The organism is Curtobacterium sp. L3-7 (assembly GCF_048756585.1).
GTDB lineage: Bacteria > Actinomycetota > Actinomycetes > Actinomycetales > Microbacteriaceae > Curtobacterium.
In genome coordinates this window covers 2142040-2257382 of record NZ_CP151474.1, presented here as the reverse complement: position 1 = coordinate 2257382, position 115343 = coordinate 2142040, and the positions used below count along the sequence as shown (strand labels likewise).

Sequence of the window (115343 nt, the reverse complement as noted above, 5' to 3'; positions counted from 1 at the left end):
GGCGAAGGTGCCTCGGTGTCCGAACTGTCCGCGATCGCGACCGAGCTCGGCGGTGCGTGCGCGGCGACGGGGATGGTGTTCGCGATGCACCAGGGCCAGGTGATGGCGCTCTGGCGGCACGGCGGCGACGCTGCCGGCGTGCGCGCGATGATCGACCGGGTCCTGGACGGCGCGCTCGTCGCGTCGTCGACCACCGAGAAGGGCGTCGGCGGCGATGCTCGACGGTCCACCTGCGCGATCGAGGCGTCCACCGAGGTCCCCGGTCGCATCCGTCTCCGCAAGGACGCCCCCGTCATCTCCTACGCCACGGAGTCCACCGCGGTGTTCGTCACCGCTCGCCGGGATCCCGACGCACCGGCGTCCGACCAGCGCCTCGTGATCTGCGACACCGCACGCACCGTGCTCTCGCAGACCTCGACGTGGGACACACTGGGACTCAGGGGCACGTGCAGCAACGGGTGGGTCCTCGACGCCGAGACCACCCTCGACCACGTGTTCCGCGACGACTACGCCACGATCTCGGCGCAGACGGTCCTGCCCGTCTCGCACGTGCTGTGGGCGTCGGTGTGGCTCGGCATCGCGGCCTCGGCAGCGGAACGCGCACGCTCGGCCGTCCGCAAGCAGGCACGGGCCAGCATCGGGACGACACCACCCGGTGCGCTGCGGCTCGCGGAACTCCTCGTCGACCTGCAGGGCCTCGCCGACGGCGTCCGCCACGCCGCCGAGCGGTTCGACGCCGTCGCCGACGACCCGGACACCCTCGAGTCGAGCGCCTCCGCCCTCGCCGCGAACGCGCTGAAGATCGGCGCCTCCCAGAAGGTGACGGACATCGTCACCGCAGCGCTCCGCATCGTCGGGATCGCCGGGTACGCCGCGTCGGGACCGATGAGCATCGCCCGACACCTCCGAGACGCACACGGCGCCGCCGTCATGGTGAGCAACGACCGTCTCCTCCAGAACGACGCCGGCCTGGCACTCATGAGCGGAGCGATCCTGTGACCATCACCGAAGCACCCGTGACCGCGACGCCGCTCGACCGGGCCCGCGCAGCACTCCGGGCACGACTGCTCACCGATCGCGTCCTCATCGACCTCGGCTCCCCCGGGCTCTACGGCCGCACCGGAGTCTTCGAGCGCGTGTACACCGCCGTCGACACCGCTGCGGTCCGCTCGATGGCGGACCTCGACTCCGAGGTCCTCCGCTTCCCGCCCGTCGAACCGCTCGCCGCGTTCGAGCGCACCGACTACATCGCCTCGTTCCCGGACCTCGCGGCGTCGATCTCCGGCTTCACCGGCGACGACCGCAAGCACCGCGAGCTCCTCGCGGCGCGGGAACGCGGCGAGCGCTGGGAGTCCTTCCTGGAGCCGGCGGACCTGATGCTCGCCCCAGCGGTCTGCCACCCGGTCTACGGCCTGATCGGTGACACGGTCCCGCAGGCCGGCCGGTCCTTCGACATCGTCGGCGACTCGTTCCGGCGGGAGCCATCGCTCGACCCGATGCGACTGCAGGCGTTCCACATGCACGAGTTCGTCCACATCGGCACACCCACATCGGCGAAGGCGCACCGCGACGGACACATCCCCGTGATGCGGTCGCTCCTGGAGGGCTTCGGCCTGGACATCGACGTGGTCCCCGCGAACGACCCGTTCTTCGGCCGCGTGGGCAAGATCCTCGCGCGCAACCAGGTCGAACAGGCGCTGAAGTACGAGTTCGTCACACCGGTCTACGGTGACGCGGGCGAGGCGACCGCCATCAGTTCCGCCAACCTCCACGAGGACCACTTCGGCCTGTCCTTCGGGATCCGCACCGAGGACGGCGAGGTCGCCCACAGCGCATGCCTGGCCTTCGGCCTGGAGCGCATCACGATCGCCCTGTTCGCCGCGCACGGAACCGACCCCGCCGCGTGGCCATCGGCTGTCCGTCGCGCGCTGACGCTGTGACCACCACGCACGGGTGGTCGGGTTCCCCGGCTTCCCGGGTCGCGGTGCAGACGCCGCCGTCGGTGCGCGCCGGGGTCGTGATCTGCACACCGCTCGGACAGGAGGGCGTGCTCGCGTACCGCACGTTCCGCCTGCTGGCGGACCGCCTGGAGGCTCGTGGCGTGGCTTCGGTGCGCTACGACCCGTCCGGCCGTGGCGATTCCCAGGACGACGCCGACCCCGACGCGCCGGTCCGGTCCGCTCGCAACGCGGCGGCCGTGCTCCGCACGGCCGGGGTCGAGCGGATCGTCTTCGTCGGACTCGCCTCAGGCGCACTCATCGCCTCCGCAGCCGCGACCGAGGACGACGGCCTGGTGCTCTGGGACGCACCCGAGTCCGGCCGCGCCTGGCTGCGTCGACAGCGTGCGCTCGCGACGCTGACGATCGAGGCCACCCGTGTCGTCGACGGCGTCGAGACCCTCGTCGGGATCGACCTGGATCCGGCGCAGGCCGCAGCCGTCGCCGCGCTCGTGCACGTCGAACGAGACCCCCGCTCCACGCTCGTGCTGGTGCGGCCAGGGGCGCGAGGCCCCCGAGCGGTCGGTGGTCTCCCGGTCGTCGAGGTACCTGGGAGCGCAGAGCTGCTCGACGAGATGAGCATCCACGCGCGCATGCCGGTGCAGGCGGTCGACACGTTGGTCGCATGGGTCGACGAACACGTGCCCACGGCGACGGTCGCGTCACGACCGCCACGTGTCGACGCGGTCCTCGACCTCGACTCCGGGATCTCGGAGCACGTCGTGCACCTCGGACCGGAGTCGCTCTTCGCCGTGGAGACGGTCCCCGCCGGCGCGCCGGACGACGCTCCCGTCGTCGTCCTGCACACCGGCGGCGCCGAGCACCGGGTCGGCGGGAACGACTACCAGGTCGCGCTCGCCCGGGCGCTCGCCGAGGACGGCGCCAGGGTCGTCCGGGTCGACCGCCGGGGCACCGGGGAGAGCACGACGGTGTCCGCCGGTGAGCACAACCACCTGTTCGCGCAGACGTGGGTCGACGACCAGGACGCGATCGTGTCCGCCCTCGGGGTCGACGGCGACCGGCTCGCGCTGGTCGGCATGTGTGCCGGTGCGTGGCTCGCCGGCCGCTCGGCGGCGCTGTCCCCGCGGTTGGTCGTGGAGATCAGCCCGAACGACTTCCGCCGGCGACCCGCCGCACCGGGGGGCCACAGCGCGGCGGCCGCGTGGTCGCCGTCGGCCGCCCGGCTGTGGATCCGGTCCTGGTACGACCGTGTCGTGCCGCAGGTCGTCCGTGCGCACGTCGAGCGGAGCCGCACCGGGGGTGTCCTGCAGCACGTGCGACCACTCGTGGCGGCCGGCACCGAGGTGGTGGTGATCGCGGCTCCCGTCGACATCGCCACGTTCGAGCGTCTCGGTGGCCGCGCAGCGCTCGAGCGGTACGCACCAGGGCCCCACCCCGGGTCGGTCAGCCTGGTGCCGGTGCCCGACGGAGACCACGCGCTGTTCTCGCAGGGCATGCGGCGGACGGTGGTGTCCGAGGTCCGATCCAGGGTCGCGGCACTCGTGCCGGAGCGCGTCTGACCGAGTACACACGGAACAGTGCGACGAGCAACGGCGACTGCGACCCTGACGGCAGCCACGCTCGTGGTGCTCCTCGCGGGGTGCTCGGCGGTGCAGGACGGTCCGCCGTGGCCGCGCCCGACCGACCTCGCGGCACGGGCCGAGGCCGCAGGGCTCCACGACGTGTGGGGACAGCGACTGGCCGAGCACGTCCACACCCACGTGACGATCACCGACGGTGACGAACCGGTCGTGATCCCCGCGGACATCGGCCACTCGGACCGTCGGCACTTCGCCGCGGAGATCCACACGCACGACACGTCTGGCATCGTCCACGTCGAGTCGCCGGTCCGTCAGGACTTCACCCTCGGGCAGTTCTTCGACGAGTGGGGCGTCCCCTTGAGCGCCTGGGGTGTGGGCGGTCTGCACGGGGACCTGACCGTGTGGGTCGACGGCCGCCGGTACCTGGGGAACCCTCGGTCGATCGAGCTGGAGGACCTCGGCGAGGTCGACCTCGTCGTCACGACCGTCGGCGAGGTCCCACGTCGTCCGCCCGCGTTCGACTGGCCGCCGCAGTACCACTGAGCGCGGCGACCACCGCTGCCGGGTGCTCGACGTGGGCGAAGTGCCCGCAGTCGTCCAGGAGCACCGTCCGCGTCTGCGGCACCACGCGTGCCAGGTCCTCGAGGTCCCGGACGCGGGCGAAGACGTCGTCGCGCCCGGAGACCGCGGTCACGGGGCACCGGATCCCCCGCCAGCGGTCCGTGTCGTAGGCGGCGCCCGATCGTGCGGCGGCGAGGAAGCCTGCAGGCCGGAGCTCCTCGACGAAGGCGTCGAGGACGCTCCGGTCCAGGCGCCGCACGTGGGTGAAGACGGGTGCGGCGAGCAACCGCAGGAGCCCGATGCCGGCGAGCACCCGGAGCATCGGGACGGCCGCGCCGCGCGTGACGGCGAGGCCGGCACGCAGCAGTGTGAACGCGGGGACGGTCAGCACGCCGCGCACGGGGTGCCGAGCGGCGTCGATCGCGGCGAACGTCGTCCCGGAGACGAGCGTCACCGAGCGGGTCCGGTCCGGGGCGGCGACCGCGAGGTGCATGCCGACGAAGGCGCCCATCGAGTGCCCGACGACGTCGACGACCGGGACGTCGAGCGCATCGAGCACGGCGGTCAGCACCGCGACGGCGTCGTCGACCGACAGTGGCGTCGAAGGTGCGGGCGACGACCCCCAGCCGGGCAGGTCGACGAGGACCAGCCCGCGGGTCGGGAAGCCGTCGGCGGCCTCGAGCAACGGGGTCCACGTGGTCCAGGAACCGGCGACCCCGTGGAGGAACAGCAGGGGCCGGTCTCCGCTGCGGGCGTGCACCACGACGGGACCGTGCACGGTCGGGACGACCGTCCTGCGGAGCGACCACCTGGCGGCGTCAGCCGTCACCGGGAACGGCGCGTACGCGTCGGTCGTGCCCGTCCGCGGTGCTGCGGCGGTGTCGATGGCGTGCACCGAGCCTCCAGTCCGGTGCCTGCGCACCCGGGAGGTGTTCGGAACCGGACCGGTCGACGGTTGGTGCGACGGACCGCCCGTCGGGCGTCCGGCTGTCAGGCGACCGACTGTCAGGCGACCGGGACGGGCGCCGTGCAGGCGGCCAGCCGGTCGAGCGCCGCGCGGTACTCGGTGACGTCGCGGGCGACGCCGGGCTCGGAGATGATCGACGCGCGGATGCGGCCCTGGACGTCGATGACGAAGGTGGCGCGGTTCGCGAAGCCCTTGTGCTCGAGGAAGACCCCGTACTCCTTCGAGACGGCGCCGTGCGGCCAGAAGTCCGCGAGGAGCTCGAAGTCGTAGCCGTTGAGGTCGGCGAACGAGCGGAGCGTCGCCTTCGAGTCGACCGAGATGCCGATGAGCTCGACGCGGTTGTCCTGGAACATCGCGATGTTGTCCCGGAGGGCGCAGAGCTCGCTCGTGCAGGTCGACGAGAACGCGAGCGGGAAGAAGACGAGTGCGACCGGGCGGGAACCGCGGAAGTCGCTGAGGCGGACGTGCTCTCCGAACTGGTTCGGGAGTTCGAAGTCCGGCGCGAGTGAGCCGATCTCCAGTGCCATCGTTGCGTGTACTTCTTCCTCGGGCTGCGGGTGTGCCCGTCGATCCATGCACGCGCAGGGTCGCACGGGCACGATCGGCAATCGTACGCCGACGACACGCGAATGCAAGCACCTGTTCACGAGCGTGCGGACACACGTCACCATCAGGGTGCTCGTCGGTGCTGGGGCCCAGGAGTGTTCCGTGCGGGCGCGGCTCCCACAGGCGACCTGTCGGCAGTGGGGCCTAGAGTGGTCGAGGCTCCCACCGCTGGTCGCGACCCGACCGACCGGTGCGCCACCATGTCCACCACCACGAGAACGAACCGAGGTCAAGGGTGACGGTGAACGACCAGGACCCGTACAGCAACGGCAGCACGGACCAGGACCCGGAGGAGACCGCCGAATGGCGTGAGTCCCTCGACGGACTGGTCGCCGCACACGGTCACGAGCGTGCGCGCGAGATCATGCTGAGCCTGCTCAAGCGGTCCAAGGAACTGCACCTCGGCGTGCCGATGGTCCCGACGACGGACTACGTCAACACGATCGCGCCGGAGAACGAGCCGGAGTTCCCCGGCGACGAAGAGCTCGAGCGTCGCTACCGCCGCTGGATCCGCTGGAACGCGGCCATCACGGTGCACCGCGCGCAGCGCCCCGGCATCTCGGTCGGCGGCCACATCTCGACCTACGCGTCGAGCGCCGCCCTGTACGAGGTCGGCTACAACCACTTCTTCCGCGCGCAGGACCACGCGTCCGGCGGCGACCAGGTCTTCTTCCAGGGCCACGCCTCCCCCGGCATGTACGCCCGTGCCTACATGGAAGGCCGCCTCGACGAGAACCAGCTCGACGGGTTCCGTCAGGAGAAGTCGCACGAGGGCGGCGGACTGTCGTCGTACCCGCACCCGCGCCTCATGCCGCACTTCTGGCAGTTCCCCACCGTGTCGATGGGCATCGGCCCGATCAACGCGATCTACCAGGCGCAGCAGGCCAAGTACCTGTCGAACCGCGGCATCAAGGACGCGTCCGACCAGCAGGTCTGGGCGTTCCTCGGCGACGGGGAGATGGACGAGGTCGAGTCCCGTGGGCAGCTGCAGGTCGCGGCGAACGACGGGCTCGACAACCTCAACTTCGTGATCAACTGCAACCTGCAGCGTCTCGACGGCCCGGTCCGCGGCAACGGCAAGATCATCCAGGAGCTCGAGAGCTACTTCCGCGGTGCCGGCTGGAACGTCATCAAGGTGATCTGGGGCCGCGAGTGGGACGACCTGCTCGCCCGCGACACCGACGGCGCGCTGCTCAACCTGATGAACGTCACCCCCGACGGTGACTACCAGACGTACAAGGCCGAGAACGGCGCGTACGTCCGCGAGAACTTCTTCGGGCGCGACCCCAAGGCGCTGCAGCTCATCGACGGCTACAGCGACGACCAGGTCTGGAACCTCAAGCGCGGTGGCCACGACTACCGCAAGGTCTACGCGGCGTTCAAGGCCGCGACCGAGCACAAGGGCCAGCCGACCGTCATCCTCGCGAAGACGGTCAAGGGCTACGGCCTCGGCCCGAGCTTCGAGGGCCGCAACGCGACCCACCAGATGAAGAAGCTCACGCTCGACAACCTCAAGCAGTTCCGCGACGAGATGCGCATCCCGATCTCCGACGCGCAGCTCGAGGAGAACCCCTACACGCCGCCGTACTACCACCCGGGGAACGACGACGAGGCCATCCAGTACATGCACGAGCGCCGTCAGGCACTCGGCGGGTACGTCCCGGAGCGTCGCACCAAGTACACGTCGATCACGCTGCCGGACGACTCGAAGTACCAGGTCGTCAAGAAGGGTTCCGGCAAGCAGGAGATCGCCACCACCATGGCGTTCGCCCGTCTGCTGAAGGACCTCCTGCGCTCCCCGGACTTCGGCGACCGCGTGGTCCCGATCATCCCGGACGAGGCACGCACGTTCGGCATGGACGCGTACTTCCCGACGGCGAAGATCTACAACCCGAACGGGCAGCACTACACGTCGGTCGACCGCGAACTCCTCCTGGCGTACAAGGAGAGCCCGCAGGGCCAGATCATCCACGTCGGCATCAACGAAGCCGGTGCCCTCGCGGCCTTCACCGCCGTCGGCACCTCGTACTCGACGCAGGGCGAACCGCTCATCCCGGTCTACGTCTTCTACTCGATGTTCGGCTTCCAGCGCACCGGCGACGCCATCTGGGCCGCCGGCGACCAGATGACCCGCGGGTTCATGATCGGCGCGACCGCCGGCCGCACGACGCTCACGGGCGAGGGCCTGCAGCACGCCGACGGACACTCGCTGCTGCTCGCGGCGACGAACCCGGCCGTCGTGTCCTACGACCCGGCGTACGGCTACGAGATCGGGCACATCGTGCAGTCCGGCCTGGACCGCATGTACGGCACGAACGAGGACGGCTCGCCCAAGCACGCCGACCCGAACGTCATGTACTACCTGACGGTCTACAACGAGCCCATCGTCCAGCCCGCCGAACCCGAGGGCGTCGACGTCGACGGGATCGTCAAGGGCATGTACCTGCTCAAGCCGAGCGAGCACGACGGCCCGAAGGCGCAGCTCCTGGCTTCCGGTGTCGCGGTGCCGTGGATCCTCGAGGCACAGCAGCTCCTGGCCGAGGACTGGGGCGTCTCCGCAGACGTCTGGAGCGTCACGAGCTGGGGTGAGCTCTACCGCGACGGCCTCGACGCGGAGCAGCACGCGTTCCTCAACCCGAACGAGCAGCCGCGCACGCCGTACGTCACCGAGCGCCTGCTCGCGACCGAGGGGCCCGTCGTCGCCGTCAGCGACTTCATGCACCAGGTCCAAGAGCAGATCCGCCCGTTCGTGCCGACCGACTACGCCACCCTCGGCGCCGACGGCTTCGGCTTCTCGGACACCCGTCCGGCCGCCCGTCGCTTCTTCCACATCGACGGCCCCTCGGTCGTCGTGCGGACGCTGCAGCAGCTCGCCCGCCAGGGCAAGATCGACGCGGCGCTCGTCCAGCAGGCGATCGACAAGTACCGGCTGCACGACGTGACCGCCGGCACGACCGGTTCCGCCGGCGGCGAGAGCTGACACCGGCGGTGACGACACCCCGCACCGACCCTGCCGTGGGCCGGGAGAACGACCGCGAACGCGCGCTCTCCTGGCTCCGGCAGGTGTCGGGCGAACTCTCGACCGCCACGATCAAGCGGCTCGAGGACACGCTCCCGTGGTACAGCGAGATGCCCCCTGGTCGACGCTCTGCGGTCGGCATGGTGGCGCAGGCCGGCATCACGTCGTTCATCTCGTGGCTCGAGGGCAGCGCGTCGACGCCGTGGATCGCCGCAGCCGACGTGTTCGGTTCCGCGCCGCGGGAACTCCTCCGCTCGGTGAGCCTGCAGCAGACGCTGCAGCTCATCCGCGTCGTGGTGACCGTGGTCGAGGAGCGCGCCAAGGACGACGAGATGCTGCAGGAGGCGATCCTGAAGTACTCGCGGGACATCGCGTTCGCAGCCGCCGACGTCTACGCGCGTGCTGCGGAGGCCCGCGGGCTCTGGGACGCGCGGCTCGAGGCGCTCGTGGTCGACTCGATCCTGTCGGGCGAGTACGACGACGAGCTGCCGTCACGGATCGCGGCGCTCGGCTGGCACGGTCACGGCGAGGTCGCGGTGCTCGTCGGCACGGCGCCGAAGCAGCTCGAGGTCGACCAGGTCCGCCGTGCTGCCCGCCACATGGACGCCGACGTGCTCATCGGCGTGCAGGGGTCGCGGCTCGTGGTCGTCATCGGTCGCTCGACCCCACGGGACGACGTTCCCGAAGGCGAAGAGCCCGTCTCGTTCATGGCAATCGCGCAGGCACTGGAGCCGATGTTCGGCGACGGGCACCTGGTCCTCGGCAACGAGGTCCCCGGGGTGGTCGACGCGTCGACCTCGGCGAAGGCGGCCCTCGCCGGGTTCGCCGTCGCGCGTGCCTGGCGCGGCGCTCCCCGTCCAGCGCTCGCGGACGACCTGCTCCCCGAGCGAGCACTGGCCGGCGATCCCCTCGCCCGCTCCGCCCTCGTCCAGCGCATCTACGTCCCGCTGAAGGACCAGTCCACCGAACTGCTCCAGACCCTCTGGTGCTACCTGGACACCGGTCGGTCCCTCGAAGCCACGGCCCGCGAGCTCTTCGTGCACCCGAACACCGTCCGATACCGGCTCCGTCGTGTCGCAGACATCATCGGGTGGGACGCCACACACGCCCGCGACGCCCTCATCGTGCAGTCGGCGCTCATCCTCGGCGCGATGTCCGAGTCGGCCTCCGGTCGACGTCGGATCGGACGCCGGTGACCTCCGACCGTAGGGGTCCCACAATGTCTCGAGCGGATTCGTGTCGGGAGTCCACACGGGGCACACGCGTCGCGGCAGACAGGATTGTCCGGTGATCGTCGTCGTCGCGCCCGGACAGGGCTCCCAGACTCCCGGCTTCCTCGCCCCGTGGCTCGAGGACGCCGCCGTTCGTGAACGTGTCGGGCAGTGGTCCGAAGCGATCGGCGTGGACCTCGCCGTGCACGGCACCGAGTCCGACGCGGACACCATCAAGGACACCGCGCTGGCCCAGCCGCTCATCGTGGCCGCCGGCATCATCACCGCCGACGCACTCCTCGCCGACGGCCGCCGTGCCCTGGTCGGAGGCGTCGCCGGACACTCGGTCGGCGAGTTCACCGCCGCTGCCGTCGCCGGCATCCTGCAGCCGACCGACGCCGTCTCCCTCGTCGCTGCCCGCGGCCGGGCGATGGCCGACGCCGCAGCGCTCGAGCCGACCTCCATGGCGGCCGTCCTCGGTGGTGACGCCGACGAGGTCGCCCAGGCCCTCGAGGCACACGGCCTCGTGCCCGCGAACCACAACGGCGGCGGGCAGACCGTCGTCGCCGGCGCTGCCGCAGCGATCGCGGCACTCGCCGAGAACCCGCCGGCGAAGGCCCGCGTGATCCCCCTCGCCGTGGCCGGCGCGTTCCACACCCGGTACATGGCCCCCGCGGTCGAGCGCGTGGCCCCCGTCGCCGCCGGCACCACCGCCGTGGACCCGACGCTCCCGATCTGGACGAACGCCGACGGTTCGCGCGTGGACGACGGCCGGCAGTTCGTCGACCTGATGGTCCAGCAGATCGCGAACCCCGTGCACTGGGACTCTGTGATGGAGTCCTTCCAGCAGGCCGGTGTCACCGGCATCATCGAGCTCGCACCGGCCGGTGCGCTCGTCGGACTCGCCAAGCGCGGCCTGCGCGGCACCCCGACGGTTGCGATCAAGTCCCCCGAGGACCTGCCGGCCGCGATCGAGCTCCTCAGCACCGCGGAGGTGTCCGCATGACCGACGTGTCAGAAGCCGTCGAGCCGACCGGAAGGCCCGTCCTCGCGCAGCGCAGGGGCCACGAGTTCAGCCGCATCATGGCGTTCGGCGCCGCGCGCGGTGAGCTCACCGTCCCGAACGACGACCTCGTCGGACCGATCGACTCCTCCGACGAGTGGATCCGGCAGCGCACCGGCATCATCACCCGGATGCGTGCCGGTGAGGGCGTCGAGGCGGTCGACCTCGCCGAGACCGCGGCGCGCGAAGCGATCGCGAAGGCCGGGCTCACCCCCGACCAGATCGGCGTCGTACTGGTCAGCACCGTGACGCACACGGTCGCGACGCCGTCGATGGCGTCGCTCCTCGCCGAGCGCATCGGCGCCACCCCGGCTGCGGCCTACGACATCAGCGCCGCGTGCGCCGGGTACGCCTATGGCATCGCCCAGGCCGACTCGTTCGTGAAGTCCGGCATCGCCGACCACGTGCTGGTCATCGGCGCCGAGAAGCTCAGCGACATCGTCGACCCCACCGACCGGTCCATCTCGTTCCTGCTCGGTGACGGCGCCGGCGCGGCGGTCGTCGGCCCGAGCGACTTCCCCGGCATCGCCCCGACCATCTGGGGATCGGATGGGTCCAAGTGGGACGCGATCGGCATGACCTCGACCTTCAACGAGTGGGAAGCGGGGGCCGCGCGGCCGACGATACGGCAGGCCGGTCAGACCGTGTTCCGCTGGGCCGTCTGGGAGATGGTCAAGGTCGCCCGCGAAGCGCTGGAGACCGCAGGCGTCCGACCCGACCAGCTCGCCGCGTTCGTCCCGCACCAGGCGAACATCCGCATCATCGACGAGTTCGCCAAGCAGCTCGGCCTCCCCGAGTCCGTGGTGATCGCCCGCGACATCACGACCACCGGCAACACCTCGGCCGCGAGCATCCCGCTCGCCACCCACCGCCTGCTCGACGAGCACCCGGAGCTGTCGGGCGGACTCGCCCTGCAGATCGGGTTCGGCGCCGGACTCGTGTTCGGCGCGCAGGTGGTCGTGCTCCCCTAGTCCACCGACTCACCCACAGGCCCGCCAGGCTGCGGGCACGGGATCACCCCGTGCCCTAGGCTGGTCCACGGTCAAACGACACCCCCCTCAAGGAGACACCATCATGGCCCTGTCCAACGAAGACGTCCTCGCCGGCCTGGCCGAGCTGATCAACGACGAGACCGGCATCGCGACCGACACCGTGCAGGCGGACAAGTCGTTCACGGACGACCTCGACATCGACTCGATCTCGATGATGACCATCGTCGTGAACGCCGAAGAGAAGTTCGACGTCAAGATCCCCGACGAAGAGGTCAAGAACCTCAAGACCGTCGGTGACGCCGTCGACTTCATCGTCAAGGCCCAGGCCTGACACCCACAGCCCTGGCGCGAACTTCCTGAACGCCGCGGTCCGGCTCGACCCTTCCGGTCACGGGCCGCGGCGCTCTTCATGTCCACCTCAGAAGAAACAAGTCGTTCCATGACCAACAAGACCGTCGTCGTCACCGGGATCGGTGCGATCACCCCTCTCGCCGCGACTGCCTCGGAGACCTGGGACGCCCTGCTCGAGGGCAAGTCCGGCATCACCAGGCTCGAAGACCCTCGCTACGCCGAGCTCGACATCCCCGTCGAGTTCGCGGGCCAGGCCCGGAAGTTCATCACCGACCAGCTCACCCGCCCGGAGACGAAGCGGTTCGACCCGTCGTCGCAGCTCTCGCTCATCGCCGCGCGCGAAGCCTGGGCCGACGCCGGCATCGACAACGAGACCGTCGTCCCCGAGCGTCTCATCGTCGACTGGGCGACCGGCATCGGCGGCGTGAACACCCTGCTCGACGCATGGGACACCCTGCGCGAGAAGGGCCCGCGCCGCGTCCTCCCGATGACCGTGCCGATGCTCATGGCGAACGGTCCGGCAGCGGCCATCGAGATGGAGTTCGGTGCCCGTGGCGGTGCTCGGACCTACCTCTCCGCATGTGCCTCGTCCACCGAGTCCCTCGCCGAGGCGTACCGGCACGTGGCCACGGGTGAAGCCGACATCGTCATCGCCGGTGGTGCCGAAGCAGCGCTCCACCCGATGCCGCTCGCGTCCTTCGCCGCGATGCAGGCGCTCTCGCGTCGGAACGACTCCCCCGAGACCGCCTCGCGTCCGTACGACGTCACGCGCGACGGCTTCGTGCTCGCGGACGGCGCGGCTGCCCTCATCCTCGAGACGAAGGAGCACGCCGAGGCCCGCGGCGCGAAGATCTACGCCGAGGTCGCCGGCGCCGGCATCACGTCAGACGCCTTCCACATCACCGCTCCGGACCCCGAGGGCAGCGCGGCCGCCCGTGCGGTCCTGACGGCACTCGAGCACGCCGGCGCCTCGCGCGACGACGTCGCGCACGTCAACGCGCACGCCACGTCGACCCCGGTCGGCGACATCGCCGAGTACCACGCCATGCGTCGCGTGTTCGGTGACCACCTCGACTCCGTCGTCGTCTCGGCGACCAAGGCGTCCACCGGGCACCTGCTCGGTGGTGCCGGTGCGATCGAGGCGATGTTCACCGTCCTCGCGCTGCACAACCGGGTCGCGCCGCCGACGATCAACCTCACCGAGCAGGACCCGGAGATCGTGATGGACGTCGCGACGGCTCCGCGCGAGCTGCCGGCGGGCGACCTGCTCGCGGTCAGCAACTCGTTCGGCTTCGGCGGCCACAACGCCGTCGTCGCGTTCCGCACGGCCTGACACCGATCAGCCAGGAGGCCCGTCTCGCGTCTGCGGGGCGGGCCTCCGTCGTCCTGTGGTCGCGTCCACATCGCGAAAGCGACAGTTCCCCGCCGGTGATCGGCGGGGAACTGTCGCTTTCGCAGAGGTGTCGGAGTCTTCAAGCGCCGGACTGACGCTGTGGCGGGGTCAGCCCACGCGGTGGAGCCAGACGACCGGGTTGCCCTCGGCAGCGTGGCGGAACGGCTCGAGTTCGTCGTCCCAGGCCTGGCCGAGCGCCAGTCGGAGTTCACGGTGCAGTTCGAGGGCGTTGCTGCCGGCGACCTCCATCGCGTAGCGCACGCGGTCCTCGGGGATCACCATGTTGCCCGTGACGTCGGTCTGCGCGTAGAAGACGCCGAGGTCGGGCGTGTGCATCCACCGGCCGCCGTCGGACGCCTCGGTGGGCTCCTCGGTGACCTCGTAGCGGAGGTGCTCCCAGCCCCGCAGCGCAGAGGCGATCGCGGCACCGGTGCCGACCTGCCCGGTCCACGTGTACTCGGTGCGCCGGGAGCCGTCCTGCGCGGGCTGGTCCAGCCAGGAGAAGTTCACGGCGCGACTCATCGCGCGACCTGCTGCCCATTCGACATGGGGGCAGAGCGCGCGCGGGGAGGAGTGCACGTAGAGCACTCCTGACGCAGTCCCGGTCATGATTCCTCCGATCATCAGGTGCGACTTCCCCATCGACCTGCGGAGGATCCGGTGACCAGAGCCATCGATATCCGATTGTGATGTCCTTGCGGACACGCCCATTATGCAGCGTCTCCGCTGGGAACGGCAAGGACACGGGCCGGATCCGCCCGTGTCCGGCCCAGGATCAGTGGAAGACGGCCCCGTCCCGATCGATCGGGTGCCGCTCCCCCGCCGTCACCAGGACCGACAGCCGGTTCTCCGGCGGCGGGATCGGGCAGGCGTACTGGTACGAGAACGCGCACGGTGGCAGCACCAGTTCGTTCCAGTCGAGCTCGACGTCTGCGGCGGCGCCCGGGTCGGAGACGAACAGGAACCGCCCCATCGAGTAGCTGCTGTGACCGTCGTCCTCGGGGAGCGCACTCGTCGCGTCCTGGACGATGAGCTGCAGCCGCGCCGCTCCCCCGAACGGTGCCGACCGGACCGCGACGAGCGTGACGGCCACGCCACCGACGGTCGTCGACACGGTGCCGGCGACCGCCAGCGGATCGCCGGCGGCGTCGAGGACGTCACCACGAGCCTCCAGGCCGGCCACGTCCCGCGCCGGCGTGAAGCGGCCGGAACCGATCCAGTCGTCGGACCGTGGGAACCGGTCGATCGCGGCGAAGCGTGCGATCGCCTCCGATGCCGGGTCCCACACGCGGAGGGTACGTCCGGCGACGGTCCCGGCGAACCCCTCCGGGAAGGCGACCGTCGACGGGACGACCGCCTCGTCACCTGCGACGAGGACCGTTCCGTCGACCGGGACACCGTCGACGACCACACCGTCACCCGCGGCAGCGGTCACGGTGAGTCCGCCGACCGACGGTGCCCACGTGCCGGGCACGGGCCAGACGGCCTGCGGGTGGTCGACCCGCTGCGCGTTCACCAGGGCGAGCGGGCCTCGCGGACCGACCGCCCAGCGCTCGCGCGCGGAGGAGGTCATGCCTGCTCCTGCCTCGGGTAGATGACCTTCTGCACGATGATGATCACCGATGCGGCGATCGGCACCGCGACGAGGGCTCCGAGGACGCCACCGATCGTGGCTCCGGCGACCGCGGCGATGACGACGAGGGCGCCGGGGACCTGCACGGCACGGGACATGATGCGCGGGGAGATCACGTACGACTCCACCTGCATGTACACGAGGTAGTAGATCGCGGCGGCCAGCGCGGTCGCCGGCGAGGCGAAGAAGCAGAGCAGCGAGATCACGATCGCCGCGCCGAGCGTCCCGACGAGCGGGATCAGGGACCCCATGAACGCGAACGTGGCCAGCAGCACCGGCAGCGGCGCGCCGATGATGAGCAGGAACACCAGGCTGAGGATCCCGTTGATCGCTGCCTGCGAGATCTGGCCGACGACGTAGCGACCGACCGAGGACGTCACCTCTTCGCTGACGTCGACGAAGTTCTGGCGACGCGAGGCCGGCACGAAGCGGTACAGCATGCTCTTCATGCTCCGCATCGACGCCAGGAAGTAGAGCATCAGGATGAGCACGATGAGCACGCCGGTCAGCCCGGACAGGATGCCGGTGCCGACCGCGAGGATCCCGCCTCCGAGACTCAGCAGGTTGCCCGGGTCCTCGGCGAAGGACTGGACCGACTGCAGCGCGTGCGTCAGGTCGAACGAGCCGGCGAGCTGCTTCGACAGGTTCTGCACCCAGTCCTGCTTGGAGATGTCCTCGACGATCTCCGGGAAGTTGTGCACCAGGTTCGTCGCCTGGTTGACGACGATCGGCACGACGGCGAACACGATGCCCACGAACGCCCCGAGCACCACGACGACGACCGCCAGGATCGCGGCCCACCGTGGGATGTAGCGCTCGAGGAACGTGACGAGCGGGTCGAGGCCGAGGGCGATGAACAGCGCGACGCCGATGTAGACGAGGACGGTCGACAGCTGGCCGATGAGGGCGCCGGCGAGCAGTGCGACGAGGACGCCGATGCCGCCCATGAACCCGATGCGGAACGCGTTGACGCGCACGCCGGTGCCCGACCGGGACGCCTCGAACGTCACGTTCGGGGTCGGGCGGGGCGTCTGGTCGTCGTCGTTGTTCCGCTTGCGTGTGGGGAGGTGCACGTGGGGCGGGCGGGACTCGAACCCGCGATCGTTCCGTTATGAGCAGACTGCCTTGACCAGCTTGGCTACCGCCCCTCGTCGGGAGCCTAGGCCACCGGCTCCCCACGATACAGCGACTCGAACGTCGCGAGCGTGCGGTTGATGTCGTGCGCCTCGATCATGGCCAGACTGCGCTCTCGGAGACGGATGTAGTCCTCGTCCGAGGCCGTCAGGACCTTCGCGAGCTTGTCGGCGAGGTCGCGCTCGTCACCGGGTTCGAACAGGTACCCGTTGCCGTCGACCAGGTGGGGCAGCGCCATCGAGTTCGCGACGACGACCGGCAGACCGGACGCCATCGCCTCGAGCGAGGCGATGCTCTGCAGCTCGGCCGTGGACGGCATTGCGAAGACCGTGGCGTTCGTCAGCGTGCGGAACTTCACCTCGTCGGAGACGAACCCGAGGAACGTCACCCGGTCCTCGATCCCGAGCTCCTTCGACAGCGCGGTCAGTTTCGGGATCATCTCGCCGTCACCGACGATCGTGATGCGTGCGCCGAGCTCGGCTGGGAGCAGCGGCAGCGCCCGGAACAGGACGTCGAGGTTCTTCTCCGGGGCGACGCGGCCGACGAAGACGATCTCGTTGTTCGCCGGACGACCTTCCCGCGCGACGTACCGCGAGGCGTCGATGCCGCACGAGATCGCGAGCACGCGCTGTCCGGCGATGGCTTCGCGGAGGTAGTCGGCGGCGAGGTTCGTCGGCGTCGTGATGGCGTCGGCGAGACGGTAGGTGCGGGCGGCGTCGTTCCACGCGATCTTCAGCGCGATCGGCAGCGTGAAGCGACCGAAGGGCGTGTACTCGAGGAGGTTCTCGGGCATGAAGTGGTTCGTCGCGATGATCCGGATGCCCCGGTCGTGTGCTTCCCGGGCGACGCCGCGGCCGACGATGATGTGCGACTGGATGTGCAGCACGTCGGGCTTGATCGCATCGATGATGGGCGCGGTGTGCTTCCGGACGCTCCAGGGCCACGCGAAGCGCAGCCAGGCGTGCAGCGGCCACTTGTACGACTTGAGCCGGTGCACGACGAGGGTGACCCCGCGGTGTTCCTCGTCGAAGGTGCCGTGGTGCCGGCCCGCGGCCGGGGCGATGATGTGGACCTCGTGGCCGCGCTCGGCGAGGCCGACGGCGAGCTGCTCCGTGAAGGTGGCAGCTCCGTTGACGTCCGGTGAGAAGGTGTCTGCGGCGATGAGGATGCGCAGCGGGCGTCCGGTGGGGGTGGCGTCTCCTGACACGGTGGGCGTCGTCCTCTCCTGGGCCTGCATCCGGCGGGTCGCTGGTCCGACGTGCCGGGGTTGGTCTGGGCCTGAAACGCTACCGTACGCCGATGCGCGGCCGCGTCAGCCGCGCGGTGGACGGGGCGCCCGCCTCCAGGTGGACGGCGTCGGTCAGCGTCTGGCTTCCGGGTGGTACTTCGCGAGCATGAAGACACCGGTCACCGCGATCGCTGCGGCGACGACGAACCCGACGACGGCGAACGCCGGTGCGCCGGCGGCCTCGTCGAGGACGATCACGCCGATGCCGACCGCGACGATCGGGTCCACCACGGTCAGGCCGGCGATGACCAGGTCCGCCGACCCCGCCGAGTAGGCGTTCTGCACGAAGTACCCGCCGAGGGATGCCGCGACGATGACGCCGATGATCGCCAGGACGGTGAGCCAGTCGAACGTGTGGTTGACGAACCGGTTCAGGGTGACCTTCGCCAGGGTCGCCACGAACCCGTAGAGCACCCCGGCGCCGATGATGTAGTAGAGCGCGCTCTTGTGCTTCGCGACGACGCGGAACGACACGAGGACGAGCACGAGGACCACCGCGAGGATGATCAGCACGGTCACGAGCTGGGCGCGGGTGATCGGGCTCTCGTGCCCGACGAACGCCGCGATCGCGACGAACAGGCCGACGCCGATGATGCACGTCCACACCGCGCGCCGCGCCGGTCGTCCGAGGGGGACCCCGGAGGACCGCGACGAGAACCAGGTCGTGATGACGAGCGCCACGGCGCCGAGCGGCTGGACGACGATGAGCGGCGCATAGGTGATGCTGATCAGCTGCAGGACCACCGCGACACCGAGCATGATCGTGCCGAGCACCCAGTAGCCGCTCGAGATCAGCCCGAGGATGTGCCGGACACTCAGGCCCTTCGACTGCTTGCCGAGGCGCGCTTCGACCCGCTTGACCCCGCGAGCCTGGAACTGGGCACCGAGCGACAGGAAGACCGCGCCGATGAGCGCGACCGGGATCATGAGCGCCTGGAACGGGGTGAGGTTGTTCACCGCGTCCGGGAGCTGGAGGTCCGTCGTCACGCGTCGAGGCTATCCGACCGCTCCCGATAACCTGGGTGAATGGCCGTTCTCCCCATCCGGATCACCGGTGAACCCGTCCTGCACGCCCGCGCCGAGGAGGTCACCGTCTTCGACGACGACCTGCGCTCCCTGGTGGCGGACATGTTCGAGACGATGGACCTGGCGCCCGGTGTGGGGCTCGCCGGCCCGCAGGTCGGTGTCGGCAAGCGGCTCTTCGTGTACGCATGGACCGATGATGACGGCGTGCTCTGGCGCGGCGCAGCGGTGAACCCCGTTCTGTGGATCACACCGGCGGTGCCCGAGTCGGTGGAGGAACTGGACGAGGACGAGGAGTCCGAGGGCTGCCTCTCCATCCCCGGCGATCGGTTCCCGCTGCGCCGGAGCGAAGGCGCCCTGCTGCGCGCGGTCGACGAGCACGGCGAACCGTTCGAGATCGAGGCGCACGGCTGGCTCGCGCGCATCTTCCAGCACGAGTACGACCACCTCGACGGCGTGCTCTACGCGGACCGCCTCGTCCACCCGTACGCCAAGCAGTCCCAGAAGTCCGTCAAGAAGCAGAGCTGGGGCGGACCGGGCAAGTCCTGGCTGCCCGGCCGCGACCACCCGGAGGGCTGACGGAGCGTCGGGTCCGGCCTGGAGGCTCGGCTCAGCCCCGGTACGCCGCGATCGCGTCGCGCAGGTGGTCCATCTCCGGATGCCCCGGGCAGTAGATCGCGAGCCCTGCGGCCGTCCGTGCCTCGGCAGCCGACTCGATCGGGGTCGTCCACGGGGCCGTCCCGGACACTGCGCAGGTCGCGGCGAGTTGCTCGATCGTCGACTCCCCCGCCGCGGCGTCCACCGCGTCCTGCTGCTGCGCCGACGCCTCGGTCCCCGTGATGCGCTGCGCCCGGCAGTCGGTCCGCCCGGCTTCCCAGACCGCCGAGTAGGTCGTGAACGTCTCCGTGCGGCCAGGCACCCCGTCGTCCCGGCAGACGAACGCGAACACCATCGGTGCCGTGCCCGATGCCGGGACCGAAGACGACGGCGTGCTGTCGACGGAGTCGTCCGGCTCGGACTCGGCTCCCGCAGTACACGCAGCGACTCCGCCCATGACCACGCCCGCGACCACGAGGCAGCATGCCGCGCGGACGGTTCGACGGAGGAGATGCACCTGTGAACGCTAACAGCATCCACCCCGACGCCCGCCGTGAAGGATCGGCACGACGTACGGGAAAACGAGAAGGCCCCCACCGCGAACGGTGAGGGCCTGACGCTCCCCGAGTTGGACTCGAACCAACAACCTGCCGGTTAACAGCCGGCTGCTCTGCCAATTGAGCTATCGAGGATCACTGTGCTGTTGTGGAACACTGCTCATCCCGGGTGACCCGGTCTGAACAACGGGTAACAGCATAGCAGGACAACGGACGCTCCCCGCGCATCCGGCACGCACCCCGGGCGCGCCGCGCGTCAGTACCCGGCGACCGGGTCCACGACGCCGACGAAGCCGGATCCCGACTCCGCGAGGAACGCCTCCACGTTCGCCCGCACCCGCTCCGCGAGCAACGGCGCCACCATCTCGGGCGTGTCCGCCTGGTGCGGCGTGATGATCGCGCCCGGCGTCTCCCACAGCGGGTGACCGTCTGGAAGGGGCTCCGGGTCGGTCACGTCGACACCGGCGCCGGCGATCTCCCCGGCACGGAGGGCGTCGACGAGCGCGTCCGTGTCGACGAGTCCGCCGCGGGCGATGTTCACGAGCCGCGCGGTCGGCTTCATGCGCGCGAACTGCGCCGCGCCGAAGAGCTTCGCGGTCCCGGAGGTCATCGCCGCGGCGATCATCACGACGTCGGCGGACGGCAGGACGTCGTCGAGGTCGTCGGTCGTCACCGTGCGGGACGCACCCGGCACCGGAGAGGTCGACCGGCGGACGACCGTCACGTCCACGTCGAAGGTTGCGAGCAGCCGCATGTACTCCAACGCGATGCCGCCCGCGCCGATGACGAGCACGTTCCGGCCGTACAGGGACACCCCCTCTGGTTCGGTCGCCCACGACGTCGCCCGGGCCCGCGCGGGCAGGACGCGCAGCGTCGCGAGCGTCAGCGCGAGGGCGTGCTCGGCGACGGGCTCCGCGTAGGCCCCCTTGGCCGAGGTGAAGAGCACGCGGTCCCCGTGCGCGGAGATCAGGTGCGCGAACGCGTCGACCCCGGCGAACGGCAGCTGCACCCAGGTGACGCCGGGCGCGGAGTTGAGCGCGGACTCGAGGCCGGAGGGGTCACGCGGGTCGAGCCACACGATCCCACGCGTGTCGCCGTCGAGCGCGGCGACGGTGCCACCGGCGTCGGACACGGCCGACACGTGGAGCTCGGCCGGCGAGGGCAGGATCGCGATCGGACCGGACGTCGGCGGTGGCACCGGCAGCGGCGCTCCCGAGTCGGTCAGCACTGCGCGGTGGCCACGTGACGTCACGCGTTCTCCTGTCGGTCGGTACGGGGGCCGGTGCCGGCGGTCGCCGGACGGCGTGGAGCGGACGAGCGGCGCGGCGCACCAGCGGCACCGCCGGCGGGTCGACGCTTCACCGGCCGGGCAGCGGTCGCGGCGAGGGTCTTCACGTAGGGATCCACGGGGCTGTCGAGGACCTCGTCGAACGTCCCGAGCCCGACCAGGCGTCCCTCGTTCATGACGGCGACGCGATCGGCCAGGGCGCGGGCCTCACGGAGGTCGCTCGACACGACCACGGCGGAGAACTGGCGGCCCTGCTGGAGGTTCGCCAGGGCCTCGAGCACGGACTGGCGGACGAGGACGTCGACGCCGCGGGCGGGCTCGTCGGCGACGAGGAGCTGCGGTTCGAGGACGAGCGCCTGCGCGAGTGCGACCCGTTGGCGCTGCCCACTGGAGAGCTCCCACGTGTTGAGCCGCATCACGCCGAGCGGCAAGTGCACGGCGTCGACGAGCCGCGCGACGATGAGTCCGGCTTCCTTGCGGTCGAAGCGACGGTCACGGGCGTAGATCGGTTCGGCGATGGCCTCGCCGACGGTGAGGTCGGGGCTCAGGCGATCGGCGGCGTCCTGCGAGAGGTACCCGATCCGCCCGGTCAGCCGGGCGAGGCGACGCGACGAGGCCCGGAGCCCGCGGGTCTTCTGCCCGAGGACGGTGAGCTCGCCGCCGACGATGTGCCGACGCTGCGCACCCTCGCCCTCGCCACGGGCGCCGAACTGGCCGGCGACCGCCGCCGCGAACGTCGACTTGCCCGAGCCCGACTCCCCCAGGAGCGCCAGGATCTCGCCGCTGCGGACCGTCAGGCTGACGCCGTCGACCGCCCGGATCGGTCGGGCGCCTGGCACCCGGTACTCGATGGACACGTCGTCCGCGACGACCGCCGGGCCGTTGACCCCGATCATGGAACCCCTTCCGCGCCGCCCCCTGGCGGCGCAGCGCGGACGGAACGCGTCCGCGCGTCGTACGTGGTGCAGTGGAGCCGACCGCCTTGGAGGCTCGACCAGCGTCGACGACGCAGGCCGGGCCTCCAGGGATGGCCGGTCCGTCGGATCAGGACCCGACGTGCTCCAGTTGCTCCAGCGTACGCCGTCGCTCGGCCTGCTCGGCCGGGTCCGGCACGGGGAGCGACGCCAGCAGGCGCTGTGTGTAGGGGTGCTGCGGTGCGCCGAGGACCTCTGCCGTCGTGCCGGTCTCGACCAGGTCGCCGCGGTACAGCACCGCGATCCGGTCGGACAGCGCGCCGACGACCGCGAGGTCGTGGCTGATGAACAGCGAGGCGAAGCCGAAGTCCTGCTGCAGCTCGAGGAAGAGCTCCAGCACACGGGCCTGCACCGACACGTCGAGCGCACTCGTGGGCTCGTCGGCGATGAGCAGCTTCGGCCGGAGCGCGAGCGACCGGGCGAGCGATGCACGCTGGCGCTGCCCACCGGAGAGCTCGTGCGGGTAGCGGTCGCCGTACGCCGCGGGGAGCTGCACGGCCTCCATCAGCTCGTCGACCTGCTTGCGCGCCGCCCGCGGTGACGACGCGACGCCGTGCACGATGAGCGGTTCGGCGACGCACTCGGCGATCGTCAGCAGCGGGTTGAACGACGTCGCCGGGTCCTGGAACACGAACCCGATGTCCTTCCGGACCGGCTTGAAGTCGCGCTCCTTGAACCCGAGCATCTCGTGTCCGAGCACCTCGAGCGACCCGCCCGTCACCCGCGTGAGACCGGCGATCGCCCGTCCGATGGTGGTCTTGCCGGAGCCGGACTCCCCCACCAGGCCGAGGACCTCGCCCGGACGGATCGCCAGGTCGACGCCCTTGACCGCCTTGAACGCGTGCGAGCCGAGTCGTCCGGGGTACTCGATCTCGAGCCCCTTCGCCTCGACGACCGGTGCGACGTCCTCGGTGATGATCGCCCGGCGCGCAGCGCCGGTCGAAGCCTCGAGCCGGGGCACCGCGGCGAGCAGCCGCTTCGTGTAGTCGGCCTGCGGGTTGCCGAACAGCTCCGCGACGGGGGCCTCCTCGACGATCTCGCCCTGGTACATCACGGCGACGCGGTCGGCCAGGTCGGCGACCACGCCCATGTTGTGGGTGATGATGACGATCGCGGCGCCGAACTCGTCGCGGCAGCGGCGGAGCAGGTCGAGGATCTCGGCCTGCACCGTGACGTCGAGTGCCGTCGTCGGCTCGTCGGCGATGATCACGCTCGGCTCGAGCGCCAGCGCACTCGCGATGACGACCCGCTGCTTCTGACCGCCGGAGAACTGGTGCGGGTAGTGGTCCACGCGGACCTCGGGGTCCGGGATGCCGACCCGACGGAGGTAGTCGATCGCCTTCGCGCGGGCCTCTTTCTTCGAGACACCACCGTGGGCGCGGAGGCCCTCGGCGATCTGCCACCCGACGGTGAAGACCGGGTTCAGTGCGGTCGACGGTTCCTGGAACACCATCGCACCGGCGGTCCCGCGGAGCTCACGGAGCTTCTGCGCGCCGACGGACACGACGTCGGTGCCGTCGAGCATCACCGCCCCGCCGAGCGTCGCCGTCTCCGGCATCAGCCGCAGCATGCTGCGGGCGGTCACCGACTTGCCGGAGCCGGACTCGCCGACCAGGGCGAGGACCTCGCCGGGTCGGACGTCGATGCTGACGCCCTTGACGGCGTCGACGGCGCCGCCGTCCGTTGCGAAGGTGACGGTGAGGTCGTCGACGACGACGACCGGTTCCTTCCGTTCGGATTGGAGGCCGTTGGTCGCGTCGGTCATGCTGCTGCCCCTTCCGCTGCTGTCGCCTTGTCACGGGTGGAGACCAGCTGCTTCAGCCGCCGGCGCGCACGCAGGCGGGGATCGGAGATGTCGTTGAGGCTCTCGCCGACGAACGTGACGCCGAGCACCAGCACCACGATCGCGACACCCGGGTAGACGCCGGTCCACCAGACGCCGGACGCCACGTCGGAGAGCGCGCGGCTGAGGTCGTAGCCCCACTCGGCGCCGGCGGTCGGACCGATGCCGAACCCGAGGAACCCGAGGCCGGCGAGCGTCAGGATCGCGTCGGACGCGTTGAGGGTCAGGATCAGCGGCAGCGACCTGGTCGAGTTGCGGAGCACGTGGCGCGTCATGATGCGCCACGGGTTCGTGCCCATGACCCGGGCGGACTCGACGAACGCGTCGTTCTTCAGCCGGACGGCCTCTGCTCGGACGACGCGGAAGTACTGCGGGACGTAGACGACGGTGATCGAGATCGCCGCGGCCGTGATGCCGCCGTAGTAGCTCGAGTTGCCGCCGGAGACCACGATCGAGACGACGATCGCGAGCAGCAGGGACGGGAACGCGTAGATCGCGTCGGCGACGACGACCAGGATGCGGTCGAGCCATCCGCCGATGTAACCGGAGACCATGCCGAGCAGGACGCCGACGATGATCGAGACGACCACCGCGACGATGACGACCAGCACCGCGGTGCGGGCGCCGAACACGACGCGGCTGAACACGTCGAAGCCGCCGACCGTGGTACCCCAGATGTGCTCGGCGCTCGGGGCACCGGTGCGGGGGAAGTTCGCCCCGTCGGCACCCTGCAGCTGGCCGAAGCCGTACGGGGCGATGAGCGGTGCGAACACCGCGACGAGGAGGTACAGGGCGCAGATGACGACGCCCGTGATGAGCATGGCGCGCTGCCAGCCGGTGCTCCTGCGGAGTTGGACGACGACGGGGAGACGCTTCCAGAGCGGCTCGTGGCGGTCGACGAGGGACGCATCGGTCATCGTCAGAACCTCACTCTCGGGTCGATCAGGGCCGCGACGACGTCCACGATGAAGTTCGTCACCGCGACGATCACCGCGAGCATCGCGACGATGCCCTGGACCGCGACGAAGTCACGGGCCGACAGGTACTGGTTGAGCTCGAAGCCGAGGCCGCGCCAGCCGAACGTCGTCTCGGTGAGCACCGAGCCGCCGAGGAGCATCGCGATCTGCAGGCCCATCACCGTGATGATCGGCACCAGGGCCGGGCGGAACGCGTGCGTCCGGACGAGTCGGGACTCGCGGACACCGCGGGAGCGGGCCGCATCGACGTACTCGGAGCCGAGCGAGCCGATCATGTTCGCGCGCACCAGGCGCAGGAAGATGCCTGCGGTGAGGAGGCCGAGCGTCAGCGCGGGCAGCACGGCGTGCAGGAGCACGTCACCGATGATCTGGCCGTTGCCGGTGCGGAGCGCGTCGATGATGTAGATGCCGGTCGCACCGGGGACCTGGTCGAGCGCGAGCTCCACCCGCGTCGACGCCCGGTCGCCGAGGGGCAGCCAGCCGAGCCACACCGAGAAGACGAGCTTCATGAGGAGACCGCCGAAGAACACCGGGGTCGCGTAGGTGAGGATCGCGAGCGCGCGGAGCAGCACGTCCGGCCACTTGTCACGGAGGTACGCCGCGAGCATGCCGAGCGGGATGCCGAGGACGAGCGCGACGATGAGCGCGTAGAACACGAGCTCCGCGGTCGCGCCGCCGTACGTGACGATGATCTCGGTGATCGGACGGTGGTCGGTCGCGGTCGTGCCGAAGTCGCCACGGGCGATGTTGCCGAGGTACTCGAGGTACTGGACGATCACCGGGCGGTCGTACCCGGCGGCGTGCAGGCGTTCCTGCAGCTGCGCCTGGGTCAGCCGGCCGCCGACGGACGCGACGATCGGGTTCCCGATGATGCGCATCAGGAAGAACACGAGCGTCACCAGGATGAAGACGGTCGGGAAGATCAGGAGGAATCTGACGAGGACGTACCGCCCGATGCCACCGCCGGACTTGGCACTGCGTTGTGCCGCCGGCTTCGTGGGCTCGGTGTCGATCGCCTCTGGGGTCGTGAGGGTCACTGGGTGGGTGCCTTTCGGGTCCTGTGTGTGGACCGGTGGTCCTGCGCGGCCGAAGGGGGCGTTCCGGCCTGCGGAACGCCCCCTCCGGGGTGGTGCTTACTTGCTCAACGTTGCGTAGCGGAACTTGAACGACGCGTCGAGCTTCAGGCCCTTGACGTCCTTCGACGCGACCGCGACGGACTTGCCCTGCAGGAGCGGCAGCGTCGAGATCTGCGTCGCCTCGCGCTCCTGCGCCTGCTCGATCAGGTCAGCGCGCTTGGCCGGGTCGGACTCGGCCTGCTCCTTCGCGATGAGGTCCTGGATCGTCGGGTCGTCGTAGTGGTTCTGCACGAAGTTGTCCTTCGTGAAGAACGGCGACAGGTAGTTGTCGGCGTCCGAGAAGTCCGGGAACCAGCCGAGCTGGTACTCCGGGTACGAGTCCTTCGTGCGCTCCTGGGCGTACGTCGTGTAGACCGTCGACTGGATGTTCACGGTGAACAGGCCCGACTTCTCGAGCTGCGTCTTCAGCAGGGCGTACTCGTCGTCCGACGCCGAACCGTAGTGGTCGGGCGCGTACTGGATGTCGAGCTGGATCTTGCCGTCGACACCGGCGTCGGCGAGGGTCTTCTTCGCCTTGTCCACGTCCGGCGCGCCGTTGCCGTCGCCGTACATCGACTTGAACGGCGTCGCAGCACCGGTGAGGCCGTCGGGCACCATCGAGTACAGCGGCGTGTACGTGTTGTTGTAGACCTCCTTGGCGAGCGCGTCGCGGTCGACGACGTCCGCCACGGCCTGCCGCACGGCGAGGGCCTTCGCCTCGTCGGAGTCGGACTGGCCGGTCCCGAAGGGCTGCGACTTGAAGTTGAAGACCAGGTAGCGGATCTCACCGCCGGGGCCGTCGGTGACCGTGAGCTTGTCGTCCTTGCGGAGCGACGCGATGTCGGTCGGCGTCAGCGAGCGGTACGCCACGTCGACGTCGCCCTTCTGCACGGCGAGCTTGAGGTCGGTCTCCTTCGTGTAGTAGTTGGCCGTCACCTCGTCCGTCTTCGCCTTGCCGAGCAGCCCGTCGTACTTGGGGTTGGCCTTGTACTGGATGAGCTGGTTCTCCTTGTACGAGGTGATCTCGTACTGCCCGGCGAACGCCTTGCCCTTGACGATGTCCGCGGCGGGCGTGAGCTTGTCCGCCGAGAAGACGTCCTCGTCGACGATCGGACCGGCGGGGCTCGAGAGCACCTGCGGCCAGGTCTGGTCGGCGTGGTCCAGGTGGAACACCACGGTCGTGGCGTTCGGCGTGTCGATGCTCTTGAGGTTCGCGAGCAGCGACTGCGGGCCGTTCTCGTTGTTGATCTTCAGTTCACGGTTGAACGAGAACTTCACGTCGCTCGACGTGAGCTTGTTGCCGTTCGCGAACTCGAGCCCCTTCTTGAGCGTGACCGTGTAGGTCGTCGGGTCCGTGAACTCGCCCTTGGTCGCGATGTCCGGCTTGACGTCCGGGCTGCCGACCGGGGTGTTCATCAGGAACGGGAACACCTGGTTCTGCACGGCGAACGAGCCGTTGTCGTAGGAGCCCGCCGGGTCGAGCGACGTGATCGAGTCGGTCGTGCCGATGATCAGGCCGTTCAGGTCGGTGGACGAGCCGCTGCCGCCGCCCGCGCAGCCGGTCAGCACCAGCGCCGTCGCTGCTGCTCCCGCGCCGAGCGCGATCGTGCGCTTGCCCCACGTGGCTGTGCGCTTCTTGAACACGGATGCCATGTCCGATGCCTCTCTGCTGTTGGTTGCAGGAGCCCCTGGGTCGGTGGTGGAACCGCTGTGTACCGGCCCGGGACACTCATTGAGAGACACCCTGCCATGGAACTTCTTCCGGCGGGGCCGCTTTTTTTACACCGCTGTAACGCAGGAGTGCTGCGCATGCCGCATCATCCGGCCGTCGCGCGCGGCGCGCCACGCACGAAAGTTGCGCACCACAACACGACCGTGCGCGGCCGAGTGACGCGCACGGAACGACCGACGTGCACGGGACGAGCGACGTGCACGGGACGACCGACGTGCACGGGACGACCGGTCACGACACCCCGCACGCACCTCGCCGACCGGTCACAGATCGTCGCTGCACGTGCGCACGACCGACGGATCGAGACCAGTCGGCGAACATGAGCGGGGTGTCGTGACCACTCGTCGGGCGTGGGACCAGGAGCACGAGGCACCGGACGACGAGGACCAGGAGCACGAGGCACAGGACACGGCAGCAGGGCGTGGAGCCCAGGACGGCGGGTCAGGCGGGGTCGGCGTCGGCGCGGAGTCGCATGCGCTGCGCGTCGATGTCGACGAGCTGGCGCTGGATCTCGCCGCGACGATCGGCGTTCTCGTTCGGGTCGGCGCGCTGGAGCTGCCCGAGCAGTGACGCCTTGCGCGCGAGCAGGTCCCGCTCGACCAGGGCCACGACGATCCCCCGGCAGTAGATCGCCAGGTCCTCGTCGTTGCGGGCGGGGATCGGCGCGAGCGCGAGCTCCGACACGAGTCCCCTGACCGGGGCGGGCACGTCGGCGGTCAGGCGGTCCAGCCAGTCCGACCGTCCGAGCGAGTCGACGTTGGCGACGACGGCGTCACGGACGACGGCGAGCATCGGCGCGGAGAACGTCGCGGCGGCCGCCAGGCCGAGCAGGGGTGCGCCGACCGACGTCGGCTGCTGCACCATCGCCATCACGGCGTCGCGCTCCATGCGGGTGATCGGGTCGTTCGGGAGCGACCGGATCCCGGCGACGGGCTCGTCGAGCGGGGCGACCATCTGACCACCGGGGCCTGCCTGGCCGACGGGCACGGACGACGATCGGGAACGAGCACCGTCGACCGCGCGACGGACGTCGCCCATCTCCATCCCGAGCCACCCGGCGAGCTCGCGGACGTAGCCCTGCGTCAACGAACGGTCCCGGATGCCGGCGAGGACCGGTGCCGCGGAACGGAGCGCAGCGACCCGCCCCTCCACCGTCTCGAGGTCGTGCCCGTCGAGCGTGCGCCGGATCATGAACTCGAACATCGGCCGCTTGTTCGTGACGAGCCGCCGGATCGCGTCGTCGCCCCTGGCCAGCCGGAGGTCGCATGGGTCGAGCCCACCTGGTGCCACCGCGACGTAGGTCTGCGCAGCGAACCGCTGTTCCTCGGCGAAGGCGCGGGATGCCGCCCGCTGCCCGGCTTCGTCCGGGTCGAACGTGAAGACGACCTCCCCGTTGGCGTTCGGGTCGGCGCCGCTGACGTCGCCGAGCATCGGACGCAGCACCTTGATGTGGTCGACGCCGAACGAGGTGCCGCACGTGGCGACGGCGGTCGTCACCCCGGCGAGGTGGCAGGCCATGACGTCGGTGTAGCCCTCGACGATGACGACCTGCTTCTGTTTCGAGATGTCGCGCCGGGCGAGGTCGAGCCCGTAGAGCACCTGGCTCTTGTGGTAGATCGGCGTCTCGGGGGTGTTGAGGTACTTCGGGCCCTTGTCGTCGTCGAGGAGCCGACGGGCGCCGAACCCGATCGTGGCACCCGTGACGTCGCGGATCGGCCACATCAGGCGCCCGCGGAACCGGTCGTAGGGTGAACGGTCCCCCTGACCGACGAGCCCGGCGGAGATGAGCTCTTCCATCGTGAAGCCGCGGCCCTTGAGGTGGTCCTTGAGCGCGTCGTAGGACTTCGGCGCGAACCCGACGCCGAAGTGCTGTGCAGCGGACGGGTCGAAGCCGCGCTCCCCCAGGAACCGGCGTGCTGGATCCGCCTGCGGGGACGTGAGCTGGGCGACGTAGAACTGCTGCGCCGCTTCGTTCGCCGCGATCAACCGTGCGCGCGTGTTGTAGTCGGTCCGCGGCCCGTCGCCCTCTTCGTAGTGGAGGGTGAAGCCGATCTTGGCCGCCATCCGCTCGACCGCTTCGGAGAACGTGGTGTGGTCCTGCTTCATGATGAAGCTGAAGACGTCGCCGTCCTCCCCGCACCCGAAGCAGTGGTACCGACCGACCTGCGGGCGGACGTGGAAGGACGGAGAGCGCTCGTCGTGGAACGGGCAGAGCCCCTTCAACGACCCGACTCCAGCGGACTTGAGCGTGACGTAGTCACCGACGACGTCGGCGATGTTCACGCGTGCGCGGACCTCGTCGATGTCGTTCCGCGCGATGAGTCCAGCCACCCCTCGATCCTAGTTCGCCGGACCGACCGCGCCGACCGCTCGGCACGAGCTGTGCACAGCCGCGCAGCAGGAGCCGTGCACCGCCGCGCGGACGGCTCAGACGGGGCTGTGGAGGGCTCAGACGGGGATGTGGACGGCTTCCCGGTCGCCGACGACGAGCCGCCGGTGCCATGCCAGGGCGCCCTGGTCGGTCAGGCTCGCGACCTGGTCGACGACCGCGCGCAGCCGTGCAGCGTCGTCACGTGCATCGCGCCAGTCGGCGGCGAACCCCGGCTCGAGCGCTGATACACCGCGGTCGGCGATCGCGTCGAGGAGCTCGGTGAGGATCCGGCGCTGGTCCTCGTACACGGGCTGCCGGTCGCCGTGGGTCATCACGAACGCGGCGACGATCCCCTTGAGCACGGCGATCTCACCGATGATCTCCGGCGGCGTGACCACCGACGCGGCGAACCGGACGAGCGACCCGGACGCGTACGCCTGCCGGGTCGCCGTGGTGGCCGTCCTGGCGAACCGCCCGATGAGCTGCGACGTCAGGTTCTTCAGGCGGGCGGCGTCCTGCCGGGAGCCGTCGTACGACGTCATCCACAGCGGAAGCGATCGCAGCCGGTCGAACGCCTCGAGGAGTTCGTCGCGACTGAGGTCGTCCCCGACCCAGGCGTGCATGGCGGACACGATGTCGTTCTCGCCGACACGGTCCCCCAGCGCGGCGACGTCGATGAACCCGGCGACGACGGCGTCCTCGAAGTCGTGCACGGAGTACGCGATGTCGTCGGAGAGGTCCATCACCTGGGCCTCGATGCAGCGCTGCCGGCGGGGAGCACCTGCTCGGAGCCATTCGAAGGCGTCGTGGTCGTCGTCGTAGAAGCCGAACTTGGTGCGTCCGGACGAGGACTCGGCGACACCCTGCGACGCCGGCCACGGGTACTTGCACGAGGCGTCGAGCGAGGCCCGCGTCAGGTTCAGCCCGTAGGCGCGGTCCGTATCTGGACCGGAGCCGTAGACCTTCGGCTCGAGCCGGGTCAGGAGCCGCAGGGTCTGCGCGTTGCCCTCGAAGCCACCGATGCCGGCGGCCCAGGCGTTCACCGCGGTCTCGCCGTTGTGGCCGAACGGCGGGTGGCCGATGTCGTGCGCCAGGCAGGCGGTGTCCACGACGTCGGGGTCGAGGCCGAGCGAGTCAGCGAGTTCCCGCCCGACCTGCGCGACCTCGAGCGAGTGCGTCAGGCGGTTCCGGGCGAAGTCCAGACCGGTGGTCGGGCTCAGCACCTGGGTCTTGGCGGCGAGACGGCGGAGCGCACTGGAATGCAACAGCCGGGCGCGGTCGCGGGCGAAGTCGCTGCGGCGGTTGCCGTGTTCCTCGGGCAGCCAGCGTTCCGCGTCGGCCGGCCCGTACGAGCTCGTGGCGCTCATCCGCCGCTGTGGTGCAGCTCGGCGGCCGCGAGGACCTTGCGGAACTCGGCGTCGACATCGCGGCTCTCGAGCCAGCGGTCGGGCAGTGCCGTGCGCTTGGGGTGTCCTGCACGACCACGGGGGCCTTCGGCGTCGGCACCCGGGTACGGCGCGTCGTGGTCGAGCTGTGCGAGCAGGTCGTCGATCTCCTGCAGGCTGGACGCCATGGCGAGCCCGGACCGGACGTCACCGCCGATCGGGTACCCCTTGAAGTACCAGGCGACGTGCTTCCGGATGTCCCGGCAACCGTGCTCTTCGGACCCGAAGAACTCGACGAGGAGCTCGGCGTGCCGACGGAACCCGACCGCGACCTCTCCGAGGGACGGCATGTACCGCAGGCCCTCGCCCCGGAACGCCGCCGCGAGGTCGCCGAAGAGCCACGGCCGGCCGAGGCACCCACGCCCCACCACGACACCGTCGCAACCGGTCTCGTCGACCATGCGGAGCGCGTCGGCAGCCGACCAGATGTCGCCGTTGCCGAGGACCGGGATGTCGGTGACGGCTTCCTTCAGGGTCGCGATCGCCGACCAGTCGGCTTCGCCGGAGTAGTGCTCGTTCGCGGTGCGCGCGTGCAGCGAGACCGCGGCGACACCGGCGTCGCGCGCGATGCGTGCGGCGTCGATGTACGTGAGGTGGTCGGCGTCGATGCCCTTGCGCATCTTCACGGTGACCGGGACGTCACCGGCGGCACGGACGGTCTTCGTGACGAGCTCCTTGAAGAGCTCGGTCTTCCACGGCAACGCCGCGCCCCCGCCCTTGCGCGTGACCTTCGGCACCGGGCACCCGAAGTTCAGGTCGATGTGGTCGGCACGGTCTTCGCCGACCAGGATCGTCGCGGCTTCTGCCACCGTGTTCGGCTCGACGCCGTACAGCTGGATGGAGCGAGGGGTCTCGGACTCGTGGTGCTGGATGAGCTGCATCGACACCGGCGTGCGCTCGACCAGGGCGCGGGAGGTGATCATCTCGCAGACGTACAGCCCGGCACCGTACTCACGACAGAGCCGGCGGTACGCCATGTTCGTGATGCCCGCCATCGGCGCGAGCACGACGGGCACGTCGACCTCGATCGGGCCGATGCGCAGGGGCTTCCGGGGGGCTTGTGTGATCGTCATACGGGTTCCATTCTCCCACGTCGGCACGCGCCGGTAGCGTTCTCCCCATGACGACCGATGCCATCGCCCGATTCGACGCCGACGCCGCAGCCCGCGGACTCCGGGTCGAGGTGGTCGAACGCCCGGCCGCGGACTCCCTCGCCGAGGCTGCCGACCTGCTCGGCATCACCCCGGGCGACATCGTCAAGACCCTGGTCGTCAAGCGCCACGACGGCGACTTCGTCTTGGCGCTCGTCCCGGGCGGCCGGAGCATCGCGTGGAAGAAGCTCCGAGCGCTCGTCGGCGTGAACAAGCTGTCGATGCCCGATGCCGCGACGGCACTACAGGCCTCCGGCTACGAACGCGGCACCATCACGCCCATCGGTGCGACCGGGGACCTGCCGGTCTTCGCCGACGAACGCATCGTCGGCCGCCGGGTCGCCCTCGGCGCCGGCCGCCACGGTGCGAGCGCGTTCGTGGACGCCGACGACCTGATCGCGGCCTACGGCGCGACGGTCGCGGACATCACCGACGAGGAACCCCAGCGCTGAGGCCGCGCCCCTAGTCGGGGACCTCTGACCAGTCGCCCTCCGCCCCGGGGACGAAGCACGAGTCGCCGTCGCAGACGACGGCGTCCGCCAGCAGGGGCTGCAGTCCCGGCACGGCCTGGAGGCTCGGCGCGGCCTGTGCGCGCACGTCGAGGTCCGTCATCGGGTCGCCTCCACGTCCGCGCTCGCGTCGTCCGCAGCGCGCTCGGTCGCCGCGGCCACTTCCTCCGGCGTCGACTCGCGCAGCGCGACGACCTGGCGGAGCACCTGCGCGAACGCCGCGGGGTCCTGCGCACCGGACACGCCGTACTTGCCGTCGATCACGAAGAACGGCACGCCGTTGATGCCGTACGCCTGGGCCTGCGCCTGGTCGGCACGGACGTCGGCGAGCTTGGCGTCGTCGCGCAGGGCCGCGAGCACCTCGTCGCGGTCGATCCCGACCTCGGCGGCCAGGTCGGCCAACGAGGCCTCCTGTCCGACGTGTTCACCACGTTCGAAGTACGCCGCGAAGAGCCGCTCCACCATGTCGAGCTGCTTGCCGTGCTGCTTCGCCAGGTGGATGACCTGGTGCGCCTTCACGGTGTTGGTGTGGTGCATCGAGTCGAAGTCGTAGTCAAGCCCGACGGACGCCGCGATCCCGCTGACCTGGTCGAGCATCTGCTGCGCCTGGTCGACGGGCATGCCCTTGTGTCCGGAGAGGAACTCGGCCTCGGTGCCCTCGAAGTCCACTGGGGTGTCCGGGCTCAGTTCGAACGAGTGGTACTCGACCTCGACGTCGCCTCCGAACGCGCTGACGCCCGCCTCGAACTTCCGCTTGCCGATGTAGCACCAGGGGCACGCGATGTCGGACCAGACATCGACCTTCACGCTGTCGTTGCTCATGCTCAACGACAACGCGGCCGACCCCGGGGCATTCCCGGAGTCGACCGCGTCGGTGGCGCTCGGTCGTTACGCGCCGACGAGGCGCTGCGCGAGGTAGCCCTGCAGCTGGTCGAGGGCGACGCGTTCCTGCGCCATGGTGTCGCGTTCGCGGACGGTGACGGCCTTGTCCTCGAGCGTGTCGAAGTCGACCGTGATGCAGAACGGCGTGCCGATCTCGTCGTGGCGACGGTAGCGGCGGCCGATCGCCCCGGCGTCGTCGAAGTCGACGTTCCAGTTCTTCCGCAGGTCGTCGGCGAGCCCACGGGCGACCGGCGAGAGCTGCTCGTTGCGGGACAGCGGCAGCACCGCGGCCTTGACCGGGGCGAGGCGCGGGTCGAGACGCAGGACCGTGCGCTTGTCGACGCCGCCCTTCGCGTTCGGGGCCTCGTCCTCGTGGTACGCGTCGAGCAGGAACGCCATGAGCGCCCGCGTCAGGCCGAAGGACGGCTCGATGACGTACGGGACGTACTTCTCGTTGGCGGCCTGGTCGAAGTACCGGAGGTCCTTGCCGGAGGACTCGATGTGGTTGTTGAGGTCGAAGTCGGTGCGGTTCGCGACGCCCATCAGCTCGCCCCACTCCGATCCCTGGAACCCGAAGCGGTACTCGATGTCCGCGGTGGCGTCGGAGTAGTGCGCACGCTCGCCGTCCGGCACGTCGAAGCGACGGAGGTTCTCGGGGTCGATGCCGAGGTCCGTGTACCAGGCGATCGAGTCCGCGATCCACTGCTCGTAGTGGGTCTCGGCGTCGGCCGGCGGGACGAAGTACTCGATCTCCATCTGCTCGAACTCCCGCGTCCGGAAGATGAAGTTGCCGGGCGTGATCTCGTTGCGGAACGCCTTGCCGACCTGGCCGATGCCGAACGGGGGCTTCATGCGGCTGGTCGTGACGACCTGCGCGAAGTCGGTGAAGATGCCCTGCGCCGTCTCGGGACGGAGGAAGTTCAGGCCCTCCTCGGACTCGACCGGGCCGAGGTAGGTCTTCAGCATCCCGGAGAACTCGCGGGGCTCCGTCCACTGACCGCGGGTCCCGCAGTTCGGGCAGGCGATCTCCGCCATGCCACCCTCCGGTGCACGGTTCTTCTTCGCCTCGAAGGCCTCGATCAGGTGGTCCTCGCGGAAGCGGTGGTGGCAGTGCAGGCACTCGACGAGCGGGTCGGTGAAGGTCGCGACGTGGCCGGAGGCCTCCCACACCTTGCGGGGCAGGATCACGGCGGAGTCGAGCCCGACCATGTCGCCACGGCCGCGGACGAACCGCTGCCACCACTGGCGCTTGATGTTCTCCTTCAGCTCGACACCCAGGGGCCCGTAGTCCCATGCGGAGCGGGATCCGCCGTAGATCTCACCCGACTGGAAGACGAACCCACGGCCTTTGGCGAGGGCGATGACCGAGTCGAGACGGGAGGGCTGAGCCAAGGAGAACTCCGTAAGGTCGCCGAGCTGGATGCCCGGTTCGGGAAACGTACCCGGCAAGACTAACGGCCCAGCACCGCCGCCACTGCGTCGACGTCCGACTCGTCGTTCCAGTGGTGGAACGCGAGTCGGAGTCGCCCCGCCCTGCCGGACGCCGTGATCCCCGCCGCGGTGAGCGCGGCCAACCCGGCGCCGGACGCATCCGGCACCGTCATCACGGCCTGCGACTGCCCGGCGACCCCGAGGCGGGCCGCCAGTCGGTCCGCCAGACCGGTGCCGTGCCTCCAGACCGTGTCCATGTCGAGCGACGCGACGTGCCGCAGGGCGGCGACCGCCCCGGGCCAGGCCTGCCATGCCGGCGACACGTCGAACCGGCGGGCATCGTCGGCGAGCCGCATCGCAGGGCCGTAGCAGGAGGACCAGACGTCCTCGCCGGCGTACCAGCCGGCCTGGACCGGGCGGAGCCACTCCTGGGCGTCGGCGGACACCGTCATGAACGCGACGCCCCGCGGCGCGCAGAGCCACTTGTAGGCGTGGGTGACGGTGACGTCGAACGGTGCGGCCGAGATCGGCAGGATCCCCGCTGCCTGGGTGAGGTCGCAGAGGGTCCGCGCGCCGACGGTACGGGCGGCGGCGACGACGGCGTCGTTCTCGGCGACCGCGCCGGTCGCCGACTGGACCGCCGACCACGCCACGAGTGCGGTGTCCGGGGTGACGGCCGTCGCGAGCGACGGGAGCGGGACGCTCCGGACACGGATCCCGCGGTGCGCCTGCGCGAGGAACGGGAAGACGATCGAGCTGAAGTCCCCGTCCGGGACGAGGACCTCGGCGCCGTCCGGCAGCGACGACGCGACGACCGCGGTCATCGCGGAGGTCTGCGAACCGGTCGCGACCCGGCCGGCATCGACGCCGACGATCTGCGCGAACAGGGCCCGCCCCGCTTCCACGAGGTCCCCGTACCGGATCGGACTCGATCCGCCGGTGCCCCACTCGTCGAGGTCGGCACGCATCGCCGCGAGGGTCCCCCGCGTCGGCAGCCCGGCGGTGCAGGCGGCGAGGTAGCCGTGGCCGTCGACGAAGGAGTCCATGCCGATCATGCTCGTGTGCGCCGATCCATCACACCAGAGCAGTTCCCTTTGCAGCACCATAGCATTGCGTTATGGACGATCTCGACCCGCAGCTGCTCCGTGCGCTCCGAGCCGTCGCCGACGCCGGGTCGATCACCGGCGCCGCAGCCACCCTCGGGTACAGCCAGCCAGCCGTCAGCCAGCTCCTGCAGCGAGCCGAACAGCGACTCGGGCACGCGCTGCTGCTCCGAGGTGCACGCGGCGTCACCCTGACCGAGGCCGGACAGGTGCTCGCCGACCACGCGTTGCACGTGCAGGCAGCGCTGACAGCTGCACGGGAGGACCTCGACGCCGTCGGAGGGCTCGCCCGCGGACGCGTCCGGATCGCCGGCTTCCCGAGCGCCTCGTCGACACTGGTGCCCGCGGTGCTCGCGTCGATGGCGGCCGCGGTCCCCGGGGTCACGACGTCCTACGTCGAGGTCGAGCCGCCGGAGGCGCTCGAGCTGGTCCGGCGGGGTGAGGTCGACGTTGCGCTGACGTTCACGTACGTGGGGGACGACGTCGCGACCGACGCCGGGCTCGTCACCCGGGCGCTGGGTCGCGATCCGCTCGCGCTCGTCCGACTCGCGCTCGTCCGGTCGGGAGGCCCGGGGCACGTCCGCCCCGCCGGCTCGGTCGGTGCCGTCGCCGGTTCCCTGGCGGTCGATCTCGCCTCCCTGCGTGGTGCGCGCTGGATCGGCGGCTGCCCGCGCTGCCGCGGGCACCTGCTCGCCTCCTGCGCGAGCGCGGGGTTCGTGCCGGACATCGTGCTCGAGACCGACAACGCGGCAGCGGTCGTCGGGCTCGTCGCGGCCGGACTCGGGGTGGCGCTCCTCCCCCGGCTGGCGCTCGCGACGACGGTGATCCCGCCAGGGGTGTCGATCGATCCGGTCGACGACGAGCTCGCGCGGCGGGTCGAGGTGGTCGTCGCACGCGGTGCCGAACGGGTGCCGAGTGTCCGGGCGGCGCTCGAGGCGGTGCGCGCGGCGGAACCCTTGCTGGCCTGACCCGGTGCGCGCCTGACCCGTTGTGTGTGTGCTGCGACTACGTGGTGGGGGCGTCCACGGCGCCGCCGTAGCGGCGATCGCGGCTCGCGTACTCCTCGATCGCGCCCCACAGGTCGGAGCGTCGGAAGTCCGGCCAGAGCCGGTCGAGGAACACCATCTCGGCGTAGGCGGACTGCCACAGCAGGAAGTTGCTGGTGCGCTGTTCGCCCGAGCTCCGGAGGAACAGGTCGACGTCGGGCATCTCCGGCACGTACAGGCGCTTCGCGAGGGCCTTCTCGGTCACCTGGCTCGGCTTGAGACGGCCGGCTGCGACGTCCTCGGCGAGCGATCGGACCGCGTCGGCGATCTCGTTGCGACCGCCGTAGTTGACGCACATCGTCAGGGTGAGCACGTCGTTGCCCGCCGTCATCCGCTCGGCGGTCTCGAGTTCCTCGATGACGCTGCGCCAGAGCCGGGGGCGCCGTCCGGCCCAGCGGACGCGGACGCCCCACTCGTTCAGCTGGTCCCGACGACGGCGGATGACGTCACGGTTGAAGCCCATCAGGAACCGGACCTCTTCCGGGGAGCGCTTCCAGTTCTCCGTCGAGAACGCGTACGCCGAGATGTGCTTGACGCCGATCTGGATCCCGCCGGCGACGACGTCGAGCAGGGAGGCCTCTCCCGCCTTGTGTCCCTCGATGCGCGTGAGCCCGCGACCGTTCGCCCACCGGCCGTTGCCGTCCATCACGATCGCCACGTGGTCCGGGACGAACCGCGCGGGGATCGCCGGGGGCGTCTCGCCGGTCCAGTCGATCGGCTTGAAGGACTCCGGTTCGACGGAACGACGGGGGCTCATGCGGTGCGGGTCCCTTCGGGGGTGCTGCGGTCGGGGGTCGGTGGCGGGGGTGCCGGGGTGGTCGCGACCGCCCTGGCCGTCGCTTCCGGTCCGCCGTGCGTGGTCGGAACCGGCACGGGGTGCTCGGTGCGGTCGACGTGCGGCAGGGACTTCAGCGATCGTTCCAGGTGCCACTGGGCGTACGCCGCGACCACGCCGGAGGCCCGGGACCTGCTCCGTTCGTCGGCGGCGTCGACCGTGCGCCAGTCCCCCGCGAGCAGCGAGCCGAGGAGCGACAGCGTCGTCAGGTCGAGCCGGGGCGATCCGGGAGGCGCGGCCCCGTCGGCGACGACCCCGCCGAGCTGGACGACGAACGCCGAGTGCGGGCCGGGCTCCCCCGTGACCGCGCAGTCCGAGAACGAGGGCGCCCATCCAGCGATGCTCATCGCGCGGAGCAGGTACGAGTCGAGCGTCGCGCTCGGCACGTGCTCGCTGCGGGCGAGGGAACGGAGGGCACCGACGAGCAGCAGGTACTGCTGGAGTCCGGCGTCCGCCTCGCTCAAGCGATCGGCGGTCTCGACCATGGCGCTGGCGGCCGTGTACGCGCTGTAGTCGGCGACGATCTGCGCGCCGTAGGACCCGAGGGACTCAGCCTGGGTCACGATGTCGAGCGAGCGGCCCTCGTAGAACTGGGCGTCGACGACCATGAACGGCTCGAGCCTCGACCCGAACTTCGATGCCGTTCGCCGGACGCCCTTCGCGACGGCGCGGATCTTGCCGTGCTGGCGGCTGAGCATCGTGACGATGCGGTCCGCCTCACCGAGCTTGTGGGTGCGGAGCACGACACACTCGTCCCGGTACAGCGGCATGCCCCCAGTATCCCCCGCGCCCCCGACACGGCGTGCCGCGGGTCCTTCCGCGCGTGCCGCGGGTCCTTCCGCGTGGGAACGCGCCGGGTTGCACCCCCGCACGCACATCGCGCCCCGTCGTGACGGGGCGCGATGTGTGCAGCTGGGCGCGATCCGGCCCTCGGTGCGCCGGTGGCGTAGCGGCTAGGCGGAGACGAGCTCCGGGGACGCGCCGGCGGCAGCGCCCGCGCGGACCGCACGGTTCACGGCAGACACGATCGCCTTGAGCGACGCGGTCGCGATGTCGGCGTCGATCCCGACGCCCCAGAGCCGCACGCCGTCGACGTCGAGCTCCACGTACGAGGCCGCCTTCGCGTCACCGGAGGCGCTCATCGTGTGCTCCGAGTAGTCGTACAGCGTGACGTCGACGCCCTGCTCGCGCATCACGGAGAGGAACGCGTCGATCGGGCCGGTCCCGACGGCATCGGCGTCCACCGATCCGTCGTCGACGCGCATCGTGACGGCGAGCTTCGTGGTGCCGTCGAAGTCGCTCGAGGTCGCGGTCTTCGTGATCTCGTACCGACCCCACTTGTCCGACTCGTCATCGGCCGGCAGGTACTCGTCGCGGAAGAGGTCCCAGATCTTCTCCGAGGTGAACTCGCCGCCCTCGGTGTCGGTGCGCTGCTGCACCACACCGGAGAACTCGATCTGCAGCTTGCGGGGCAGGTCGATCGCGTGGTCCGTCTTGAGCAGGTACGCGACCCCGCCCTTGCCGGACTGCGAGTTGACGCGGATGACGGCCTCGTACGAACGGCCGATGTCCTTCGGGTCGACGGGCAGGTACGGCACCGCCCACTCGACGTCGTCGATGCTCGTCCCTGCTGCGGCCGCCTTGGCCTTCATGGCGTCGAAGCCCTTGTTGATCGCGTCCTGGTGCGACCCGCTGAACGCCGTGTAGACGAGATCGCCGGCCCACGGCTGGCGCTCCGGCACCGGCAGCTGGTTGCAGTACTCGACCGTGCGCTTGATCTGGTCGATGTCAGCGAAGCTGATCTCCGGGTCGATGCCCTGCGTGAACAGGTTCATGCCGAGGGCGACCAGGTCGACGTTGCCGGTACGCTCCCCGTTGCCGAACAGGCACCCCTCGATGCGGTCGGCACCGGCCATGTACCCGAGCTCGGCGGCGGCGACGGCGGTCCCACGGTCGTTGTGCGGGTGCAGCGACAGGATCACGTCCTGCCGGTGGGCGAGGTGGCGTGACATCCACTCGATGGAGTCGGCGTAGACGTTCGGCGTCGCCATCTCGACCGTGGCCGGCAGGTTGATGATCACCTTGCGGTCGGGCGTCGGCTCGAAGACCTCCAGGACGGCGTTGCAGATCTCCAGCGCGACCTCGAGCTCGGTGCCCGTGTAGGACTCCGGCGAGTACTCGTAGTAGACCGTCGTGTCGTGCTGCAGCGTGGCCTCTGCAGCCTTGCAGAGCTTCGCGCCGGCCACCGCGATGTCGACGACGCCCTGCACGTCGGTGCGGAAGACCACCTCGCGCTGGACGATCGACGTCGAGTTGTAGAGGTGGACGATGGCCTGCTTGGCGCCGTCGATCGCCTCGTACGTGCGCTGGATCAGGTGCTCGCGCGCCTGCGTCAGGACCTGGATCGTGACGTCGTCGGGGATCGCGCCCTCGTCGATCAGGCTGCGGACGAAGTCGAAGTCCGTCTGCGAGGCGCTGGGGAACCCGACCTCGATCTCCTTGTAGCCCATGCGCACGAGCAGGTCGAACATCGCACGCTTGCGCTCGGCGTCCATCGGGTCGATGAGGGCCTGGTTGCCGTCACGCAGGTCGACGGCGCACCAGCGGGGAGCGCGGTCGATGCGCTTCGTCGGCCAGGTGCGGTCGGGCAGTTCGACGGTGATCTGCTCGTGGAACGGGACGTACTTGTGGATCGGCATCCCGGAGGGGCGCTGCGTGTTCTGCATCGGTCGTTCGCTTTCGGTTCGTCAGGTGGTGTCGGCCGACGACGAGACTCCGCGACGAGGTGGGCCGGTGTGTCAGGCCTCGTCGCGGCAGCGAAGGAGGAGGAGCGCCGAGTACATAGCTCCTTCACCGTAGCACCGGTCCGCCTCGTGTGACGCCCGCGGCGTCGGCGCCCACCGGTCGCAACACCCCGCCCGCGGACGCCGATCGGTCACGAACTGTCGCTCGGCGAGCCCCCGAACGACGATCAACGACCACTCGGCAGAAGGCAGCGGGGTGTTGCGACCACTCGGCAGAAGGCAGCGGGGTGTTGCGACCACTCGGGATCGGGGAAGCGGGGCGACAGACGAGAGGCGGGGCGACAGACGGGAAGCGGGGCGACAGACGGGAGGCGCGGTGCCGGCTGGCACCGCGCCTCCCGTTCCGTGGCGGGGATCAGTCGACGGCGAGCGCCTCGGTCGGCGGGACGCGCATCGCGCGCCGGACCGGAGCGACGGTGGCGACCACCGCGAGGACGAGCGCACCAGCCACCACGATGACGATCGTGGTCGGGGGGAGCACCGGGCCGACAGGGTCACCGAGCGACCCGAGGAGCGTCTGCCCGCCGACCCATCCGTAGAACGTCCCGAGCACGAGCCCGGTGAGGACGGCCGCGACGACCATCTGCACGGCTTCCGTCACGATCATCCGACGCACCTGCGCACCGGTCAGCCCGAGCACGCGCAGCAGCCCGAGCTCTCGCCGTCGCTGCAGCACGCCGAGCGCGAGCGCGTTGACGACACCCACCGCGGCGATCACCGCGGAGAACCCGACGATGACGCTGACGACGCCGTTCACCTGGACGAAGAAGTCGCGCATGCCCTGCAGCTGCTGAGGGCTCCCGCCCTGGAGCTGCCCGCGGAGCTGTGCTTCGAGCACCTGCTGCATCATCCCGAGCGCGACGGCGAAGGTGACGAGCAGGGTGACGCCGATCACGAGTCCGATCGTCGCCCGGGACGACCGGCCCGGCGCACGCATCGCGTTCCGGCCGGCGAGCAGCACCACCGGGTCCTTGGCACCGATGCGCCCGATCAGCGCCAGGACGGGCGGCATCACGATCGTCGCGCCGACCGCGATCCCGGCGAACGACACGAACCCGCCGAGTGCAGCAGGGAGGACCGCGAGCGGTGACGCGCTGCTCACGGCGAGTCCGACGAGCATCAGCGCTCCACCGCCGGCCATCAGCAGGATCGACCAGACCTTGCGTGCCGTGCCGGACCGGACGTCGTCGTGGCTCGGCTCGACGCTCGAGGACAGCGCCTGGAGCGGCGTGACCGTCAGGACTCGACGGGACCCCACCGCGAACGCGCCCCATGTCCCCAGCACGACCGCGACGACCGGCAGCACGAGCTGCCACGGGATGAGCGTGTACGACGTGTCGGGCAGGAACCCGTTGCCCCGGAGGACGGCGACGAAGAGCGCGGAGAGCCCGGTGCCGACGACCGCACCGGCGAGTCCACCCACGACACCGACGACGAGTCCCGCCCGGGTGATGCGGGACCGGAGCGTCGCGCCGGTGGCACCGACCAGGCGCTGGAGCGCGAGGACCCGCGTCTGCCCGGCGATGAGCGTTGCGCAGGTGTTCGCCGTGACGATGGCCCCGACGTACAGTGCGATGCCGAGGAACAGCCAGCCGATCACGTCGAGGATCGCCTTGATCGGGCCGAGGTCGGAGAGGCCGGCGGCCGTCAGCGCCTGGGTGACGATGCCGGGTGCGATGACCAGGGCGGAACCGAACGTGGTGCCGAGCGCGGCGACCAGGACGGTGGGCGAGAAGTCGCGGACGGCGTTCACGCTGCTGCCTCCATCCCCAGCATGGTGGTCGAGATGTCCGCGGCGCTCATCGCCGGGCGGTCCCCGACGATGCGGCCGTCCGCGAGGAAGAGGATGCGATCGGCGTTGGCGGCCGCGACCGGGTCGTGGGTCACCATGACGACGCTCTGCCCCCACTCGGCGACGGCACCGCGGAGGATGCCGAGCACGTCGCGCCCGGTCCGGGAGTCGAGTGCGCCGGTCGGCTCGTCGGCGACGACCACCGCCGGACGCGATGCCAGCGCGCGTGCGATCGCGACCCGCTGCTGCTGACCGCCGGACAGCTGGTGCGGCCGGTGCGTCAGGCGGTTGCCGAGTCCGAGCATCTCGACGAGCCGGTCGATCCACGCGGATTCCTCCGCTGAGGGCTTGTGCCCGCCGAGCAGGAACGGCAGCCGGATGTTCTCGGCGACGTCGAGCGTCGGGACGAGGTTGAACGACTGGAACACGAACCCGAGTCGACGTCGACGGAGTTCGGTGAGCTCCTTGTCGCCGAGCTGCGTGATGTCGGTGCCGTCGATATGGATGTGCCCGCCGGACACCGTGTCGAGGCCGGCTGCGACGTGCATGAGCGTGGACTTGCCGGAACCGGACGGGCCCATCACCGCGGTGAACTCGCCGGCGCCGATGTCGACGCTGACGTCGTCGAGCGCGGTGACGCGTCGCGCGGCGTCCCCGTAGTGCTTGGACACGTGGTCGAGGCGGATGATCGGTGCGTGGCTGGTGGTCATGCATCCACCTTGACGATCAGGAGGCCCGGTCCGCGTCGGTCCGTCGGCTCCCGTGGATCGTCCGCTCGACTCGGTTCGCTGTGGACGGGTCATCCCACCGGATGACACCGTGCGGCGCCGGGCGCTGCGCGCAGTACCCGATCGTCAGTCCTTCGTGACGAGCCCGTGCTGGTGCGCGAAGACCACGAGCCGCACACGGTCCCGCAGCTCGAGCTTCGTGAGCACCCGTGAGATGTGGGTCTTCACCGTCGCCTCGCTGACGAACTCGTGCTGGGCGATCTCGCTGTTGCTGAAGCCCCTGGCCGCGAGGTCGAAGATCTCCCGTTCCCGGGGCGTCAGTTCGGCGAACGCGGCCGGGACGTTCGCCGCCTGCTCCTGCGCGTCGTCGTACCGGCGGAGGAGTTCACGGGTCGCCGAGGCCGCGAACACGGCCGTCCCCGCGTGCACCGTCCGGATCGCCGCGAGCAGGAACTCCGGGTCGGCGTCCTTCAGCACGAACCCGCTCGCGCCGGCACGGATCGCCTTCGCCGCGGCCTCGTCGAAGTCGAAGGTCGTGAGCACCAGGACCTTCGCGCCGTCCGTCCCGCCGTCCTCGACGATCTTCGCGGTCGCCGTGATCCCGTCCATGACCGGCATCCTGACGTCCATGAGCACCACGTCCGGGCGCCCGGTGCGGACGAGTTCGACACCGGCGGCACCGTCGCCGGCCTCTCCCACGAACCGGAGGTCCGGCTGCGAGTCGATGAGCATCCGGATCCCGGTGCGGAACAGGGCCTGGTCGTCGACGAGCGCGACGCGGATCGGGGTGTCGGTCATCGTCCTGTGTGCTCCTGGTCGGTGGTGTGGTCCGTCGGCTGCCTCGTCGTGACGAGCCCCCGCGGCATCTGCCCGCTCGCGGGGTGCGCCGGCATCCGGACCGCGACGGCGAAGTCGTCGCCGCGGGGTCCAGCGGTCATGCTGCCCCCGGACATGGTGGCACGCTCCCGCATCCCGACGAGCCCGTGCCCGGTCCCCGGTCCCGCGTGCCCGTGGTCAGCGCGGCGGTTGACCACGTCGATCTCGACGGTGTCCGGGCGGTACGTCAAGGTGGCGTGCACCGGGGTGCCGTGCTCGCCGTGCTTGTACGCGTTCGTCAGGCTCTCCTGGACGATGCGGTAGACGGCGAGCTGGGTGGTGGTCGGCAGCGTGGTGGAGTCACCGTTGCGTTCGACCCGGACGTCGAGGCCGACGGCACGCATCTCCGTCACGAGACGCTCGATGTCGTCGACGTCCGGGGTCGGCGCGGTGCCCTGCTCGTGGCGGAGGGCGCCGAGCAGCTCACGGACGTCGCCGAGTGCCCGCCTGGCGGTCCCGGAGATCGTGCTGAGTGCCTGGTCGGCGACGGCCGGATCGGCCTTCAGTGCGTACCGGGCACCGTCCGCCTGCGCGATGACGACTGCGAGGGAGTGCGCCACGATGTCGTGCATGTCGCGTGCGATCCGCACCCGCTCCTGCTCGACGGCGACCGCACGGTCCGCGCGGGCCGCGTCGCGTTCGGCGAGGAGCAGGGCCTCACGACTCATCCGCGCGGCTCGACGGGTCCGCACGACGACACCGGCGAGCCACGGCAGCAGGAGCAGCGCGAGGATGACCACGAAGTACGCGATCGTGACCTGCATCGACTCGCGCGCCGGCGTCGTCGCGGTGTCGATGGTCAGTCGTTGGGCGTAGTCCTTCGCGCCGACGTACACGGCGGCCGTGACCGCGCCGCCGATCGCCGAGACGAGTCCCGCCAGCCGGACGCGTCGGCTGCCGTACGCGCTCGTCGTGTAGACGATCGCGGCGATGAACGCGTCGGCACCGTCCGGGTCCTGCCCCGTCACCATCTGGAAGACCGCTGTGACCCACGCGACGGTCAGCGCGAGGCCCGGCGAGAGCCGACGGAGCGCGAGCGCCACCGTCATGCCGAGAACGGTCAGGTAGGCGAGCGGTCCGTCGATCCCCCGAGTCGACGTGACCGCGACGAGCACGCCGAGGACGCCGGCGACCACGAGGTCCACGACGATCTGGGCGCGCAGCATGGGACGGAACACCCGTCCACGGTACGGCTGCGCGCCCTCGTCCGCGTCAATCCACGGAATGACCCGCGTCAGAACCCGAGTCGACCGAGCTGCTTCGGGTCGCGCTGCCACTCCTTCGCGACCTTCACGCGGATGTTCAGGTAGACGTGCCGTCCGCCGAGCAGCGACTCGATCTCGGCACGTGCCCGGGAACCGACGTCCTTCAGCCGTTCGCCCTTGTGCCCGATCACGATCGACTTCTGGCTGTCACGCTCGACGAACAGGTTCGCGAAGATGCGCAGCGGTCCGTTCGGGTCGTCATCGGGGTCCGGCTCGACCATGTCCTCGATCAACACCGCGAGCGAGTGCGGGAGCTCGTCGCGGACGCCCTCGAGCGCGGCCTCGCGGATGAGTTCGGCGATGCGGTCCTCGCTCGTCTCCTCGGTGACGGCCTCGGCGTCGTAGAGTGCCGGCGACTCGGGCAGCAGCTTGGTGATCTCGCCGAGCAGAGCCTCCAGCTGGGTCCCCTCGGTCCCCGACGTCGGGACGATCGCGTCCCACTCGCGGAGCTGCGAGACCGCGATGAGCTGCTCGGCGATCTTCTCCTTGCCGGCGCGGTCGACCTTCGTCACGATCGCGATCTTCTTCGCGCGGGGGAAGTGGTCGAGCGTCTCGTTGATGAACTTGTCGCCGGGCCCGATCGGCTCGTTCGCCGGCACGCAGAACCCGATGACGTCGACGTCCGCGAGCGTGGACTGCACCAGGTCGTTCAGTCGTTCGCCGAGCAGGGTCCTCGGCCGGTGCACACCCGGTGTGTCGACGATGATGACCTGGCCGTCGGGTCGGTGGACGATGCCGCGGATGGCCCGGCGGGTCGTCTGGGGCTTGGACGACGTGATCGCGACCTTCTGCCCGACGAGCGCGTTGGTCAGCGTCGACTTGCCGACGTTCGGTCGTCCGACGAACGAGACGAAGCCGGCTCGGAAGGTGGGGGTGCTGTCGGTGTCGCTCATGCTGAGGTGGATCCCGTCGTGGTGGGTGCGGTGCCGTCGAACGCCTGCTCCGCGCCGGCGAGGGCGTCGGTGCGTTCGGCGAGCACGGAGATGAGGTGGCGGCGCTTGCCCTCGACGCGGTCCGCCGTCAGCACGACGCCGGACACGGTCACGGACTCGCCGGCGGTCGCCAGGTGACCGAGTTCCTTGGTGAGCAGGCCACCGGCGGTGTCGACGTCGTCGTCGTCGAGGTCGACGCCGAACAGGTCGCCGAGGTCGTCGATCGGCATCCGCGCGGAGATCCGCCAGACGCCGTCGGAGACCTCGACGCGGTCGATCACGGTGCGGTCGTACTCGTCGGAGATGTCACCGACGAGCTCCTCGATGAGGTCCTCCATCGTGACGAGCCCCGCGACGCCGCCGTACTCGTCGACCACGAGGACCAGGTGGTTCTTCGCGGCCTGCATGTGCCGCAGTGTCTCGTCGGCGTGCTTCGACTCCGGGACGAACTCGGCCACCCGGAGCAACGAGGTCACGACCCGGCCGCCTGCGCTCTCGTTCTCGTACAGGGCGCGCGCCAGGTCGCGGAGGTAGACGACGCCGAGGACGTCGTCGCTGTCCCGGCCGGTCACGGGCATGCGGGACACCCCGGCGGCGAGGAACTCCTCCATCACCGTCGACACGGTGTCCGCTGCGTCCGCCGTGACCATGTCGGTCCTCGGCACCATGACCTCGCGCACGAGCGTGTCGCTGAACTCGAAGACCGAGTGGATCAGCTCGCGGTCGTCCGCCTCGAGCACGTTGCTCTCGGTGGCCTCGTCCACGAGCGACAGGAGCTGCTCCTCACTCGACACGCTCGACGTGCTGCCGTTCCGCCCGGGTGTGACACGGTCGCCGATGAGCACGAGCAGCCCGGCGAGCGGCCCGAGGACGATGCGCACCGCGTGCACGAGCCCACCGGTGACCCCGATGAGCCGGTCCGCGTGGGCTCGGCCGACGCTGCGGGGGCTCGACCCGACGAGCACGAAGGACACCGCGGTCATGATCGCCGCTGAGACGATCAGCGCGAGCCACCACGTGTCGAGGACCGAGAACAGCGCGATGGTCACGAGCACGGCCGCTGCCGTCTCGGCGAGCACCCGGAAGAAGTTCAGCGCGTTGACGTGGGCGCCGACGTCGTCCCCGATCGCCTCGATGGCGCGGCGACGCTTGCTGCCCCTGGCGATGTCGTCGAGATCAGCGCGGGAGAGCACCCCGAGCGCGGCGTCGGACGCGGCGAGCAGCCCGCCGAGGACGACGAGCACGAACGCCACCGCGAGCAGGACGGCGACGAGCAGCACTGCGGTCACCGCCCCCGGCGCTGGGCGGCGAAGGCGGTCAGGATCTCCCCCTGGAGCCCGAACATCTCAGCCTTCTCCTCCGGCTCCGCGTGGTCGAAGCCGAGCAGGTGCAGGATCCCGTGGCACGTCAGGAGCAGGAGCTCGTCGGTCGTGGAGTGCCCGGCGGTCTTCGCCTGCGCCTCGGCGACCTGCGGGCAGAGCACGATGTCGCCGAGCAGTCCGGCGGGTGTCGGGTCGTCCTCGGTGCCGGGGCGGAGCTCGTCCATCGGGAAGCTCAGCACGTCGGTCGGGCCAGGTTCGTCCATCCAGCGGACGTGCAGCTGCTCCATCGCCCCCTCGTCGACGAGCACGATGGCGAGCTCCGCGTCGGCGTGGACGTGCAGCGCGTCGAGAGCGAAGGCCGCGAGACGCTGGACCGCGTCGTCGTCGATCTGCACACCGGACTCGTTGTTGAGCTCGATGCTCACCGGGTTCCTCCTCGAGGATCGTTCTGGGGGTAGGGGCTGGTCTGGCGGTCCTGCGGGACCCGGCCACGGCGCTCGGCCCGGTTCGCACCGGCTGGGTTCCCCGCCGGGGCCGTGCCACGGCCTCCAGGTCGGTGCCCGGCCTGTTCGGCGAGCCGCTGCTCGTCGTAGACCGTGTAGGCGTCCACGATGCGGCCGACGAGCGTGTGCCGGACCACGTCCTCACTGCCGAGCCGGGCGAAGTGGATGTCCTGCACCTCGGAGAGGATCTGCGTGACGAGCCGCAGCCCCGACACGTTCCCCGGCAGGTCCACCTGCGTGATGTCGCCGGTGACGACCATCTTCGAGCCGAAGCCCAGACGCGTCAGGAACATCTTCATCTGCTCCGGCGTGGTGTTCTGCGCCTCGTCGAGCACGACGAACGAGTCGTTGAGCGTCCGTCCGCGCATGTACGCCAGCGGAGCGACCTCGACCGTGCCGGCCGCGAGCAGCTTGGGGACGAGCTCGGGGTCCATCATCTCGTTGAGCGCGTCGTAGAGCGGCCGCAGGTACGGGTCGATCTTGTCCGTCAACGTGCCGGGGAGGAACCCGAGCCGCTCGCCGGCTTCGACCGCGGGTCGGGTGAGGATGATCCGCGTGACCTCGCGCCGCTGCAGGGCCTGCACGGCCTTCGCCATCGCCAGGTACGTCTTGCCGGTGCCGGCCGGGCCGATGCCGAACGTGATCGTGTTCTCGTCGATGGCGTCGACGTAGGCACGCTGGCCGTCCGTCTTCGGCCGCACCGACTTGCCGCGACTCGACACGATCGGCGAGCCGAACACGTCGGACGGGCTGCGCTGCTCGTCGATGATGCGGGCCGAGGTCGGGATGTCGGCCTGCCCGACGTCCTGACCGCGCTTGACCATGCCCACGAGCTCGTCGACGAGCGCGCGGGCGCGGGCGACGTCGCGCTCCGGCCCGGTCAGGGTCACCTCGTTGCCGCGGACCAGGACCCGGACATCCGGGTACTGGCGTTCCACGGTCTTGAGGAGCCGGTCCTGCGGGCCGAGCAGCTGCACCATGGCGATGCCGTCGACACTGAGTTCCGAGACGGCTTCGGTCTCGGCGGATGCGGTTTCGTCAGCTGGCAATGTTGCCTTCCTGCAGGTCGCCTGCGAGTACGTGCGCGTGCACGTGGAACACGGTCTGTCCGGCGGCTTCGCCGGTGTTGAAGACGAGTCGGAACTGGCCGCCGGCGCGCTCGTCGGCGATGCGCTGGGCGGTGGCGACCACGTGCGCGAGGAGGTCCGGGTCCCCCGCGGCGAGTTCGGCCACGTTCGCGTACTCCTCGGTCTTGGGGATCACGACCACGTGGACGGGCGCCTTCGGGGCGATGTCCTCGATCGCGATGACGCGGTCGTCCTCGGCGACGACGGTCGCGGGGATCTCACGGTCGATGATCTTGGTGAACACGCTGCTCATTGGTCCATCGTAGAACGCGTGACTGACCCGCAGTCTTCCCGGACGATCCCGATGCCCCGTCGAATCCGCCTGATCCTGCAGGTCGCCGCGGCCATCGCGGTCGCGTTCGCGGTCACGCTGGTGCTCGCGCAACGGGACGCCTGGCTCGTCAGCGCCGTGCTCGTCGTCGTCGCCGGGCTCGTCGCCTTCCGCTGGGCACGGACCGGCGTCGACCTGTCGGAGGACGAACTCCTGGTGCGTGGCTTCGCGTTCTCGACACGGATCCGGCGTGATCGGATCGTCGCCGTCGACCGCTTCCCGTCGATCGACTGGCGCGGCGCGGACGGCGTCATGCGGGAGACCCTCGCCAACGCGTTCGTCGGGTCGCGGTTCTCCCCGAACCCGTCCGAGGCCGAGATCGCCGTCGCCCGCGCCGAGCTGCAGGCCTGGCTCGACCGCCGCGGCTGAGGATCATCACCGCGCGGACGGTCGGTCGCTACCAGCGGCCGAGCCGCGACTGCAGCACCGCCAACGCGGCGGGTCCCGCGGTGGACGTCCGGAGCACGGTGTCACCGAGCCGGACCCGGACGGCACCGGCAGCCGACAAGCGGTCGAGTTCCGACCCGTCGATACCGCCTTCGGGGCCGACGACCAGCGAGATCGACGTGGCGTCAGCAGGCGGCTCCCACGTGGCGAGCCGTTCGGTGGCGGTCGGGTCGAGCACGAGGAGCACCACACCGGTCGACGACGCGGACGCCGCGAGCGCTGCGGTCGTCACCGGGTCGGACACCGACGGCACCCACGACCGGATCGCCTGCTTCGCCGCTTCCTGCGCGATCGCCTGCCAGCGCGTGCGGCCCTTCGCGACCTTCGCACCCTCCCAGCGGGAGACGCTGCGTGCCGCGGACCACGGCACGACGTGGTCGACGCCGATCTCGGTCGCCGCCTGCACCGCCATCTCGTCCCGGCCGCCCTTCGCGAGGGCCTGCACGAGGGTGAGTGACGGCACCGGGCGCGACGACACCAGGACGTCCGACACCGTCAGCGACAGCGAGTCGCGGCCGAGCGACGAGACCGCGCCGACGACGACCGTGCCCTGGCCGTCCGAGAGCCGCAGCGTCTCCCCGACCCGCACCCGCGACACCGTCACGGCGTGCCGGCCCTCGGCACCGTCGAGCGTCACGGAGCCGCCGACGGCCACACCGTCGAGCGACTCCACCAGGTAGAGCGACGCCATCAGAAGTTGAAGAAGCGGTCGCGGAGCTTGCCGAACATCCCCTGCTGGAACCGGGCGAGCTGCGGCGGTGACGCCTTGTGCGACTTCGCGAGCTGCTCGACGAGCTGACGCTCCTTGTGCGACAGCTTCGTAGGGGTGACGACCTGCACACCGACGCGGAGGTCGCCACGGCCGTTCCCTCGCAGCTTCGTGACGCCGCGGTCCTTCAGCACGAGCACGTCGGCGCTCTGCACGCCGGGACGGATCTCGAGCTCGACCGGACCGTCGAGCCCGTCGATCGTCGCCGTGGTGCCGAGCACCGCGTCGGTCATCGAGACCTCGAGCGTGGCGAGGAGGTCGTCCCCGTCGCGGCTGAAGACGTCGTGGTGGCGGACGCGGATCTCGAGGTACAGGTCGCCGGACGGGCCGCCGGCCGGGCCGACCTCGCCCTGACCGGGCATCTGCAGGCGCAGACCGGAGTCGACACCGGCGGGGACGTCCACCGGGATGGTGCGACGGGCGCGGACGCGGCCCTGGCCCTGGCAGGTCGGGCACGGGTTCGGGATGACGGTGCCGTGGCCGCGGCAGGTGCCGCACGGCGCGCTCGTCACGACGTTGCCGAGGAGCGACCGGACCTGGCGCTGGATGTGGCCGGAGCCACCGCAGATGTCGCAGGTGCGCGGGCTCGTACCGGGAGCGCAGCAGGAACCGCCGCACGTCTCGCAGAGGACCGCCGTGTCGACCTCGACGTCCTTGTGCGTGCCGAAGACGACCTCGTCCAGGTCGACGTCGATGCGGAGCAGGGCGTCCTGTCCCCGTTCGGCACGGCTGCGCGGACCGGTGCCCCGGCCGCCGCCCCCGCCGCCGCCGAAGAAGGCGTCGAAGATGTCGCTGAAGCCGCCGGCCCCACCGCCGAACGGGCTGTCGGCCTGCGGGCCGGCGTCGTACCGTCTCCGCTGCTCGGGGTCGCTCAGCACGTCGTACGCGTGCGTCACGTCCTTGAAGCGCTCGGCTGCGTCCGGGCTCGGGTTCACGTCCGGGTGGAGCTCGCGCGCGAGGCGTCGGTACGCCTTCTTGATGTCGGCGTCGGCCGCGTCACGCGGGACACCGAGGACGTCGTAGTGGTCTGCCACGTATCCCTCAGTTGGTTTCGTCGGTCGTCTGGTCGGTTCGGCCTGGAGGCCGTGGTCACGTCACGCGGTCGGCCCGCGTCGCCGCCGTGGTCGGGCTGGCACGGTCGGCGTGCACTGCAGCGGTCGTCAATTCTCTCCGAGCAGTCTGGACAGGTACCGCGCGACCGCGCGGACCGCGGCCATGTTGGAGCCGTAGTCCATGCGGGTCGGTCCGAGGACGCCCAGCCTGGCGACCTCACCACCTGCGGCGACGTACCCGCCGGCGACGATGCTCGTCGCGTCGAGGCCGTACTCCGCGTTCTCGACGCCGATCCGTGCGGTGACGGACACGTCGTCGAGCTGCATCTCCCCGAACAACCGGAGGAGGGTCACCTGTTCCTCGATCGCTTCGAGCACCGGGAAGAGCCCGCCGGAGAAGTCCTGTTCGCTCTTCGCGAGGTTCGCCGCGCCCGCCATCACCAGGCGGTCCTGCCGGTTCGCCGCGACCTGCTCGATCACGGTCGCGACGACGACGCCGGCGAGGGTCTGCGACTCCGGCCGGATCTGCGCGGGGATCTCCCGCAGCGCCGTCGGGACGTCGTGGAGCAGGAGCCCGACGGTCGCCGCGTTGAGCACCGTGCGGAGCTCGACGAGCGCGGACTCGTCGAGCGCGACGTCGGTCTCGACGACGCGCTGCTCGACCCTGGCGGTGTCGGTGATCAGCACGACCATCAGCCGGGAGTCCCCCAGCCGGACGAGCTCGACGTGCTGCACCCGTGCCCGCACCATCGAGGGGTACTGGACGAGGGCGACCTGGTTCGTCAGCTGGCTGAGCAGCCGGACGGTCCGGCCGAGGACGTCGTCGAGGTCGTTGGACGCGCCGAGGAAGGTCTCGATGGCGTGCCGCTGCGCGCTGGAGAGCGGGCGGGCGGCGGCGAGGTGGTCCACGAACACGCGGTACCCCTTGTCGGTGGGCACCCGCCCGGACGAGGTGTGCGGCGCGATGATCAGCTGCTCGTCCTCGAGCAGGGCCATGTCGTTGCGGATCGTCGCGGCGCTGACCCCGAAGGCGTGGCGCTCGACGATCGTCTTCGACCCGACGGGCTCGCGCGAGGCGACGTAGTCGCGCACGATGGCCTTGAGGACCTCGAGGGAGCGTTCGCTGACCAACCCGGACCCCTTCCACTCGTGCTGGCACTCGGACGTGTCGAGTGCTGATCCTACGCCCGTGCACCGACGTCCCGACACTTCTCCACATCGGGTCGCTACGCTTCCGGCATGACCTACGGACAGCAGCCGGGCAACGGACAGCCGGGCGGACCCTGGGGCCAGCAGCCCGGCGGGCCGCAGGGCCCCGGGCCGTACTACCAGCCGCCGCAGCCGATGACGCCGGAGGACCAGCGCCTCTGGGCCACGCTCACGCACGTCGGCGGGATCCTCTTCAACTTCATCGCCCCGCTCGTGGCGTACTTCGTCCTGCGCGACCGTGGCCAGTTCGTCCGCGAGCACACCCGGGTCGCCCTGAACTTCCACATCACGATGGCCATCGCGTACGCGGTCGGCGTCGTCACGTCGTGGCTCGGCATCGGCGTGCTGATCATCTTCGGCGTGTGGGTCGTGTCGATCGTCTTCGGCATCATGGCCGCCGTCGCCGCGAACCAGGGCCGCTTCTACCGCTACCCGCTGACGATCGAGTTCGTCAAGAACTGACGGACCAGGGCTCGTCGAGCAGCTCGCGGACCACGGCGTCCGCGAGCAGGCGGCCCCGCAGCGTCAGGTCCAGGCGACCCGGCGTGCCGGGCGCCCCCAGGGCACTGCGCCCGTCCACGAGACCACGGGCGATGAGCCCCGCGACCCGGCCACGGCCCTCCTGGCGGAGTTCGGACGTCCGGAGCTCGCCGCGGACGCGCGTGGCGAGGAGCACGCGCTCGACGTACCTGGTCTCGTCGTCGAGGGTCTCGCGCCCTGCGGCCGGCGACTCGTCGGCGAGCACCCGGTTCGCGTACGCGGCCGGGTGCTTGACGTTCCACCAGCGCGTGCCGGCGACGCTCGAGTGCGCGCCGGGGCCGACACCCCACCAGTCGTGGCCCTTCCAGTACGACAGGTTGTGGCGGCTGGCGTGCTCGTCGCCCTTCGCCCAGTTCGAGACCTCGTACCAGCCGTACCCGGCATCGCCGAGGACCCGGTCCGCGAGCTCGTACATGTCCGCGGCGACGTCGTCGTCCGGCGCCGGCAGCTCACCGCGCTTGACCGCGCGGCCCATGGCGGTGCCGTCCTCGACGATGAGCGAGTACGCCGACACGTGGTCGGGCTCGCACGCGATCGCCGCGTCGAGCGAGGTGCGCCAGTCGTCGAGGGACTCCCCCGGCGTCGAGTAGATGAGGTCGAGCGAGACGTCGAGTCCCAGCTGCTTCGCGAGGTCGACGACGAGCGGCACGCGTTCCGGGTCGTGGGTGCGGTCGAGGGTGGCGAGCACGTGCGGCACCGCCGACTGCATGCCGAAGCTCATCCGGTTGAACCCGCCGGCGCGGAGCGTCTCGAGCGAGGACGCATCGACCGAGTCCGGGTTCGCCTCGGTGGTGACCTCGGCCCCCGGCAGGATCCCCCACGTGTCGTCGATGGCGCGGAGGACCATCGCGAGGTCGCTCGCCGGCAGCATCGTCGGCGTCCCTCCGCCGAAGAAGACCGTCGAGACCGGACGACGCGGCACGCCGGAACGGTCGAGCACCTGCGCGGCCCACTGGATCTCGCGGACGGCGTGTCCGGCGTAGTCGTCACGACGGACGCCGCGGAGCTCGGAGGCCGTGTAGGTGTTGAAGTCGCAGTACCCGCAGCGGACGCGGCAGAACGGCACGTGCACGTAGACGCCGAACGGCACGTCGCCCGCGCCCGGCCCGGGGGTGATCAGGCCGTCCACGGGAGCCGGGTCGGCGATCGGCAGAGCACTCGGCATGGAGTCCATTGTCCGTCATGATGGAGTCATGGAGCACCACCCCGTCCCCACCACGGTGCTGTGGGACATCGACGGCACCCTCGTCCGCAACGCGACGTCCCCGGGCAACCTCTACCACCTGGCCCTCGAGCGGGCGATCGGGCGCGATCTCCCCCAGCTCGTCGGGCACCAGCACGGCCGCACCGACGCGGGCATCATCGCGGAGCACGTCCGCGCGCACGACCTCGACGACGGGGTCATCCCGACCGTGAGCAGCCACCTCCGCGATCTGTCCGAGGAACGACACCGTGCCGGCGACCACCGGACGCCGGCACCAGGTGCCACGGCGTTGGTCGCGCGCTTCGCCGAGATCGGCTGGCGCAACGGCCTGCTGACCGGCAACTCCGCGTACCGGGCCCGCGTGAAGCTGCTCGGCGCCGGGTTCGACGTCGCCGCGTTCGACTGGGAGCACTCCTACTTCGGCGACGAGGAGATCGAGCGGGCGGGCGTCACCGCCCTCGCGGCCACCGCACTCGCCGGCACCCGCGCCGTCATCGTCGGCGACACCCCCAGGGACGGCGAAGCGGCCGACGCGGTCGGGATCCCGTTCCTGGCCGTCGCGACCGGGGTCTACGACGTGGACGCGCTGCGGCACACGAACGCCGTCGCGATCGCGCGCGACTGCGTCACGGACGCCGCGCTGATCGAGGACGCGATCGCGGCGTTGCCGCCGCTCCGGCCGGTCGACGAGGACTAGTCGCCGCGGAGCGCCTCGAGGTACTTCTCGGCCATCACGCGCTGCTGCCGACGCAGGAGCGGTGCGACGAACTGCCACTTGCGGCTCGCCGGCTGCGAGAACTGTCGGACCTGCAGCCACACCGAGCCGTCGGCGGTGCGCTCCACCACGAACGACTCCTCGCCGGAGAGCGGGTGCCCCTCGAGCGTGCCGTACGCGAACCCCTTGCGGTCGGGCTCGTCGATCACGGACACGACCCGCACCGGCGCCTGCACCGTCCGCCCGAACGCGTGCATCGTCAGCACGGCGGAGGTCCCAGCGGTGACGAGCGGCGTGCCGTCCGGCGCGAACTTCTCGACCCGGGGAGTGCCGATCGATGCCGGGGCGATCGGGACGCCCTGCTCGTCGAACGTCACCGGGTTGTAGCGGACCTCGTCGTCGTCCGGCGCTTCCTCCACGTGGACGCGGATGCCGCTGCGCTCCTGGATCTGCCACGTCAGCGCCTGCGTCACCGCGGTCTCGAACCGCTGGTCGCCGTGGCCGATCCGCGAGCGCGACTCCGCCGGGACGAAGCCCTCCGGCGGGTAGGTCATGAGGTCCGGCGCCTGCGTCGCACCGACCGCTCCGTAGGTCAGGGCGGTCAGGTACCCTCCGCGGCTGCTCATGCGGCCATCGTACTGGGGCGCGGAGCACGGATCGAACCGACCGGCCCGGACCCCGCTCGGGTCGCCGTCCGCTTTCCGCGCACCCCGAACTGGAGGCCGTGGTCGCCCCCGCCCCGCCCCTATCGTTGGCGGGTGCCCACGCCCGAGACCACCCGCCGCCGGTCCGTCGACCGCCGGGTCGTCGTCCTCGCCATCGCCACGCTCGTGGCGTTCGCGGTCGCCGCCGCGGCACGGATCACGGTCGACCAGGCCGTCGCCGGGTACGGCGCGGCGTCGCGCTACTCGACCGGGGCGGCGAGCGGCTGGACCTCGTTCGACACCGTCAACGTCGTCGCCGGCATCGGGGCGTCGGCGGCCGGCGCCGGCGTGCTGCTGTTCGGCGCGACGCTCGTCACCGCGGTGCGTCGCCACCACCACCCTCGGCTCCCGGTCCTGCTCGGCGGGACGACCGTCCTGTTGGCGCTCGGTGCAGTCGTGGCCGCGGTGGTCGCGACGTCCGCGACCGACTTCGCCACGGTGTCGGAGGCGACCATCGTGCGGACCGCGCTGGCGGGACTGGCTGCTGCGAGCCTCCCGGCGGTTGTTCTGGCCGCCTTGCGGGCCCGCGCCCGCCGCTGAGCCGGTTCCGCGCAGCCCCGTCCCCGGTCCCCGTCCCGGTCCTGGTCCTGGTCCTGGTCACGCGAAAGCGACAGCCTCCCGCCCGAATGCGGGCGAACACTGTCGCTTTCGAGGAACCAGCTTCACGGTGCCGGCGCGGACTGTCGCTCTCGCGCTACTTCTTCTTCTCTTCGACGTCGCCGGAGAGCGCGGCGATGAAGGCTTCCTGCGGGACCTCGACCCGGCCGATGGTCTTCATGCGCTTCTTGCCCTCCTTCTGCTTCTCGAGGAGCTTGCGCTTCCGGCTGATGTCACCGCCGTAGCACTTCGCGAGGACGTCCTTGCGCATCGCGCGGATGCTCTCGCGCGCGATGATGCGGGCGCCGATCGCCGCCTGGATCGGGACCTCGAACTGCTGGCGCGGGATGAGCTTGCGGAGCCGCTCCGTCATGAGCGTGCCGTACGCGTACGCCTTGTCGCGGTGCACGATCGCACTGAACGCGTCCACCTGGTCGCCCTGCAGCAGGATGTCGACCTTCACGAGGTCGGCCGCCTGGTCGCCGATGGGCTCGTAGTCGAGGCTGGCGTAGCCCTGCGTCTTGCTCTTCAGCTGGTCGAAGAAGTCGAACACGATCTCGCCGAGCGGGATCTGGTAGCGGATCTCGACGCGGTCCTCGCCGAGGTACTCCATGCCGAGCAGGGAGCCACGGCGCTGTTGGCAGAGCTCCATGATCGCGCCGACGTAGTCCTTCGGCGCGAGGATCGCGGCGCGGACCATCGGCTCGCGGACCTCGACGATGCGGCCGGTCGGGAACTCGGACGGGTTCGTCACCTGGACCGTGGTGTTGTCCTCGGTCGTGACGTCGTAGATCACGCTGGGCGCGGTCGTGATGAGGTCGAGGCCGAACTCGCGGCTGAGTCGCTCGGTGATGATCTCGAGGTGCAGCAGGCCGAGGAAGCCGCAGCGGAAGCCGAAGCCGAGCGCCACGGACGTCTCGGGTTCGTAGACCAGCGCCGCGTCGGAGAGCTTGAGCTTGTCGAGTGCGTCGCGGAGGTCCGGGTAGTCCGAGCCGTCGATCGGGTAGAGGCCGGAGAACACCATCGGCTTCGGGTCCGTGTAGCCGGGCAGGGCGTCGGTGGCGGGCCGCTGCGCGCTCGTGACGGTGTCGCCGACCTTGGACTGCCGGACGTCCTTGACGCCCGTGATCAGGTAGCCGACCTCGCCGACGCCCAGGCCCTTGGTCGGCTTGGGCTCGGGGCTCGACACCCCGATCTCGAGGATCTCGTGCGTCGACTTGGTCGACATCATCTGGACCTTCTCGCGCGGGGCGATCGAGCCGTCGATCATGCGGACGTAGGTCACGACGCCGCGGTAGCTGTCGTAGACGGAGTCGAAGATCATCGCGCGAGCGGGGGCCTCGGCGTCGCCGACGGGGTTCGGCACGGTGCGCACGACACGGTCGAGGAGCTCGGGGACCCCGACGCCCGTCTTGCCGGATACGCGGAGGACGTCCTCCGGCTTGCCGCCGATGAGCTGCGCGAGCTCGGCGGCGTACTTGTCGGGATCGGCCGCGGGGAGGTCGATCTTGTTGAGGACCGGGATGATCTCGAGGTCGTTCTCGAGCGCCAGGTACAGGTTCGCGAGCGTCTGGGCCTCGATGCCCTGCGCCGCGTCGACCAGCAGGATCGCTCCCTCGCACGCGGCGAGGGAACGGGAGACCTCGTACGAGAAGTCCACGTGGCCGGGCGTGTCGATCATGTTCAGCGCGAACGTCGTGCCGTCGAGTTCCCACGGCATGCGGACCGCCTGCGACTTGATCGTGATGCCGCGCTCGCGCTCGATGTCCATGCGGTCGAGGTACTGCGCACGCATCGCACGGTCCTCGACGATGCCGGTGATCTGCAGCATGCGGTCGGCCAGCGTCGACTTGCCGTGGTCGATGTGCGCGATGATGCAGAAGTTGCGGATCGCCTCGGCCGGAGTCGCGGCGGGCTCGAGCGGAGCGGATGCTTGTGGGCTCACGGTTCCTCAGGTGGGTCGGACGGTCGAACGATTGTCCCACGGTTGTGCGTGCTCGGCGTGCGGGGCGGGCAGTGCTCCCAGGCCGTGGCGCAGGTCGTCCGGCGTCGCGGCGAGGCACACGCGGATCCAGCCCTCGCCCGTGCGCCCGAACGCGCTCCCGGGTGCGACGGCGACCTTCTCGCGCTGCAGGAACCCGAGCGCCCACTCCGCGACGTCCCCGTCCGCGGCGTGCGACATGTCGATCCACAGGTAGAACGCACCCTTCGGGTCGTTGTACCGGATGCCGGCGGCGTCGAGCACCTCGGTCGCGACCTGGAGGTTGGCGCGGTAGTGCTCGCGGGCGTCCCGGACCGCGGAGTGATCGCCGACGATCGCCGCGAGGGCCGCGTACTGGTCGGGCTCCGCGACGCAGCTGATCATCGCTTCCTGGGTCGTCCGCATGGTCGCGCCGAGCCCCTTCGGCGTCACGAGGTACCCGACGCGGACGCCGGTCATCGCGTACGTCTTGCTCAGCGAGAACGCGGTGAACACCCGGTCGTCCTCGTCGAGGGCCGCGAGGCTGACGTGCCGCGTGTCGTAGGTGAAGTACTCGTAGACCTCGTCGCTGACCACCCACAGGTCGTGCCGCTTCGCCAGGGCCAGGATGCTGCGGAGCGTCTCCTCGCCGAACACCGACCCGAGCGGGTTCGACGGCGAGTTCACCACGATCGCCCTGGTGCGCTCGGTGATGCTCGCCTCGAGCGCGTCGAGGTCGGGCTCGAACCCGTGCTGCGGCTCGAGCCGGTACGGCACCGGGGTCGCACCGAGGATGTGCGCGTTCATCGTGAACGTCGTGTAGCCGGGGTCCGGCACCAGGAGTTCGTCGCCGGGGCTCAGCACCAGGGTCATCGCCTGGAACAGTGCCTGCGTCGCGCCGATCGTCATCCAGATCTGCTCGAGGTCCACCTCGATGCGGTTCTCGCGCAGCAGCTTCTGCTGGATCGCCTGGCGCAGCGGCAGGATCCCGCCGTTCGGGGTGTAGTCCGTCCGGTCCTCGGTCCACGCCCGCTTCGCCGCGTCCCCGATGTGTGCGGCGACCGGGACGTCGGGCTCCCCCACGACGAGCATGGTCACGTCTGCACCGCTCTGCTGCAGCAGGGCGGCCTGTTCGAAGACCCGGCGGATGCCGGAGGGCGGGACGGTGTCGATCCGGGGTGCGAGGGACGGCATGTCCGTCACGGTAACGGAGCCGTGTTTCCGCGCGGTGACACGGGTCCTGCGCGTTGAACCGGATGCCCCGTCCTGGTAGTGTTGCTTGCTGGCTTGCGCGTTCCCCGCCCACGGGTGGAACGCGAGACGACCAAGGGCCCCTCTACCCAGCGGTCGCATTCACCCGTACGAGACGAAGCAGGAGCACCACGCATGGCGAACATCAAGTCGCAGATGAAGCGCATCAAGACCAACCTCAAGGCCACCGAGCGCAACAAGGCCTACAAGTCCGAGCTGAAGACGTTCATCCGTCACACCAACGAGGCGATCGTCGCCGGCGACAAGGAGAAGGCCACCGCCGCTCTCGCCGTCGCGTCGAAGAAGCTCGACAAGGCCGTGAGCAAGGGCGTCATCCACAAGAACCAGGCCGCGAACCGCAAGTCGGCCATCGCGAAGAAGGTCGCTGCGCTCTGACGCACCGACCCCCTCGAAGGCCCCGCACCGTTCCGGTGCGGGGCCTTCGTCGTTGCGGGGGTCCGGTTGCGTCTCGATGGGCAGGCAGCGCCTGGCGGACGGGAGGCTCGGGTCGGGTCAGCGGGGTTCGCCGCGACGGGCGATGGTGCGGACCATGACCTCGAGCGCGTAGTGCGCGTCGCGCGAGCCACCCTTCACCGCGGTGTCCGCCTCGGCGATGCTGATGATCGCGTTCGCGAGCCCGGCTTCGCTCCACCCGGCGACGTCACGTTGCGCACGCTGGACCTGCCACGGAGCCATGCCGAGCGCGGACGCGGCCTGGCCGCTCGAGCCCCGGTAGGCGCTCACCTTCGCCATCGTGCGGATCTTGCTCGCGAACGCGGCGACGATCGGCACGGGTGCTTCGCCGGTCGACAGGGCGTGCCGCAGCTCGACGATGGCCGGCGCCGATCGACCCGCGAGTGCGATGTCGGCGACCTTGAACGCGTTGGTCTCGACGCGGCCGCCGTAGTACTTGTCGACGACCTTGTCCGTGATCTCCTGCGCTTCGTCGGCGAGGAGCTGCCGGCACGCAGCCGCGAGCTCGGCGAGGTCGTCCGCGAACGCCGCCACGAGGGTCCGGACCGCGGACGGTGCGATCTTCCGACGTGCGGCGCGGAACTCGGCGTTCACGAAGTCGATGCGGTCGGTCTCACGCTTGAGTTCGTCGCACTGGACCTCGATCCCGCCGCCCGACCCGCCGCGGATCGCGTCGAGGAGCTTCTTGCCGCGGACTCCCCCGCCGTGCCGCAGCACGAGGGTGACGTCGTCCGCCGGCGCGCCGAGGTACGAGATGGTCTCGGTGATGAAGGCGTCCGTGCACTTCTCGACGTTGGTGACCCGGACCAGGCGCGGCTCACCGAAGAGGGACGGGCTGGCGAGCGTCGCCAAGAGCCCGGGTGCGTACTGGTCGGCTTCGAGGTCGTGGACCTCGAGCGCGGGGTCTTCGCCGACCAGCAGATCGCGGAGCATGCCCGTCGCCCGCTCGGCGAGGAACGTCTCCGGCCCGGTCACGAGGACGACGGGCGCTGGACGGATGCCGGACCACGGGACCTGGTCGATCTTCGCGGCAGCGCGCGCGGGCTTCTTGGCGGGCATGCGTTCCTTCCGATGGTGCGGGTCCGAGTCTACGGGCCACCGCCGACCCTCCCGGTGCCCGTCCCGAGGGCGCTTGCCCTCCCGGTGCCCGCCCCGACGGCGCTGGGCCCGAGGACGCCTGCCCCGGGGACGCCCGCTCGGTCCACACCTCCGGTCCCGCCGGTCCCCGGCGCACGACGACGGTCCCCTGCAGGTCGGTGCGGAACGGTGTCGTCCCCACTGCCGCCAGCATCGCGAGTGCTCGGTCAGTCGGGTGCCCGTAGGTGTTGTCGGCGCCGACACCGATCAGCCCGACGCGTGCGGCGAGCTGTCGGTAGAGCTCCGGGTCCTGGTCGGCGGACCCGTGGTGGGACACCTTGACGACGTCGACGTGTCCGGGAGCCACTCCGCGGAGGCGTCGTTGCGCGGACCGGTCGAGGTCGCCGAGCAGGACCGCCGAGAGACACGACCCGCACGTGTCCGGCGCCTCGACCGCCACGACGATGCTCGCGTCGTTGCCGCTCGCCCGCTCGCCGGCCCGCGGCCAGAGCACACGCCACGGGACGTCCCCGAGGGTCCCAGCGGTCCCGTCGTCCGCACGGCGGACGTCGGCACCGGCCCCCGTCAGGCCGCGGACGACGGATTCGTCCGCTGGACGCCCGACCGGTCCGGTGAGCGCGACGTCGACGTCACCGGCGACCTCGTCGACCGCACCGACGTGGTCCCGGTCGAAATGGGTGAGCACCAGGAGGTCGAGCCGGCCGACCCCGAGCAGGTCGAGACACGCGCGGAGGCGTTCCCGGTCGTCGCCGGTGTCGACGAGCGCCGTGCTCGCAGCGCTGCGGAGGAGCACCGCGTCCCCCTGCCCCACGTCGCACATCGCGATCGCCCAGTCGGCGGGTATCCCGACGCGGACGACCACGAGCGGGACGACCACGGTACCCGCGCCGATCACCGCGACCGTCGCCGCCGCCACGACGAAGCGCATCCGTGCCGCCGCTGGACCGAGCACCGCGCCGATGAGTGCTCCCGACACCAGCACGGCTGCACCCACGCCGACGAGTCCGGCCGGCCACGGCACCGACGCCGCGGGGAGCGCTGCGGCGCCGTGCGCGATCGCGCCGATCGCCGATGCGGGCAGCCAGGCGACCGCGGCGGCGACCGATGCGCCTGCGGGCCAGACGGGAGCGAGCAGGCAGGCGAGGAGCCCGACGACGGTGACGACCGGCGCGAACGGCTCGGCGAGGAGGTTCGCCGGTACCGCGTACGTCGGGAGCGCCGCAGCGAGCGGGATCGTCAACGGCCAGCACGCCACCTGCGCCGAGACGGGGACCGCGATCGCCGCAGCAACCGGCGTCCAACACCACCGCGTGAGGAGCGCGGTCAACGGTGGACCGAGCACCACGATCCCGCTCGTCGCGAGCACGGACAGCCCGAACGCGAAGGAGCGGGCGAACCACGGATCGACGACCAGCATGCCGATGACCGCGAGGGCGATGAGCGGCACGCCCCGGACCGGACGCCCGGACAGGTGCACGACGAGCACGACGACGGCCATCACGGTGGCGCGGAGGATGGACGGATCCGGACGGACCAGCACCACGAACCCGACCAAGAGCGTGATCGCCACGGCGGCGCGGACGGCACGCCCGAGTCCGACCGCACGACCGACCAGGACGACCACCGCGACGATGACGGCGCAGTTCGACCCCGACACGGCCGTCAGGTGGGTCAGCGCACTCGTCTCCATCGCCGTCTCGGTGTCGGGATCGAGGCCGCTGCGGTCCCCGATCGCGAGTCCGCGGAGCAGCGCGCCGCCGGGTTCGGGCAACTCGTCGGTGATCCGCACGAACGCCTGTCGCACGCTGTCAGTGACGGCGAGCACGCCGGTCGGGGGTTTGGACGCGGGCACACCGCGGAGGAACACCACCGCGGCCTCCGGTCCGCCCGGGTCGTCGGCTTCGACCGCCGCACGCCCGGTGAGCACCGTGCCCGCAGCCGCACGGAGGGGTGTGTCCGGCACGACACGGACCGGCACCCGCAGCTCTGTGGTGTCGCCGAGGGTCCGGAGTGTCCCGGTCGTCGACCGGGCGGTGGTCGCGATGTCCCGCGTGAGCGTCACTTCGACCTCGACGGTCCGTCCTGCCGCCGCTCCGAGTTCCGCGGGCGACCGAGCCGGCTCGCCGACGGCCACCGCGATCCCGACGAGTGTGCAGCAGGCAGTCGTCAGCGCCAGGGCGAGCACCGCGGACACGGCAGGCGTCGCGCGCTCCCGACCGAGCAGTGCGACCGCGGTGACGCCGGTCAGAGCAGCGCCACCGACGCACCACCACGCCGCTCCCGGCACACCCACGAGCAGCGCTGCACCCACCCACGCGAACGCGACCGGACCGGCGAGCCGGAGGTCGCCGAGCTGCGGAACGAGATCCGCGCGCAGCCCGGTCGGGCGAGCCTCGTCTCCCGGATCGTCGGATCGCGTCCGGCCGGTGCCGCTCACGTCGTCGGAACCGACGGCGTGGTCGGCATCTGGTTGCAGGTCATGTACGGGACGCTAGGTCGCGCTTCGTCGCGGCGACGACTCGACGCTGCCGGTTGTGCAGGAGAGTGGTGAGCCGGCCATCTGGTGAGGAGCCCACCAAGGCCGTCGTCGGTGTCGGCGGCGCGATCCTCGGCGCGGAAGCCGACGCAATGTGGCCGCACGTGCAAGACGCTGCAGCGACGGCCGGCAACATCTTCGCATCCCTCGGCAACGCGATGACGAACCACCCTGACGAGGTGCTCGAGCTCCTCGGCGGGCTCGCGATGATGGCCGGCGGCAGCGCGATGGAGGTCGGCGGCGGCGCTCTCGACCTCACCGGCGTCGGTGTCGTCGGTGGCATCCCGCTGAACATCGCCGGTGCGGGCGTCATCGCCGCCGGCGCGGGCATGGCGGCCACCGGAGGTGCCCAGCTCGGCATCCACGCGATGACCGACGACCGGAACACCCCGTTCCGGTCGGACCACGCCAGCGAAGCAGACAAGGCCCGCCGCGCCAAGGAGCCCAACGAGAAGCACTCTGGTCGGAGCAAGGACGGAACGTACCGGTCCGAGAACAACGACAAGGCGCGCGTCGACGCAGCGCAGAAGGAAGCCGACGGGCTCAAGCAGGTCGGCAAGAAGCTCGGCGCAGAGGTCGACGCCACGAAGCTGAGGGCGTCCGTCGACGGTGTGCCCAACGGCCGCGTCTACGACGGCTTGGTGAAGAAGCCCGACGGCACCTACGTCGGCGTCGAGATCAAGAGCGGCACCGCCATCCGGTCCGCCGCGCAGCGCGCGTTCGACGCCGCCGTCAGCCCCAGCAACCCAGCCACCGCGACCCTCAACGGCAAGATCATCAAGATCATCAAGATCATGAAGATCACCGAGGTCATCGAGCAGAAAGTACCCTGAGACCGATGTTCGTCATGACCACCAACTCCGAGTCCAGCCTGCGACTGACGGACAGCTTCCGGCCGTACCGGGACCAGATCCGCTTCAATCTCGGCCAGCTCGACAACGACGAGGACTGGGCGTACCAGCTCTGGGACGTCCCGGACTCCGCCGGCTGGCCCGACGCCCCCGGCTACTCGGACTTCGACTGGAACAGCCGGTACATCCAGGCCGGCGGCAGCGCCGATCGCATGAGCGTCGAGATCCAGCGTGTCGAGAACGGCGAGCTTCGCCACTACGTCATCGGACGCGCGCACGACGTCGACGAGCCGCTCACTGAGACGGTGAACGTCGCGGGGACGAACCACGCCGTGCACCCCGCCGAGGTGTTCGACGCAGATGAAGCCACCGAGATCTTCTTCCACTACTTCGGCGACAGCGGCACCGTGCCTGACGGGTACGTGCTGCGCCACCTCGACCTGTCGTAGCGTCTTATCAGGGCCCAAACTCGGCGGGCAACGCGCCGACCGGAAACAGTGCCGCCGGCGGCCGAACATCAGGCATCCAGCGACAGGTCAAGCGCTCCGGCTGAAGCTCGTGTCGACGAACCAGAGCCAGCTGGTGAGATGCGCCGCTCCGATCACCGAGTTGATTCACCGTTCGACTCGGTTGTCCAACTACCGGTCTCAATGCTCAACCGTCGCTGGCGACCAGGAGCATCAATGTGCCGTTCTTCCTCGAAACGGCGACGAACTCGATGAATCCCTCTGTCCCAATCACCCATCCCCACTCATGGTGAGCACCGGGTCCAAGGCCCTCGAGAGATGCTCTAGCCTGCCTGGGTGGGGAGCATCGCAGATTTCGGTTCCACGGTGCTTGTTCTGGTCTTCATCGGGGGCGTTCTCTTCGCGGTCCGGGTCATGCGAGAGCTCGGCGCATCCTGGTGGCGGACAGGACGAGGGGATGCTCGAGAGCGCCGGCGCAGGCGCGATCCTCGCTGAAGAATCCGCAGCGGAGGCGTGAACGTCTCGGTGATGCTCGAAGTCGGCTACCACGTCCGCTCGATGCTCCACAGCAGGAGTTCGCTACTGGGTCACCGCCGCGACCACCCAGCCGATCGCCACCGGGACCGCGACCCGGAGGTCCGTCCGGTCGGCCGCGAGGTTCACACCCGCACCCGATCCCGCAAGTCAGCCAAGCGCGCGTCACCGATCCCGCTGACGTCGAGCAGGTCGTCGACGCTCGCGAACCGACCGTGCTCGTCGCGCCAGGCCAGGATGCGCCCCGCGAGCGCCGGTCCGATGCCCGGAAGAGTCTCGAGCGCCGCCTGGTCCGCGGTGTTCAGGTCGACCAGGTCGCCGACGTCAGCCGCACCGCCGCTGCCACCGCCGCCGCCATCGCCACCCGCACCGGCGCCGCTCGCGGTCCCCGCGCCGCCACCCGCACCGCCGTCGAGCTCCTGCGGCACCTCGACCTCGCCGACCCGCGGCACGTACAGCCGCTCGCCGTCCTGGACCGGCCGCGCGAGGTTCAACCGCGCGAGGTCGGCATCGTCGGCCGCACCACCCGCCGCCGCCAGCGCGTCCGTCACCCGGCTCATCCCCGGCACCGTCACGACCCCCGCCCGGTGGACCGCACCGAGCACGTGCACCACGACCGAGGGAGCCGGCGACGTCGCATCCGGGATCAGTGGGCCGTCCGACGGCCGATCGGACACCACCGGCGCACCCGTCACCGTGGCGACACCGCCGGCGCCGCTCCCCCGCGCCCCGAGCAGGACGACGACCAGCGCGACCACCACGACGACGCCAGCCAGCACGAGTGCGGCGCGCGGCGAGAGCGAGAAACGGGACATGCCGAAACGCTAGAGAGCCCGGCCGACCGGCCGGGCTCTCGCGGTGTGAACGGTGCACCGGGAAGGCCGGCGCACCGCTGTGGAGGAACTACGCCTTGATCGCGATGTTCACGAGCTTCGGCGCCCGCACGATGACCTTCACGATCTCGCGGTCCCCGATGTACCGCTGCACGTTCGCGGACGCGCGCGCGAGGGCCTCGAGCTCCGCCGGGTCGATCGACTTCGACACCTCGAACGAGTCGCGCACCTTGCCGTTGACCTGCACGACGGCCGTCAACGACTCCTGCACGAGCAGCGTCGGGTCCGCCTTCCGCCACCCGTAGGTCGCGACGGAGCCCTCGTAGCCGAGCTTCTCCCACATCTCCTCACCGGCGTACGGCGCGAAGACGCTCAGGCCGAGCGCGATCGTCTCGACGGCCTCGCGCACGGCGGGGTCACCGGCGCCCGGTCCGTTGTCGATCGCCTTGCGGGTGACGTTCACCAGGTCCATGAGCCGCGCGATCACGACGTTGAACTTGAACGACTCCATCAGCCCCGGGGAGTCCGCGAGGAACCGGTGGGTGACCTGCCGAAGGGCACGGTCGCCCTCCGCCCACACCGCATCCGGCGTCGAGGTGACGTCGGTGGCGAGGCGGTAGGCGCGGGCCAGGAAGCGGGCGGAGGCCGCCGGCGAGACGTCCTCCCAGTTGATGTCGTCCTCCGGCGGACCGGCGAAGCCCATCACCATGCGGATGGCGTCGACACCGTGCGCGTCGAGTTCGTCACCCAGCGAGACGCCGCCCTTGGACTTCGACATCTTCGAGCCGCCGGACAGGACCATGCCCTGGTTCAGCAGCGCCGAGAAGGGCTCGGTGAAGTCGAGGTAGCCCAGGTCGAACAGGACCTTCGTGACGAAGCGCGCGTAGAGCAGGTGGAGGATCGCGTGTTCGACACCGCCGATGTACTGGTCGACCGGCGCCCACTTGTTGACGAGCATGGGGTCGAACGCCTGTGTGTCGTCGTTCGCCGACAGGAACCGCAGGAAGTACCACGACGAGTCCACGAACGTGTCCATCGTGTCGGCGTCGCGCTTCGCCGGGGATCCGTCCACGGGGTTCGGGACGTTCACCCAGTCGGTCGCGCCACCCAGCGGCGACGTGCCCTTCGGCTTGAGGTCGAGCCCCTCGGTCGAGGGCAGCACGACTGGCAACTGGTCCTCGGGCACCGGGTACTCGGTGCCGTCTTCCCCGTGGATGATCGGGATGGGGGTGCCCCAGAAGCGCTGGCGCGAGATGAGCCAGTCGCGCAGGCGGTACGTCTTGGCGGCACGGCCGGTGCCGCGCTCGTCGAGGAGCTTGATCGCCGCGGTGATCGCGTGCTGCTTGGACATGCCGTCGAGCGGCCCGGAGTTGATCATCCGACCCTGCCCGGTCAGGGCCTCACCCGTGGCGGCCGGGTCGAGGACGGGCAGGTCGAAGTCGTCGAGGGTCGCCCCCTCCGGGATCACCGGGATCGCCCCGGTCACCGGCTGGTTCGTGTCGACGACGACCTTCACGGGCAGGTCGAACGCCCGTGCGAAGTCGAGGTCGCGCTGGTCGTGCGCGGGCACGGCCATGACGGCGCCGTGGCCGTAGTCGGCGAGCACGTAGTCCGCCGCCCAGATCGGCAGGCGCTCACCGGTGAGCGGGTGGATCGCGAACCGGTCGAGCGGGACGCCGGTCTTCGGCCGGTCGGCGTTCTGCCGGTCGATCTCGGAGGTCTTCTGCGTCGCCACCAGGTACGACTCGAACGCGGCGCGGACCCCGTCGGAGACCGACGGAGCCGCCACCAACGATGCCGCGAGGTCGGAGTCCGGCGCCACCACGAGGAACGTCACGCCGTTGATCGTGTCCGGACGCGTGGTGAACACGGTCACCGGCTCGTCGCGCCCCTCGATCACGAAGTCGACGTCCGCGCCGACCGAGCGACCGATCCAGTTGCGCTGCATCGCCAGGACCTTCGCGGGCCAGCGACCCTCGAGCTGGTTGAGGTCGTCGAGCAGCCGGTCCGCGTAGTCGGTGATCTTGAAGTACCACTGCGTGAGCTTCTTCTTGACCACGACGGCGCCGGAGCGGTCCGAGGTGCCGTCCGGCAGGACCTGCTCGTTCGCGAGCACGGTCTGGTCCACCGGGTCCCAGTTCACCCAGCTGTCCTTGCGGTACGCCAGGCCCTTCTCGTACATCTTCAGGAACAGCCACTGGTTCCACTTGTAGTACTCGGGGTCCGAGGTGTGGATCTCCGTCGTCCAGTCGAAGGACGGCGCGTACCGCTTGAACGACGCCTTCTGCTGCTCGATGTTGGCGTAGGTCCAGTCCTTCGGGTCCACCCCGCGCTTGATCGCCGCGTTCTCGGCCGGCAGCCCGAAGGAGTCCCAGCCGATCGGGTGGAGCACGTTGAAGCCCTGCTGCCGCCAGTAGCGCGCGACGAAGTCACCGAGCGCCCAGTTCTCGGCGTGCCCCATGTGCAGGTCGCCGGACGGGTACGGGAACATCTCGAGGATGTACTTCCGGGGACGACGGTCGTCGGGGTCGACGGTGAAGAGGCCGAGCTCTTCCCACCGCCCCTGCCACTTGTCCTGGATGCGCCGGAAGTCGTAGGTGTGCGGGTCCTCGACGTGCTGCTCGATGGTCACGGAACTCTCAATCGGTCTGGGCCCCCACTCGCCGGTTCCGGGTCATCGTGGAGCTTGCGGAGCGATGATCCGGCCGAGCGAGCGGGGAGAGGCACGACACACGTCCGTCAGACACGTGTCGGTCCTCAAGATTACAAGGCACGGGCCCCACTCGCGGACGGCCAGGAGCGAACGTCCCGGGGATGGTCAGGCCGCGATGCGGCCGTCGCGCATCCGGATGGTCCGGTCGACGAGGTCCGGCGCCACCGGCACGTGCGACACGACCACGACGGTCCGCCCTGCTGCCCGGGCGGTGGTCACGAGGTCGCGCAGCACGGCGTCGCCGAGATCCGGGTCGATGTCGGCCGTCGGCTCGTCGAGCACGAGCACGGGGAACGCGTGCAGGAGCGCCCGGGCGAGCGCGAGCCGGTGCGCCTGCCCGCCGGAGACCAGGGCGCCGCGCTCCCCCACGGCCGCGTCGAGACCACCACGGCGCTCCACCCACGCCCCGAGGCCGACCCGGTCGAGCACGCCGAGCAGGTCGTCGTCCGTCGCGGTCTCCCGCGCGAAGAGCAGGTTCTGCCGGATCGACTGGTCGAACACGAACGGGTCCTGCTCGATGAGTCCGACCCGCGCACGCACGGCGTCCGGGTGCATCGTCCGTGCCTCGACCCCGTCGATCGTGTAGCTGCCCCGGTACTCGACGAACCGCACGAGCGCGTCCACCAGCGTCGACTTGCCCGCGCCGCTCGGCCCCTGGACCACGACGACCTCGCCGGGGAGCAGGTCGAACGAGACGTCGTCCACGGCGGCGTCGATCGCCCCCGGCCACTTGACGGTCAGCCCGGACAGGGACACCGCGACCGGACCGTCGACCACGAGGGACGCCGGCTCCGCATCGGCAGCGGTCTCCTGGACGATCCCGTCCGGCGTGACGGCGGGGACCACCCGCTCGACCCGGTCGGCCGCTGCCCGCACCCGCCGGTAGGTCAGCACCGCGAGCGGGACCGACCCGACGACCTCGAACAGCGCGAGCGGGACGAAGACCGCGAGCGCCCAGAGCGGTCCGTCGAGCGCACCGGTGACGACCGCTGGTGCACCGGCCGCGAGGATCCCGATCACCGCGGCACCGCCGATGAGTCCGACCGACGCCCCGACGAGCGACTCGACCGTGGCCCGACGGCGGACCGCACGGGTGACCCGGGCGTCGAGCGCGGCGATGTGCGCGAGCCGTTCGTCGAGGGTGCCGTAGGCGGCGAACACGTCGAGCGTCCGCACCGTGTCCAGGACCAGGTCGGCGACACGCCCGCGGTCCGCCGCGGTCTCCTCGTCGCTGCGGCGCGCGATCGACGCGGTGACGACGGAACCGAGGACGGCGGCGAGCACGAGGGCCACGAGCAGCACGAGGGCGGCGGGGACGGACACCAGTGCGACGGCGACGACGGAGAGCAGCGCGGTCACACCGGCGGACACGAGCGGGCCGACGACGCGGATCGGCAGGTCCTGCAGCCGATCGGTGTCGGTGACCAGGCGGGTCATCAGGTCGCCGCGTCCTGTGGTCCCGAGGCCCGCCGGCGCGACCGACGCGAGCCGGCGGTACATCTCGGTCCGGACCACGGCGAGTTGCCGGAAGGACGCGTCGTGCCCGGCGAGCCGGTCCACGTACCGCAGCGCCGCCCGACCGAGCGCGAACGCCCGGACCCCGACCATGACGAGCGTCAGGTAGAGGATCGGCGGGTGTTCCGCCGCCCGGGTGATCAGGTACCCGCTCGCCGCGAGCAGGGCCACAGCGCACAGCGCGCTGAGCGAGCCGGCGGCGACCGCCTTGCCCCACCCGGCACCGCGCGGCATCGCGAGCCGCAGGACGGAGCCGCCACGGGCCTCCTGGCCGGTCACGCGTGCGCTCCGAGGACCGCGACGGCACCGCTCGCCGCGACGTCGACGCGGACGTCGGCCGCGGCCACGACCGCCGGCCGGTGGCTCGCGACGACGACCACCGCGCCGTCGGCGGCGAGCCGCCGCATCGTCGTGATGAGGTGCGCCTCCGCGTCGGCGTCCAGTGCGGACGTCGGTTCGTCGAGGAGCACCAGGCGGGTACCGGACCGACGGTGCCGGTAGAGCGCTCGGGCGACGGCGACGCGCTGCGCCTGTCCGCCGGACAGCCCGGCGCCGCCTGCACCGACCTGGAGGCTCGGGTCGAGTCCCAGCCCCGCGTCACCGAGCGCGGTCAGCACGTCGTCGTCGTCGGGCTGCTGGCTGAGGGCCACGTTCTCGGCGATGGTGCCGCGGACGAGTCGCGCGCGTTGGTCGGCCCACGCGATCCGGTCGTCCACGGTGGAACCGGCCGGACCGGGCACGACGACCGTGCCGTCGTGCGGCACGGCACCGCGGATCGCCGCGATGAGGCTCGACTTGCCGGCACCGCTCGGACCGACGAGCGCGAGGACCGTGCCGGGGTGGGCGTCGAGGTCGACGGGCCCGATCACCACGTCCTGGCGCCTGACGGCCACGCCGCGGAGCACGAGATCGGTGGCGGCGGGCACCGTCGGCGGAGCAGCAGCCGGCGTGCGGTCGTCGTCGAGCACGTCGAGCACGGCTGCCGACGCCTCGACGCCGTCCTGCGCGGCGTGGAAGTCGGCGCCGACCTGCCGGATCGGCGCGAAGGCCTCCGGTGCCAGCACCAGGACGAACATCGCGGCGCCGAGACCGAGCGAGCCGTCCACGAGCCGGATGCCGATCGACACCGCGACGAGGGCGACCGAGAGGCTGGCGGCGAGCTCGAGCGCGAAGCCGCTCACGAACGACAACCGCAGCACGCCGAGGGTCCCGCGTCGGTACTCGTCCGTGACGGTGCCGATGCGGGCGACCTGCCGACGCGCACGACCGAAGACCTTCAGCGTGGACAGGCCCTCGACGGCCTCGAGGAATGCACCGCCGAGTCGCGCCAGCGCGTCGGACTGCTTCCGCTGCAACGACTGCGTGGCGAGACCGATGAGGATCATGAACACGGGGATGACCGGCAGCGCGCAGAGGACGACGAGCCCGCTCGTCAGGTCGCCGAGACCGATCGCGACGAGCAGCACCGGGGTCGCGATCGCCGTGAGTGCGAGCTGTGGCAGGTAGCGCCCGAAGTAGGCGTCGAGGGCGTCGAGCCCAGGACCGAGCGTCGTCGCGAAGCCGGCGCTCGACCGTTCCGCGAGCCATCCGGGTCCGCGTTCGGCCGCCCGCGCCAGCACGGTGCGGCGCAGCTCGCTCTTCACGGTCGCTGCGGCCCGTGCGGCGAGGTCGTCCGTCGCCCACGCCGCCACGGCGCGCACGACGAACGCACCGCCGAGCAGCGCCAGCGTCGGCACGAACACCGCGGGGACGACGCCGCCGTGGTGCACGGCGTCGACCACCTCGGTGACGGCAGCGGCGACGGCCCACGCGATCGCGATGGTCGCGAGGGTGCGGACGACACCCGTCCCGGCCGCGGCGACGACGAAGCCGCGCGCCGAGCGTGAGAGGCGCAGCAGACGCGGGTCGAGCGGCTTCATCGGCGACGCACCTAGTGGGCGGCCGCGGTGACCTGCGCCCGCGAAACCCGCTTGCGGAACACCCAGTACGTCCACGCCTGGTAGGCGAACACGAGCGGGACGAAGATCAGTGCGACCCAGCTCATGACCGTCAGCGTGTACGTGCCACTCGATGCGTTGTAGACCGTGAGGCTCCGTGCCACGTCGTTCGAGGCGGGCATCACGTTCGGGAAGATCGCCGTGAACATCGCGAGCACCACCGCGGCGATCGTGACCGCCATCAGCGTGAACGCCCGGCCCTCCTTCCCCCACGCGTTGCACAGCACCGCGAGGACGAGCGCGAGCGCGGCGACCACGGAGAGCACCAGCGACGCCGGGGTGGCCCGGACGAACGCCATCGACACGAGGAACGCCGCCGCGACGACGATCGTCACGGTGCCGGCCCTGGTGGCGAGCCGCTTCGCACGGTCGCGGATGTCACCCTCGGTCTTCAGCGCGATGAAGACGACGCCGTGCGTGAAGAACACCAGCAGCGTCGCGAGCCCGGTCAGCAGCGCGAACGGGTTGAGCAGGTCGAACAGCGTGCCCGTGTAGTTGTGCCCGGAGTCCATCGGGATCCCGCGGACCACGTTGCCGAACGCGACGCCCCAGAGGAACGACGGCACGGCGCTGCCGACGATGATCATCAGGTCGAACGAACGCTTCCACTGCAGCTGCTTGTTCTGGTGGCGGTACTCGAACGAGACACCACGGGCGATGAGCGCCGCGAGGATCAGCAGCAGTGCCAGGTAGAACCCGGAGAACATCGTGGCGTACCACTCCGGGAACGCCGCGAACAGGCAGGCGCCGGCCACGATGACCCAGGTCTCGTTGAGGTCCCAGACGGGGCCGATCGTGTTGATCATGACGCGACGGTCGGTGTCGTCCTTGCCGAGGAACGGCAGGGCCATGCCGACGCCGAAATCGAACCCGTCGAGCACGAAGTAGCCGACGAAGAAGACGCCGACGATGGCGAACCAGAGAACGGGGAGGTCCATGATCAGTACACCGTCACTTCGTGCTTGACCTCGCCGGTCTCCTCGTCCACCGGTGCCGGAGCAGCGGGGCCTTCTTGCGCCACCTTCTTGATGAGCCGGAACTCCACCACCGCCAGCGCGCCGTAGATCAGCGTGAAGACGACGAGCGAGATGAGGACCTCGACCCCGGTCACGTTCGGGGACACCCCGTCAGCCGTCTTCAACAGCCCGAACACGAGCCACGGTTGCCGGCCCATCTCGGTGAAGATCCAGCCGACGATCATCGCGGCCATCGGCAGCGGCACCGCCCAGGTGGCGATCCGCCACACCCAGCGCTGCGTCGGGAAACGGCCCTTGCGGGTCAGCCACAGTCCGGCGAGGGCGACGAGGACCGCGCCGACACCGAGGGCGATCATCCAGCGGAACGACCAGTACGTCACCCAGATGATCGGCTTGTAGTCACCGGGGCCGTACACCTGCGTGTACTGCGCCTGCAGGTCGTTGATGCCCTCGACCGTGCCGTTGAAGGTGTGCGTCGAGAGGAACGACAGCAGGTACGGCACACGGATCGAGAACAGCTCGTGCACGCCGTCCGGTGTGCCGAGCGTGAAGATCGAGAACGAGGCGTCCTTGCCGGTCGCCGTGTTGTACAGCGCCTCGGCCGCGGCCATCTTCATCGGCTGCGTGTCGACCATCGTCAGCCCGAGCTGGTCGCCGGTGAGGACGGTCAGCGCACCGGCGGCGACCATCGTCCAGAGGCCGAACTTCAGCGCCGGCATCATCGTCTCGAGGTTCTGGTTGCGCGCCAGGTGGTACGACGCGACCGAGATGATCACGCCGGCGGCCACCATGAAGCACGCGAAGAGCGTGTGCGGGAACGCGGCCAGTGCGACCTTGTTCGTCAGCACCGCCCAGATGTCGGTGAGTTCCGCGCGGCCCTTGGCTTCGTTGATGACGTAGCCGACGGGGTGCTGCATGAACGCGTTCGCGGCGATGATGAAGTACGCCGACATGATCGTCCCGGCGCTGACGCACCACATGCTCGCGAGGTGCAGGCCCTTGGGCAACCGGTCCCACCCGAAGATCCAGACGCCGATGAACGCCGCCTCGAAGAAGAACGCGAGGATCCCCTCGAGTGCGAGCGGGGCGCCGAACACGTCCCCGACGAACCGGGAGTAGTTCGACCAGTTCATGCCGAACTGGAACTCCTGCACGATGCCCGTCACGACACCCATCGCGAAGTTGATGAGGAAGATCCGGCCGAAGAACCGGGTGAGCTGCAGGTAGTGCGCCCGACCGGTGCGGTACCACGCCGTCTGGAAGGTCGCGACGACCACGGCCATGCCGATCGTCAACGGGACGAAGAGGAAGTGGTAGATGGTGGTCAGCCCGAACTGCCACCTGGACAGGATGAGCGGATCGAGGATGTCGTTCATGCGGCTGTACCGATCGGGAACGCCGCGCGCTGTTCGTGCACGTCAGTTGCTTCCTGTGGAAGGGGTACTTCTGGGTGTCACAACCGTTGGGACACCTCCACGGTACCGGCAGGCGACCCGATTCGACAACTTGTAGAAACCCGAACTGCACGAACGTGCAGGGCCCTTGAACGGCACAACCGTGCCGAACGGATGTGCCCGGGAACGACGACAGGTGCCGGGCGCATTGCCCGACACCTGTCGTTTATCTCACACTTGCTGGAGGACTAGAGCAGACCCTTGTCCTGCAGGAAGGCCTTGGCCACCGAGGCCGCGGACTTCTGCTCCACGGAGTTCTGACGGTCGAGCTCGATGAGCGCGTCCGTGGTGAGCACCTTGTTGACCTTCTCGATCGCCGCGGTCGCCTTCGAGTCCAGCTTCGAGGAGACGATCGGCGTGACGTTGTTCACCGGCACGAGGTTCTTCGGGTCCTCGAGCGTGACGAGCTTCTCGGTGGCGATCGACGCACTGGCCGAGTAGATGTCGGCGACCTGCGAGTCGCCGTCCTTGATCGCCTTGACCGTGAGCGGGCCACCGGAGTCGTTCTGCTGGTTGACCTCACCGGTGATGCCGTACTTCGCCTTCAGGCCGGTCGGACCGTACGCAGCCGTGGCGAACTCGGGGTTCGCCGCGATCGAGATGGTGCCACCGATCTTCGACAGGTCGCCGATCGACTTGAGGTCGTACTTGTCGGCAAGCTCCTGCGTGACCGTGTACGTGTCCGAGTCGGATGCGTCCGCGGACGGCAGGGCCTTGACGCCGGAGGGCAGTTCGTCCTTCAGGGCGGCGTTGATGCCGTCCGTCGTGGTCTCCGTCGTCGTGTCCTTGTTGTCGGACTGCAGGAGGTAGTTCAGGAGGTTGCCGTTGTACTCCGGGAACACGTCGATGTTGCCCTTGGCAACCTCGGGCCAGTACGCCTTGCGCTGTCCGATGTTGAGCTTCTTGGTGACGGTGAAGCCGGCCTTCTCGAGTTCCTGCGCGTAGAGCTCCGCGATGATCTCGTTCGACGGGTAGGCCTGCGAGCCGACGGTGATGGTGTCCGACGAGCCGGAGCCGCCGCCGGAGGAGAGCGGGTCGCCTGACGAGCAGCCCGCGAGGGCGATCGCGGCGGCGGTCGCGACCGCGATGGTCGCGCCGAGGCGCTTGGTGCGTGCAGTGGTCACTGGAGGGTTCCTTCCAAGGGGGTTGATGCCCGACTTTCCGGGCGGTCAGCGTCGCGCCGTCCATCACCCGCGGAGGCGGCGGTGGTACCCGCCGGCACCGCGAGCCGCTGCAGGACGGCGAACACGATCTCGAAGACGATGGCGAGTGCGATCACCAGGAGCGAACCGCCGAGGACCTCTTCGTAGTCCTGGTTGGCGAGCCCGGAGAACGCGTACCCGCCGAGACCGCCCGCGTTGATGTAGGCGGCGAGCGTGGCGGTCGCGATGACCTGGAGCACCGCGGCACGGATGCCGCCGACGATCAGCGGGAGCCCGAGCGGGATCTCCACCTTCGTCAGCAACTGCCACGTGGTCATGCCCTGCGCCTTGGCCGCGTCGATGGTCACTCGGTCGATCGCCTCGAGGCCGGAGTACGTGCCGGCCAGGATCGACGGGATCGCCAGGATAACGAGTGAGATGAGCGGCGCTTCGATGCCGAGCCCGATCCACAGGGCGAGGATCGTCAGCAGGCCGAGCGTGGGGAGCGCCCGGACCCCGCCGGAGAACCCCACGGCGAGGCTCTTGCCGCGCCCGGTGTGCCCGATCACGAGGCCGAGTGGCACCGCGATGGCGCAGGCGATGACGATGGTGAGCAGCGTGATCCACACGTGCTCCCAGAGGCGGACCGGGATGCCGTTCGCCCCGACGGAGTTGGCGGGGTCGAAGATCCAGGCGATGGCGCCGGCGAAGAGGTTCACGCGGACACCTCCCCGGTCCGGACGTCCGCCGCTGCACGACGCCGGATGCGCTTGGCGTCACGGCTGCCACCGCGGGTCCACGGCATCACGATGCGCCCGATGAGCACCAGGAGGCCGTCGATGACGAGCGCCAGGACGATCGTCAGCACGATGCCGGTCAGGATCTCGACACTGATGCCGCGCTTGAGGCCGTCGGTGAGCAGGAACCCGAGGTTCGGGATCCCGAGGAGCGCACCGACCGTGACGAGGCTCACCGTGCTGACCGCGACGACCCGGATGCCGGCGAGGAGCACGGGGCCGGCGAGGGGCAGTTCGACGCGGAAGAACCGCTGCACGGGCGAGTACCCCATGGCCGCCGCGGCGTTCAGCACCGCGGGGTCGACGGCGTCGAGTGCGTCGGCCGCCGAGCGCGCCATCAGGGCGACGCCGTAGATCGTCAGCGCGATGACGACGTTCGCCGGGTCCAGGATGTTCGTCCCGAGCAGCGGCGGCAAGGCGAGGAAGAGCGGGAAGGACGGGATGGCGTAGAGCAGGCTCGCCACGACGATGATCGTCGAACCGGTCGCCCGTGCACCGCGGCGACCCTTGCGCAGACGGTTCACGAGCAGGCCGATCGGCACCGAGAGCACGAAGCTGATGACGATCGGCGGGATCGACAGCCAGATGTGCGCGATCAGGTTCGACGTGATCGTGTCGAGGTTGCCGGTGACCCAGTTCACACGCTGTCCCGGTGCGCGGCGTCCCGGTGTGCGGCGTCCGGCCCGGCCGGCTGCGGCACCGCGGACGCCGCGTCGACGACCGGGACCGGACCGGTGAGCACACCGGCGGCACGTCCGTCCCCGTCGACCACGATGGGTCCGGTGGGCGTCTGCTCCACACGGAGCGCTCGACGACCACGTCCGGCGCCGATGAAGTTCGCCACGAAGTCGTCCGCCGGTTCCGAGAGGATCTCGGCCGGTGTCCCGAGCTGCGCGATCTCGCCGCCCTTCTTCAGGATGACGACCTGGTCGCCGAGCTTGAACGCCTCGTCGATGTCGTGGGTCACGAACACGACCGTCTTGCCGAGCTCGCGCTGGAGCCGGATGAGCTCGTCCTGCAGGTCGTTGCGGACCAGCGGGTCGACCGCGCCGAACGGCTCGTCCATCAGCAGGATGTTCGGGTCGACGGCGAGCCCGCGGGCGACACCGACGCGCTGCTGCTGGCCACCCGACAGCTGCGACGGGTAGCGGTCAGCGAAGGCGCGGTCGAGTCCGACGGTGTCCATCAGCTCGAGCGCCCGCGCGCGGGCTTCCTGCTTCGACACACCGGTGAGCAGCGGCACGGTCGCGATGTTGTCCGCGACCTTGCGGTGCGGCAGCAGGCCCGCGTTCTGCATCACGTAGCCGATGCTGCGGCGGAGCTTCACCGGGTCGACGCCTGCGACGTCCTCACCGTCGATGGAGACGGACCCGGCAGTGGGGTCGACCATCCGGTTGATCATGCGGAGCAGCGTCGTCTTCCCGCAACCACTCGACCCGACGAAGACCGTCGTGGTGCGTGATGGGATGACGAGGTCGAACCGCTCGACTGCGGCCGTGCCGTCCGGGTACGTCTTGCGCACCTGGCGGAACTCGATCATGGGTGCCCTTCTGGTAGGAGGTAGCCCGACTCCGAGTGAGAGTACCCGTCAGCACCGACAGCGGTACGTCCAGGTGACGATCCGTGACGTGACCGGGCGTGTCCCGGACAGCGCCACCCGGCGGCGGCCGGTCTGCGGAAGCCGCCACGGCTCTGGAGCCGACCCCGCGCACGGCGGAGGCCGCGGACACGACAGCGCCCGCGCCTCCAGTTCGGAGGGCGGGCGCCGTTCGGATTGGTGACCGGTGGTCAGGAGGCGGCGATCACCGACTCCAGGTACGTCTTGTTCATGACGCGGTATGCCTCGATGAGCCCCGTGTCCGGGTGCTCGCGGTCCTGGTGGGCCCTGGCCAGCACGGCGTGTCCGGATTCGGCGAGGACGACCCACGCTCGCGCGACGGCGTCGTTGTCCGGCAGGCCGAAGCGCTCGCGCATGATCGCGCCGACCGCCCCGCCGAGGGCACCCATGCGGTCTTCCTCGTCACCGACGCCGGAGTCCGCGGCGTCGCCGAAGCGGATCGCGCGGAACCCGGGCTCGGTCCGGTACATCTCGCTCGTCATGTCGATGAGCGCGTCGCAGGCGTCCTGCCAGGTCGTCGCGCCGCTGGCGTCGAGCGCGTCGACGAACCGGGACGCGAGCCGCTGCGTGCAGCGGATGGCGAGCGCCTCCACCACGGCGATGCGGTCCGGGAAGTACCGGTAGACCGTGCCGATGGACGCCCCCGCCCGTTCGGCGACCATGGCCGTGGTGAGCCGCTCGAAGCCGATCTCGTCGATCACCGCGGCTGCGGCGTCGAGGAGCCCGGCGAGGCGCGCCGAACTGCGGGCTTGGACCGGCTCGTTCCTGAGCAGTGATGATCCCCCCGGCAGTGCGTTCGAAACCTCGGTGACGAGCACGTGTTCTCCTTCTCGCGGCGACCGCGGGCTGATTGTGTGACGGGGCAACTCTCGCAGAGCCCGGCTGGAATCCCGCTGCGATTCTCCGGGTGTCGAGTGCGTCGTGCCCATCCTCCACCCCTCCGTGGGATGATGGGCCGATGCCCGACCCGACGTCCCACGAACCGTCGCTGGCCGAGCCGATCCTGCATCGTGCCGCCCGGATCGAGGACGCCGTGCAGGAGTTCCGTGAACAGCGCGCCCGCCGACGCGGCCTCGTGCCGACCGTCATCCCGTACACCGGGTACGGCGCGCCCGGGTGGATCCGGGTGCTCTGCCGGGTGCTGCTGACCCGGCGTGGACTCGCCTCGGACGCGGCGTACACCGGTGTCCGCGGCTGGCGCACCTTCACGAGCGTGGCGGTCGACCACGCCGAGGTGACCATCACCGCCGGCGGGGTCACCCACACCGTGCAGTCCGACCGTGGCGGCGTGGTCGACACCATCGTCCCGATCGACCTCGAACCGGGCTGGCAGACCATCAGGCTGTCCGCCGGCGGGCAGCGCGACGCCGAGGCCGACGTCTTCGTCGTGCACCCGGACACGCGGTTCGGGCTGCTGTCCGACATCGACGACACCGTGATGGTGACCTCGCTCCCCCGTCCGATGCTGGCCGCGTGGAACTCCTTCGTCCTCACCGAGCACGCGCGCCGCCCGGTCCCCGGCATGTCCGTCCTCTACGAGCGTGTACTCGCGCAGCACCCCGGGTCGCCGACGGTGTACCTCTCCACCGGTGCGTGGAACGTCGGGCCGACGCTCCAGCGCTTCCTCACCAGGAACATGTACCCGTCCGGCACCCTGCTGCTCACCGACTGGGGTCCGACGCACGACCGCTTCTTCCGGAGCGGGCAGCTGCACAAGCACGAGAACCTCCGGCGGCTCGCCCGCGACTTCCCGGACATCAAGTGGCTGCTCGTCGGTGACGACGGGCAGCACGACGAGACCCTGTACGGCGACTTCGCGCGCGAGCACCCGGACAACGTCGCGGGTGTCGCGATCCGGCAGCTGTCCACGAGTGAGGCCGTCCTCGCGGGTGGACGGTCCAGGGCCCAGGAACGCTCCAGGGAATCCGCCGCGCCGTGGGTCTACGCCCCGGACGGTGCCGGTCTCTGGACCGAGCTCGCCCGCGTCGGGATCACCGAACTCGACTAGAGCCTGCGCGCACTCTCAGTCGGTGACGCATGACGCCGGTGGAACATCGGCGGTCAGTGGTTCGATCGGGGGCATGGCGCAACGCATCGAGGACCACGCGATCATCGGGGACTGCTACACGGCCGCACTGGTGGACCGTGCCGGCACGATCGACTGGGCGTGTCTCCCCCGCTTCGACAGCCCCTCGACCTTCGCGTCCCTGCTGGGAGACGAGCACGACGGGCACTGGACGCTCCGACCCACCGACCCCGACGCCATCGCCGAGCGTCGGTACGACGAGGACACCCTCGTCCTGACGACGATCTGGACCACGTCCACCGGCGTCGTCGAGGTCACCGACTTCATGCCGATCGGCGCGCACCGGGCATCGGTCGTCCGGCGCGTCAGGGGGCTCACGGGCGAGGTCGAGGTCCGACAGGCCCTGCGCATCCGGTTCGACTACGCCCGCGCACTCCCCTGGGTCCGCCAGGTCGGCGACGACGACGACCCCGCACTCGTCGCGACGGCGGGACCCGGGTCGGTCATCGTCCGCGGCGTCCGGTTCCACGCCGACGACCACCGCCACGTCGCCACCCGCACCGTGCACGACGGGGACGTGCTCGACACCGTGCTGACCTGGTACCCGTCGCACCGCGAGCCCCCGGAGGAACTCGACGTCGACGACGCACTCCACCGCACCAGGCAGTGGTGGCGCGACTGGACCGGCACCGCCCGCGTCGGCGGCCGCTACGCCGACGCCACCCGCCGATCGCTGCTCTTCCTCCGTGCGATGACCCACGCGGAGACCGGCGGGGTCGTCGCCGCGGCCACCACGAGCCTGCCGGAGGACCCGGGCGGCGAACGCAACTGGGACTACCGGTACGTCTGGCTCCGCGACGCCTCGCTGGCACTCGCGTCGATGATCGCCCACGGCTACCAGGACGAGGCGAAGCACTGGCGCGGCTGGCTGCTCCGGGCGATCGCAGGCGACCCGGCCGACGTGCAGATCATGTACGGCATCGCCGGCGAACGCGAGCTGCCGGAACGTGAGCTCGACCACCTCGCCGGGTACGCGGGATCGAAGCCCGTGCGGGTGGGGAACGGTGCGTACACGCAGTACCAGGGCGACGTGTTCGGCGAGGTGCTCGCGGCGCTCCACGACGCCCGCGAGCTCGGCGTCGAGGAGAACGCCGACTCGTGGGCGCTCCAGCGTGCCCTGCTCGGCTACGTCGAGGAGCACTGGCAGGAACCGGACAACGGCATCTGGGAGATGCGCGGCCCCCGACGGAGCTTCACGCACTCGCGGGCGATGATCTGGGCCGCGTTCGACCGAGGGGTCGCCGCGGTCGAGGAGTTCGGACTCGAAGGCCCCGTGGACCGCTGGCGCCGGCTCCGTGACGCCGTCCGTGCGGAGATCGACGAGCACGGGTGGAACGCCGAACGCGGGTCCTTCCGCCAGCACTACGACACCGACGAGGTGGACGCGAGCCTGCTCGTCCTGCCGCAGATCGGCTACTGCAAGGCGACCGACCCGCGGATGCTCGGGACCGTCGCCGCGATCGAGGAGGACCTCCGCGTCGGTTCGGACGGGCTCGTGCTGCGGTACCGCACCACGGCCGGGTTCGACGGGCTGAGCGGCAGCGAGCACCCGTTCCTGGCCTGCTCGTTCTGGCTGGTCGAGCAGTACGCGGCATCGGGGCGCATCGAGGACGCCGAGCGGCTCATGGACGTGCTCGTCGGGTACGCCAACGACGTCGGCATGCTCTCGGAGGAGATCGACGTCGAGACGGGGCACCACATCGGCAACACCCCGCAGGCGCTCTCGCACCTGACGCTGGTGGCCGCGGCGGACGCGATCGAACGTGCCCGCGGCAAGGCGACGGGGCACCGCACCCGGATCCCCCAGCACGACGGCGGCACCAGGTCGTGGACGGGCGAGGGCGAGCGCGCGGGCACCCCGGCCTGACGCTGCCCCGGCGCACCGTGACCCGCCGTGCGGTGGGTCGTTTCGCGCGTAGGGAGCGGATTCGCGCGTAGGAGGTCGGAATTTCCGACCTCCTACGCGCGAAACGACCTCCTACGCGCGATTCGGCCACCTCCGTCCCGTACGCAGACGACGGACGGGAGGCGCGGTGCCAGCTGACACCGCGCCTCCCGTCCGTGTGTGGTCCGGATCAGTGCGTCAGGATGACGACTCCCAGTCCGCGGGACCGCGCGAACCCGCGCGGTACTCCTCGAGCGGGACCTCGTTCGCCTTCCAGGCGGCGACGACGGGCTCCACGATCTCCCAGCACCGCTCCGCGACGTCGCCGCGGATCGAGAGCAGCGGGTCGTCGTGGAAGATCCCGTTGAGCACCTCGCCGTACGGGGTCAGCTCGCCGTCGCTGAAGGACGACGACAGCGTGACCTGGCCCATCTCGAAGGGGTTGCCCCCACCGTTCGCCGACACGGTCAGCTCGATCTCGTCCGGGTTCAGGACGATGCGCAGCGTGTCCGTCTTCGGGCGACCGGTCAGGCCGGAGGGCAGGCGCGGCACCGGCTTGAAGGTGATCAGCACCTCCTTGCGGCTCGCGCCGAGCGCCTTGCCGGAACGCAGCGTGAAGGGGACGCCCTTCCAGCGTGCGGTGTCGACCTCCACCGAGATCTCGGCGAGCGTCTCGGTCTGACGACCAGGCTCGACGCCCTGCTCGTCCTGGTAGGACGGGAGCTCCTTGCCATCGATCGTGCCGGCCGTGTAGACCGCGCGGCGCGAGGCGATCTTCGCGTCGTCGCCCTTCAGTCGGGTCGAGCGGAGCGCACGGGCGAGGGACGAGCGGAACTCGACGGCGTCGATGGCAGCCGGGGCGTCCATCGTCACGAGGCCGAGGATCTGCAGCAGGTGCGACTGGATCATGTCCACCATCGCGCCGGCCTCGTCGTAGTACTGGGCGCGGTTCTCCAGGCCGAGGGTCTCGTCGTAGAAGATGTCGACCTTCTCGATGTTCTCCGCGTTCCAGATCGGCTCGAACAGGCGGTTCGCGAAACGCAGACCGATGATGTTCAGGACCGTGGTCCGGCCGAGGAAGTGGTCGGTGCGGTGCACGCGCTCTTCGGGGACGATCTTGAGGACCGTCTCGTTGAGGGCCTTGGCGCTGGCGACGTCGGTGCCGAAGGGCTTCTCGAACGCCAGGGTCGTGCCCTCGGGGAGGTCGACCGACTGCAGGGCCTCGCAGATGTCCGACGCGATCTGCGGCGGGAGCGCGAAGTACAGGATCGGCTCGTTCTCGGCGGCGTCGAGCAGCGCCCTGAGGTGCTTCGGGTCGGTCGGGTCGCCCTGGATGAAGATCGTCGACTCGATGGTCGCGTCGACCTCGGGTCCCTTGACGTCCTGCGAGGCGAAGGACTTCGTGACGATGTCCTTCCACTTCTCCGGGGTGCGCTCACTGCGGCCGGTGCCGATCAGCTGGACGGGGACGGCACGGCCGCTCTGCAGGAACGTGCCGAGGCCCGGCAGGAGCAGGCGGGAGGCGAGGTCGCCCGTCGCACCGAAGATGATGAGTGTGCGCTTGTCGGTCACCGGTGGTGACTCCTTTCGCGTGGTGGATGGGTCCGCATGGCTGCAAGCCGTACACGGGCCGGTTGATTCCCTGATGAGCGGCGGGCTGCGCGCGCTCTCATGGAGGTCGTCAGGACGCAGTTCGGGCGGCACCGAAGTTGGTGCCGCCCGAAGCGCGTCTGTCGTGGGTCAGTGCCCGAAGTTGCCGCGGTAGTACTCGAAGACCCAGCCGACCAGCGTCACGGCGACGAGCGCCAGACCGATCGGGACGATCCACAGGCCGGCTGCGACACCGAGGAAGCAGATCGACGTCGACGCTGCGAGGAGGATGGGCCACCACGACCACGGGCTGAAGTGCCCGAGCTCGGCGTCGCCGTCCTCGATGTTGGCGTCCTGGCGGTCTTCCGGCAGCTCCCCGCCCTGGGCGGAGAGCACGCGGCCGAGGTAGAACGCGATGAACGCGGCCATGAGCCCGACCAGGCCGATGCCGACCGTGCCGACCGGCTCCCACCCACCGTTGTGGGCGAGGGCGAACCAGATCGTGTACGCGGCGTCCGCGAGGATGAAGAACCCGAAGAGGATCCAGAACAGGTTGACGTTGGCGCGCATCGCCTTACTTCACCTCGCCCTTCGCGGCGTCGTAGGTCGGGGCATCGGGAGCGTCCTTCGCGGGACCCACACCGATCGGCACACCCGCTTCGGGGTGGTTCAGGTCGAACGCCGGGGACTCCGAACGGATCCGCGGGATCGACGTGAAGTTGTGCCGCGGCGGCGGGCAGCTGGTCGCCCACTCGAGCGAGCGGCCGTAGCCCCACGGGTCGTTCACGGCCACCTTCGGGGCGTTCCGCGCGGTGACGTAGACGTTGAAGATGAACGGCAGGAACGAGATGCCGAGGATCATCGCGCCGATGGTCGACAGCTGGTTCATCCAGGTGAAGCCGTCGTTCGGCAGGTACGTCGCGTAGCGACGTGGCATGCCGATGACGCCCAGCCAGTGCTGGATGAGGAACGTCGTGTGGAAGCCGATGAAGAGCAGCCAGAAGTGGATCTTGCCGAGGCGCTCGTTGAGCATGCGACCCGTCCACTTCGGCCACCAGAAGTAGAAGCCGGAGAACATCGCGAACACGACGGTGCCGAAGACCACGTAGTGGAAGTGCGCCACGACGAAGTACGAGTCCGACACGTGGAAGTCCAGCGGCGGGGAGGCCAGGATGACACCGGTCAGACCACCGAACGTGAAGGTGATCAGGAAGCCGATCGCCCAGAGGATCGGGGTCTCGAAGGTCACCGAGCCGCGCCACATCGTGCCGACCCAGTTGAAGATCTTCACGCCGGTCGGGACCGCGATGAGCATCGTCATGAGCGAGAACCATGGCAGCAGCACCGAGCCGGTGACGTACATGTGGTGCGCCCACACCGTGACCGAGAGGGCCGCGATGGCGATGGTCGCGTAGACGAGGGTCTTGTACCCGAAGATCGGCTTGCGGCTGAAGACCGGGAAGACCTCGGAGACGATGCCGAAGAACGGCAGCGCGATGATGTACACCTCTGGGTGGCCGAAGAACCAGAAGAGGTGCTGCCAGAGCAGGGCTCCACCGTTCGCGGGGTTGAACACCTGGGCGTCGAACACCCGGTCGAGACCGAGTCCGAACAGTGCGGCGGCGAGGACCGGGAAGGCCATGAGCACGAGGAGCGACGTCACGAGGGTGTTCCACGTGAAGATCGACATGCGGAACATGGTCATGCCGGGGGCGCGCATCGTGATGATCGTCGTGATGAAGTTCACCGCACCGAGGATCGTCGAGAAGCCCGTCAGGCCGAGCCCGAAGACCCACAACGTGCCACCGAGCCCTGGTGTGAACGTGGTGTCACTCAGTGGCGCATAGGCGAACCAGCCGAACGACGCCGCACCCTGCGGGGTGAGGAAGCCGCCAACGGCGATGAGCCCACCGAAGAAGTAGAGCCAGAACGCGAAGCCGTTCAGACGCGGGAACGCGACGTCCGGCGCACCGATCTGCAGCGGCATGATGGCGTTCGCGAAGCCCGAGAACAGCGGCGTCGCGAACAGCAGCAGCATGATCGTGCCGTGCATCGTGAAGAGCTGGTTGTACTGCTCCTTCGTCGCGACGAGCTGCAGCCCCGGCTCGAAGAGCTGCGCGCGGATGACGAGCGCCATCACGCCGGCGAGCAGGAAGTACAGGAACGACGTGATCAGGTACATGTACCCGATCGTCTTGTGGTCCGTGGAGGTGATCCACCGGACGATGATGTTGCCCTTCCGACCGACCTTCGACGCCTGGAAGTCCGGCGTCGAGGTGCTGGTCGGTTGGCCGACGAATGACGTGGTCATCTGGCGAGCCCCTACTTGTCGTCCGACGCCGTGACGGGCGCCTTGTTGTCAGGCTGGTTCGTGTTGGTGTTGTACTCGTCGCCGAGCAGGCCCACCTTGCCCTGGTCCTTGAGGGTGTCGAGGTACGCCTCGTACTTGGCGGGCGACACGACCTTCACCTGGAAGAGCATGAGGGAGTGGTACTCGCCGCAGAGTTCGGCGCACTTGCCCTGGTACGTGCCTTCCTTCTGCGGGATGAAGTACTCGTAGTTCGTCTTCCCGGGGAGCATGTCCTTCTTGTACAAGAAGTCGATGATCCAGAAGGAGTGGTCGACGTCGCGGGAGTCGAGCTCGATCTTGACCTTCTTGCCGACCGGCAGGTAGAGGGTCGGGAGCTGCGACTCGTCGATCGCGCCGTTCTTGTTCTCTTCTTCCTGGGCCTGGATGCCCTGGTAGTAGACGCTCTTCGACGGGTCGTTCTGGTCGATGTAGTTGAAGTCCCACGCCCAGCGCTTGCCGTAGACGTGCACCGTGGTGTCCGGCTGCGCGAACGGCTTCTCGATCGCGGCCTGGTCCTTGGCGGTGAAGGCGAAGAAGCCCAGCACGAGGATGAGCGGGACGATCGTGTAGAAGATCTCGAGCGGCATGTTGTAGCGCATCTGCACCGGGAGGCCGGTCTGGCCCTTCCGACGGCGGTAGACGATCGCTGCCCAGATGATCAGGCCCCACACGATGAGCCCGACGGCGAGGAGCACGATCCAGCTGGTGGTCCACAGGCCGACGATGCGGCTGGTGTGGTTCGTGACGTCCTTCGTCTCATCGGTGCCCGGCAGCCACCCGTTGAGCTGCTGCTGCGAGCAACCCGCCAGTGCGATGACCAGACCGACGGCCACCGGGACGGCCGCCCAACGTATACGGCGATTCGAACGCACTGTTACCTCTCGGAATGACGTGAACCCGGAGCGCAGTTGCGTCGAAGACCGACGCGAGGCGCACGAAGGCGTCTCATGGCTGGCTCCCAGCTTGGTTGGAACACTCCTAGCTTACTCGCAGCTGGTGACGCCTCGTGCACGCCCGACACACCCTCGGGCCCGATCCGACCGTGTCCGACTCGGTTTTTCCCTGGTCATCGCGGGCCTGCGAGCACGGAAAACGCGAGCGGGGAGCAACCGTGTCGGTCGCTCCCCGCTCGCGTCGTCGGGACTGCCCCAGGTCAGTGGAAGCTGTCTCCGCACGCGCAGCTGCCCTGCGCGTTGGGGTTGTCGATGGTGAAGCCCTGCTTCTGGATGGTGTCCTCGAAGTCGATCGTCGCACCGTCGAGGTACGGGACGCTCATCTTGTCGACGACGACCTCGACACCGTCGAACTCGGCGGTGGCATCACCGTCGAGCAGACGCTCGTCGAAGTAGAGCTGGTAGATCAGCCCGGAGCAGCCACCAGGCTGGACGGCGAGGCGCAGACGGAGGTCGTCACGGCCTTCCTGCTCGAGGAGGCTCGCCACCTTCCCCGCCGCGGCGTCGCTGAGCAGGACCCCGTGCGACGACGGTGCCGTCGCGACCGTGGTCACGGTGGTCGCCTCGGTCCCTGTGGTGATGGTGTCGCTCATGCGCGCCTCCCTCTGCTGCGGTGCCGGTCACCGCTGCCTGGTCGATTGTAAGCACGCCCACCGACGGACCGCAGCCGATGTGGAGAACGTGCACCGAGCCTCCAGGCAGGTCAGCGCGTCGCGAGGCGGGCCAGCAGGATCGTCTCGGCCGCGATCGCCCGGTGCAGCACGCCGAGGTGCTGGGACTCGTTCGGGCTGTGCGCCCGCGTGTCGGGGTCCTCGACCCCGGTCACCAGGATCTGCGCCTCTGGGAACTCGGCGGCGAGGTCGGACACGAACGGGATCGATCCGCCGATGCCCTGCTCCACGGGCTCCGCGCCCCATCCCTCGGCCATCGCGGTGCGTGCCTCACGGACGGCCCACCCGCTGGTGTCCACGAGGAAGCCGTCCCCGGCGTCGGGCTCGCTGATCTCCACGCGGGCGCCGAACGGCGTGTGCGCGGCGATGTGGCGCTCGACGGCGGCGAACGCGTCGCGTGCGGACTGTCCGGGGGCGACCCGGACCGAGACGCGCGCCGAGACCGTCGGCAGCAGCGTGTTCGACGCGTTCGCGACGCTCGGGACGTCCATGCCCGTGACGGTGATCGAGGGCTGGAACCACATGCGCGACAGGACGTCGCCGGTGCCGACCGGCTTCGCACCCGGGACCAGCGCCGCATCGGCGGCGAGTTCGTCCTCGCTGCGGGCCGGCACCGGCGCGTCGTACGAGGTCAGCCCCTCGACGGCCACCGAACCGGCGTCGTCGTGCAGCGAGGCGAGCAGCCGGACCATCGGCAGCATCGCGTCGGGTGCCGCTCCCCCGAACATGCCGCTGTGGCTCGCGTGCTCGAGCGTCGTCAGGGTCAGCTTGAACGTCACGTTGCCGCGGAGGGAGACCGTGATCGCGGGGACCTCGGTGGACCAGTTGTCGCTGTCGGCCACCACGATGACGTCGGCGGCCAGGTGCTCCTTCTGCTCGCGGAGGAACGTGCGGAACGAGCGCGAGCCGAACTCCTCCTCGCCCTCCACGAAGAGGACGATGCCGAGGTCGAGGTCGTCGCCGAACCGCGCGTGCAGGGCACGGAGCGAGGCGACGTGGGTCATCACGCCGGCCTTGTCGTCCGAGGCACCGCGGCCGTACAGGCGGTCCCCGCGGAGCGTCGGCTCGAACGGCGGGGTCTCCCACAGCGCGTCGTCGCCCTGCGGCTGGACGTCGTGGTGGGCGTAGAGCATCACGGTCGGCTTGCCGTTGCGGGCCGGGCGGACGGCGAGGACCGCGGGCTGCCCGAGCTCGACGCCGTCGAGCTCCGTCCCGGTCGCATCCGAGGCACCGGCGGGCGTGTCGCCCTCGACGGCGCTCCTGATGATCCTGACCTCGTCGAACACACCGGTGCTGCGCGCCAGGTCGGCCACGGCCTCGGCGTTCCGCCGCACGTGCGCGGGGTCGAACGCCGACCAGGACACCGACGGGATCCGCACCAAGCCCGAGAGGTCGGCGATCGTCGTCGGCAGGTCACCCTGCACCTGTTCGCGGAGGGCGTCGAGCAGGGCGGGGTCGGTCGCGGGTGCGGACTGTGCGTGGTCGGTCATGCCCGGTAATCTAGAGGACAACCGGTGCCGGGGTTCCTCCTCGGCGCTCCGCTCACCAACAGCAGGAATCACCGTGGCCAAGGCAGCACCGAAGACCGACACGACAGTCAACCCCTCGGAAGAGGAACTGCTCGAGCACGGCAAGGGGCGCCCCACACCGTCCCGCCGCGAGCGAGAGGCAGCGAACCGCCGTCCGCTGGTCGGCAACTCGCCCGTCGACAAGAAGGCCGCGCGTGCGCGCCTCAACAACGAGCGCGAGAAGGCCCGCGTCGGCATGGCCAACGGCGAGGAACGGTACCTCCCCGCGAAGGACAAGGGCGAGCAGCGCAAGTTCGTGCGCGACTACATCGACGCGCGCTGGAACGTCGGCGAGGTGATGATGCCCATCCTCGTGGTCTTCCTGATCGTCGGGTTCGTCGCGTCCCAGACCGCGGCCGCTTCGTACGCGCTGCTGCTCGTGTGGGCGTTCGTGGCGCTGTTCATCCTCGACTGCGTCGTGCTCTGGGTCGTGCTGCGCAAGAAGCTCACCGCGAAGTTCGGCGTGTTCCAGAAGGGAACGTTCTTCTACATCCTGACGCGGGCGTGGCAGCTGCGCTTCCTGCGCCTGCCGAAGCCCCAGGTCAAGCGCGGTCAGTACCCCTCCGTTTGACCCGTTCGTCCCGAAGCGCCGCCGGCCCCTGGCCGGCGGCGCTTCGTCGTCCCGGCGCGCGGCGGGGTGGAGCCGGGTGCGCGCGGGGGGCCGTGTCCGGTGACGCGCCGGACGGGAGGCTCGAAGCCGAGCCGCAACGAGCCTCCCGTCCGTCGACTGGTCACGACCCGTCGCGCGCCTTCCGCCGACCGGTCGAAGATTGTCGTTGCGACCTTCCGGGACCGACGGAACGCGACCGCTCGGCGAACGTGAGCGGGGTGTCGCGACCGGTCGCGGCGAACGTGAGCGGGGGGCGGTGTGGGACGCGACAGCGAGCCCGGCGGCGCTCAGCGCGCGGCGCGCGCCTCGCGCTTCAGCCGACGCCGCCGCAGCCGGTTGATCCGCGTCGCCCAGGTCGGCCCCTCGTAGAGGAACGCCGTGTAGCCCTGCACGAGCGTCGCGCCGGCATCGACACGGGCCTGCACGTCTGCCTCGGTAGTGACGCCCCCGACCGCGATCACGCAGAAGTCGGTCGGCACGGCGGCGCGCACGCGGCGCAGGACGTCGAGCGACCGGGCGGACAGCGGCGCCCCGGAGAGTCCGCCAGCCCCCATCGCCTCGACGTCGGCGACCGGGGTCGCGAGCCCGGAGCGCGAGATCGTCGTGTTGTTCGCGATGACCCCGGCGAGCCCGAGGTCCACCGCGAGCCCGGCGATCGCGTCGATCTGCTCGTCGGTGAGGTCCGGCGCGATCTTCACCAGCACAGGGACCCGCCCGGCGGCGTCGTTCACGGCGGAGAGCAGGGGTCGGAGCTGGTCGAGCTCCTGCAGCCCACGGAGGCCCGGCGTGTTCGGTGAGCTCACGTTGACCGCGAGGTAGTCCGCGAACGGCGCGAGGAGCCGCGTCGACTCGAGGTAGTCGTCGACCGCGTCCGCGACGTCGACCACGCGGCTCTTGCCGATGTTCACGCCGATGACGGGCCGACCGGGGTTCCGGCGAGCACGCTCGAGCCGGCGTGCCGCGGCCGCTGCACCCCGGTTGTTGAACCCCATGCGGTTGATCAGGGCACGGTCGGCGATGAGCCGGAACAACCGCGGCTTCTCGTTGCCCGGTTGGGGCTTCGCCGTGATCGTGCCGACCTCGACGTGCCCGAAGCCGAGCAGACCGAGGCCGCCGATCCCCTTGGCGTCCTTGTCGAATCCGGCGGCGAGGCCGAACCGGGACGGGAAGTGGATGCCCATCGTCGTGACGCCGTCGTCGGCCGACGGACGGGAGTACCGCTCCACGAGCCCCCGCACGATCGGGACCCTCGGCAGCACCTTGATGACGCCGAACGCCAGGTGGTGGGCGCGCTCGGGGTCCATGTTCGCGAAGACGCCACGGAAGACGGCCCCGTACCCGGCGCGGACGATGCGTTCCGCGATGCCGCTCACGCGTCGGCCCCGGTCGTCGACTGCGGCTCACCGTGGTGGTCGATGCGGAGCTGCCCGATCGCGGACTCGAAGTCCTCGAGCGAGTCGAACGCCTGGTACACGCTGGCGTACCGCAGGTAGGCGACCTCGTCGAGTTCACGCAGCGGGTCGAGGATCGCCAGGCCGATGTCGTTCGCCTCGATCTGGCTGGCGCCCGAGGACCGCACGATCTCCTCCACCCGCTGCGCGAGCACCGCGAGGTCGGAGTCCGTCACGGGGCGACCCTGGCAGGCCTTCCGCACGCCGGAGATGATCTTCTCCCTGCTGAACGGTTCGAGCACCCCGTTCCGCTTCACGACGTTCAGCGATGCGGTCTCCGTCGTGGAGAAGCGACGCCCGCAGTTCGGGCACTGGCGGCGGCGACGGATCGAGGTGCCGTCGTCGCTCGTGCGGGAGTCGACGACGCGGGAGTCCGGGTGGCGGCAGAAGGGGCAGAACATGTCGTGCCCCAGGCTATCGGTTCGGCACGCCCGCTACGGGCCGACGGGCGAACCTGTGCGGGCCGTCACCGCTGCACCGTGGGCGGGGAGCTGCTCCTCGGTCGAGAGCGCGACGATGTGCGGCGCGACCTCGGCCAGGGCGTCGGCCGTGTAGCGGATCACCTGCTGGGGCCGCAGGAACGTCGACGCCGACAGTCCGGAGCCGAACCGGGCCTGGCCGCCGGTCGGCAGCACGTGGTTCGAACCGGCCAGGTAGTCCCCGAGACTCACGGGCGTGCTCGGGCCGACGAACACCGCACCAGCCGCGTCGATGTCCGCCAGGACCGCGTCGTCGTCGACGGTCTGGATCTCGAGGTGCTCCGGCCCGTACGCGTTGCTCACGGTCGCCGCGTCCGCGAGCGAGTCCACCAGGACGACTGCGGACTGCGGGCCGTCGAGCGCGGCCTGGAGGCGCGTGGCCGTCCCGAGCACCGCCGTCTGTCCCGGGATGGCGGCTTCCACCGCATCGGCGAACGTCGCCGACGTCGTCACCAGCACGCTGCCGGCCTGTTCGTCGTGCTCGGCCTGGCTGATGAGGTCGGCAGCGACGTACGCGGGGTCGGCGGACTCGTCGGCGATGACGAGGATCTCGGTGGCGCCGGCCTCGGCGTCGATCCCGACCACGCCACGGACCAGGCGCTTGGCTGCGGCGACGTAGTTGTTGCCGGGCCCGGTGACGAGGTCGACCGGCTCGAGGCCGATCGACGGCACGCCGTACGCCAGCGCGCCGATCGCTCCGGCTCCGCCCATCGCGTAGACCTCGTCGATGCCGAGGAGCCCGGCCGCGGCGAGGATCGTCGGGTGCACGGCGCCGCCGTGGTCGCGCTGCGGCGGGGACACGAGCGCGATCGAACCGACGCCGGCGACCTGCGCCGGGACGACGTTCATGACGACGCTCGACGGGTACACGGCCTTGCCGCCGGGGACGTAGAGCCCGACGCGCCGCATGGGCTGCCAGCGCTGGTGGACCTCGGCGCCGTCGGCCAGGGTCGTCACGGACGCGGCGGGGACCTGGGCGGCGCTCGCTGCCCGGACGCGGCGGATCGCCTCGTCGAGCGCCGTGCGGAGCTCCGGCGTGAGCCCGGCGACCGCGGCGGCGATGTCGGCGGCCGGCACCCGGACTGCGGCCGGTGCTCCCCCGTCGAACCGCTCGGCCTGCTCCTGCAGCGCCTCGGCTCCACGCTCGCGGACGTCGTCCACGAGCGCCCGGGCCGCGTCCACCGCGTGCCCGACGTCACCGACGGCGCGCGGCATGAGACGGAGGAGTTCGGCGCGGACGGGCAGTCCGCCACGGAGGTTGATTCGCTGCATCATGAGGCGTCCAGCGTACCGACGCGGGGTGCACGTCCGAGTACGGCGTCGATGACGGGCGCGTGCCGCTCGACGTCGTCACTCCCCCATGCGCCGGCGACGAGCAGCGTGGCGATCCGGAACGCGAGCGCGCGGACGAGCAGCTGCGACCACTCCGGGACCCCGTCGCCGAGTCGCTCGAGGCCGTCGAGCGGGTACCCGTGCCAGCAGACCGCGTCCACCGCGGCGATCGCGGCACCGAGCCCCGCTGGTCGCCAGTACGGCGGCCAGTCGATGACCGCCGGCGGGTGCCCGTCCACGAAGAGCACGTTGCCGAGGAGGTCACCGTGGACCAGCTGCGACGGTGCCTGGACGGGACGGAAGGCCTCGACCAGCCGGTCGAGCGACGGGTCCCGGGGCAGCGCGCCGTCACCCCACACGGCTCGGTCCGCACGCGACCACGCGTCGTCCTTCGCCATGAGGAACGCCGGACGCTCGAGCCCGGCGATCCCCCGGTGGAAGGCGGTGCCCGCACGGATGACGTCAGCGACCCGGGTCTCGTCGGCCTGTCCGGGGAGCCACTCCCACGCTTCCCAGGCACCGTGCCGCCACTCGCCCGTGGTCGTCGGGACGGGTCGAGGGGTCCGGAACCCGTCGCTGTCCGGCAGCGACGCGAGGACCCCGGCTCGCCAGTCCGTCTCGGCGGGACCGTCGTGCGGCCGGAGCACCACGGCGCCGGCACGCCAGCTCAGCCCCCGACCGCCGACGAGTCGCTCGATCACCGCCCCCTGCACCCCGAAGGCGCGGAGGACGTCCTCCCCCGGCGCCGCGGCATCGTCACCGGTCACGCGGTGCGCAGTACCTTCGTCATCGGACGGCCCTTGGCGAGTTCGTCCACCAGCTTGTCGAGGACGCGGATCCGCCACATCAGCGGATCGTCGATCTCCTCGATGCGGACGCCACAGATCGTGCCGGTCACCTGGCCGGCGTTCGGGTGCAGGGTCGCCTGCTCGAAGAACACCTCGAACGTCGACTCGTCCGCGAGCTGTCGTGCGAGTGCATCGTCATCGAACCCAGTGAGCCAAGCGATGACGGCGTCGAGCTCCTCCTTCGTCCGGCCCTTGCGCTCCAGCTTCGCGAGGTAGAGCGGGTAAACCGCAGCGAACGGCGTCCCGAAGATGCGGTGTCCGGCCACGTCCGCTCCCCCTACACCAGGCAGCGCGGACCGAGCAGGCTCTTCAGCTCGCCGAACAGGTCCGGGGTGAGGTTCACCGGGAAGGGCAGCTCGAACGTGCGGGCGACGTCGTCCTTGAGCAGCTTCAGCCGGACCTCGGTCTCGCCGCTGTGCCGACCGAGCACGGCGGCGAGCTCGGTGACGATCTCCGTCGTCGCCTGCCGCTCCGGCACGCTCAGCGTCAGCGGGCCGGAACCCATGACGTCACCGAGGTTGGGCTGGAACATGCTCACCGCATGCAGCGCCTTGCCATCATCGCGCACGTTGACACGACCCCGCAGCACCACGATCGAGTCGGCCACGAGCGACGGGCCGAACTCCTGGTAGGTCTTGCCGAGGAACATCACGCCGATCTCGCCGCCGAAGTCCTCGATCTGGACGATGCCGTACGGGTTGCCGCTCGTCTTCGCGACGCGGTGCTGCACGCTCGTCAGCAGGCCGGCGACGGTGACCGTCTCGCCTTCGACCGAGTCGTCCATGCCGATCAGGTCCGCGATGGTGACCGACTGGTGCTTCGCGAGCTCGATCTCGAGCCCCGCGAGCGGGTGGTCGGACACGTAGAGCCCGAGCATGTCGCGCTCGAACGCCAGCTTGTCGCGCTTGGACCACTCCGGGCGGTCGGGCACCTGCGACACCACGGTCATCGAGGGCTGTTCCTCGGCGACCTCGGCGAAGAGCGAGTCGAAGTCGAACCCGACGTTGCCGTGCACCTCGTCGCGCTTGACCTTCACCGCGGCCTCGACCGCGCCTTCGTGGATCTCCACGAGGGCCCGTCGGGTGTCGCCGAACTCGTCGAACGCGCCAGCCTTGATCAGCGACTCGACGGTCCGCTTGTTCGCGGACGAGATCGGGATCTTGCGGAGGAAGTCGTGGAACGAGTCGAACGCGCCCTTCTCGGTGCGGGCCTTCACGATGTCGTCGACGACGTTGAACCCGACGTTCCGGATCGCGCCCATGCCGAAGCGGATGTCGTCGCCGACGGCCGCGAAGAAGCCGATCGACTCGTTGACGTCCGGCGGCATGACCTTGATGCCCATCCGGCGGCACTCGTTGAGGTACAGCGCGAGCTTGTCGCGGGCGTCGCCGACACTGGTCAGCAGTGCCGCCATGTACTCGGCCGGGTAGTGGGCCTTGAGGTACGCGGTCCAGAACGACACCACGCCGTACGCCGCGGAGTGCGCCTTGTTGAACGCGTAATCGGAGAACGGCAGCAGGATGTCCCACAGCGTCTTGATCGCAGCGGCCGAGTAGCCGTTGTCCTGCATGCCCTTCTCGAAGCCCGCGTACTGCTTGTCCAGCTCGGACTTCTTCTTCTTGCCCATCGCGCGACGGAGGATGTCCGCCTGGCCGAGGGAGAACCCGGCGACCTTCTGCGCGATGGCCATGACCTGCTCCTGGTAGATGATCAGGCCGTAGGTCGTGCCGATGATGTCCTTGAGCGGCTCCTCGAGCTCCGGGTGGATCGGCGTGATCGCCTGCTCGCCGTTCTTGCGGAGCGCGTAGTTCGTGTGCGAGTTCGCACCCATCGGGCCCGGTCGGTACAGGGCGATGAGCGCGGAGATGTCCTCGAAGTTGTCGGGCTTCATCAGCCGCAGCAGGCCACGCATCGGGCCGCCGTCGAGCTGGAAGACGCCGAGGGTGTCACCGCGCTGCAGGAGCGCGTACGCCTCGGGGTCCTCGAGCCCCATGGTCTCGAGGTCGAGCTCGATGCCGCGGTTCGTCTTGATGTTGTCGAGGGCGTCACTGATGATCGTGAGGTTCCGGAGCCCCAGGAAGTCCATCTTGATCAGGCCGAGCGACTCCGATGCCGGGTAGTCGAACTGCGTGACGATCTGGCCGTCCTGCTCCCGCTTCATGATCGGGATGATGTCGATCAGCGGGTCGCTCGACATGATGACGCCGGCCGCGTGCACGCCCCACTGGCGCTTCAGCCCCTCGAGCCCGAGCGCGGTGTCGAACACCGTCTTGGCTTCCGGGTCGGTCTCGACGACGGTGCGGACGTCGACGGCTTCCTTGTAGCGCGGGTGGTTCTTGTCGAAGATCCCGGTCAGCGGGATGTCCTTGCCCATCACGGGCGGCGGCATCGCCTTGGTGAGCTTCTCGCCCATCCCGAACGGGAACCCGAGGACGCGCGAGGAGTCCTTGAGCGCCTGCTTCGCCTTGATCGTGCCGTACGTGACGATCTGCGCGACGCGTTCGGAACCGTACTTCTCGGTGACGTACTTGATCGCCTCACCGCGGCGCCGGTCGTCGAAGTCGACGTCGAAGTCGGGCATCGAGACGCGGTCGGGGTTGAGGAAGCGCTCGAAGATCAGCCCGTGCCGGATCGGGTCGAGGTCGGTGATGCGCATCGCGTACGCCACCATCGATCCGGCACCGGAACCACGTCCAGGTCCCACGCGGATGCCGTGGTCCTTCGACCAGTTGATGAAGTCGGCGACCACGAGGAAGTACCCGGGGAAGTTCATCTGGTTGATGATCCCGACCTCGTAGTCGGCGCGGGCCTGGACCTCGTCGGAGATGCCGTCCGGGTACCGGTACTGCAGGCCCTTCGCGACCTCTTTCTCGAACCAGGAGTGCTCAGTCTCACCCTCCGGCACCGGGAACTTCGGCATGTAGTTCGCCGAGGTGTCGAACTCGACGTTGCACCGTTCGGCGATCAGCAGGGTGTTGTCGCACGCGTCGAGGTTGTCGCGGAAGACGTGCCGCATCTGCTGCGGGGTCTTCAGGTAGAACTCGTCGGCGTCGAACTTGAACCGGTTCGGGTCGTTCAGGGTCGAGCCGGACTGCACGCAGAGCAGCGCCGCGTGCGATTTGGCGTCGTGGGAGTGCGTGTAGTGCAGGTCGTTCGTGCCGACCAGCGGGATGCCGAGGTCCTTCGCGATCTTGATGACGTCGCTCATCACCCGGCGCTCGATCTCGAGCCCGTGGTCCATCACCTCGGCGAAGTAGTTCTCCTTGCCGAAGATGTCGCGGTAGTCCGCGGCCGCCTTGATCGCCTCGTCGTACTGCCCGAGGCGCAGGCGCGTCTGGATCTCGCCGGACGGGCAGCCCGTCGTGGCGATGATGCCTTCGTGGTACTCCTGGAGGAGCTCGATGTCCATGCGCGGCTTGAAGTAGTAGCCCTCGATCGAGGCCTTCGACGACAGCCGGAACAGGTTGTGCATGCCCGTCGTGTTCTCGGCGAACATCGTCATGTGCGTGTAGGAACCCGCACCGGAGACGTCGTCCCCGCCGCCGTCGCCCCAGCGCACACGGGTCTTGTCGGTCCGGTGGGTGCGCGGCGTGATGTACGCCTCTGTCCCGATGATGGGTTTGACGCCGCCGGCCTTCGCGGCCTTCCAGAACTCGAACGCCCCGAACATGTTGCCGTGGTCGGTCACCGCCACGGCCGGCATGCCCTGCGCCGCGGTCTCGGCGACGAGGTCGTTCAGTCGCGCGGCACCGTCGAGCATCGAGTACTCACTGTGCACGTGCAGGTGGACGAAGGAGTCGGAATCCGACACGGAACCTCCGGTTGGTGACGCTGCTGCGGGGTGGGAACAGCCTAACCGCGACGGGCGACAACCGCGGCCCCGACGGCACCGATCCCGGCCAGGACGGCGCCGCTCGCGGCCCGGACGTCAGCGGATGAGCGGCAACCAGATGTCGTCGACGATCTCGAGGATCCGCGCGTCGGGCACCCGCTTCAGTGTCATCACGAGGTCGTGCCGCATCAGGTCGGACGGCAGCGACACCAGGCCCTCCGGCCAGTCCCTGGCCGGGATCTCGCCACGGGCCGCCGCGCGCTCGAGGAACACCCTGCCGATGGTCGCCCGGCCCCCCAGCAACCGGGACCGGAGATCGGCCGGCGACAGTCCGGTGTCGGCGTTGATGTTCGACATGTACAGGCTGATCACGGTGATGAAGTCGGACCGCGCCGCGTTGAAGTCCCGCAGCGTCGCGAGGATGTCCCCACGGAGCGACCCGGTGTCCACGACGGGACGACGCTCGAACAGCCCGGCGTGCTGCAGCGCCGCGAGCACGAGGTCCACCTTCGTCGGCCATCTGCGGTAGAGCACGGGCTTCGAGGTCTCGGCGCGTGCAGCGACCCCCTCGTAGGTCAGCCCGGCGTAGCCCACCTGCTCGAGCTCCTGCCACGCGGCGTCGAGCAGCGCCGACTCGAGCTCGACACCGCGGCGTCGTGTCCTTGCAAGATCCACTTGCGTATCTTAACGCGCCGCAGTAGCTTGGCGCCAACAAGAAACGGGAGCGTATCTCCAAATGGACAAGAACCTCAGCAGACTGGCCATCGCGCTGGTCGTCGGTGCGATGGCACCGTTGTTCGACTCGACGATCGTGAGCGTGGCGCTGCACACACTCAGCCGCGACCTGCACACCAGCGTCGACACCATCCAGTGGGTCAGCACCGGCTACCTCCTCGCTATGGGCGTCACGGTGCCCCTCGTCGGGTGGCTGCAGAACCGCGTCGGCGGGCGGCGCCTCTGGATGGCGTCGCTCGTGGTCTTCCTGATCGGCAGCATCCTGTGCTCCCTCGCGTGGGACGCGCCGAGCCTCATCCTGTTCCGTGTCGTCCAGGGTGTCGGCGCCGGCGCGATGATGCCGCTGCTGACCACACTCCTGATGCAGGCGGCCGGTGGACGGAACGTCGGCAAGCTCATGTCGGTCGCGTCGCTGCCCACCGCGCTCGGGCCGATCCTCGGCCCGGTCATCGGTGGCCTCATCCTCGGTGCCGGCAGCTGGCCGTGGCTGTTCTGGGTGAACGTTCCGTTCGCGGTCGCCGGACTCGTCCTCGCGTGGCGGTTCATGCCGGCGGACGGACCCGTCGGCACGGCGCGGCTGGACGCCGTGGGCCTCGTGCTGCTCTCCCCCGCCGTCGTCGGGGTCCTCTACGGCTTGAGCAACGCGAGCCGGTCGGGCGGCTTCGCCCGGTTCGACGTGTGGGCACCCCTCGGCGCCGGCGTCGTCCTGCTCGCCGCGTTCGTCCTCTGGGCCACACGCCGCCGGGGTGCCGCCCTGGTGGACCTCGCCCTGCTCCGACACCGTCCGCTCGCCGCCGCGGCCACGCTGATGTTCCTGATGGGCGCGGCGTTGTACGGCGGGATGCTCCTGCTGCCGCTGTCGTTCCAGGAGCTGCGCGGGACGGACGCGCTCGGTGCCGGGCTGCTGCTCATCCCGCAGGGCGTCGGTTCACTGCTCAGTCGATCGCTCGCCGGACGCCTCACGGACCGGATCGGCGCACGGCTGGTCGCGGTCGTCGGGTTCGCCGTGGTCCTCGCGGCGACGATCCCCTTCGCCTTCGCGGACGGCTCCACGAACGAATGGTGGATCGCACTCGTCCTCGTGGTCCGCGGGCTCGGCCTCGGTGCCGTGATGATCCCGATCATGGCCGTCGGCTTCGTCGGGCTCGACCGACCGGAGATGCCGCACGCCAGCACCATCACCCGGCTCGCCCAGCAGCTCGGCGGCGCGTTCGGGACCGCCGTGCTCGCCGTCGTGCTCGCGGGCGCCGCGGCAGGGGGCGATGCGGCTGCGGCGTTCCAGCAGGCGTTCTGGTGGGCGATCGGCATCACCGGGTTCGCGACGGTGCTCGCGCTGCTGCTGCCCGGTCGTCAGGCAGCCGGTGGCGAGACACCGGTGTCCACGTCCGCGTCCACCCGGCAGCCAGCGGCCAGCACCGTCGAGTGAGCATCGTCGAGTGATCAGCCCGGCGGGCGTGTCAGCGCGATCAGACCGACGCGCTGCGGATCTTCTCGAGCGCGAGCGCCAGGTCCTCCGGGTACGCCGCCTGGAACTCGACCCAGTCGCCGGTCCGCGGGTGCGCGAACCCGAGCCGGACGGCGTCGAGCCACTGCCGCGTCAGCCCGAGCGACTCGGCGAGCACCGGGTCCGCGCCGTACATCGTGTCGCCGACCAGCGGATGCCTGGTCGCGGCCATGTGCACGCGGATCTGGTGCGTGCGCCCGGTCTCGAGGTGCACCTCGAGCAGGGTCGCCGACCGGAACGCCTCGAGCGTCTCGTAGTGCGTCACGCTCGACTTGCCGTCAGAGGTGACCGCGAACTTCCAGTCGCTGGACGGGTGCCGTCCGATGGGCGCGTCGACCGTGCCGGAGGTCGGGTCCGGGTGTCCCTGCGCGAGTGCGTGGTAGACCTTCTCGACCGTGCGCTCCTTGAACGCCCGCTTGAGGTGCGTGTACGCGAGCTCCGTCTTCGCGACGACCATCAGCCCAGAGGTGCCGACGTCGAGCCGGTGCACGATCCCAGCACGCTCGGCGGCGCCGGACGTGGCGATGGTGAACCCGGCGGCGGCGAGGCCACCGGGAACCGTCGGGCCGTCCCACCCGGGAGACGGGTGCGCGGCGACGCCGACGGGCTTGTCGACGACGACGATGTCCTCGTCGTCGTGGACGATCGTCATGCCGGGCACGACCGCGGGGACGATCCGCGGCGCTTCCTTCGGGGTCCACTCGACCTCGAGCCACGAGTCCGCGTGGAGCCGGTCGGACTTGTCGACGACAGCACCGTCGACGCGCACGCCGCCGGCCGCCACGACGTCGGCGGCGAAGGACCGGCTGAAGCCGAGGAGCTTCGCGATGGCGGCGTCGACACGCTCACCGGCGAGCCCGTCCGGAACGGGCAGGGAACGCGACTCGGTCACGTCGCGTCGTGCCCCAGCGAGTCGGACGAGGGACGGGAGGCACGGCTGGTGTCCGCGACGTCGGCGACGGTTCCCGACTCGGGAACCGCAGCGTCCGTGGCGGCGTCGCCACGAGCCTCCTGTCCGCCCTTCTTGGACGAGACCGTCCTGGTGCCGTCGAGGTTCACCCCGAAGACGACCAGCAGCACGAAGACCACCATGCTGATGCAGATGAACGAGTCCGCGATGTTGTAGATCGCCGGCATCATCCACGGCGTCGAGATGAAGTCGACGACGTGCCCCTGCCCGAACCCCGGCTCACGGAAGAGCCGGTCGCTCAGGTTGCCGAGCGCCCCGCCGAGCAGCATGCCGAGCACGATCGCCCACCACATCGAGTGGATGCGCCGGGCGAAGACGATGATCGCGACCACGACGGCGGCGGAGACGATCGAGAACACCCAGGTCATGTTCACCGCGAACGAGAACGCGGCACCGGGGTTCCTGACGTAGAGGAACTGCAGGGCGTTCCCGAGCACGGGGACGACCTGACCGTACGGGAGGTTCGCGACGACGATCGCCTTCACGACCTGGTCGAACGCCACCACCACGACAGCGGCGAAGGCCAGTGCCGCGATCGCGCGGACACTGACCTTCGCTCGTTGGTCTTGCTGGGACAAATCAGTTGCCGAAGCCCTGCGCCGATGCCGGCGCGGGGGTGAGACCAGACTGCTCGGTGCCCGACGAGGAGTCGAGTTCGCTGAGCTGGCTCTGGATGTAGCTCTTCAGCTGGGCGCGGTAGTCGCGCTCGAACGTGCGGAGCTCGTCGATCTTGCCCTCGAGCTGCGTGCGCTCCTGCTCGAGCACCGCGACACGCTGACGGTTGGTGTTCTCGGTGTCGGCGATGATCTGGCGCTGCTTGGCCTCTGCATCGGAGACGAGGCGCGCGGCCTGGGCCTGGCCCTCGGCGATGAGCGCGTCGCGCTTCTCGACGCCTTCGCGGACGTGCTCCTCGTGGAGACGACGCGCGAGCGTCAGGAGGTTCGTGGTGCCCTCGGTGTCCTCGTCCGCGCTGACCGTGGCGGCCGGGGCTGCAGCAGCGGCCACCGGTGCGGGCTCGGGAGCGGCGGCGACGGGGGCCGGCTCCGGCTCGGGCGCTGCAGCGGGGGCGGGCTGCTCGGTCTCGGCCGACTTCGGCGCGGACTCGGCGGCCTGCAGGCGCTGACGGAGCTCGTCGTTCTCCTGGGTCAGGCGACGCAGCTCGACCACGACCTCGTCGAGGAAGTCGTCGACCTCGTCCTGGTCGTAGCCCTCGCGGAACTTGGTCGGCTGGAACCGCTTGTTGACTACGTCTTCCGGCGTCAAAGCCATTGCCGTCACCTCAATAGAACTGCTGAACGTGTGGAACCGAAACGTCTCGCTGCGAATGTACCAGGCGAGACTCCCGGTGCGGATGCCCACCGGAGCGGGCATCGATCCCGACCACCGTACACCGACGCGGGGCCCGATCCGTGATCATGACCTGGGCGTGGCGCGTCGCGGACGACGTGGACCGGGTGCTGCGGGTCAGACCGTGACCGAGATGACCCGCACGATGCTCATCAGGATGATCGTGACGAGCATCACGATGGACCAGCCGAAGTCGAGTGCGACGGCGCCCATCCGCAGTGGCGGGAGGGCACGGCGCACGGTCCGGATCGGCGGATCCGTGAACGTGTAGACGAACTCGGCCACGACGAGCATCCCGCCGCGGGGACGCCACGACCGGTTGAACGCCTGCACCATGTCGAGCGCGAACCGCCCCCAGAGCACGAAGAAGTACAGCAGGAGGAGGAAGTACAGGATCGTGAAGATCACGGACACGGTGCGGCTCGCTCGTCTCGGGTACGTGGTGCCCAGCGGACACCGCGTACGGGGCGGGTGGGCCTGGGCGGCGCCACACGGTCACGGGGACCGCGCGACGCGACGACTCAGGACTGGGCGAAGAAGGACGCCTCGATGTCGGACTCTACCTCGGGCGCCTCACCACTCACTGCGACGTGGGCCGGCGAGAGCAGGAACACCTTGTTGGTGACGCGCTCGATCTTGCCGTAGAGGCCGAGGGACAGGCCGCTCGCGAAGTCGATCATGCGGCGGGCGTCGGCCTCGGTCATCTGCGAGAGGTTGATGATGACGGGGATCCCGTCGCGGAAGCTCTCGGCGATGGACTGGGCGTCCTTGTACTCGCGCGGGTGGACGGTGAGGATCTCGTTCATTTCCTGGACCGGGGTCGCCTTCTGTGCGGTCGTGTGCGAGCGGCGGAGCGGGGTGACCTGGGCGCCGCGCTGGTGGGTGTGCTTCGGCTCGGCCGGAGCGGGGGCGGTCGCCGTGGCTGCCGGTGCGGCGGCAGGGGCCGCTGCCGGTGCTGCCTCGTGCTGCACCGCGGGAGGTGCCGGCTGCTGCTGCTGGGCGCGTGCCTGGGCCGGCGACGCCTGCTGCTGCTCGTCCTCGTACTCGAGTTCCTCGTCGGCGAGGCCGAGGTACACCATCGTCTTCTTCAACGGACCGGCCATGGTTCCTCCAGTGGTGTTCGTGCTCGTGGATGCCCTGCGACGAGGCTAGGGCGAGACGGGACGGTTTCCGGTGATTGCCGTGCCGATCCGTAGGTGTGTCGCGCCCTCGAGCACGGCGTCGGGGAAGTCGCCGCTCATGCCGGCCGAGATGTCCGTCGCGGTCGGCACGAGCCGTTGCACGCGCTCGGAGATCGACCGCAGCCGGGCGAAGGCCGGACGGGGCTCCTCGTCGAGCGGCGCGACGGCCATCACGCCGCGCAGGGCGATAGTGCCCGTGCGCACGATGCGCTCCACCATCGCCTCGACGTCGTCGGGCGCCACCCCGCCGCGACCTGGATCGTCCGTGAGGTTGACCTGCACGAAGCCGTCGATCACCGGCGGCTCGGGCTCGGACTCGTTCGGCGCGAACGCGTCGACGACCGAACCGCGGTCGAGCGACTGCACCACGTGCGCGTACCGGCGGACCTGGCGCGCCTTCTTGGACTGGAGCTGCCCGACGAAGTGCCACGTCAGGTCGAGGTCGGCGAGCTCCGCCGCCTTGGCCTGCGCCTCCTGGTGGCGGTTCTCCCCCACGTCGGTGACGCCGAGTGCCGCGAGCTCGCGGACGAGCGACGCCGGGTGGTACTTGGTCACGACGACGAGCGTGAGCTCGCCGGGGTCACGGCCAGCGGCCCGCGCCGCGTCGGCGATGCCGTCGCGGACACGGGCCAGCCGGTCCTGGAGGCTCGGAGGAGCGTCCGACAAGAGGGTTACTTCAGGAAGTCGGGGACGTCGAGCTCGTCGTCGTCACCGTCGAAGGCGGGGTCGGCAGCGCGCTGCGCCGGCGGCTCGTGCTCCTGCGACGCCCAGGACGGCGACGAGGTGGTCGAGTCCTCGATGGCACCGCTCGCGCCGGTGGCGACGGGCACGGTCGAGCCGCCATCGGGATCGACCCAGCTCGAGCGACGCTCCTTGAGCTGCTGCGTCGGCTCGCCACCGTCGAAGCCCGCTGCGATGACCGTGACGCGCACCTCGTCGCCGAGCGTGTCGTCGATGACGGCACCGAAGATGATGTTCGCCTCGGGGTGCACGGCCTCCTGCACGAGACGAGCGGCGTCGTTGATCTCGAAGATGCCGAGGTTCGAGCCACCCTGGATCGAGAGCAGCACGCCGTGCGCACCGTCGATCGATGCCTCGAGCAGCGGGGACGCGACGGCGAGCTCGGCGGCCTTGATGGCACGGTCGGCGCCCCGCGAGGACCCGATGCCCATGAGCGCCGAACCGGCACCCTGCATGACGCTCTTCACGTCGGCGAAGTCGAGGTTGATCAGCCCGGGGGTCGTGATCAGGTCGGTGATGCCCTGGACGCCGGCGAGGAGCACCTGGTCGGCGGTCGCGAAGGCCTCGACCATGGAGATGCCGCGGTCGGAGATCTCGAGCAGGCGGTCGTTCGGCACGACGATGAGCGTGTCGACCTCGTCCTTGAGCCCGGCGACGCCGTTCTCGGCCTGCGACTGCCGGCGCTTGCCCTCGAAGCTGAACGGCTTCGTGACGACGCCGATGGTGAGTGCACCGATCGACTTCGCGATCCGAGCGACGACGGGTGCGCCACCGGTGCCGGTGCCACCGCCCTCGCCGGCGGTGACGAAGACCATGTCGGCACCAGCGAGGGCCTCTTCGATCTCCTCGGCGTGGTCCTCGGCGGCACGACGGCCGACCTCGGGGTCCGCGCCGGCGCCGAGGCCACGAGTGATCTCGCGACCGACGTCGAGCTTGACGTCGGCGTCGCTGAGCAGCAGGGCTTGGGCGTCGGTGTTGATCGCGATGAACTCGACCCCACGGAGGCCCAGCTCGATCATGCGGTTGACGGCGTTGACGCCGCCGCCGCCGACACCGACGACCTTGATGACGGCGAGGTAGTTGTGGTTCGTGGTCACGTCAGTCCGGCCTCCGGTTGAACCCTCAACCTTTACTTGAAGTTCAGGGTCTTTGCTGCTAGGTGTGGTGCTTGCAACGACGCTACGGGTGCGCTCGCTGCGCTGTCGTGCCGCCACGCCGCGTGTCGGGAGATGCGGTCCCGCAATTCCCCGGCCAGCCTACGACTGGGCGCGGATGATGCCGTTGTCCGGGGCTGAGACGTCGTACTCGACCGCGGTGTCCGGGTCGCGGGAGGCGTGGTCCTTCACGAGGGCGTCGAGCAGTGCGGCCTTCGCGTCGGACTCGTCCGGGCTCCCCCACACGACCCGGGAGCCGTCCTTCATCGTCAGCGTGACGTCGTCCGCCGTGGTGGCCGAGACGCCGGACACCTGCGCGCGGACCGTCGACGGCAGCGCGAGGACGACCTCGGTCATGGTGCGGAACACGCTCGAGCCCAGCTTCGCGGAGCCGATGTCGGCGAGGGGCATCGTGTCCGGCTGCGTCGGCGAGGACTGCACGACGATGCCGGCGGGGTCGACGAGCGAGAACGAGTCGCCCGTCTTGACGGCGACGACCGGGGAGCGCTCCGTCACGGTGACGACGAGCGTGTTCGGCGGCTCCTCCTCGGTGACGTAACTCTCGATGAGCGGGAAGCCAGCGATGTCCTTCTTGATCGCACCGAAGTCGAGCCGGGCGAGCGGCGTGCCGATCTGCTCGGACAGCGCCTGGCGGAGCGCCGCGTCGTCGACACGGCTGGTGCCCTTGATCTCGATCGTCCGGAGCGCCATCAGCGGCGAGTACACGGCGACGAGGATGGAGACGCCGAGGACGACGACGACACCCCCGGCCGTGGCCCACGCGACGCGACGGTGGCGGGAGCGGCGGGTGAACCGACGGACCTCGGCTCGTTCGAGGAGCTTCCGGCGCTTGCGGGCGACGCGCGCTTCGCGCGCGGTCTCCGCGGCGCGGACGCGGGCGCCGATGGGCGTCTCCTCGGCGCGCTCCGGACTGCTCGGACGGGAGGCAGTGGTCGCGTCGACCACGTCGGTGACGGTCGCGACGTGCTCGCGTTCGCCGTGCTCGCTGGCGTCGAGCGCGCGGCCGTCGGGCGTCGCGCCCTCCTGCGGACGTCGCGCCCCGTCGCGCGGGGGCGCGACGTCCGCAGCGGGGTGCGATGCGCGGAGCCCGGTGGTCGCCGGAGTCGGCCGCTTCGGCTCTGGATCCGACGGTGCGGGGGCGGGGCGGGCCTCCTGATCGGTGCCGGCACCACGGCGGACGGGCAGCCGCGGGAGCCGCGGTGCCCGTCGCTCGCGCGGTTCGCGGTCGTGCTCGACCGGGGCTTCCGGCTGTGCCGGACCCTCGTCGAAGCCCTCTGGTCGCTTCACCGCGACAGCGCCTCGAGGACCTGCGGAATGATGCGGTACACGTCGCCGCAGCTGAGCGTCATGATGATGTCGCCGTCACGGGCGACGGCCGCCGCGCGCGCGGACGCCGCTGCCCAGTCGGGCAGGAACTCGACGCGGGACTGGTCGGCGAAGCGCTCCTGGACGAGTGCGCCGGTGACACCGGGGACCGGGTCCTCCCGCGCGCCGTAGACGTCGAGGACGACGGTGTGGTCCGCGAGCTCCTCGTAGACCTTCGCGAAGTCACCGGCCATCAGCTGGGTGCGCGAGTACAGGTGCGGCTGGTGGATCGCGATGATCCGGCCGTCGCCGACGACGTTCCTCGCCGCCTTGAGCGCCGCGGCGACCTCGGTCGGGTGGTGGGCGTAGTCGTCGTAGACCGAGACGCCGCGCTCGACGCCGTGCAGCTCGAAGCGACGCTCGGTGCCACCGAAGGCCTCGATACCGCGGATCGCGTCTGCCGGGGCGATGCCGAGGCCGGTGAGCACCGCGAAGGCGCCGACGGCGTTGATCGCGTTGTGCCGGCCGGGGACGCGGAGGGTCAGGTGGTGGGACTCGCCCGCCGCCCGGAAGTCGACCTCGACGCTGGCGGACTCCACGATGCGCTCGATGCGGACGTCGGCGTCGGTGGCCTCGCCGAACGTGGTGATCGCCGGAGCGTCCGTTCGGGAGCGGACGCCCGCGGTCACGCGCTTCGCGCCGGCGTCGTCGCTCGACACGACCACGGTCTCGCGCGCCTTGGCCGCGAACTCGACGAAGGCGTCGATGAAGGCGTCCTCGCTGCCGTAGTGGTCGAGGTGGTCGGCGTCGACGTTCGTGATGAGCGCGACGGCGACGTCGTAGAGCAGGAAGGAGCCGTCGGACTCGTCGGCCTCGACCACGAACAGGTCGCTCGAGCCGGGGGCAGAGCTGGTGCCGAGGGACTGGATCACGCCGCCGTTGACGAAGCTGGGGTCCAGACCGAGCTCGACCATCGCGGTGACGATCATGCCCGTCGAGGTGGTCTTGCCGTGTGCCCCGGCGACGGCGACCAGCCGGTGCTCGGCGATCAGCGCCGCGAGGGCCTGGGAACGGTGCAGCACCGGCAGACCGCGGCGCTGGGCCTCGAGGAGTTCGGGGTTGTCCGGCCAGAGCGCACTCGTCACGACGATCGTGTCGGCCTCACCGACGTTCGCGGCGTCGTGCCCGATGTGGACGTCGGCGCCGAGCTCGCGCATCCGGCCGGTGGTCGCGGTCTCGCGGGAGTCGCTGCCCGTCACGGTGTGCCCTGCTGCCAGGAACATCCGGGCGATGCCGCTCATGCCGGAGCCGCCGATGCCGACGAAGTGGACCGTGCCGAGGTCGTCCGGGATCGGCTGGGTCAGGTCCGGCTTGATGGTCATGGTCGTTCCTTCGTGGTGCTGGTGCCGCTCGCGCGCTTCGCGGCGTCGAGGGCGAGGTCGGTCATCCGGTCCGCACCGTCGCGGTGTCCGACGCTGCCGGCCTGCACCGCCATGTTCGCGATGCGGGAGCGGTCCTGCAGGATGCCCAGGAGCTGGAACGTCACCCAGTCCTGGTCGAATTCCTCGTCGGCGACGAGCACCGCTCCCCCGGCGCCGACGACGTCGCGGGCGTTGTGCCGCTGCTCGCCGTTGCCGACAGGGTACGGCACCAGGACGCTCGGCAGCCCGACAGCCGTGAGCTCGCAGACCATGCCGGCGCCGGAGCGGGAGACCACGAAGTCGGACGCCGCGTACGCCAGGTCCATCCGGTCGCAGTACGGCAGGACCGTGTAGCCGTCGAGGTCGCTCGGACCGATGTCGGACTTGCCGCCGACGACGTGCAGCACCTGCCACCCGGCGCCGACGATCGTCGCTGCCGAGCGGTTGATCGTGCGGTTGATGCTCCGAGCACCGGACGACCCGCCGGTGACCAGGAGCACCGGTCGTGCGGGGTCGAGGCCGAACTCGGCCAGGCCCTCCGCGCGGCTCGCCCGCCGGTCGAGCGACTCGATCTCGCGGCGCAGCGGCATGCCGACGACACGGGAGTTCCGGAGGCGGGTGTTCGAGAACGTCACGCCGACGTACCTGGTGAGGAACGCGGCGAGCCGGTTCGCCAGTCCGGGCTTGGCGTTCTGCTCGTGCACGACGATCGGCGTGCCGGTGCGCTTCGCGGCGATGTACGCCGGTGCGGACGCGTAGCCGCCGACGCCGAGGACCACGTCGACCTGTCGCTCGCGGATGATCTGCTCGGTGCGCTTGACCGCCGCCCAGAACGCCTTCGGGAACCGCAGCGCAGCGGCGTTCGGCTTCCGCGGGAACGGCAGCCGCGGGATGGTCAGCAGCTCGTACCCGCGCATCGGGACGAGTCGCGACTCGAGTCCCTCCGCGGTGCCGAGCACGATGACGGAGTCCTCGGGGGAACGCTCCGTCAGCCGGTCCGCGACCGCGAGCAGGGGGTTGACGTGTCCGGCGGTGCCGCCGCCGGCGAAGAGGTAGGTGCTCACCGGAGTGATCCGTTCCGAAGGTCGGTCGTCCGGGTCAGGTCGTGCTTCCCGGGGAGTTCGCGGGCGAAGGACAGCACGACGCCGATCGCGACGAGGGTCATGATGAGCGCGGATCCACCGGCGGAGATGAGCGGCAACGGCACGCCGAGCACGGGCAGCAGCCCGAGGACGACGCCGATGTTCACGAGCGCCTGCCCGATCACCCAGGCCAGCACACCACCCGTCACGGTGCGCACGAAGGGGTCGTTCGAGAGCCGGATGACCTTGATCATCCCGATCGCGAGCACCACGAAGAGGGCGAGCACCACGACGGCGCCGATGAGGCCGAGCTCCTCGCCGATGATCGCGAAGATGTAGTCGTTGTCGGCCTCCGGGAGCCACGACCACTTCGCCTTGGAGTTGCCGAGCCCGACGCCGAACACACCACCGGACGCCAACGCCCACATGCCGTGGACCGGCTGCCAGCAGAGGTCCTGGTACTGGCTGGTGTCGGTGCAGCCGGAGAGCCACGCGCTGATGCGGGACGACCGGGAACTCGACGCCATGGTGACGAACGGCAGCAGCACCGCGAGGCCGATGACCCCGACGAGCAGGTGCCGGAGCCGCGCTCCCCCGACGAACAGCGACCCGAAGACCAGGATCATCATGATCATCGCCGTGCCCTGGTCACCGCCGACCAGCACCAGGCCGATCGACAGCAGGCTCGCGATCCCGACCGGGACGAAGACCTCTTTCCAGTCGTCGAGCTTGTCGCGCTTGACGTACATGATCGCGCCGATGCCGAGCACCAATGCGAGCTTGAGGATCTCGGAGGGCTGCGCCGTGAACGACCCGACGCGGATCCAGTTCCGGTTGCCCTGGATCGAGTAGCCGAGGGGCGTCAGCACGACGAGCGCCTGCACGACGAGGCCGACGCCGACGATCCACATCGCCCACTTCCGCCAGAACGCCACGGGGAGCCTGCTGGCGATCAGCATGAGCGGGACACCGATCACGGCGTACATGCCCTGTCGGGTGAAGGCGCCGAAGAAGTCGTGCGTCTCCTTGTACTGCTCGACGCTCGAGGACGACAGCACCATCACGACGCCGAAGACGACGAGGAACAGGGTGACGCCGAGGATCGTGTAGAACGAGCTGGACTCGGCGACGAAGACGTTCTTGACGGCGACGACCGCGCCGTTCGTGCGACGCGCGGCGTTCTGGGTGGACGTGGTCACGCGACCGCTACGGCCGTTCGGAAGATCCGTCGTCGCCATCGGCGTTTCCTCCCAGGTGCTCGTGGACCGCCGCCGCGAAGCGCTCGCCTCGGTCCGCGTAGGAGCCGAACTGGTCGAACGACGCCGCAGCCGGGGCGAGGAGGACCGTGTCGCCCGGTCTCGCGACCGAGGCGGCATGCCGGACCGCCTCGGGCATGACCTGATCAGTGTCCGATGCTTCGACCTGCAGGACGGGCACCGACGGCGCGTGTCGCGCGAATGCCTCGAGCACGGGGCCGCGGTCGGTCCCGATGACGACGACGCCGCGGGCGGTGGGGCCGAAGCGCTCGACCAGCCCGTCGATGTCGACGCCCTTGAACAGGCCACCGACGACCCAGACCACGGACTCGAACGACGACAGCGACGCCGTCGCGGCGTGCGGGTTCGTGGCCTTCGAGTCGTCGACCCACGCGATGCCGTCGGCCGTGGCCACGAGCTCGGTGCGGTGGTGGTCGGCGCGGAAGGCCTGCACGGCGGTCTGGATCGAGCTCGGGCGGACGGAACCCGCACGCGCCAGGGCGGCGGCGGCGAGGACGTTCATCGTCATGTGCGGGCTCGCGAGCCCGGCCTGCTCGAGGTCGGCGTGCGTGGCCAGCTCGAGCGCGCTCTTCTGCCGGTCCTCGGTGAAGGCCCGGTCGCAGAGGACGTCCTCGACGACCCCGACCTCGCCGGGGGTGGGGATGCCCGGCGTGAAGCCCACGGCACGGCAGCCCTCCACGACGTCGGCGTCCTCGACCATGGCGCGGGTGACCTCGTCGGTGACGTTGTACACGCACGCCAGGACGGTCCGCTCGTAGACCTTCGCCTTCGCCGCGCGGTAGGCCGCGGCGGACCCGTGCCACTCGAGGTGGTCGTCGGCGATGTTCAGGCACGCCGACGCGAGCGGCAGCACCGCACCGTCGCCGGAGTCGGCCATGTAGTGCAGCTGGTGGCTGGAGAGCTCGACCACGAGGACGTCGAAGCCGTCCGGGTCGCGCACGACGTCGAGCACCGGGACACCGATGTTGCCGCAGGCGACCGCCCGCAGTCCCTCGGCCTCGTACATCGCGGTGGTGAGCTGGGTCGTGGTGGTCTTGCCGTTGGTCCCGGTGATCGTCACCCACGGAGCGGCGACCGGGCCGCGGACGACCTTGTCGCGCACGCGCCAGGCGAGCTCGATGTCGCCCCAGACGCTGCTGTGCTCCACTGCCCACTGCACGGTCGGGTTGTGCGGCGGCAGGCCGGGCGACACCACGACGAGGTCCGGCGCCTGGTCCTGCAGCGCGGCGGGCACCGAGTCCAGCGGGGTCTGCACGAAGCGGGCGCCGATCACCGCGAGGAGTTCGACGCTGTCGGACGGCGCGTCCGTGGAGTACACCGTGACGGTGCTGCCGAGCTCGACGAGCGTGTCCGCGACCGAGAACCCGGTCGCGCCGAGGCCGAGCACGGCGACGTCGAGGCCCTTCCAGCCCTCCGAGTACCAACTGTCGAGACCATCCAGACGGTCAGCCAACGCGCGCGATCCATTCCAGGTAGAAGAGCCCGATGCCGGCCGCGACGCAGAGTCCGGCGATGATCCAGAACCGGACGACGACCGTCACCTCCGCCCAGCCCTTGAGCTCGAAGTGGTGGTGCAGCGGACTCATCCGGAAGATGCGCTTGCCGCCGGTGATCTTGAAGTACGCCCGCTGCAGGATGACCGAGCCGGTGACGATGAAGAACAGGCCACCGATCAGGATGAGCAGGAGCTCGGTGCGGCTGAGGATCGCGAGACCGGCCAGCGCGCCACCGAGGCCGAGCGAGCCCGTGTCGCCGAGGAAGATCTGCGCGGGGGACGTGTTGTACCAGAGGAACCCGATCAGGCCACCGCAGACCGCGGCCGCCACGACCGCGAGGTCGAGCGGGTTCGCCACCGTGTAGCAGGCGTGCTCCGTGTTCGCGTCGAGTCGGGCACCGCCGCACATCTGGTTGGACTGCCAGAACGAGATGATGACGTAGGACCCGATAGCGAGGATGCTCGATCCGGTCGCGAGTCCGTCCAGGCCGTCGGCCACGTTCACCCCGTTCGACGTCGCGACCGTCAGGAAGACGATCCACGCCAGGAACAGGATCGTGCCGATGACCGTGCCGAGCGCCATGAAGTCGAGCCACGGGATGTCACGGATCGCGGACACCATCGTGGATGCCGGCGGCTTGCCGTTCGCGCTCGGGACGACGAGGGCGATCGTGGCGAAGATGACGCCGACGATGACCTGCCCGAGGATCTTCGCCCACCCGCCGAGACCGAGACTGCGCTGGCGACGGACCTTGAGGAAGTCGTCGACGAAGCCGACGAGTCCGAGGCCGACCATCAGGAACAGCACGAGCACACCGGACAGCGTGATCGAGTCACGCCCGACCAGGTGACCGACGAAGTACCCGATCACCGTGCCGAGGATCAGGACGATGCCGCCCATCGTCGCGGTGCCGCGCTTGGTGTGGTGCGACTGCGGCCCGTCGTCGCGGATGAACTGTCCCCAGCCGAGGCGGTGGAACAGCTTGATGAACAGGGGCGTGAGCAGCAGTGTGAACACCAGCGACACGGCGCCGGCGATCAAGAGGGCGATCATACGGAGACACCTCCGAGACGGTCGCCGAGGAATCGCAGCCCGGCCGACTTCGAGGACTTGACGAGGACGACGTCGCCGGGGCGGACCATCTCCTGCAGGGTGTGGACGGCGTCGTCGACGTCCTCGATGAACACGGACTCGCCGTCCCACGATCCCTCGAGGGTGGCGGCCTGGTGGATGGGCATCGCGCCGCGGCCGACGACCACGAGCTGTCCGATGCCGAGACGCACGACGAGCCGACCGATGCGGTCGTGCTCCTCGACGGAGTACTCCCCGAGCTCGGCCATCTCGCCGAGCACGGCGATGGTGCGCTCCCCCGGTCGCACGACCTGTGCGAGGGTGCGGAGCGCTGCGGCGGTCGAATCCGGCGACGCGTTGTACGCGTCGTTGATCACGGTGACGCCCTCTGGGCCACCCTGGAGCAGCTCCATGCGCCAGCGCTCGGCGCGCGTCATCGACGCGAGCGCGGCGGCACCGTCGGCCAGCGGGACGCCCCAGCGGTGCGCGACGGCCAGCGCGGCCGTCGCGTTCATCGCGTGGTGCTCGCCCAGGATGGCGAGGCGGACGTCGACGGTCTCGGGGACCTGCCCCGGGCCTCCCGTCGAACCGTCATCGCCACTGACGGGAGGCGC

Annotated in this window: 104 protein-coding genes and 2 tRNA genes (2 of these 106 only partly in view); 24 read left to right on the top strand and 82 right to left on the bottom strand. The window is 70.2% G+C overall.

Translation table 11 applies throughout. The annotated features are described in order from the left end of the window. The 4 genes in view from AAEP80_RS10965 to AAEP80_RS10950 are tightly spaced (at most 18 nt apart) and all read left to right on the top strand, a layout consistent with a single transcriptional unit that may run on beyond the window. Window positions 1-999, top strand: the 3' portion of a protein-coding gene (locus tag AAEP80_RS10965) for an acyl-CoA dehydrogenase family protein (protein ID WP_420364421.1). It extends 210 nt beyond the left edge of the window; the window shows 999 of its 1209 coding nt (coding positions 211-1209); the start codon falls outside the window, past its left edge; the stop codon is at window positions 997-999. Then, on the top strand, window positions 996-1940 hold the full coding sequence (locus AAEP80_RS10960; RefSeq protein ID WP_420364420.1) for an amino acid--[acyl-carrier-protein] ligase: 945 nt from the start codon (window positions 996-998) through the stop codon (window positions 1938-1940). The genes AAEP80_RS10965 and AAEP80_RS10960 overlap by 4 nt, the downstream gene beginning before the upstream one ends. After that, window positions 1937-3517, top strand: a complete 1581-nt coding sequence (locus tag AAEP80_RS10955) for an alpha/beta fold hydrolase (protein ID WP_420364419.1) — start codon at window positions 1937-1939, stop codon at window positions 3515-3517. Before AAEP80_RS10960 ends, AAEP80_RS10955 begins: the two co-directional genes overlap by 4 nt. A gap of 18 nt (window positions 3518-3535) precedes the next feature. Further along, complete coding sequence (locus AAEP80_RS10950) at window positions 3536-4081, top strand: hypothetical protein (RefSeq protein ID WP_420364418.1); 546 nt, start codon at window positions 3536-3538, stop codon at window positions 4079-4081. Here the strand turns inward: AAEP80_RS10950 and AAEP80_RS10945 are convergent. Together AAEP80_RS10945 and AAEP80_RS10940 are read right to left on the bottom strand one after the other, a co-directional pair. Further along, window positions 4017-4994 (bottom strand): alpha/beta fold hydrolase, encoded by a 978-nt coding sequence (locus AAEP80_RS10945; protein ID WP_420364417.1) that lies wholly within the window; start codon window positions 4992-4994, stop codon window positions 4017-4019. The two genes, AAEP80_RS10950 and AAEP80_RS10945, sit on opposite strands and share 65 nt — an antisense overlap. Window positions 4995-5104: 110 nt before the next feature. Then, a complete protein-coding gene (locus AAEP80_RS10940) occupies window positions 5105-5593 on the bottom strand; it encodes a peroxiredoxin (RefSeq protein ID WP_402728504.1) in 489 nt (162 codons plus the stop codon). A 314-nt stretch (window positions 5594-5907) separates the two neighbouring features. On the opposite strand from AAEP80_RS10940, the gene aceE reads away from it, so the two are divergent. From aceE to AAEP80_RS10910, 6 genes are all read left to right on the top strand, one after another. Further along, window positions 5908-8652 carry a pyruvate dehydrogenase (acetyl-transferring), homodimeric type gene (gene aceE, locus AAEP80_RS10935; RefSeq protein ID WP_402728503.1) on the top strand — a complete coding sequence of 915 codons (2745 nt, stop codon included), beginning with the start codon at window positions 5908-5910 and terminating at the stop codon, window positions 8650-8652. Between the two features lie 8 nt (window positions 8653-8660). Then, window positions 8661-9887 (top strand): PucR family transcriptional regulator, encoded by a 1227-nt coding sequence (locus AAEP80_RS10930; protein ID WP_420364416.1) that lies wholly within the window; start codon window positions 8661-8663, stop codon window positions 9885-9887. A gap of 91 nt (window positions 9888-9978) precedes the next feature. Next, window positions 9979-10908 carry an ACP S-malonyltransferase gene (locus AAEP80_RS10925; protein WP_413602140.1) on the top strand — a complete coding sequence of 310 codons (930 nt, stop codon included), beginning with the start codon at window positions 9979-9981 and terminating at the stop codon, window positions 10906-10908. Then, window positions 10905-11936: a beta-ketoacyl-ACP synthase III gene (locus AAEP80_RS10920; RefSeq protein ID WP_402728500.1), complete on the top strand. Its 1032-nt coding sequence runs from the start codon at window positions 10905-10907 to the stop codon at window positions 11934-11936. Before AAEP80_RS10925 ends, AAEP80_RS10920 begins: the two co-directional genes overlap by 4 nt. A gap of 103 nt (window positions 11937-12039) precedes the next feature. After that, window positions 12040-12288 carry an acyl carrier protein gene (locus AAEP80_RS10915; protein ID WP_281264269.1) on the top strand — a complete coding sequence of 83 codons (249 nt, stop codon included), beginning with the start codon at window positions 12040-12042 and terminating at the stop codon, window positions 12286-12288. A 108-nt stretch (window positions 12289-12396) separates the two neighbouring features. Continuing rightward, complete coding sequence (locus AAEP80_RS10910) at window positions 12397-13641, top strand: beta-ketoacyl-[acyl-carrier-protein] synthase family protein (protein ID WP_281264268.1); 1245 nt, start codon at window positions 12397-12399, stop codon at window positions 13639-13641. 168 nt (window positions 13642-13809) lie between these two features. On the opposite strand, the gene AAEP80_RS10905 is transcribed toward AAEP80_RS10910, so the two are convergent. The 6 genes from AAEP80_RS10905 to AAEP80_RS10880 all read right to left on the bottom strand — a co-directional run bounded on the left by AAEP80_RS10905 (window position 13810) and on the right by AAEP80_RS10880 (window position 18743). After that, window positions 13810-14310: a DUF3145 domain-containing protein gene (locus AAEP80_RS10905; protein ID WP_281264267.1), complete on the bottom strand. Its 501-nt coding sequence runs from the start codon at window positions 14308-14310 to the stop codon at window positions 13810-13812. Between the two features lie 166 nt (window positions 14311-14476). Then, window positions 14477-15274 (bottom strand): DUF1684 domain-containing protein, encoded by a 798-nt coding sequence (locus AAEP80_RS10900; RefSeq protein WP_420364415.1) that lies wholly within the window; start codon window positions 15272-15274, stop codon window positions 14477-14479. Next, on the bottom strand, window positions 15271-16407 hold the full coding sequence (locus tag AAEP80_RS10895; RefSeq protein ID WP_281264265.1) for an AI-2E family transporter: 1137 nt from the start codon (window positions 16405-16407) through the stop codon (window positions 15271-15273). Before AAEP80_RS10895 ends, AAEP80_RS10900 begins: the two co-directional genes overlap by 4 nt. A gap of 1 nt (window position 16408) precedes the next feature. Further along, window positions 16409-16482: transfer RNA gene (locus AAEP80_RS10890), tRNA-Ile, on the bottom strand. A gap of 11 nt (window positions 16483-16493) precedes the next feature. Then, window positions 16494-17675, bottom strand: coding sequence for a glycosyltransferase (locus AAEP80_RS10885; RefSeq protein ID WP_413602142.1), 1182 nt, complete (start codon window positions 17673-17675; stop codon window positions 16494-16496). Between the two features lie 153 nt (window positions 17676-17828). After that, on the bottom strand, window positions 17829-18743 hold the full coding sequence (locus tag AAEP80_RS10880) for a DMT family transporter (protein WP_281264263.1): 915 nt from the start codon (window positions 18741-18743) through the stop codon (window positions 17829-17831). Between the two features lie 39 nt (window positions 18744-18782). Here AAEP80_RS10880 and def point away from each other — a divergent pair, with 39 nt between their 5' ends. After that, the gene (def, locus tag AAEP80_RS10875) at window positions 18783-19358 is read left to right on the top strand and encodes a peptide deformylase (protein WP_420364414.1); all 576 of its coding nucleotides are present in this window, start codon (window positions 18783-18785) and stop codon (window positions 19356-19358) included. 31 nt (window positions 19359-19389) lie between these two features. On the opposite strand, the gene AAEP80_RS10870 is transcribed toward def, so the two are convergent. From AAEP80_RS10870 to dusB, 11 genes are all read right to left on the bottom strand, one after another. Then, complete coding sequence (locus AAEP80_RS10870; RefSeq protein ID WP_420364413.1) at window positions 19390-19698, bottom strand: hypothetical protein; 309 nt, start codon at window positions 19696-19698, stop codon at window positions 19390-19392. A 297-nt stretch (window positions 19699-19995) separates the two neighbouring features. Continuing rightward, window positions 19996-20068: transfer RNA gene (locus tag AAEP80_RS10865), tRNA-Asn, on the bottom strand. Window positions 20069-20189: 121 nt separating this feature from the next. After that, complete coding sequence (locus AAEP80_RS10860; RefSeq protein ID WP_420364412.1) at window positions 20190-21185, bottom strand: D-isomer specific 2-hydroxyacid dehydrogenase family protein; 996 nt, start codon at window positions 21183-21185, stop codon at window positions 20190-20192. Further along, the gene (locus AAEP80_RS10855; protein WP_413602146.1) at window positions 21182-22117 is read right to left on the bottom strand and encodes an ATP-binding cassette domain-containing protein; all 936 of its coding nucleotides are present in this window, start codon (window positions 22115-22117) and stop codon (window positions 21182-21184) included. Before AAEP80_RS10855 ends, AAEP80_RS10860 begins: the two co-directional genes overlap by 4 nt. Window positions 22118-22265: 148 nt before the next feature. After that, window positions 22266-23960, bottom strand: a complete 1695-nt coding sequence (locus tag AAEP80_RS10850) for an ABC transporter ATP-binding protein (RefSeq protein WP_420364411.1) — start codon at window positions 23958-23960, stop codon at window positions 22266-22268. Then, entirely contained in the window at window positions 23957-24955 is a 999-nt protein-coding gene (locus AAEP80_RS10845) for an ABC transporter permease (protein WP_281264257.1), read from the bottom strand. Before AAEP80_RS10845 ends, AAEP80_RS10850 begins: the two co-directional genes overlap by 4 nt. A 2-nt stretch (window positions 24956-24957) precedes the next feature. Then, a complete protein-coding gene (locus AAEP80_RS10840; protein ID WP_402728493.1) occupies window positions 24958-26052 on the bottom strand; it encodes an ABC transporter permease in 1095 nt (364 codons plus the stop codon). A gap of 96 nt (window positions 26053-26148) precedes the next feature. After that, window positions 26149-27783, bottom strand: a complete 1635-nt coding sequence (locus tag AAEP80_RS10835) for an ABC transporter substrate-binding protein (protein ID WP_402728492.1) — start codon at window positions 27781-27783, stop codon at window positions 26149-26151. 520 nt (window positions 27784-28303) lie between these two features. Then, entirely contained in the window at window positions 28304-30193 is a 1890-nt protein-coding gene (gene dnaG / locus AAEP80_RS10830) for a DNA primase (protein WP_413602149.1), read from the bottom strand. 117 nt (window positions 30194-30310) lie between these two features. Then, entirely contained in the window at window positions 30311-31600 is a 1290-nt protein-coding gene (locus AAEP80_RS10825) for a deoxyguanosinetriphosphate triphosphohydrolase (RefSeq protein WP_402728490.1), read from the bottom strand. Further along, the gene (gene dusB, locus AAEP80_RS10820) at window positions 31597-32751 is read right to left on the bottom strand and encodes a tRNA dihydrouridine synthase DusB (RefSeq protein ID WP_402728489.1); all 1155 of its coding nucleotides are present in this window, start codon (window positions 32749-32751) and stop codon (window positions 31597-31599) included. The genes AAEP80_RS10825 and dusB overlap by 4 nt, the downstream gene beginning before the upstream one ends. Window positions 32752-32798: 47 nt before the next feature. Between dusB and AAEP80_RS10815 the strand changes: the two genes are divergently transcribed. Further along, the gene (locus AAEP80_RS10815) at window positions 32799-33281 is read left to right on the top strand and encodes an aminoacyl-tRNA deacylase (protein WP_420364410.1); all 483 of its coding nucleotides are present in this window, start codon (window positions 32799-32801) and stop codon (window positions 33279-33281) included. 10 nt (window positions 33282-33291) lie between these two features. On the opposite strand, the gene AAEP80_RS10810 is transcribed toward AAEP80_RS10815, so the two are convergent. The 4 genes from AAEP80_RS10810 to AAEP80_RS10795 form a co-directional block, all read right to left on the bottom strand. Further along, a complete protein-coding gene (locus AAEP80_RS10810; protein WP_281264251.1) occupies window positions 33292-33441 on the bottom strand; it encodes a hypothetical protein in 150 nt (49 codons plus the stop codon). After that, window positions 33438-34160: a DsbA family oxidoreductase gene (locus tag AAEP80_RS10805; RefSeq protein WP_420364409.1), complete on the bottom strand. Its 723-nt coding sequence runs from the start codon at window positions 34158-34160 to the stop codon at window positions 33438-33440. The genes AAEP80_RS10810 and AAEP80_RS10805 overlap by 4 nt, the downstream gene beginning before the upstream one ends. Window positions 34161-34226: 66 nt before the next feature. Beyond that, window positions 34227-35612, bottom strand: coding sequence for a glycine--tRNA ligase (locus AAEP80_RS10800; RefSeq protein WP_281264249.1), 1386 nt, complete (start codon window positions 35610-35612; stop codon window positions 34227-34229). A 59-nt stretch (window positions 35613-35671) separates the two neighbouring features. Continuing rightward, window positions 35672-36697 (bottom strand): aminotransferase class V-fold PLP-dependent enzyme, encoded by a 1026-nt coding sequence (locus tag AAEP80_RS10795; RefSeq protein ID WP_420364408.1) that lies wholly within the window; start codon window positions 36695-36697, stop codon window positions 35672-35674. 71 nt (window positions 36698-36768) lie between these two features. On the opposite strand from AAEP80_RS10795, the gene AAEP80_RS10790 reads away from it, so the two are divergent. Further along, the gene (locus AAEP80_RS10790) at window positions 36769-37722 is read left to right on the top strand and encodes a LysR family transcriptional regulator (RefSeq protein WP_420364407.1); all 954 of its coding nucleotides are present in this window, start codon (window positions 36769-36771) and stop codon (window positions 37720-37722) included. A 37-nt stretch (window positions 37723-37759) separates the two neighbouring features. Here AAEP80_RS10790 and AAEP80_RS10785 read toward each other — a convergent pair whose 3' ends face one another. The 12 genes from AAEP80_RS10785 to AAEP80_RS10730 form a co-directional block, all read right to left on the bottom strand. Next, the gene (locus tag AAEP80_RS10785) at window positions 37760-38557 is read right to left on the bottom strand and encodes an isoprenyl transferase (RefSeq protein ID WP_402728484.1); all 798 of its coding nucleotides are present in this window, start codon (window positions 38555-38557) and stop codon (window positions 37760-37762) included. Then, complete coding sequence (gene recO / locus AAEP80_RS10780; protein ID WP_420364406.1) at window positions 38554-39405, bottom strand: DNA repair protein RecO; 852 nt, start codon at window positions 39403-39405, stop codon at window positions 38554-38556. The genes AAEP80_RS10785 and recO overlap by 4 nt, the downstream gene beginning before the upstream one ends. A gap of 183 nt (window positions 39406-39588) precedes the next feature. After that, window positions 39589-41361 (bottom strand): 2-isopropylmalate synthase, encoded by a 1773-nt coding sequence (leuA, locus tag AAEP80_RS10775; RefSeq protein ID WP_402728482.1) that lies wholly within the window; start codon window positions 41359-41361, stop codon window positions 39589-39591. A gap of 433 nt (window positions 41362-41794) precedes the next feature. Beyond that, window positions 41795-43192 carry an ABC transporter permease gene (locus AAEP80_RS10770; protein WP_420364405.1) on the bottom strand — a complete coding sequence of 466 codons (1398 nt, stop codon included), beginning with the start codon at window positions 43190-43192 and terminating at the stop codon, window positions 41795-41797. Then, window positions 43189-43941 carry an ABC transporter ATP-binding protein gene (locus tag AAEP80_RS10765; protein ID WP_420364404.1) on the bottom strand — a complete coding sequence of 251 codons (753 nt, stop codon included), beginning with the start codon at window positions 43939-43941 and terminating at the stop codon, window positions 43189-43191. Before AAEP80_RS10765 ends, AAEP80_RS10770 begins: the two co-directional genes overlap by 4 nt. 144 nt (window positions 43942-44085) lie before the next feature. Beyond that, window positions 44086-44757 carry a response regulator gene (locus AAEP80_RS10760; RefSeq protein ID WP_402728480.1) on the bottom strand — a complete coding sequence of 224 codons (672 nt, stop codon included), beginning with the start codon at window positions 44755-44757 and terminating at the stop codon, window positions 44086-44088. Further along, a complete protein-coding gene (locus tag AAEP80_RS10755; protein WP_420364403.1) occupies window positions 44754-46013 on the bottom strand; it encodes a sensor histidine kinase in 1260 nt (419 codons plus the stop codon). Before AAEP80_RS10755 ends, AAEP80_RS10760 begins: the two co-directional genes overlap by 4 nt. Before the next feature lie 56 nt (window positions 46014-46069). Next, window positions 46070-46993 (bottom strand): GTPase Era, encoded by a 924-nt coding sequence (gene era / locus AAEP80_RS10750; RefSeq protein ID WP_281264239.1) that lies wholly within the window; start codon window positions 46991-46993, stop codon window positions 46070-46072. After that, the gene (locus AAEP80_RS10745) at window positions 46990-48321 is read right to left on the bottom strand and encodes a hemolysin family protein (RefSeq protein ID WP_420364402.1); all 1332 of its coding nucleotides are present in this window, start codon (window positions 48319-48321) and stop codon (window positions 46990-46992) included. The genes era and AAEP80_RS10745 overlap by 4 nt, the downstream gene beginning before the upstream one ends. Further along, window positions 48318-48779, bottom strand: coding sequence for an rRNA maturation RNase YbeY (gene ybeY, locus AAEP80_RS10740; protein ID WP_281264237.1), 462 nt, complete (start codon window positions 48777-48779; stop codon window positions 48318-48320). Before ybeY ends, AAEP80_RS10745 begins: the two co-directional genes overlap by 4 nt. Further along, window positions 48776-49906, bottom strand: coding sequence for a PhoH family protein (locus AAEP80_RS10735; RefSeq protein ID WP_420364401.1), 1131 nt, complete (start codon window positions 49904-49906; stop codon window positions 48776-48778). The genes ybeY and AAEP80_RS10735 overlap by 4 nt, the downstream gene beginning before the upstream one ends. After that, complete coding sequence (locus AAEP80_RS10730) at window positions 49896-50237, bottom strand: histidine triad nucleotide-binding protein (protein WP_420364400.1); 342 nt, start codon at window positions 50235-50237, stop codon at window positions 49896-49898. Before AAEP80_RS10730 ends, AAEP80_RS10735 begins: the two co-directional genes overlap by 11 nt. A gap of 51 nt (window positions 50238-50288) precedes the next feature. Between AAEP80_RS10730 and AAEP80_RS10725 the strand changes: the two genes are divergently transcribed. Then, window positions 50289-50684, top strand: a complete 396-nt coding sequence (locus tag AAEP80_RS10725) for a hypothetical protein (protein WP_420364399.1) — start codon at window positions 50289-50291, stop codon at window positions 50682-50684. A 28-nt stretch (window positions 50685-50712) separates the two neighbouring features. Here the strand turns inward: AAEP80_RS10725 and AAEP80_RS10720 are convergent, their stop codons facing one another. The 3 genes from AAEP80_RS10720 to hrcA all read right to left on the bottom strand — a co-directional run bounded on the left by AAEP80_RS10720 (window position 50713) and on the right by hrcA (window position 53714). Then, window positions 50713-51453: a 16S rRNA (uracil(1498)-N(3))-methyltransferase gene (locus tag AAEP80_RS10720; RefSeq protein ID WP_420364398.1), complete on the bottom strand. Its 741-nt coding sequence runs from the start codon at window positions 51451-51453 to the stop codon at window positions 50713-50715. Continuing rightward, the gene (gene dnaJ, locus AAEP80_RS10715; protein ID WP_413602164.1) at window positions 51453-52565 is read right to left on the bottom strand and encodes a molecular chaperone DnaJ; all 1113 of its coding nucleotides are present in this window, start codon (window positions 52563-52565) and stop codon (window positions 51453-51455) included. The genes AAEP80_RS10720 and dnaJ overlap by 1 nt, the downstream gene beginning before the upstream one ends. Window positions 52566-52691: 126 nt before the next feature. Next, complete coding sequence (hrcA, locus tag AAEP80_RS10710) at window positions 52692-53714, bottom strand: heat-inducible transcriptional repressor HrcA (protein WP_402728474.1); 1023 nt, start codon at window positions 53712-53714, stop codon at window positions 52692-52694. Window positions 53715-53822: 108 nt separating this feature from the next. Here hrcA and AAEP80_RS10705 point away from each other — a divergent pair, with 108 nt between their 5' ends. Continuing rightward, a complete protein-coding gene (locus AAEP80_RS10705; RefSeq protein ID WP_420364397.1) occupies window positions 53823-54254 on the top strand; it encodes a DUF4870 domain-containing protein in 432 nt (143 codons plus the stop codon). On the opposite strand, the gene hemW is transcribed toward AAEP80_RS10705, so the two are convergent. After that, a complete protein-coding gene (gene hemW / locus AAEP80_RS10700) occupies window positions 54244-55497 on the bottom strand; it encodes a radical SAM family heme chaperone HemW (RefSeq protein ID WP_420364396.1) in 1254 nt (417 codons plus the stop codon). The genes AAEP80_RS10705 and hemW overlap by 11 nt on opposite strands. 28 nt (window positions 55498-55525) lie before the next feature. Between hemW and AAEP80_RS10695 the strand changes: the two genes are divergently transcribed. Further along, entirely contained in the window at window positions 55526-56233 is a 708-nt protein-coding gene (locus tag AAEP80_RS10695) for an HAD family hydrolase (RefSeq protein WP_413602166.1), read from the top strand. Here the strand turns inward: AAEP80_RS10695 and AAEP80_RS10690 are convergent. Continuing rightward, the gene (locus AAEP80_RS10690; RefSeq protein ID WP_402728470.1) at window positions 56230-56877 is read right to left on the bottom strand and encodes a DUF1990 family protein; all 648 of its coding nucleotides are present in this window, start codon (window positions 56875-56877) and stop codon (window positions 56230-56232) included. The two genes, AAEP80_RS10695 and AAEP80_RS10690, sit on opposite strands and share 4 nt — an antisense overlap. A 132-nt stretch (window positions 56878-57009) precedes the next feature. Between AAEP80_RS10690 and AAEP80_RS10685 the strand changes: the two genes are divergently transcribed. Next, the gene (locus AAEP80_RS10685; protein WP_420364395.1) at window positions 57010-57495 is read left to right on the top strand and encodes a hypothetical protein; all 486 of its coding nucleotides are present in this window, start codon (window positions 57010-57012) and stop codon (window positions 57493-57495) included. A gap of 154 nt (window positions 57496-57649) precedes the next feature. Here AAEP80_RS10685 and lepA read toward each other — a convergent pair whose 3' ends face one another. After that, the gene (lepA, locus tag AAEP80_RS10680; protein WP_420364394.1) at window positions 57650-59497 is read right to left on the bottom strand and encodes a translation elongation factor 4; all 1848 of its coding nucleotides are present in this window, start codon (window positions 59495-59497) and stop codon (window positions 57650-57652) included. A gap of 6 nt (window positions 59498-59503) precedes the next feature. Next, window positions 59504-60706 (bottom strand): pyridoxal phosphate-dependent aminotransferase, encoded by a 1203-nt coding sequence (locus AAEP80_RS10675; protein WP_420364393.1) that lies wholly within the window; start codon window positions 60704-60706, stop codon window positions 59504-59506. Between the two features lie 192 nt (window positions 60707-60898). Between AAEP80_RS10675 and rpsT the strand changes: the two genes are divergently transcribed. Continuing rightward, a complete protein-coding gene (rpsT, locus tag AAEP80_RS10670; protein WP_071299347.1) occupies window positions 60899-61159 on the top strand; it encodes a 30S ribosomal protein S20 in 261 nt (86 codons plus the stop codon). 117 nt (window positions 61160-61276) lie between these two features. On the opposite strand, the gene holA is transcribed toward rpsT, so the two are convergent. Together holA and AAEP80_RS10660 are read right to left on the bottom strand one after the other, a co-directional pair. After that, complete coding sequence (gene holA, locus AAEP80_RS10665) at window positions 61277-62170, bottom strand: DNA polymerase III subunit delta (RefSeq protein WP_281264224.1); 894 nt, start codon at window positions 62168-62170, stop codon at window positions 61277-61279. Further along, entirely contained in the window at window positions 62055-64772 is a 2718-nt protein-coding gene (locus AAEP80_RS10660; RefSeq protein ID WP_420364392.1) for a ComEC/Rec2 family competence protein, read from the bottom strand. The genes holA and AAEP80_RS10660 overlap by 116 nt, the downstream gene beginning before the upstream one ends. Window positions 64773-64882: 110 nt before the next feature. On the opposite strand from AAEP80_RS10660, the gene AAEP80_RS10655 reads away from it, so the two are divergent. Beyond that, entirely contained in the window at window positions 64883-65704 is an 822-nt protein-coding gene (locus tag AAEP80_RS10655; RefSeq protein ID WP_420364391.1) for a hypothetical protein, read from the top strand. Window positions 65705-65709: 5 nt separating this feature from the next. Next, window positions 65710-66171 carry a hypothetical protein gene (locus AAEP80_RS10650; RefSeq protein WP_420364390.1) on the top strand — a complete coding sequence of 154 codons (462 nt, stop codon included), beginning with the start codon at window positions 65710-65712 and terminating at the stop codon, window positions 66169-66171. A gap of 677 nt (window positions 66172-66848) precedes the next feature. Here AAEP80_RS10650 and AAEP80_RS10645 read toward each other — a convergent pair. The 11 genes from AAEP80_RS10645 to AAEP80_RS10595 form a co-directional block, all read right to left on the bottom strand. Then, window positions 66849-67538 (bottom strand): ComEA family DNA-binding protein, encoded by a 690-nt coding sequence (locus tag AAEP80_RS10645; RefSeq protein ID WP_420364389.1) that lies wholly within the window; start codon window positions 67536-67538, stop codon window positions 66849-66851. Between the two features lie 88 nt (window positions 67539-67626). Further along, window positions 67627-70188, bottom strand: a complete 2562-nt coding sequence (gene leuS / locus AAEP80_RS10640) for a leucine--tRNA ligase (RefSeq protein ID WP_420364388.1) — start codon at window positions 70186-70188, stop codon at window positions 67627-67629. Between the two features lie 186 nt (window positions 70189-70374). Continuing rightward, window positions 70375-72063 (bottom strand): thiol reductant ABC exporter subunit CydC, encoded by a 1689-nt coding sequence (gene cydC, locus AAEP80_RS10635; RefSeq protein WP_420364387.1) that lies wholly within the window; start codon window positions 72061-72063, stop codon window positions 70375-70377. After that, a complete protein-coding gene (gene cydD / locus AAEP80_RS10630; protein ID WP_420364386.1) occupies window positions 72060-73703 on the bottom strand; it encodes a thiol reductant ABC exporter subunit CydD in 1644 nt (547 codons plus the stop codon). The genes cydC and cydD overlap by 4 nt, the downstream gene beginning before the upstream one ends. A gap of 11 nt (window positions 73704-73714) precedes the next feature. Further along, window positions 73715-74719: a cytochrome d ubiquinol oxidase subunit II gene (gene cydB / locus AAEP80_RS10625; RefSeq protein WP_420364385.1), complete on the bottom strand. Its 1005-nt coding sequence runs from the start codon at window positions 74717-74719 to the stop codon at window positions 73715-73717. 2 nt (window positions 74720-74721) lie between these two features. Then, window positions 74722-76134, bottom strand: a complete 1413-nt coding sequence (locus tag AAEP80_RS10620) for a cytochrome ubiquinol oxidase subunit I (RefSeq protein ID WP_281264213.1) — start codon at window positions 76132-76134, stop codon at window positions 74722-74724. Window positions 76135-76400: 266 nt separating this feature from the next. Further along, complete coding sequence (locus tag AAEP80_RS10615) at window positions 76401-77336, bottom strand: ABC transporter substrate-binding protein (RefSeq protein WP_413602175.1); 936 nt, start codon at window positions 77334-77336, stop codon at window positions 76401-76403. Beyond that, a complete protein-coding gene (locus AAEP80_RS10610) occupies window positions 77333-78073 on the bottom strand; it encodes an ABC transporter permease (protein ID WP_420364384.1) in 741 nt (246 codons plus the stop codon). Before AAEP80_RS10610 ends, AAEP80_RS10615 begins: the two co-directional genes overlap by 4 nt. Continuing rightward, a complete protein-coding gene (locus tag AAEP80_RS10605; RefSeq protein WP_420364383.1) occupies window positions 78070-78792 on the bottom strand; it encodes an ABC transporter permease in 723 nt (240 codons plus the stop codon). The genes AAEP80_RS10610 and AAEP80_RS10605 overlap by 4 nt, the downstream gene beginning before the upstream one ends. Beyond that, entirely contained in the window at window positions 78789-79691 is a 903-nt protein-coding gene (locus tag AAEP80_RS10600) for an ABC transporter ATP-binding protein (protein ID WP_420364382.1), read from the bottom strand. The genes AAEP80_RS10605 and AAEP80_RS10600 overlap by 4 nt, the downstream gene beginning before the upstream one ends. Window positions 79692-79939: 248 nt before the next feature. Continuing rightward, complete coding sequence (locus AAEP80_RS10595) at window positions 79940-80587, bottom strand: TetR/AcrR family transcriptional regulator (RefSeq protein WP_402728459.1); 648 nt, start codon at window positions 80585-80587, stop codon at window positions 79940-79942. Between the two features lie 140 nt (window positions 80588-80727). On the opposite strand from AAEP80_RS10595, the gene AAEP80_RS10590 reads away from it, so the two are divergent. Continuing rightward, window positions 80728-81777: an App1 family protein gene (locus AAEP80_RS10590; protein WP_281264207.1), complete on the top strand. Its 1050-nt coding sequence runs from the start codon at window positions 80728-80730 to the stop codon at window positions 81775-81777. 73 nt (window positions 81778-81850) lie between these two features. Then, on the top strand, window positions 81851-83722 hold the full coding sequence (locus AAEP80_RS10585; protein ID WP_420364381.1) for a glycoside hydrolase family 15 protein: 1872 nt from the start codon (window positions 81851-81853) through the stop codon (window positions 83720-83722). 216 nt (window positions 83723-83938) lie between these two features. Here AAEP80_RS10585 and AAEP80_RS10580 read toward each other — a convergent pair whose 3' ends face one another. The 6 genes from AAEP80_RS10580 to AAEP80_RS10555 form a co-directional block, all read right to left on the bottom strand. Next, window positions 83939-85312: a glucose-6-phosphate dehydrogenase gene (locus tag AAEP80_RS10580; protein WP_420364380.1), complete on the bottom strand. Its 1374-nt coding sequence runs from the start codon at window positions 85310-85312 to the stop codon at window positions 83939-83941. 168 nt (window positions 85313-85480) lie between these two features. After that, a complete protein-coding gene (locus tag AAEP80_RS10575) occupies window positions 85481-85900 on the bottom strand; it encodes a cytochrome c oxidase subunit 4 (RefSeq protein ID WP_420364379.1) in 420 nt (139 codons plus the stop codon). A 4-nt stretch (window positions 85901-85904) separates the two neighbouring features. Further along, the gene (ctaD, locus tag AAEP80_RS10570) at window positions 85905-87641 is read right to left on the bottom strand and encodes a cytochrome c oxidase subunit I (RefSeq protein WP_402728456.1); all 1737 of its coding nucleotides are present in this window, start codon (window positions 87639-87641) and stop codon (window positions 85905-85907) included. Window positions 87642-87652: 11 nt separating this feature from the next. Beyond that, window positions 87653-88552, bottom strand: a complete 900-nt coding sequence (gene coxB, locus AAEP80_RS10565; protein WP_413602181.1) for a cytochrome c oxidase subunit II — start codon at window positions 88550-88552, stop codon at window positions 87653-87655. A 281-nt stretch (window positions 88553-88833) separates the two neighbouring features. Continuing rightward, a complete protein-coding gene (locus AAEP80_RS10560) occupies window positions 88834-89226 on the bottom strand; it encodes a HesB/IscA family protein (protein ID WP_420364378.1) in 393 nt (130 codons plus the stop codon). 110 nt (window positions 89227-89336) lie between these two features. After that, on the bottom strand, window positions 89337-90794 hold the full coding sequence (locus AAEP80_RS10555) for a dipeptidase (RefSeq protein WP_420364377.1): 1458 nt from the start codon (window positions 90792-90794) through the stop codon (window positions 89337-89339). 73 nt (window positions 90795-90867) lie between these two features. Here AAEP80_RS10555 and AAEP80_RS10550 point away from each other — a divergent pair, with 73 nt between their 5' ends. Continuing rightward, entirely contained in the window at window positions 90868-91443 is a 576-nt protein-coding gene (locus AAEP80_RS10550) for a DUF3043 domain-containing protein (protein WP_420364376.1), read from the top strand. A 326-nt stretch (window positions 91444-91769) separates the two neighbouring features. Here the strand turns inward: AAEP80_RS10550 and AAEP80_RS10545 are convergent, their stop codons facing one another. The 7 genes from AAEP80_RS10545 to AAEP80_RS10515 all read right to left on the bottom strand — a co-directional run bounded on the left by AAEP80_RS10545 (window position 91770) and on the right by AAEP80_RS10515 (window position 100099). After that, on the bottom strand, window positions 91770-92855 hold the full coding sequence (locus AAEP80_RS10545; RefSeq protein ID WP_420364375.1) for a quinone-dependent dihydroorotate dehydrogenase: 1086 nt from the start codon (window positions 92853-92855) through the stop codon (window positions 91770-91772). Then, window positions 92852-93334: a transcriptional regulator NrdR gene (gene nrdR, locus AAEP80_RS10540; protein WP_402728452.1), complete on the bottom strand. Its 483-nt coding sequence runs from the start codon at window positions 93332-93334 to the stop codon at window positions 92852-92854. The genes AAEP80_RS10545 and nrdR overlap by 4 nt, the downstream gene beginning before the upstream one ends. 33 nt (window positions 93335-93367) lie before the next feature. Then, on the bottom strand, window positions 93368-94687 hold the full coding sequence (hisD, locus tag AAEP80_RS10535) for a histidinol dehydrogenase (RefSeq protein ID WP_420364374.1): 1320 nt from the start codon (window positions 94685-94687) through the stop codon (window positions 93368-93370). Beyond that, the gene (locus AAEP80_RS10530; RefSeq protein WP_420364373.1) at window positions 94684-95511 is read right to left on the bottom strand and encodes a hypothetical protein; all 828 of its coding nucleotides are present in this window, start codon (window positions 95509-95511) and stop codon (window positions 94684-94686) included. The genes hisD and AAEP80_RS10530 overlap by 4 nt, the downstream gene beginning before the upstream one ends. After that, complete coding sequence (locus AAEP80_RS10525; protein ID WP_420364372.1) at window positions 95508-95858, bottom strand: DUF2200 domain-containing protein; 351 nt, start codon at window positions 95856-95858, stop codon at window positions 95508-95510. The genes AAEP80_RS10530 and AAEP80_RS10525 overlap by 4 nt, the downstream gene beginning before the upstream one ends. Before the next feature lie 11 nt (window positions 95859-95869). Beyond that, complete coding sequence (gene dnaE, locus AAEP80_RS10520) at window positions 95870-99352, bottom strand: DNA polymerase III subunit alpha (protein WP_402728977.1); 3483 nt, start codon at window positions 99350-99352, stop codon at window positions 95870-95872. A gap of 168 nt (window positions 99353-99520) precedes the next feature. Then, entirely contained in the window at window positions 99521-100099 is a 579-nt protein-coding gene (locus AAEP80_RS10515) for a TetR/AcrR family transcriptional regulator (RefSeq protein ID WP_420364371.1), read from the bottom strand. A 61-nt stretch (window positions 100100-100160) separates the two neighbouring features. Between AAEP80_RS10515 and AAEP80_RS10510 the strand changes: the two genes are divergently transcribed. Then, the gene (locus tag AAEP80_RS10510) at window positions 100161-101585 is read left to right on the top strand and encodes an MDR family MFS transporter (RefSeq protein ID WP_420364370.1); all 1425 of its coding nucleotides are present in this window, start codon (window positions 100161-100163) and stop codon (window positions 101583-101585) included. Between the two features lie 40 nt (window positions 101586-101625). Here AAEP80_RS10510 and AAEP80_RS10505 read toward each other — a convergent pair whose 3' ends face one another. The 14 genes from AAEP80_RS10505 to AAEP80_RS10440 form a co-directional block, all read right to left on the bottom strand. After that, window positions 101626-102555 carry an RluA family pseudouridine synthase gene (locus AAEP80_RS10505; protein ID WP_420364369.1) on the bottom strand — a complete coding sequence of 310 codons (930 nt, stop codon included), beginning with the start codon at window positions 102553-102555 and terminating at the stop codon, window positions 101626-101628. Then, entirely contained in the window at window positions 102552-103211 is a 660-nt protein-coding gene (gene lspA, locus AAEP80_RS10500) for a signal peptidase II (RefSeq protein WP_413602190.1), read from the bottom strand. Before lspA ends, AAEP80_RS10505 begins: the two co-directional genes overlap by 4 nt. Window position 103212: 1 nt before the next feature. Continuing rightward, a complete protein-coding gene (locus AAEP80_RS10495) occupies window positions 103213-103902 on the bottom strand; it encodes a DivIVA domain-containing protein (RefSeq protein ID WP_420364368.1) in 690 nt (229 codons plus the stop codon). 195 nt (window positions 103903-104097) lie between these two features. Beyond that, window positions 104098-104394 carry a YggT family protein gene (locus AAEP80_RS10490; protein ID WP_281264191.1) on the bottom strand — a complete coding sequence of 99 codons (297 nt, stop codon included), beginning with the start codon at window positions 104392-104394 and terminating at the stop codon, window positions 104098-104100. 107 nt (window positions 104395-104501) lie between these two features. Further along, window positions 104502-105083: a cell division protein SepF gene (locus tag AAEP80_RS10485; protein ID WP_413602192.1), complete on the bottom strand. Its 582-nt coding sequence runs from the start codon at window positions 105081-105083 to the stop codon at window positions 104502-104504. Window positions 105084-105128: 45 nt separating this feature from the next. Further along, window positions 105129-105827, bottom strand: a complete 699-nt coding sequence (locus tag AAEP80_RS10480) for a YggS family pyridoxal phosphate-dependent enzyme (RefSeq protein WP_420364367.1) — start codon at window positions 105825-105827, stop codon at window positions 105129-105131. Between the two features lie 5 nt (window positions 105828-105832). Beyond that, window positions 105833-106999, bottom strand: a complete 1167-nt coding sequence (gene ftsZ / locus AAEP80_RS10475; protein ID WP_413602194.1) for a cell division protein FtsZ — start codon at window positions 106997-106999, stop codon at window positions 105833-105835. A gap of 159 nt (window positions 107000-107158) precedes the next feature. After that, a complete protein-coding gene (locus tag AAEP80_RS10470) occupies window positions 107159-108364 on the bottom strand; it encodes an FtsQ-type POTRA domain-containing protein (RefSeq protein ID WP_420364366.1) in 1206 nt (401 codons plus the stop codon). Beyond that, window positions 108361-109764: a UDP-N-acetylmuramate--L-alanine ligase gene (murC, locus tag AAEP80_RS10465; RefSeq protein ID WP_420364365.1), complete on the bottom strand. Its 1404-nt coding sequence runs from the start codon at window positions 109762-109764 to the stop codon at window positions 108361-108363. The genes AAEP80_RS10470 and murC overlap by 4 nt, the downstream gene beginning before the upstream one ends. Then, entirely contained in the window at window positions 109761-110867 is a 1107-nt protein-coding gene (locus tag AAEP80_RS10460; protein WP_420364364.1) for a UDP-N-acetylglucosamine--N-acetylmuramyl-(pentapeptide) pyrophosphoryl-undecaprenol N-acetylglucosamine transferase, read from the bottom strand. Before AAEP80_RS10460 ends, murC begins: the two co-directional genes overlap by 4 nt. After that, the gene (gene ftsW / locus AAEP80_RS10455; RefSeq protein WP_420364363.1) at window positions 110864-112084 is read right to left on the bottom strand and encodes a putative lipid II flippase FtsW; all 1221 of its coding nucleotides are present in this window, start codon (window positions 112082-112084) and stop codon (window positions 110864-110866) included. Before ftsW ends, AAEP80_RS10460 begins: the two co-directional genes overlap by 4 nt. A gap of 7 nt (window positions 112085-112091) precedes the next feature. After that, window positions 112092-113615 carry a UDP-N-acetylmuramoyl-L-alanine--D-glutamate ligase gene (murD, locus tag AAEP80_RS10450; RefSeq protein WP_420364362.1) on the bottom strand — a complete coding sequence of 508 codons (1524 nt, stop codon included), beginning with the start codon at window positions 113613-113615 and terminating at the stop codon, window positions 112092-112094. Next, window positions 113608-114711 carry a phospho-N-acetylmuramoyl-pentapeptide-transferase gene (gene mraY / locus AAEP80_RS10445; RefSeq protein WP_281264182.1) on the bottom strand — a complete coding sequence of 368 codons (1104 nt, stop codon included), beginning with the start codon at window positions 114709-114711 and terminating at the stop codon, window positions 113608-113610. Before mraY ends, murD begins: the two co-directional genes overlap by 8 nt. Continuing rightward, window positions 114708-115343: the 3' end of a UDP-N-acetylmuramoyl-tripeptide--D-alanyl-D-alanine ligase gene (locus AAEP80_RS10440; RefSeq protein WP_420364361.1), read on the bottom strand. Its footprint extends 822 nt past the window's final position; only the last 636 of its 1458 coding nucleotides appear in the window; the start codon falls outside the window, past its right edge; the stop codon is at window positions 114708-114710. The genes mraY and AAEP80_RS10440 overlap by 4 nt, the downstream gene beginning before the upstream one ends.

Excerpts from the sequence above, each read along its gene's own strand:
- AAEP80_RS10825 (WP_402728490.1), bottom strand. The coding sequence starts at position 31,600 with ATGAGCGCCACGAGCTCGTACGGGCCGGCCGACGCGGAACGCTGGCTG.
- AAEP80_RS10600 (WP_420364382.1), bottom strand. The coding sequence starts at position 79,691 with ATGATCGAGTTCCGCCAGGTGCGCAAGACGTACCCGGACGGCACGGCC.
- AAEP80_RS10495 (WP_420364368.1), bottom strand. The coding sequence starts at position 103,902 with ATGGCTTTGACGCCGGAAGACGTAGTCAACAAGCGGTTCCAGCCGACC.
- cydD (WP_420364386.1), bottom strand. The coding sequence starts at position 73,703 with ATGAAGCCGCTCGACCCGCGTCTGCTGCGCCTCTCACGCTCGGCGCGC.
- AAEP80_RS10790 (WP_420364407.1), top strand. The coding sequence starts at position 36,769 with ATGGACGATCTCGACCCGCAGCTGCTCCGTGCGCTCCGAGCCGTCGCC.
- AAEP80_RS10720 (WP_420364398.1), bottom strand. The coding sequence starts at position 51,453 with ATGGCGTCGCTCTACCTGGTGGAGTCGCTCGACGGTGTGGCCGTCGGC.
- cydB (WP_420364385.1), bottom strand. The coding sequence starts at position 74,719 with ATGGACCTCCCCGTTCTCTGGTTCGCCATCGTCGGCGTCTTCTTCGTC.
- AAEP80_RS10810 (WP_281264251.1), bottom strand. The coding sequence starts at position 33,441 with ATGACGGACCTCGACGTGCGCGCACAGGCCGCGCCGAGCCTCCAGGCC.
- AAEP80_RS10730 (WP_420364400.1), bottom strand. The coding sequence starts at position 50,237 with ATGAGCAGCGTGTTCACCAAGATCATCGACCGTGAGATCCCCGCGACC.
- AAEP80_RS10940 (WP_402728504.1), bottom strand. The coding sequence starts at position 5,593 with ATGGCACTGGAGATCGGCTCACTCGCGCCGGACTTCGAACTCCCGAAC.
- AAEP80_RS10835 (WP_402728492.1), bottom strand. The coding sequence starts at position 27,783 with ATGGCATCCGTGTTCAAGAAGCGCACAGCCACGTGGGGCAAGCGCACG.
- hemW (WP_420364396.1), bottom strand. The coding sequence starts at position 55,497 with ATGCCGAGTGCTCTGCCGATCGCCGACCCGGCTCCCGTGGACGGCCTG.
- AAEP80_RS10485 (WP_413602192.1), bottom strand. The coding sequence starts at position 105,083 with ATGGCCGGTCCGTTGAAGAAGACGATGGTGTACCTCGGCCTCGCCGAC.
- AAEP80_RS10795 (WP_420364408.1), bottom strand. The coding sequence starts at position 36,697 with ATGGACTCCTTCGTCGACGGCCACGGCTACCTCGCCGCCTGCACCGCC.
- AAEP80_RS10560 (WP_420364378.1), bottom strand. The coding sequence starts at position 89,226 with ATGAGCGACACCATCACCACAGGGACCGAGGCGACCACCGTGACCACG.
- rpsT (WP_071299347.1), top strand. The coding sequence starts at position 60,899 with ATGGCGAACATCAAGTCGCAGATGAAGCGCATCAAGACCAACCTCAAG.
- AAEP80_RS10675 (WP_420364393.1), bottom strand. The coding sequence starts at position 60,706 with ATGCCGTCCCTCGCACCCCGGATCGACACCGTCCCGCCCTCCGGCATC.
- AAEP80_RS10910 (WP_281264268.1), top strand. The coding sequence starts at position 12,397 with ATGACCAACAAGACCGTCGTCGTCACCGGGATCGGTGCGATCACCCCT.
- AAEP80_RS10905 (WP_281264267.1), bottom strand. The coding sequence starts at position 14,310 with ATGACCGGGACTGCGTCAGGAGTGCTCTACGTGCACTCCTCCCCGCGC.
- recO (WP_420364406.1), bottom strand. The coding sequence starts at position 39,405 with ATGCCGCTGTACCGGGACGAGTGTGTCGTGCTCCGCACCCACAAGCTC.
- AAEP80_RS10760 (WP_402728480.1), bottom strand. The coding sequence starts at position 44,757 with ATGACCGACACCCCGATCCGCGTCGCGCTCGTCGACGACCAGGCCCTG.
- AAEP80_RS10855 (WP_413602146.1), bottom strand. The coding sequence starts at position 22,117 with ATGATCGGGGTCAACGGCCCGGCGGTCGTCGCGGACGACGTGTCCATC.
- holA (WP_281264224.1), bottom strand. The coding sequence starts at position 62,170 with ATGCTCCGCGATCTGCTGGTCGGCGAAGACCCCGCGCTCGAGGTCCAC.
- dnaE (WP_402728977.1), bottom strand. The coding sequence starts at position 99,352 with ATGCTCGACGGTGCCGCGCGACTGAACGACCTCGTCGCCGAGACCGCG.
- AAEP80_RS10845 (WP_281264257.1), bottom strand. The coding sequence starts at position 24,955 with ATGACCGATGCGTCCCTCGTCGACCGCCACGAGCCGCTCTGGAAGCGT.
- nrdR (WP_402728452.1), bottom strand. The coding sequence starts at position 93,334 with ATGTTCTGCCCCTTCTGCCGCCACCCGGACTCCCGCGTCGTCGACTCC.
- AAEP80_RS10705 (WP_420364397.1), top strand. The coding sequence starts at position 53,823 with ATGACCTACGGACAGCAGCCGGGCAACGGACAGCCGGGCGGACCCTGG.
- AAEP80_RS10900 (WP_420364415.1), bottom strand. The coding sequence starts at position 15,274 with ATGACCTCCTCCGCGCGCGAGCGCTGGGCGGTCGGTCCGCGAGGCCCG.
- AAEP80_RS10645 (WP_420364389.1), bottom strand. The coding sequence starts at position 67,538 with ATGTCCCGTTTCTCGCTCTCGCCGCGCGCCGCACTCGTGCTGGCTGGC.
- mraY (WP_281264182.1), bottom strand. The coding sequence starts at position 114,711 with ATGATCGCCCTCTTGATCGCCGGCGCCGTGTCGCTGGTGTTCACACTG.
- era (WP_281264239.1), bottom strand. The coding sequence starts at position 46,993 with ATGAGCGACACCGACAGCACCCCCACCTTCCGAGCCGGCTTCGTCTCG.
- AAEP80_RS10695 (WP_413602166.1), top strand. The coding sequence starts at position 55,526 with ATGGAGCACCACCCCGTCCCCACCACGGTGCTGTGGGACATCGACGGC.
- AAEP80_RS10690 (WP_402728470.1), bottom strand. The coding sequence starts at position 56,877 with ATGAGCAGCCGCGGAGGGTACCTGACCGCCCTGACCTACGGAGCGGTC.
- AAEP80_RS10725 (WP_420364399.1), top strand. The coding sequence starts at position 50,289 with ATGCCCCGTCGAATCCGCCTGATCCTGCAGGTCGCCGCGGCCATCGCG.
- AAEP80_RS10585 (WP_420364381.1), top strand. The coding sequence starts at position 81,851 with ATGGCGCAACGCATCGAGGACCACGCGATCATCGGGGACTGCTACACG.
- AAEP80_RS10650 (WP_420364390.1), top strand. The coding sequence starts at position 65,710 with ATGTTCGTCATGACCACCAACTCCGAGTCCAGCCTGCGACTGACGGAC.
- AAEP80_RS10575 (WP_420364379.1), bottom strand. The coding sequence starts at position 85,900 with ATGCGCGCCAACGTCAACCTGTTCTGGATCCTCTTCGGGTTCTTCATC.
- AAEP80_RS10850 (WP_420364411.1), bottom strand. The coding sequence starts at position 23,960 with ATGACCGACGCGACCAACGGCCTCCAATCCGAACGGAAGGAACCGGTC.
- hisD (WP_420364374.1), bottom strand. The coding sequence starts at position 94,687 with ATGATGCAGCGAATCAACCTCCGTGGCGGACTGCCCGTCCGCGCCGAA.
- def (WP_420364414.1), top strand. The coding sequence starts at position 18,783 with ATGGCCGTTCTCCCCATCCGGATCACCGGTGAACCCGTCCTGCACGCC.
- AAEP80_RS10785 (WP_402728484.1), bottom strand. The coding sequence starts at position 38,557 with ATGAGCCCCCGTCGTTCCGTCGAACCGGAGTCCTTCAAGCCGATCGAC.
- AAEP80_RS10555 (WP_420364377.1), bottom strand. The coding sequence starts at position 90,794 with ATGACCGACCACGCACAGTCCGCACCCGCGACCGACCCCGCCCTGCTC.
- AAEP80_RS10620 (WP_281264213.1), bottom strand. The coding sequence starts at position 76,134 with ATGAACGACATCCTCGATCCGCTCATCCTGTCCAGGTGGCAGTTCGGG.
- murC (WP_420364365.1), bottom strand. The coding sequence starts at position 109,764 with ATGACCATCAAGCCGGACCTGACCCAGCCGATCCCGGACGACCTCGGC.
- AAEP80_RS10815 (WP_420364410.1), top strand. The coding sequence starts at position 32,799 with ATGACGACCGATGCCATCGCCCGATTCGACGCCGACGCCGCAGCCCGC.
- leuA (WP_402728482.1), bottom strand. The coding sequence starts at position 41,361 with ATGCAGAACACGCAGCGCCCCTCCGGGATGCCGATCCACAAGTACGTC.
- AAEP80_RS10590 (WP_281264207.1), top strand. The coding sequence starts at position 80,728 with ATGCCCGACCCGACGTCCCACGAACCGTCGCTGGCCGAGCCGATCCTG.
- dusB (WP_402728489.1), bottom strand. The coding sequence starts at position 32,751 with ATGACGATCACACAAGCCCCCCGGAAGCCCCTGCGCATCGGCCCGATC.
- AAEP80_RS10765 (WP_420364404.1), bottom strand. The coding sequence starts at position 43,941 with ATGACCACCAGCCACGCACCGATCATCCGCCTCGACCACGTGTCCAAG.
- ctaD (WP_402728456.1), bottom strand. The coding sequence starts at position 87,641 with ATGACCACGTCATTCGTCGGCCAACCGACCAGCACCTCGACGCCGGAC.
- AAEP80_RS10915 (WP_281264269.1), top strand. The coding sequence starts at position 12,040 with ATGGCCCTGTCCAACGAAGACGTCCTCGCCGGCCTGGCCGAGCTGATC.
- AAEP80_RS10805 (WP_420364409.1), bottom strand. The coding sequence starts at position 34,160 with ATGAGCAACGACAGCGTGAAGGTCGATGTCTGGTCCGACATCGCGTGC.
- AAEP80_RS10510 (WP_420364370.1), top strand. The coding sequence starts at position 100,161 with ATGGACAAGAACCTCAGCAGACTGGCCATCGCGCTGGTCGTCGGTGCG.
- AAEP80_RS10920 (WP_402728500.1), top strand. The coding sequence starts at position 10,905 with ATGACCGACGTGTCAGAAGCCGTCGAGCCGACCGGAAGGCCCGTCCTC.